Below are 110780 nucleotides of genomic sequence, written 5' to 3' on the forward strand. Positions count from 1 at the left end.
ACATGCGCGAGCGACAGCGGCTGTCCCAGCACCATCGGGTGCAGTTCGCCGATGGTCGGGAACAGGGCGCGCAGGCGCGCTTCGAAGCGCGGCAACTGCTCGATGCTGTTCTCGGCACCGTGGCAGGCCACGACGACTTCGATGGCCGTGTGGCGGCTCCAGAGATTGGGGCCGCGCAGGGCGCGGATGCGGGTGACTTCCATGGCGGTGAAACCTCTGCGGCCCTCACGGGGGCCGTTGAATCATCAGGCGAATTGGGGTTCGGGCGAAGGGACGCTTTGCGACAGCTGCAGCGACGCGAGGGCAGCCTGCAGGTCGGACTCGAAAGCCTCCGCGCCGGCGCCGATCAGATTGAGCGGAATGCCCAGCGCCCAGCCGGCGGCCACTGCGGCAAGCAGCACGTCGAGGCTCACGCCCACGTGCGTGGCGCGCCACACGGTGAGCCGGCCCAGGCCGGGCAGGAAGGATTCGCTGCTGCCGTTGGCCAGCACCACGCGGTCCTGGCGCACCAGCACGGCCTTGCCGCCGGCGGCCTGATGGGCCGTCAGCGCGGGCGCGGCGGCGTCCGATGCATAGAGGATGACGGCGCCATCGCACAACGGCGCGAGGCCGGCCACGCGCGGGTCGACGGCGTTCAGCACGGCCGTGCCTTCGGGCAGCACCACGTCGACCTGCGTGCGCAGCACCTTCACCATCTGGTCGCTCTCGGCGATGTCGAATTCGGCCAGCGATTCCGAACCATCGAGGTCGGTCACGATGCCGACCTGGCAGCGGTCGTAAGCCAGGCCGTCGCGCAGGATCGACGCGGCGCCGTTCTCGATGACCACCGCTTCCACCGCGCGGTTGACCAGCAGCCGGCGGCCGGCTTCCCAGGTGGCGCTGGGCCGTGCGTCGACGCGGCGGCGTTCGAGGAACAGGCCGTCACCGCAGGCCAGGCCGGTGTGGCGTCCGCCCAGGCCGGTCAGCCACGCGACCAGGCGCGCCAGCACAGCGGTGTCGCGCGAACCGGCGACGCCCACAACCGGGATGCGACCGGCCGCGTTGCCGTCGTCCACCACCGGGAACAGGTGGTCGCAGATTTCGCGGCCCACCGGGCGCGGCGAGCCCACGGCGGGCTTCAGGTGCATCAGCAGGCCGGGACCGGCGTTGACTTCGACGATGGCGCCGCGCTGCGCCGCCAGCGGCCGCGAGATGTCTTCGGCCACCAGGTCGATCCCGGCGATGTCGAGGCCGACGATGCGCGCAGCCAGCACGGCCGCGTGGGCCACTTCAGGGTGAACCTGGTCGGTGCAGTCCACGCTCAGGTTGCCGTTGCGCTGAATCGTCACGACCTGGCCCTTGGTCGGCACCGAACTGCCATCGAGGCCCTGGCGCTTCAGCTCGAGCTGCAGCTTGGCGTCGGTCGGCAGGTGGATCACGTCAAGCGGAAATTCCTCTTCGGCGCCGCGCCGCGGGTCGCTGTTGAGTTGGCTGTCGATCAGCGCCGCGACGGTGGCGCTGCCGTCGCCGGTCACGGTGATCACGTCGCCGCGCGCGGCCGCGACCACCTGGCCGCCGACCACCAGCAGGCGGTGCTCGTGGCCGCGCACGAAGCGCTCCACCATCACGTCGCTGCCTTCGGGCTCGGCCACCGCAAAGGCGGCCATCACCTCGTCACGCGTCGTCAGTTCGAGCGACACGCCGCGGCCGTGGTTGGCGTCCGACGGTTTCACCACCACCGGCAGGCCGATGTCTTCGGCGGCTTCCCAGGCTTCTTCGGCGCTCTCGACCACCTGGCCTTCGGGCACCGGCACGCCGCAGCTCTGCAGCAGCGACTTGGTGAGTTCCTTGTCGCTGGCGATCGATTCGCCGATGGCGCTGGTGTGGTCGGTCTCGGCGGTCCAGATGCGCTGCTGCGCGGCGCCGTAGCCCAGTTGCACCAGATTGCCGCTGTTGAGCCGCATGTGCGGAATGCCGCGGTCGGTGGCCGCGCCCACGATGCAGGCGGTGCTCGGGCCGAGGTAGCAGTCCTCGACCTTGCCCTTGACGGCATCGACGGCGCGCTGCGCGTCGGCAGCGTCGAAGGGCGTGTCGTTGATGGCGGCCATCAGCAGCCGGTGGCCTTCGGCCAGCGCGGCGCGGGCCACCTGCTCGTCGCGGGCGCGGAACACCATGCGGTAGACCGCGTGCTTCGAGGTGCTGCGCGTTTGCCCGAAGCCGGTGGGCATGCCGGCCAGGTTGAGCAGCTCGATGACGACGTGCTCCAGCACGTGGCCGGCCCATGTGCCTTCGTTCAGCCGCTGAATGAAGCCGCCGCGCTCGCCGACGCCGCAGTGGTGCTCGATGAGCGCCGGCAACAGCGCCGTCAGGCGGTCGGTGAAGCCGGGGATCAGGTTCGAAGGGAAGTCTTCGAGCTGACCAAGGTCGAGCCAGACCTCGAGCACCGGCCGGTAGGTCCAGAGGTTGGGGCCGCGCAGATAGCGGGTGCGCAGCAGGCGGATGTCGTCGAAACGGGTCATGGAAACGTTCGTGGTGCTGGGGCCGAGCACGCGGGTGCCTTCAAGCGCGCCCATGGCGATCGATCAGAATCGGCGCCCGGCGGGCACCTTCATGCAGCCTGCGGCGGGTCCGAGACACAGAAACACAATGCAACATCACGATCCAGTCGGTACCCCGGAGGGCGAAGCGGGAACGGCTCCAGACGCGCTGAAAAGCCGACTTACTGCCGCGGAAAACGTTCTGGCGAGCCTGACGGTTGACCTCGACACCGAACTTCGCTTTGCCGACGGACTGCTGGCACTGACCGACCGCCGCCTGCTCAGCCGCGACCCGAATGGCGAATGGCGTGAGTGGGCGCTCGCCCCGGAGCTGAAATTGCAGCTGGCCGACCACGCCGGCGTGGGAACGCTCGACCTGCTCGGCGCACCCGGCGCGCTGGCGCGTTGGCGTCACACCCTGGCGCAGCAACCCGCCGCGCTGCGCCTGCAGAAGCGCTTCGAACAGCAGGCGGTCGGCTTGGCCGACACCGGCGCTGCCAATGATCCCGACGACCTGGCGGCCGAGCCCGAACTGCAGCCGCCGCCCTCGACCTGGGTGCTGCTGCGACTCGGCCGTTTTGCCAAGCCCTATCGCAAGCAGCTGATCGCCGGCTTTCTGCTCACGCTGGCCTCGACCGCCGCGACGCTGGTGCCGCCATACCTGACGATCCCGCTGATGGACGACATCCTGATCCCGTTCCAGAACGGTCAGCAGATCCCGGTCGGCAAGGTCGTGATGTTCCTCGCCGCCTTGCTGGCGGCCGCGCTCACCGGCTGGGGCCTGGGCTGGGCGCGCACCTACCTGCTGGCGCTGGTGTCCGAGCGCATCGGCGCCGACCTGCGCACCACGACCTACGAGCACCTGCTGACACTGCCGCTCGACTACTTTGGCGGCAAGCGCACCGGCGACCTGATGTCGCGCATCGGCTCCGAGACCGACCGCATCAACGTCTTCCTGTCGCTGCATGCGCTCGACTTCCTGACCGACGTGCTGATGATCGTGATGACCGCCGTCATCCTGGTGTCGATCAACCCGCTGCTGGCGGTCGTCACGCTGGTGCCGCTGCCCTTCATCGGCTGGATGATCCACGTCGTTCGCGACCGGCTGCGCACCGGTTTCGAGAAAATCGACCGCGTGTGGAGCGAAGTGACCAATGTGCTGGCCGACACCATCCCCGGCATCCGTGTGGTCAAGGCCTTCGCGCAGGAGAAGCGCGAGGCCGACCGTTTCCACGCCGCCAACGCCTACAACCTGCAGGTCAACGACAAGCTCAACAAGACCTGGTCGCTGTTCACGCCCAGCGTGTCGCTGCTGACCGAGATCGGCCTCTTGGTGGTGTGGGGCTTCGGCATCTGGCAGGTGGCGCGCGGCAGCATCACGGTCGGTGTGCTTACCGCCTTCATCGCCTACATCGGCCGCTTCTACACGCGGCTCGATTCGATGAGCCGCATCGTGTCCGTCACGCAGAAGGCCGCCGCCGGCGCCAAGCGCATCTTCGACATCCTCGACCACGTGAGCAACGTGCCGGAGCCCGCGAACCCGGTGAAGCTCGCGCAAGTCACCGGCCGCATCGAGATGAAGGACGTGGGCTTTCGCTATGGCTCGCGTGCCGTCATTCGCGACCTCGACCTGGCCATCGAACCCGGCGAGATGATCGGCCTGGTCGGCCACAGCGGCTCGGGCAAGAGCACGCTGGTCAATTTGATCTGCCGCTTCTACGACGTGACCGACGGCGCGATTCTTGTCGACGGCACCGACATCCGCCGCTTCGCCGTGGCCGACTACCGGCGCCATGTCGGCCTCGTGCTGCAGGAACCCTTTCTCTTCTTCGGCACCATCGCGCAGAACATCGCCTACGGCAAGCCGGATGCGACGCGCAAAGAGATCGTCGCGGCCGCGCGCGCCGCGCATGCGCACGACTTCATCCTGCGCCTGCCGCACGGCTACGACTCGCTGGTCGGCGAGCGCGGCCAGGGCCTGTCGGGCGGCGAACGCCAGCGCATCAGCATCGCGCGGGCGCTGTTGATCGACCCGCGCATCCTGATCCTCGACGAGGCCACCTCGGCCGTCGACACCGAGACCGAGAAGGAGATCCAGAAGGCGCTCGACAACCTCGTGAAGGGCCGCACTACGATCGCCATCGCGCACCGGCTGTCGACGCTGCGCAAGGCCGATCGGCTGGTGGTGATGGACCGCGGCGAGGTGGTCGAGGTCGGCCCGCACGACGAGTTGATGGCGAAGGAGGGCGCGTATTGGCGGCTCTACCAGGCGCAATTGCGGCAGGCCGATGAAGAGGCGAGCGATGGCGCGGTGGCCGAGCGCACCGGTGTCGCGGTCGCCCTGAACAATCATGCGGCGCATCCCGCAGGAGACGCGTGATGCAGATTGACTTCCAACTCGAACGCGACGCCTTCGGCCGCCTGGTGCTGATCGATGCGCAAGGCCATCGCCACGAAGGCATCGTGCCGGTGCGTGCCTTTCCATTGAGCGCACCCGGCGAAGGGCTGTCGCTGGTCGGTGCCGATGGCCGCGAGTGCGTGTGGGTCGACCGCATCGAGGCGCTGCCCGCAGCGACCCGCGCGCTGCTCGACGCCGAACTTGACGCACGCGATTTCGCGCCGACGCTCTTGAAGCTGCACAAGGTGTCGAGCTTCGGCGTGCCCAGCACCTGGCAGGTGAGCACCGACCGCGGCGAGACGAGCTTCGTGCTCAAGGCCGAAGAGGACATCCGGCGGCTGGAAGGCGGCGCGCTGCTCATTGCGAGCGCGCACGGCGTGCAGTTCCGCATCCCCGACGCGAAGGCGCTCGACCGCCCATCGCGCAAGCTGCTGGAGCGTTTCCTGTAGCTGCGAAACTCGGGCGTCTGCTTCAAGGAAAACGCCCATGCACACCACCGCCCTCGTTCTCTTCTCCGGCGGGCAGGACTCGACCACCTGCCTGGCCGATGCGCTCGCCCGCTACGAGCGCGTCGAGACGCTGGGCTTCGAGTACGGCCAGCGCCATCGCATCGAGATGGACGTGCGGCAGACGGTGCGCGCGCAACTGCGCGAGCGCTTTCCCGAATGGGCGCCGCGGCTCGGCGACGACCACCTGCTGAACGTCGATTCGCTGTCGCAGATCGGCGGCTCGTCCCTCACCGACGAGGTTGCCTTCGCCATGCAGGTCGACGGCCTGCCCAACACCTTCGTGCCGGGGCGCAATCTGCTCTTCCTCACCCTGGCCGGCGCGCTGGCGTACCGGCGCGGGTTGCAGGTGATCGTCACCGGTGTCTGCGAAACCGACTACTCCGGCTACCCCGATTGCCGCGACGACACCATGAAGGCGATGCAGCTCGCGCTGTCGCTCGGCCTCGACCGCCGCCTCGTCATCGAGACGCCGCTGATGTGGATCGACAAGGCACAGACTTGGGCGATGGCGCACCGGCTCGGTGGCGATGCGCTGGTCGAGCTGATCGTCGAGGACACCCACACCTGCTACCAGGGCGACCGCACGCAGCGGCACGCCTGGGGTTACGGCTGCGGTGCGTGCCCGGCGTGCGAGCTGCGCGCCGCGGGGTGGACGCGCTACGTGGACGCGACCGTGTAGCGCGCCGCGGCGCCGTCGGTCGAGGGCACCAGGGTCCAGCGCTTGTCGTGGAAGGCACCGACCGAGGCGCGGTGCGCGATCGACACCATGGCGCCGCCCGCGGCCTTCACGTCGGCCGACAGCCGGCGGTACAACGTCTCCTCGGCGGCCGTGTCGAGCGCACTGGTCGCTTCGTCGGCGAACAGCCAACGCGGCTTGCGCAGCAGCACGCGCGCGATCGCCAGGCGCTGTTGCTCGCCGCCCGAGAGCTTCTGGCTCCAGGTGTCGGTGTCGTCGAGCCGGCCGGCCAGTGCCGGCAACAGCGCATCGTCGAGGGCGGCCCGCAGCTGCGCGTCGTCGTAGTCGGCAGCCGGTCGCGGGTACGCCAGCGCATCGCGCAGGCGGCCGTCCGGCACATAGGGACGCTGCGGAATGAACATCGCATCGTCGGGCAGTGAGACGCTTCCGCGCGCGAACGGCCAGATGCCGGCGAAGGTGCGGAACAGCGTCGACTTGCCGCTGCCCGACGGGCCCTGCAGCAGCACGGTGTCCCCGGGGGCGAGCGTGAGCGCGGTGTGCTGCATCAGCAGCGTGCCGTCGGGCAGGGCGACGTCGAGATCGGCCGCACGCAGGCCGTCGGTCGCACCGGTGTCGCGTGACAGCGCCGGCGACGCATCGGCGTGGGCACGCATCGCGGCATCGAAGGTGGTCAGCCGGTCGGCAGTGGCGCGCCAGACGGCCACGCGGTCGTAGTTGTCGACGAACCAGCTGAGCGAATCCTGCACGCGGCCGAAGGCCGAGTTCACCTGCATCAACTGGCCCAGCTGGATGGCCCCGCTGAAGAAGCGCGGCGCCTGCACGATGAAGGCGAAGATCACCGACGCCTGGCCGAACGAGGCGGTGAAAGCGACCAGGTTCTTCTGCGCCTTGATCAGCTGCAGGTAGTTCTTCAGCACCGCGCCGAAGCGCAGGTCGAGCTGCCCGTGCTCGACCTTCTCGCCGCGGTCCAGCGCGATCGCCTCGCTGTATTCGCGCACCCGCACCAGGTGATGCCGGAAGTCGGCCTCGTAGCGCTGCTGCCGGAAGTTCAGCCCGATCAGCGGCCGTCCGATCAGGTGCGTGATGGCGGTGCCGATGGCGCAGTAGATGAGGGCGATCCACACCATCGAGCCCGGCACGGTGAACGCATGGCCGCCGAGGGTGAAGCTGGCCGTCCCGCTTTGGGTCCAGAGGATGCCGATGAAGCTGACGAGCGTGACCACCGCGTTGAGCAGCCCCATCGACAGCGTCATCGTGTAGTCGGTGAACATCTGCATGTCTTCCTGGATGCGCTGGTCGGGGTTGTCAGGCGTCGGCGCATCACCGCCGGACGTCGCATAGCGGGCGAGTTCCAGCCGATAGAAGGTGTGATCGCCCATCCATCGGCCGAGGTAGTTGCGCGTCATCCACGCGCGCCAGCGCATCTGCAGCAGCTGCGTGAGATAGAACTTGAGGATCGCGATGACGATGAAGCCGACTGCGATCCAGCAGAACACGCCGATCTCGCGCCAGAAGACCGCCTGGTCCTTGTTCTGCAGCGCGTCGTAGAAGCGGCCGAACCACTGGTTGTTGAGCACCAGCATGTAGACCGCCAGGAGGTTCAGCACGACGATGGTTGCCAGCAGCCCCCGCGCCTTCCACTTCTCCTCGGAGCGGAAGTAGGGCGCGGCGAGCCTTCCGATGCGGCGCAGGGTGTCGAGGAACGGGGCGGAGCGCGCGGGGTCGGACATCGGTGTGCAGTCATCGTGTGCGCCTGGGGGCGCGATGGCACATCGTAGCTGCGGGCCCCGCGGCTTCGCTTAGGCGCGGCTTAAGCCGTCGCTCAGAGGTCGCCCAGTCCGAGTGCCGGATCGCTCACCGTGTGCTTGCCGGTCTCGACGCGGCCGGCGAAGCGGCGCTGGTAGCGCGCGTCGCTGTCACAGCTCACGACGAAGTCGTACCACTGACCACTGTCGGCGAGGTCCCAATGCTGGTCGATCGAGCCGCCCGCCGGCACCGTGACGGTCCACGGTCCGTCGTTGCGGTAGGCCTTGGCACGCACCGTGAAGCTGGCCGGCCTCTGGCCCGCATTCATCATCGTGAGGTAGACGTTGCCGTTGGCGATGTCGTAGCAGACGCGCACCTCGGGCGATGCCGCGCCAGCGGCACGCAGCGTGTTCAGGTCGCCCTTGAACGCTCGGTGGAAGCCGTTCGGGCCGAGCACCCACAGGTCGTAGCGGCCCGCGTCGTCGGCCATCGCGGCCCAGCTGTCGTCCAGCGTCTTGCCCGGTTCCACCATGAAGCGGCGCGGCAGGCGGTCGAGGTGCAGCTGGTCGTAGACATGGAACACGGCGGCGGCCTTGCCGGTGTTGGCGAACAGCAGGCGCATCGTGCCGGCCACGGTGTCGCTGCGCGCGCTCACGTGCAGTTCGTAGGGCAGGGCGCGCGACGGCCGCGTGCCGGTGGCCTGGCGTGGCAGCAGCTGCGTTGTCGGTGGCGTGACCTGCGGGAGCGCCTCCTGCTGCGTGCGCAGCGTGTCGGCCTCGGCCTTGCTCTTGCGGCCGGTCAGTACCGGCAGCTGTTCGCTGTTGGGCGTCGCGAAGTTGAAGGCGGTGGTGAGGTCACCGCAGACCGCTCGGCGGTAAGGGCTGATGTTCGGCTCCTGCACGCCGAAACGGGTCTCGAGGAAGCGCAGCACCGAGGTGTGGTCGAACACCTGAGAATTGACCCAGCCGCCGCGGCTCCAGGGCGAGATGACGAACATCGGCACGCGCGGGCCGGGGCCGTACACCCGGCCGTCGGGCACCGGCTGCTTGGTGGCGCTGCTGCCCAACGGCCGTTGATGGGTGAAGTACTCGACGCCCAGGTCGGCGGCGGGCATCGTGGTCCTGCCCGCATAACCGCCGTTACCGTCCGGCGACGGTGCCGACGGCGAGGGCACATGGTCGAAGTAGCCGTCGTTCTCGTCGAAGTTCACCAGCAGCACGGTCTTGCTCCACACCTCGGGCACGGCCGTCAGTGCGTTCAGCACCTCCTGGAGGAACCACGCGCCCTGCACCGGGCTCGATGGGCCAGGATGCTCGCAATAGATCGACGGCGCGTTCATCCACGACACCTGTGGCAGCTTGCCTTCGCGGATGTCGCGCTTGAAGGCGTCGAGGTACTGTTCGGGCTGCGTGCCGGGCAATGTGTTGGCCACGCCCTTGTACAGCGGGTTGTTCGCGTTGTCGGTGGCCGCGTCGTAGGCCTTGTAGGGAAGCGCTTGGCCGGTGCTCGCGTAGGCACTGTTGGGCTCGCCGCCGCTGGACACCGGAAAGCCCGAGGCGATGTTGGCTTGCCGAAACTTCCGGAATGCGCCCAACATGTTGTCGCCCCATTCATCGGGCATGTTCTGGTAGCTGATCCAGCTGACACCGGCTTCTTCGAGGCGCTCGGCGTAAGTCTTCCAGGTGTAGCCGGTGTTGACGGAGGCCGCCCGTCCGTCGATCCAGTCCCACTCGTTGTCGACGAAGGCCGTGCTCGTGGGTCCCGCCCCGTTGGTGCCGGTGATATGGAAGGACCGATTGGCGTCGGTGCCGGTGTGCATCGCGCAGTGGTAGGCGTCGCAGAGCGTGAAAGCATTCGCCAAAGCGAACTGGAACGGGATCTCGCCTTCCTCGAAGTAGCCCATGGAAATGGGGTTCTTGTAGCGCGGCCACTGGTACATGCGCCCTCCATCCCAGGCGTCCTGACTGTCGTTCCATTCGTGCGGTGTGCCGTTCGCACGTTGCGCATTGCCCTTCGTCCCATCGAGGTGGAAGGGGTAGATCGGCGTGCCGCTGGCATCGCTTTGCTGCCAGACGTTCATGCCCTTGGGCAGCGGGATCGTGAAGCGGTCGCCGAAACCACGCACACCACCCAGTGTGCCGAAATAGTGGTCAAAGGCGCGGTTCTCCTGCATCAGGATCACGACGTGTTCGACGTCGTTGATCGTGCCGGTCTTGTTGTTGGCGGGGATGGCGAGTGCGCGGCGAATGGCAGGCGGGAAGGCGGCGAGCGTGGCGGCGGCGATGCCGGCCGAAGCGGAGCCGCGCAGGAAGTTGCGTCGTGAGGTCATGGTCGTTCTGGGAGGCAGGGTCAGGGCGCGCAGCGCATCTCGGGCTTGACGGTGGTGTCGGGCGTCGCAGGTTGGGTCGGTGTGGCGGGCGAGCCCGGGCTGCTGTCGCCGCCACCGCAGGCAACAAGCGCGCAGGTCAGGAGTGCGAGCACGAGATGGCGCGCAGCGCGCGGAGAAAGACGGTCGGCGTGGGGCATGGCAGTGGACGTGGCGCTCGAATTCGCGCTTGTTGTGGTCGGAGTGCGGCACCGCCAAAGGGCGCGCGCATCGGACCGCCAAGGCTAGGGACCCGACATGACGCGGCCATGAAGTGCCGATGACGGCCACAAGGCGCGGCCGTGACGGCGCAGGCGCGGCGAGCGCACCGGCGGCGGCGCGTCAGGGGTTGCTGATGCCGCTCGACACGTGGCCCGAGGGCACGTGGCGCGCGGCGGCATCGACGTGGCCGGTCTGGTCGTCGAAGAAAAAGTCGGGTTCGAATTCGCGCAGGAACGGACCCTTTTCCAGCCCGCCCAGGAACATGGCCTCGTCGACCGCCAGGCCCCAGTTCATCAACGTATTGATGGCGCGTTCGTGGGCAGGCGCGCTCCGCGCAGTGACCAGTGCCGTTCGGATTCGCATGCCGGAGACGTCCGCCTGCTGCTGAAGCTGATGAAGCGCTACGAGGAGTGGCTTAAACGGCCCGCCGGACAGCGGGAGTGCTGCCTTTGTTAGCTCGTGCGTCTGAAAGGCCGCCAGTCCCTCGGCTTGATAGACGCGTTCTGCCTCATCGGAGAAAAGCACTGCATCGCCGTCGAAGGCGATGCGCAGTTCGTCGGGATAGTTGATGCCAGCGGCAACGGATTCGGTGAGCACGCGAGCCGCTGGGAAACCGAGCCGCAGAGCTTCGCTGACATCCTTCTCGTTCGCAGAAAGAAAGAGGTGCGCGCCAAGGGGACGCAGGTATCTGAACGGATCGCGGCCTTGCGTGAACACCCCGCGTTCGAGCTCGAGGCCGGCGTTGGTAGCCGAGTGGAAGATACGCAATGCGCTCACAGGGTCGTTGCGAGACAGCATGACGACTTCGACGCGCCGCGCGCTGCCTCGATTGAAGTGCAGCAGCTTCTGCACCAGCGAGAAAGCGACGCCTGGCTTGGCCGGGACCTTCAGCCGCTCCTGCTGCAGTTGCATGTAGGGCCGGGGATCCTTCAAATTGAAAATGCGATTCTCTTCTTCGAAGTCGAAGAGGGCGCGCGACGAGATCGCAATGACCAGCTTGTCTGCGAGCGTCGCCGCCATGGTTACTTCACGAACTGATTGAGCTGAATGATCGGCATCAGCACTGCCAGCACGATCAGCATCACCACGCCGCCCATGCCGACGATCAGCAAGGGTTCGAGGATGGTCGCCATGTGCATCGCGCGGCGCTGCACCTCGGCGCCGAGCTGGTTGGCGGCGCGCTGCAGCATCAGCGGCAGCGTGCCGGTCTGTTCGCCCAGGCGCGCGAACATCGAGACGATGCCGGGAAAGCGCTTCTTCTGCGCCAGCGCCGAGGCCAGCGGTGCGCCTTCGCGCACCAGCACCAGCGCATCGAGCGCATCGGCGCGCATGGCGCGGTTGCCCAGCGTTTCGGCGGCGGCCTGCAGCGCGCGCAGGATCGGCACGCCGGCAGTCGCCAGCATCGCGAGCGTGCTGGCGAAGCGCGCCGCGTTGTAGCCGCGCGCCAGCTTGCCGACCAGCGGCAGCTCGAGCCAGGCCGCATCGAACTTCTCGCGGAAGGCCGGTCGCGTGAGCGCGGTGCGCATCGCCACCACGCCGACCACGATGACGATCAGCATCGCCCATCCGTAGTTGCGCACGAAGTCGCTGATGGCCAGCATCGCGACGGTGAGGAAAGGCAGCGCGCGCTTGGTGCCGGCGAACACGTTGGCCACCTGCGGCACCACATAGCTCACCAGGAAGATCACGATGACGATCGCCACCAGCGTCACGATGGCTGGGTACAGCGCTGCACCGACGAGCTTTTGCTGCAGTGCCTGGCGCTGCTCCAGGTCGTCGGCCAGGCGCTCGAGCACCAGGCCCAGGTTGCCGCTGTGTTCGCCAGCGCCGATGACGGCGGTGTAGATGGGCGAGAACTCGCGCGGGTGCTGCGACAGCGCACGCGCGAAGGGCGAGCCCGCATTGACCTCCGCGCGCAGCGACGCCACCAGGTTGCGCTGCTGTTCGCGTTCGGCCTCGTCGGTCAGCGCGGTGAGTGCGCGTTCCAGCGGCAGTCCGGACGACACCAGGCCGGCGATCTGCCGCGTCCACACGGCCAGTTCGGTGGTGCTGAACGCACGCCCGCCGCCGATGAAACGGCGCCAGCCTCCGCTCTCCTTGCGCTGCGCGGCGGCGTTGCCGACGACGGTGACGGCCAGCGGGATGAGCTTCTGCGCACGCAGCATGCCGCGCGCATTGCGTGCGGTGTCGGCCTCGAGCACCCCCTTGCGCGGGTTGCCCTGGTTGTCGATGGCCTCGAAGGAATAGGCGGGCACGTCAGTCTCGGGTCACGCGCATCAACTCGGCACGCGAGGTGACGCCCGCCTGCACCAGGCGTTCGCCGTCTTCGCGCATCGAGCGCAGGCCGCCGCGTTCGGCGGCGACGAAGATCTGGCTCTCGGGTGCGCGGCTGTGGATCAGCGATTGCACCGCATCGTCGGCCACCAGCAGCTCGAAGATGCCGGTGCGGCCCTGGTACCCCGTCTGTCCGCAGGTGTCGCAACCCACCGGTGCGAATTCGCCGTTGTCGCCGCGGGCGGCGCACACCGGGCAGAGCTTGCGCACCAGCCGCTGTGCCAGCACGCCCAGCAGCGATGAGCTCAAGAGGAAGGGCTCGACGCCCATGTCGGTCAGCCGGGTGACGGCACTGACCGAGTCGTTGGTGTGCAAGGTGGCCAGCACCAGGTGGCCGGTGAGCGAGGCCTGGATGGCGATCTGCGCGGTCTCGAAGTCGCGGATTTCGCCGATCATGATGACGTCCGGGTCCTGCCGCAGGATGGCGCGCAGGGCCTTGGCGAAGGTGAGTTCGATCTTCGCGTTGACCTGGGTCTGGCCGACGCCCGCGAGTTCGTACTCGATCGGGTCCTCGACGGTCATGATGTTGCTGCGGCTGGCATCGAGTCGGGCCAGCGCCGAATACAGCGTGGTGGTCTTGCCCGAGCCGGTCGGGCCGGTCACCAGGATGATGCCGTGTGGCTGGGATATCAAGGTCTCGAAGCGCTCGAGCGTGTCGCCCAGCATGCCCACCGATTCGAGCGTGAGCTTGCTTTCATTCTTGTCCAGCAGGCGCAGCACCGCGCGTTCGCCGTGCGCGCTGGGCAGCGTCGACACGCGCACGTCGACCGCGCGGGTACCGATGCGCAGTGAAATGCGGCCGTCCTGCGGCAGGCGCTTCTCGGCGATGTCGAGGTCGGCCATGATCTTCAGCCGAGAGATCAGCGCGGCGTGTAGCGCGCGGTTGGGCTGCACCACCTCGCGCAGCGTGCCGTCGATGCGAAAGCGCACCGACGACGTGCGCTCGTAGGGTTCGATGTGGATGTCGCTGGCACCGTCGCGCGCGGCCTGGGTCAGCAACGCATTGAGCATGCGGATGATGGGCGCGTCGCCGGCCGATTCGAGCAAGTCTTCGACGGCCGGCAGCTCCTGCATCATGCGCGACAGGTCGGCCTCACCCTGCACCTCGCTCACCACCGTCGCAGCGTTCGATTCGCCCTTGGCATAGGCCGCGCTGATGCGCTGCGCCAGCTGGTCGGCCGGCAGCGGCTCGAAGGCCTTGATGGTGAAGCGCCGCGACACCTCGCTCAGGGCGCTGCGCGGCGGCGTCGGTGGCATGAACAGCGTGCTGCTGCCGTCGTCGGCCTCTTCCAGAAGCAGTTGTTGGGCACGCGCAAAGGCGTAGGGCAGGGGGTAGCGCATTGCGGCTCGTCGGCTCGGCGGCGTTCTCAGGGCAGTTCGCGTTTGCTGGTGGGGTCGGCCGTCGGCGGCATGGCGCCTTTGAGTGGGCTCGAACCGAGCTGCGAGCTGGCCGGTGCCAGTGGCGGAGGAATCAGGCGCGTGCCTTCGATGCGGCGATCGCCGTCGACCGACGCGGGCAATGGCGGCAGGACGGCCGACTCGGACACGCCGCGCAGGACGAAGCTGTTCTCGGGCTGCGTGGTCTGCTGCATCGTGCGGATCGCGTCGTAGCGGTCGGCTGCGAAGGCATTGGCGCTTTGGCCGTCGCGCATCACGACCGGCCGCAGGAAGATCATCAGGTTCGTCTTCGTGCGGCGTCGAATCTCGCTCTTGAACAGGTTGCCCAGGATCGGTACGTCGCCCAGCAGGGGCACCTTCTCGGTCCCGCCGGTGTAGTCGTCCTGCAGCAAACCGCCGAGCATCACGATGCTGCCGTCTTCCACCAGCACGTTCGATTCGATGCTGCGCTTGTTGGTGGTGGGGCCATTCACGTCGCTTCGCGAAGCAGGATCGACGTTCGAGACCTCCTGGAAGATCTGCAACTTGATCGTGCCGTTCTCGTTGATCTGCGGCTTCACGCGCAGCGTCAGGCCCACATCCTTGCGCTCGACCGTGGTGAATGGGTTGACGGTGGAGGTGTTGCCGTTGGTGCTGGCGTACTGGCCGGTGGGGAAGGGCACGTTCTGGCCGATCACGATCTTGGCTTCCTCGTTGTCCAGCGTGAGCAGGTTGGGCGTCGACAGCACGTTGCCTTCGCCATTGCTTTGCAGCGCCCGCGCCACCAGGCCCAGCACGTTGCCGCCGGCGATCGTGGTGCCCAGGCCGATGTTGAAGCCACTCGACGGCTGCTGCGCCACGCCGGTGCCCGAGGTGGCCGGACTCAGGTTGAAGATGTTGGCCCCCGCCAAGCTCGAGTTGCTGCCCACCGCACCGGTGGCGCCGATGGCGGTCTGCCACTGGACGCCGAACTCGGCCGCCTTGTTGGCATTGACCTCGATGATCAGGCTTTCGACCATCACCTGCGCGCGCCGGCCGTCGAGCCGGTCGATCACCGCGCGCAACTGGCGGTACTGCGGTTCCGACGCCGTGATGATCAGCGAGTTGGTCGTCGGATCGGCCTGGATCTGGCCGCCGGTGGACGGCTGGTTGTTGTTGTTCAGCGGTGCCGTGGCGGCGCTGCTGAGTCCGCCGCTCATGCCCTGCTGGTTCTGGTTCAGGTTGGTGGGTTGTTGCTGCTGCTGCTGCGTGCCGGCGCCGCCGAAGGCATTGGCGCCGCCGGTGTTCGTGCCCGAGCCGCCGCGCGCCTCGCTCGACATGGCCGCGCGCAGCGTCGTGGCGAGCTTCGCCGCATCGGCGTTCTTCAGGTAGACGACGTAGATGTTGCCGGCCTCGCCGTTGCCGCCCGCTTCGGGCGCCCGGTCCAGCTTGGCGACCAGCGTGCGCACCAGTTGCGCGCGGGCCGGGTTGGCGGCGCGCAGGATCAGCGAATTGCTGCGCGGGTCGGCCAGCAGGGTGGTGCGGAAGGTCGCATCGGCGGTGCCGGCTGCGGCGGCCGCCGGGCCGGTACCGCTGCCGCCTTCGATCAGCCGCGTCACCAGCGGCACCATGTCGGTGGCGATCGAATACTTGAGCGGGATGACCTCGATGTCCGAGGCGTTGGGCACGTCGAGCGCAGCGATGATGCGCGCCAGCCGCCGCATGTTCTCGGCGTAGTCGGTGATCACCAGCGAGTTGTTGCCGGGGTTCACGTTGATGGTGTTGTTCGGCGCGATCAGCGGACGCAGCACCGGCAGCAGGTTGTTGGCCGCCTCGTAGTTGAGCTTGAAGACCTGCGTGACGATCTGGTTGCCGCTCAGGTTGGCCGCGGCACCGATCGAGGTGGTGACGGCGCTGCTCTGCAGCTTGGCGTCGGCCTCGGGCACCACCTTGTAGAGGCCGTCGGCCTGAACGATCGCGAAGCCTTGCAGGCGCAGGGCGGCGGCGAATTGGTTGAAGGCGGCGGCCGGCGCGATGGCGCGGTCGGTCTGCAGGTTGATCGTGCCCTTGACGCGCGGGTCGACGACCACATCGCGGCCGGTGATCACGGCCATGGTGCGCGCCACCGATTCGATTTCGGCGTTGCTGAAGTTCAGCGTGATCGGTTCGCCGCGACGCGGTGCGCCGTCCTGGGCGAAAGCCGTGGTCGGGATGCCGGTGCTCAGCAGCAGCTGCGCCGCGAGTGCAACGAGGCCGAGGCGCGTGCCGAAGGAGGGGAATGGCTTCATGGTCAACCCAGTGTGATGAGCGAGCGCGCCCCCTGGCGCCGCCCGATGATGTTCAACAAGTTCGACAGTGCGTCCTCGCGGCCCGGTGCCGCGCTGGCTTCGCCGTCGAAGCGCATGGCGCGGCCGTTCCAGCGCCCGCTGCCGTTGAGCTGCAGGCTGCCTTCGCGGGTGGTGAGCAGAAGCGTCGGCGTCGGGCCGCCGTCGACGGTGATGCGATAGCTGCCCATCGGCCGCAGCGTGGAGAGACTGGAGGAGATGTCGGTGGCGTCGAGCGTGGCGTGGCCGGTGAGGCCGAGCTGCTCGCCGCGAAATTCCATGACCAGGCCTTGCGTGGCCAGGTCGAGCATGCCTTCGGGCTTGAGCGTGTTCCACGGCGCGCCGAAGCCGCTGAGCAGTGCCGCGGGCCAGCGCGAACGGCCGTCGCGCCAGTCGAGCTGCACGCCGTCGACATACGGGCGCGCGAACAGGCGCAGCGGTTGCGGTGCGCAGCATGGCAGCTGCAGGGTGGCGTCCAGCGCGCCCCAGCGCGGGCGCAGGGTCCAGCCGAGCGTGCCGGGCAGCGAGATCGCCTCGGCCCCGGTGGCGCCGCTGGAGAACACCACCCCGGCCGTGCCGTTCCAGACCGTGCCGCGGGCGTTGATCAGCTGCAGGCGGTCGCCCGTGGCGCTTGCCAGCAGGCCGGCCACCCAGCGCGCCGGCGCATAGACCGCCAGCGCAACGGCGGCGCCGACCACCAGGCCGAACAATGCCCATCGCCAACCGTGGGAGCCGGGAGATTGTGGAGCGGTGGCGGTGGCCATGGGTACTTCAGCGCGCCGGCAGGTTCATGACCAGCGTGCCGTCCCAGCGCGCGCGCGTGTCGGCGGCGGCCGCTGCGGCTGCATTGGCCACACCGGGCCCGCTCGGGAAGGCCGTGACCGGCGCGGCCGGTGCGCGCACCGTCCCCTGCGCGCCGCCTTGCGTGCGCGTCAGGTGCACTTCGCGCGGCACGGCGCGGGCATTGCCGCGTGCCTGCGCCAGCCATTGCGCGACGCTATCGGCCGGCGTCGACCGCAGCGTGACCAGTACACCTTCGCCAGCGCCGGCGCCCGCCACCTGGATCTGGGCGTTCGGGCCCAGGCCCTGGCGCACCGAGGTCTCGAGCGCGCGCAGCGAGTCTTCGCGGTTGGCCCGCGGCTGGGCCTGCAGGGCCTTGGCCTGGATCTGCAGCGCCGTCATCTGCTGCAGCTGCGCATCGAGTTCGGCATGGGCGGCCGGCGCACTGGCGAGCGTGCGCAGCGCCGGTGCCAGCGCCACCCACCAGAGCAACGCCAGCAGCACCAGGGCGCCGGCGACGATGACCATGCGCTGTTCGCGCGGGGCGAGTTCCGGCCACCAGGCCTCCCAGCGCGCTTGCAGGGCTTCGATCCAGGCGTTCATCGAGCGCCCTCGGCCTGCACCAGCAGGAGGTCGCCTTCGCTGCGCGCGTTGTAGCCGCGCGATGCGAGCGTGGTCGACAGCGTACTGGTATCGGCCATGCCGAGACCCAGGCCGCGCAGTCGCAGCTGGCCGGCGCTGTAGTCGATGGCGGTCGGCAGCTTGCCGGGCGGCAGACTGGCGGCCAGCGCAGCGAGCATCGGCTCCAGGTCGGCGGCCGAAACGCCGCCGGTGGCCTGCTGCAGCGCCGCGACTTCGCGCGTCATCTGCACCTGCGGCTCGTAGATCTGCACTGAAGGGAAGGTCTGCGCCAGGATGCTGCGGATGGTGCCGCGCTTGGCCTCGAGCGCATTGCGTTCCTTCCAGGCCCAGGCGTTGACCCCAATGAGCTGCGCCAGTACCAGCAGCAGGGCGCCCCAGCGCGCCGCCCGCCACTGCGGCGCGCGCCAGAGCGACTGCGCGATGGCACCGGCCCTCTTGCCGGCGCGCGCGCGACCGCTGGAGGCCAGATCGAACTGCGCCAGGTCCCAGCCGGTGCGCGTGGTTTCGAGCCAACGCACCGCCGGCTTCACGATCGGCACCGGCCGCCCGAGCAGGCTTTCGGCCAGCTCGGCCACGGCGGGTTCGGCCAGCGCGTTCGCGCCTTCGGGCAATGTGCCCAGCGCCGCGATCCCGGCGCTGTCGAGCGGCAGCGTGAGCACGCCCTGCGCGTCGCACACCGTCACGAAGGCTTCGTCAGCGTCGCCGGTGGCGAACACCATCGGCGGTGTGCCGGCCGTCTGCGGCGCGAATTCGGGAACGATGCGGTTGACGCGTCGACCGGCCGCCTCGAGGGTCTGCACCGCGCCGCGCACCCAGGCGCGGTTGCAGGCAACCACCCAGACCGGTTTGCCGACGGCGGCATCGGGCTCGAGCGCGAAATGCAGGTTGTCGGGCTCGTCGAGCAGCCGGTCTTCGAGCATGCCGTTGAGCACGGCGCGCAACCGCGTCGCGCCGTTCAGGCTGCCCTGCGGCAGGGTGACCTGGTGCCAGGACAGCGCGGCCGCCGGCAGCGCGAGGGTGACTTCATCGCTCGTGGGCAGCAGCGAGGCCAGGGCACTGCCGCGCGAGCGGTATTTGCGGCCATCGCTGGACCACATCACCCAGCCGAACTCGCCACCGGCCGGGGCCGGAGGGGGAGGGAGGGTGACGATGAGCAGCGGCATGAATGGGCAGGGTGAAGGGAGGGGTCGCTATTGTAGGAGTCGATCGGGCGGAAAATGCTATGGAGTTGATAGCAATCCAGGCAATCCAGGCGCAGCTTGCCACGGTTTTTTACCTGAAAACTGTGTCAGAACGTTCCAGCGCCGGCTTTGGCGGGCAAGACCGTGGTGCCGGCACCACGTTCGCGCCAGAGGATGGTGAGTTTGCCGCTGTTGCGCCAGACCAGCGAGTGTTCGTCCACCCAATGGTTCTCAAGGCGCAAGCGGCCGTGCACTTCGAAGTAGTTGGTTGCCACGCCCAGGTTGGTCGTCGTGAAGCTCGTGGAACCGATGGGTGGCAGGGCCGCGTCGGCCGACTTGAAGTAGCCGCTGGCGCGCTGCGTCACCAGGCGACGGGCGCCGGCTAGGTCGAGTTGTGGCACGGCGGCAAACAGCGCCTCGGCGCTGGCGGTGTTGATGTTGAGCGTGGTCCGGGCCGGTAGCACGGTCGCGTAAGACTCCAGCGCGACGGCCGTGCTGCGCGACACGCCGAGCCAGACAATTTGAGACAGTTGTTGCGGAATCAGCGGTGCCGTGCCGTTGTCGCTGGGGGCGGTGACGACGGCCGCGCCGCCGGGGGCCGCCGGGTCGGCCAGCGGCGGATTGGCCCGCACCAGCGCGGCCGTCATCACCGCCACTTCCTGCGTCGGCAGCCCGAGGTGGCCGAAGAGCCTGGTGAACGCCTCCACTGCGGCCGGCACCGCCTTGCCCCCGTGCACGAGGTTCATCACGTTGAGCTTGGATTGCGCGTCCACGATGCGGCCGGAGAGAAAGGCGTCCGGCAGGCCTTCCAGCGCGTCGCTCGAGACATTCTTCTCGGCCGCCAGGAAGCTCGACAGCCGGGCTTCCTCGAGTGGCACCGCCCACGGCTCCGTCAGATTGTCGGTCGCGTCGCCGCCGCGGCCGGGGCGGCCGTCTTCGAGCAGGATGAGGCGCGACCAGTCGAGCGCGCCGATCAGCACCCAGGCCGCCTGCACCCGCGCCCGCTCCGCCGACTCCACCTCGACCGCGCGCCATTGCTGCCAGAGCGCCGCCGCGGCGAAGGTGGCGACCAGCGTCACGGTGAGCATGGCGGCCAGCAGCGCGGCGCCGGCTTGGCGTGCGCCTGAGCGCACTAGCGCGTGGCGGCGGTGACGGCAGGGTTCGCTCATGACTTGGGCACCACGGCGGTCGGCCGCACCCAGTCGCGCGTCAGCACGCCGGCCAGACCGGGGCCGGGTGGCAGGCTCAGCACCAGGCGAATCCCGTCGGGAATCGGGTTCGCGGTGTTCTCGGCGCCCGCCGCGGTGGACCACGCGCCGTTGCGGAAGTAGGCCAGTTGCCAGCCCTCCAGCGGCATCAGCGTGAGCTCGGCGCCACCGGCGCTGGTTGCGCCGTCCTGCGCCCACGCCGCGGCGCGTTCCCAGGCCTGCTGCCATTCGGCGCGGGTCACGACCGGGGGCGATTGCCAGCGTCGCCATTGCGTGCCGGTCGCCGTGTCGGTGCGCAGCGCCCAGGCGACGACGTAGACGGCCGCCTGCTGGCTGTCGGTGCTGCGCCGGGTGAGGCGCAGCACGCGGCCGTTCCAGTCGATCGGCTGCAGCTGGGTGAGCGCCACCATCGCGTCGAGGTCGGTCGACCATTGCGACAGCGTGGTCTGCAGCGTGAGCACCGTGTCGCCGCGCGCCTGGGTGATGGCCTGCGAACGGGTCATGCCTTCGATGCCGCGCCAGCTCATGAGCGCCAGCAGCGCCATGGCCGCGATCGCGACCATGAGCTCGATGAGCGTGAATCCGAGGACATGGCGACGGCGCATGTCAGTTCTCGCCATGCCGTCGTGCCCCCCACGACACCTGAGACCCGCAGCCGATGAATCGGCGCCGCCAAATACCAGAGATACCGCGGAACCGGCTTCGCCGGGCCGCTGGTATCGCCCCCTCGAGGGGGCGGCGCCGCAGGCGCTTCGGGGGTGCTTCATTTCAGTACCGCCCGACCACGGTGGACACCTGGAGAATCGGTGCATCGGCGGCATCGCGCACCCGCACGTCCACGCGCCGGAAACTGGGGTTGAGTGTCTGCGTGGTCGACACCGTGACGGCGAAGGCCATGCCGGCCTGGGTGCAGACCAGCGTGCCATCACCGACCGCCGGCATCTGCGGCGCGAGCCGTGCCTTCACCAGCTCGTTCTCGGCACAGAGCTGCGCCAGCATGACGTCGGTCTGCCGCTGCGCATTGCGGGTCAGCGCGGAGGTGGCCTGCGTGCCGGCAGCCAGCGCGATGGCCACGATGGCCAGGGCCACCAGCACCTCGATCAGCGTGAAGCCACCGGCTCGGCCAGACGTCGGCCGTGCCGGCGCGGTGCGGCGCGCGACGGTGCTCATGGCGCCACCACGGTGAAAGGGCGCAGGCCGTCGGTGACGATGCGCAGCGTGCGTGCCGGCAGCGTGTCGCTGGTGAGCAGCACCTGCTGCGGCGCGATGATCGGTTCCGGCCCCAGTTGCAGGGCGGTGGCGGGCCGGCCGTCGTTCATCGCCGGCTGCGCGGTGGTGCCTTCCGACAGCCAGTCGTTGGGCAGCGCGCCCGGCGGCAGGCCGTCGAACACGAAGCCGCGCGGCCCCTGCGGCGTCGGTCGCCAGAACACCGCCGTGCCACTGGCCCGCGACTGGGCGCGCGCCGATTCGAGCAGCGCCGACAGGCGGTCGGCTTCACGTTCCAGCGTGGCCTGCCCCGAATCGCGCAGCGCCAGGCCGACACCGGCCGTGGCCATCGCGATGATGGCGATCACCACCAGCAGTTCAAGCAGCGTGAAGCCGCCGCAGATCGGGAGGCCGCCGCTTCGGCGACGTGCCGCGGCCCCGGCGCGGGGGGGCGAGGGCTGGCTACTGCCAGCTGCCGATGTCGGCATTGTTGCCTTCGCCGCCGGGCTGGCCGTCGGCACCGAGCGAGAGCACGTCGATCTCGCCCTTGATGCCCGGGTTCAGGTACTGATAGGGGCGACCCCAGGGATCGTTCGGGAGCTTCTCGACGTAGGGCTTCCAGTTGGGAGCCGCCGGGCCGGTGGTCGGCCGCGCGAGCAGGGCCTGCAGGCCTTGCTCGGCCGTCGGATAGCGCTGGTTGTCGAGCCGGTAGAGCTTCAGCGCCTGCATCAGGTTGTTGACGTCGGTCTTCGCGGCGGTGGCGCGCGCGTCGTCGGCGCGGCCGATCACGTTCGGCACGATCAGTGCGGCGAGCACGCCGATGATCACCAGCACGACCATCAATTCGATGAGCGTGAAGCCGCGGCGGGCGGCGCGTGCGAAAGAGCGGCGGGAGGAGTACATGGGCAAGCGGGGCGGTCGTTTCTGAGGTGGAAGAGGCGCCTCAGGCGGCGCAGGCTGCATGATAATCCGGCCTCATGACGCTTCCCTACGCATCTCCCCGCTGGCCCGTCGCCACCACCACGCTGCTGCTCTGGGCGTTGGCGGCCGCGAGCGTGGTGTTCTGGGGGCTGCGGCTGGCCGCGCCATCGGATGCGCAGGCGCCGCCGCCGGTGGTGCGGGCACCGGTGGCGGCGATCGACCCGACGGCCGTGGCCCGCATGTTCGGTGCCGTCCCCGCCAAGACCGAGGTCGCCGCCGCCCCCGAGGCCGCCAGCCGGTTCGCCTTGCTGGGCGTGGTGGCCGACAGTGCGCAGCAAGGCGCCGCGCTGATCGCGGTGGACGGCAAGCCGGCGCGCCCGTTCCGGGTCGGCAGCCAGCTGGTGGATGGCTACGTGCTGCAATCCGTCGGCACCCGTAGCGCGGCCCTGGGAGCCAGCGTCGATGCTCCCGTTGCGCTCACGCTGCAACTGCCGGTGCGGCCGATGGCCATTCCGGCGCCGCCCACGCCGGTCACCGCGGGCAGTTGAGCGCTTGCCGGCTCAGGCCTGCAGGAACAGCCGGTAGACCGGATTGCCGGTTTCTTCGACGTACGGATAGCCCAGCGTCTTCAGGAATTCTTCGAACGCGCCGTGCTCGCCTGCGGGTACCTGCAAGCCGACCAGGATCCGGCCGTAGTCCGCGCCCTGGTTGCGGTAGTGGAACAGGCTGATGTTCCAGTTCGGCCGCATCAGGCTCAGGAACTTCAGCAACGCGCCCGGCCGCTCCGGGAAGACGAAGCGCAGCAGGCGCTCGTCGTGCGCCAGGCCGGTCCGGCCGCCGACCATGTGGCGAATGTGTTCCTTGGCCAGTTCGTCGTGCGTCAGGTCGATGGCGCCGAAGCCCTGCGCCACGAAGGTCTGCGCGATGGTGGTCGACTCACCGCGCACCGTCGTCGTGAGGCCGACGAAGACATGCGCTTCCTTCGCATCGCTGATGCGGTAGTTGAACTCCGTGACGCTGCGCGACGCGCCGGGCAGCTGTCCTACCACTTCGCAGAAGCGCCGGAAGCTGCCGCGTGCCTCGGGAATGGTGACGGCGAACAGCGCCTCGCGCTCCTCGCCCACCTCGGCGCGTTCGGCCACGAAGCGCAGCCGGTCGAAGTTCATGTTGGCGCCGCACAGGATGGCCGCATAGGTCTCGCCGCGGGTGCCGTGCGTCTCGACGTACTGCTTGATCGCCGCCACGGCCAGGGCGCCGGCGGGCTCGACGATGCCGCGCGTGTCGATGAAGACGTCCTTGATGCCGGCGCAGACCGCGTCGGTGTCGACGGTGATGAATTCGTCCACCAGCTCGCGGGCGATGCGGAAGGTTTCCGCGCCAACGAGCTTCACCGCGGTGCCGTCGGAAAACAGCCCGACGTCCGGCAGCATGACGCGTTCGCGCGCCGCCACCGACTGCATCATCGCGTCGGAGTCGTTCATCTGCACGCCGATCACCTTGATCTCGGGGCGCACCGCCTTGATGTAGTTGGCCACGCCGGAGATCAGGCCGCCGCCGCCGATCGCCACGAACACCGCGTCGAGCCGCCCCTGATGTTGGCGCAGGATTTCCATCGCGATGGTGCCTTGGCCGGCGATCACATCCGGATCGTCGAACGGATGCACGAAGGTCAGCCCTTGGGCGGTCTGCAGTTCGAGGGCGTGGGCGTGGGCGTCGGAATAGCTGTCGCCGAACAACGCGACCTCGCCACCGAGCGCGCGCACCGCGTCGACCTTCAGCTGCGGGGTGGTCACCGGCATCACGACCACGGCGCGGGTACCGAGCGTTCGCGCGCTGAGGGCCACGCCCTGGGCGTGATTGCCCGCCGACGCGCAGATGACGCCCTGCGCCAACTGTGCCGGCGTGAGCTGCGCCATTTTGTTGTAGGCGCCGCGCAGCTTGAAGCTGAAGACCGGTTGCTGGTCTTCCCGCTTAAGAAGGACCGTATTGCCCAGCCGGGCGCTCAGCGCGCGCGCCGGTTCCAGGGCCGACTCGACGGCCACGTCGTAGACGCGGGCGTTGAGGATCCGCTTGAGGTAGTCGGCGGGGGAGAGTGGTTCGGGTGGCTTGGGCATGGGCTGCCGATGATAGGCGGCCCGGCAGCCAAGAAAAAAGCCCCGAGTCTTGCGACTCGGGGCTAAATCCACCAATTGAGAGGGTGGAGGAGACAACCAGTGCGCACTCGTTGGAGTGCGCGATGAAATAAAGTATATCGGCTGTTTGCTGCAATGCAACAAGCAGTGATGCTTTTCCCACACAGCGCGCAGCGGCATTGGCAACGGGCCGGTGGTGTGCGTGCCAAATTTTCTTCTTCGGAGTTTGCAAGATGGAATGCACAGTCAGCTGGACCGGCAACGCGGGAACGCATTCGGCCATGGGCTTCGTGGCCGAAACCGGCAGCGGCCATATCCTGTCGATGGACGGGGCCCCCGACGCCGCCAAGCCGCAGAACGGCGGCCGTAACCTGGCGCCGCGCCCGATGGAAACCGTGCTGGCCGGCACGGGCGGCTGTACCGCCTACGACGTGGTGCTCATCCTCAAGCGCGGCCGGCACCAAGTCGAGCGCTGCAGCGTCAAGTTGACGAGCGAGCGAGCCGAGACCGATCCGAAGGTGTTCACCAAGATCCACATGCATTTCACCGTGGCTGGCAAGGGCATCCCGCCGGCGGCGGTCGAGCGCGCCATCGCGCTGAGCCACGAAACCTACTGCTCGGCCAGCATCATGCTGGCCAAGACAGCGGAGATCACGACCAGCTTCGATCTCGTCGAAGCCTGAGCATGCTCAGAGGCGGTGCGCGACGGTCGTCATGACCCGTGCCGCCATGCGCATCAAGGCCTTGGCGGGCGCAGGCAAGTCGTGCCCGCCGGCTTCCAGGGCCTGTGCGGCATGACGGGCTTCGTCCAGCTTCATCTGCGCCACCACGGCGCGTGAGGAGCTGTCCCCGGCGGGCAGCCGGCTCAGGTGGCTGTCGAGATGCGCCTCCACCTGGCGTTCGGTCTCTGCCACGAAACCCAGGCTGAGGGCATCGCCGAGCCGCCCGGCCACCAGGCCGAGGCCGAAGGCGCCCGCATACCAGAGCGGGTTCAGGCGGGAGGGATGGGCGTCGAGCTCGTCCAATCGTTGGCGCGTCCACGCCAGGTGGTCGGTTTCTTCGTCGGCCGCCTCCATGAAGTGCGCTCGCAGGGCGGGGTCCCGCGTCACGGCCGCCTGCGCCGTGTAAAGCGCTTGGGCACAGACCTCTCCGACATGGTTCACCCGCATCAGGGCGCCGGCCTCCCGCTTTTCGGCAGGGCTCAAGTCGGCAGACGGTGTGCTCGCGGTCGGCATCGGCCGGTTGGCGTGCGGTTTGGAGAACAGGGTGCGCAAGGCCGCATCGGCGGCGACCAGCACGGAATCGGTCGGAAAGGGCATGCCGCCATTCTGATGGTCGAGCGAGCCGTCCGGCATGCGTGGCTTTTTGGCCGGTGGTCTGGGTGCCGGCCTGGGGGGCTTGTTGCGGGTCTGCAACGAAACGGTCGGCCGGTGCGACATTTCAAGTGAATTCTTTTGCTCTGCTGCGACCGCTCTGGTGCAATAGCAACAACTTCCCAAAAGGAGGTTGGCCCGGGGTCCGGTGGGAGCACAAAGTGTCCAGCACAGTGCGCCCTCTGCACCGGAGCCCTATGTTTAACCTTGGAGAAACTTGCAATGAAAAAATCCCTAGTTGCTCTGGCTGTCCTGGCTGCTGCCGGTGCCGCCTCGGCTCAGTCGTCGGTGACCCTGTTCGGTATCGTTGACGCTGGCATCGCTTACAGCGACGCGAAGACGGACCTGGTTGGTGGCGGTACCGCCAAGAGCAAGCAATACGGCATGATGAACGGTGGCTACAACTCGAGCCGTCTCGGCTTCCGTGGCACCGAAGACCTCGGTGGCGGTCTGGCTGCTGGTTTCTGGCTCGAAGCTCCGCTGGGCAACGATTCGGGCACCATCTCGAACGCCAACTTCTTCAACCGCCGTTCGACGGTGAGCTTGTCGGGTGGTTTCGGTGAAGTCCGCCTGGGTCGTGACTTCACGCCTACCTTCTGGAACGACACCACGTTCGATCCGTTCGGCACCAACGGCGTTGGCACCAACATCATCAATGTGGCGCACAACACCCCTGGCACCCTGGACCCGAACTACACCCGTTCGAGCAACAGCGTTGGCTACTTCCTGCCGCCGAACCTGGGCGGTTTCTACGGCCAAGTGATGTACGGTTTCGACGAAAACGTCAGCAGCAGCACCGGCTTCCAATCGCAGCAAGGTCGTTACGCTGGCGGTCGCTTCGGCTACGCCAACGGCCCGCTGGACATCGCTGTCGCTTACGGTCAAAACAAGGCTGTCGACTCCATCACCACTGAAACCAAGGTCAAGACCGCCAACCTGGGTGCTTCCTACGACCTCGGCGTCGTGAAGCTCTTCGGTGAACTGTCGCAAGTTCGCGCTGAAACCGAGACCTTCGCTGGCACGACCAAGCCGAAGATCAACGGTTGGCTGTTTGGTGCTACCGCACCGGTCGGCCCTGGCCTGATCCGCGCTAGCGTCGGTCAAGCTCGTTACAGCTTCGACGGTCCTGGTGATGACCCGCGCGCCACCAAGTTCGCTCTGGGCTACGTGCACAACCTGTCGAAGCGCACCGCGCTGTACGCCACGGTTGCCCACACGTCCAACAAGGATGGCTCGGCTCTGGTCACGGCTCCGAGCAACGGCCTGAACGGCGTTGGTTTTGCTACCGGCACGGCTGCCACCCTCGGCAACGAAGCCAAGGGCTCCAACGGTTACGAATTCGGTATCCGTCACTCGTTCTAATCCCTTGCTGGCCTCGGCCAGCATTGGTTGACGAACCCAAGGTCGCCCGGCGCAAGCCGGGCGACTTTTTTCGTTTTGGGGTGCCGCTTCTGCGTGCTGCCCACAATGGTGCGCGTGCACCGCAACGGCGGTCGCTTGTCAACCGCGCTTGACCCGGGGGCGGGCATGGCGCTTGCTCGTTAGCATCCTTCCTTCTCTTCCGCTGGACTGCCTTTCCTGAATGCTTGCCTTTGTTCTGCGTCGCCTGTTTCAGGCTGCGATCGTGATGGTCGTGGTGGCGTTCATTTCCTTCCTGTTGTTCCAGTACGTCGGCGACCCGGTCGTGTTCCTTCTGGGGCAGGATGCGCGGCCCGAACAGATCAACCAGTTGCGTGCCGACCTGGGGCTCGACAAGCCCTTCTTCGTGCAGTTCTGGCACTTTCTGTCCAACGCTGTCCAAGGCGAGTTCGGCTTGAGCCTGCGCCAAGGTGCCAAGGTGTCGCGGCTCATCGGCGAACGCTTTCCGGCCACGCTCGAACTGGCGCTGGTGGCGGCGGTGCTGGCCCTCGCCATCGGCATTCCGATGGGCGTCTACACGGCGCTGCGCCGCGGCACCTTCATGAGCCAGTTCTTCATGACGCTGTCGCTGCTGGGTGTGTCGCTGCCGACCTTTCTGATCGGCATCCTGCTGATCCTGGTCTTCGCGGTGCACCTGGGCTGGTTCCCAAGCTTCGGTCGCGGTGAGACGGTGCAGCTTGGCTGGTGGAGCAGCGGCCTCTTCAAGCTCGACGGCTGGCACCACCTGGTGCTGCCGGCGGTCACGCTGGCCATCTTCCAGCTCACGCTGATCATGCGGCTGGTGCGGGCCGAGATGCTCGAGGTGCTGCGCACCGACTACATCAAATTTGCGCGGGCCCGCGGCCTGAGCAACCGGGCCATCCATTTCGGTCATGCACTGAAGAACACGCTGGTGCCGGTCATGACCATCACCGGCCTGCAACTCGGCGGCCTGATCGCCTTCGCGATCATCACCGAGAGCGTCTTCCAGTGGCCCGGCATGGGCCTGCTGTTCATCCAGGCGGTCACCTTCGCCGACATCCCGGTGATGTCGGCCTACCTCTGCCTCATCGCACTGATCTTCGTCGTGATCAACCTGGTGGTGGACCTGCTGTACTTCGCGGTCGATCCGCGGCTGCGCGTCGGCAAGGCGGGAGGCCACTGATGCAGGCCGCACGCATCAAGCCGACTGGCCGCGCGTTCGCCCACATCGCCGAGTTCCATTCGGAACTCACGGCGTTGCGGCGCGAGCTTCATGCCCATCCCGAACTCGGCTTCGAAGAGGTCTACACCGCCGCCCGCGTGAAAGAGGCCTTGCGCGCCTGCGGCGTCGACGAGATCCACGAAGGCATCGGCAAGACCGGCTTCGTCGCGGTGATCCGCGGCCAGCGCGACACCCGCGGCGCCATGATCGGCCTGCGCGCCGACATGGACGCACTGCCGATGACGGAGCACAACGACTTCACCTGGAAGTCGTCGAAGCACGGCCTGATGCACGGCTGCGGGCACGACGGCCACACGACCATGCTGGTGGGGGCGGCCCGCTATCTGGCCAAGACCCGCCATTTCGACGGCACCGCCGTGCTGATCTTCCAGCCGGGCGAAGAAGGTTTTGCCGGCGCGCGTGTGATGATCGAAGACGGCCTGTTCGACCGTTTCCCGGTGCAATCGGTCTACGGCATGCACAACTGGCCTTCGATGAGGCCCGGCACGGTCGGCCTCAACATGGGCGCGATGATGGCGGCCGCCGACCGCGTCACCATCGACGTCACGGGCCGCGGCGGCCATGGCGCGCATGCGTACCAGACGGTCGACCCGGTCCTGGTGTCGGCGCACATCATCACCGCCGCGCAGAGCCTGGTGTCGCGCAACGTGCGGCCGATCGACAGCGCCGTTGTGAGCCTGGTGGCAATGCAGGCGGGCGACCTTGGCGCCTTCAGCGTGATCCCGGGTAAGGCGACCCTCGTGGGCACCGTGCGCACCTTCAACCCCGACGTGCAGGACCTGGTCGAGCGCCGGTTGAGCGAACTGTGCAGTGGCGTGGCGCTGGGCTTCGGCGCCAGCGCCAGCGTGCACTACGAGCGCATCTACCCGGCCACGATCAACACGCCGCGCGAAGCCGCCTTTGCTGCCGACGTGGCCGAGCGCCTGCTCGGGGCCGAACACGTCGACCGCGACATGGAGCCGAGCATGGGCGCGGAAGACTTCTCGTTCATGCTCCAGGTCAAGCCGGGTGCCTACCTGCGCATCGGGCAGGGCGGTGCGGGCGGGGTCGGCAGCACTTCGCTGCACAACAGCCGATACGATTTCAACGACGAGATCCTGCCGCTCGGTGCGGCACTGCACGCCGGCCTGGCGGAGCAGGGGATGCCGCTCGACGCGGCCTGAGCACTCTTTTTTCAACGCAGTCAGGAGTCTTTCCATGAAGTTCAAATCCACCGTGTTCGCCACCGCTGTCCTGTCTGCGCTGTGCGCGATCGGCATGACGGCCAATGCGCAGACGATCCGCGTTGCCAACCAGGGCGACGCCCTGTCGCTCGACCCGCATTCGCTCAACGAATCGCTGCAGCTCAGCACCACCGCCAACGTGTACGAAACGCTGGTGGGCCGCAACAAGGACCTGAGCGTGGCGCCCCTGTTGGCGACCAGCTGGAAGCAGACCTCGCCCACCGTGTGGCGTTTCGAACTGCGCAAGAACGTGCAGTTCCATGACGGCACGCCGTTCACCGCCGACGACGTGGTCTTCAGCTTTGCCCGTGCCGCCGGCGAAGGCTCCGACCTGAAGTCCAACACGACCGACATCAAGGAGGTCCGCAAGGCCGGCGACTTCGCCGTGGAGATCGAGACCAAGGGCCCATTCCCGATCCTGCCGGACGTCATCACGCAGCTCATGATCATGAGCAAGAAGTGGTGCGAGGAGAACAAGGCAACGACGCCCGTGGACCGCCGCAAGGGCATCGAGAACACGGCCTCCTTCAAGGCCAACGGCACCGGCCCGTACCGTGTGCGCGAACGCCAGCCCAACGTGCGCACCGTGTTCGTTCGCAACGGCACCTACTGGGGCAAGATCGAAGGCAACGCCCAGGAAATCATCTTCACGCCGATCGCCAATCCGGCCACGCGTGTCGCGGCCCTCGTCTCCGGCGAGATCGACGTGATGGAGCCGGTGCCGGTGCAGGACGTGGCGCGCATCAATTCGAGCCCCAACGCACGCGTGATCGCCGGCCCGGAACTGCGCACCATCTTCCTGGGCATGGACCAAAAGCGCGATGAACTGCTCTATTCCAGCGTGAAGGGCAAGAACCCGTTCAAGGACAAGCGGGTTCGCCAGGCCTTCTACCAGGCCATCGACATCAACGGCATCCAGCGCACCGTGATGCGTGGCGCCTCGCGCCCCACCGCGCTGATGGTCGGCCCCGGCATCAACGGCTGGAACGAAGCGCAGGACAAGCGCCTGCCGTACGACGTGGAAGCGGCCAAGAAGCTGCTGGCCGACGCCGGCTACGCGAGCGGCTTCGAAGTCACGATGAACTGCCCGAACGACCGCTATGTCAACGACGGCCAGATCTGCCAGGCCGTCGCCGCCAATCTGGCCCGCATCGGCGTGAAGATCAACCTCGCGGCCGAGACGAAGGGCACCTACTTCCCGAAGATCCTGCGCCGCGACACCAGCTTCTACCTGTTGGGCTGGACCCCGACGACCTACGACTCGCACAACGCGCTGACCGCGCTGATGGCATGCCCGGACGACAAAACCGGCAGCGGCCAGTTCAACCTGGGCGCCTACTGCAATCCGAAGGTCGACGAGCTGACCAAGAAGATCCAGTCGGAAACCGACAAGCCCAAGCGCGACGCGATGATCAAGGAAGCCTTCGACCTGCACACCGCCGACATCGGCCACCTGCCGTTGCATCAACAGGCGTTGGCCTGGGGCGTGAGCAAGAAGGTGTCGCTCACGCAGATGGCCGACAACTACATGCCCTTCAAGTGGATGAGCATCAAGTAACCACCCTCGGCTCCGGCGCACTGCGTGTCGCCGGACTCCCCCTGTAGGGGGGCAACGCCAGCGGCCCGGCAGAGCCGGTTCCGCGGCGTTTCACGAACGGGCTTCGCTTCGCTTGCCACGCAGGGGCGGGCGAAGCGGCCCACTTAGCACTCACGATGATCAAAACACTCGCGCGCTGGGCCGACAGCGACGTCGGTTACAGCTTCCGGACTTCTCCCGTCGCCATTGTGGCGGCGGTGATCGCGTTCGTCTGCATCTTCTGCGCGGCCTTCGCCGGATGGGTGTCGCCGCACAACCCCTTCGACCTGGCCAAGCTCGAGCTCATGGACGCGCGCCTGCCGCCCGCCTGGTACCCCGAAGGCACGCGCAAGTACCTGCTCGGCACCGACGACCAGGGTCGCGACATTCTCTCGGCCGTCATCTACGGCGCGCGCATCTCGCTGATCGTCGGCGTGGTGTCGGTGTTTCTGTCGGTCGCGGTCGGTACGCTGCTCGGGCTCATTGCCGGCTTCCGCGGCGGCTGGGTCGACTCGGCGCTGATGCGCCTGTGCGACGTGATGCTGTCCTTCCCGCCGATTCTGGTCGCGCTGCTGATCTCGGGCGTCGGCCGGGCGCTGTTTCCGAACGCCGACACCACCGTCGCCTTCGGCGTGCTGATCTTCTCCATCTCGCTGACCAAGTGGGTCGACTACGCCCGCACGGTGCGCGGCTCGACCATGGTCGAGCGCAACAAGGAATACGTGCAGGCCGCACGCGTCACCGGTGTGGCGCCGATGCGCATCATGCTGCGCCACGTGCTGCCCAACGTGACCGGCCCGGTGATGGTGCTCGCCACCATCCAGGTCGCGACGGCGATCATCACCGAGGCGACGCTGTCCTTCCTGGGCGTGGGGGTGCCGCCCACGTCGCCGTCGCTGGGCTCGCTGATCAGCATCGGCAACCAGTACCTCTTCTCCGGCGAATGGTGGATGACGGTGTTCCCCGGCCTGATGCTGGTGCTCATCGCGCTCAGCGTGAACCTGCTGGGCGACTGGCTGCGCGACGCGCTCAACCCGAGGCTCCGCTGATGACCAACAATCCCTTGCTCCAAGTCCAGAACCTGGTCGTCGAATTTCCCGGCCGCCGCGGCACGCTGCGTGCGCTCGACGACATCTCCTTCGACATCGCACCGGGGGAAATCCTCGGCGTGGTGGGCGAGTCCGGTGCCGGCAAGTCGCTCACCGGCGCCGCCATCATCGGCCTGCTCGAGCCACCGGGCCGCGTCGCGGGCGGCGAGATCCGCCTCGAGGGCGAGCGCATCGACCAGCTCTCGCATGACAAGATGCGCCACATCCGCGGCCGCAAGATCGGCGCGATCTTCCAGGACCCATTGACCTCGCTGAACCCGCTCTACACCGTGGGCCGACAGCTGGTGGAAACCATCCAGGCGCACCTGCCGGTGAACGGCGCCGAGGCGCGACGCCGCGCCATCAGCTTGCTGCAGGACACCGGCATTCCGGCCGCCGAGCAGCGCATCGACCACTACCCGCACCAGTTCTCCGGCGGCATGCGGCAGCGCGTGGTCATCGCGCTGGCGCTGGCGGCCGAGCCCAAGCTGATCGTGGCCGACGAGCCGACCACCGCGCTCGATGTGTCGATCCAGGCGCAGATCATTCAACTGCTCAAGCGCATCTGCAAGGAGCGCGGCGCGGCGGTGATGCTCATCACGCACGACATGGGCGTGATCGCCGAAACCTGCGACCGCGTGGCCGTGCTGTATGCCGGCCGCATCGCCGAGATCGGCCCGGTGCAGGAGGTGATTCATCAACCGGCGCATCCGTACACGATGGGCCTGATGGCTTCGATTCCCGACATCGAGGTCGACCGCGAGCGCCTCAACCAGATCGACGGTGCCATGCCCCGCCTGAATGCCATTCCGCGCGGCTGCGCCTACAACCCGCGCTGCCCGCGCGTCTTCGAGCGCTGCACGCAGGAGCGGCCCGACCTGCTCAACGCCGGCGCCACGCGCGCGGCCTGCTGGCTGCACGACGCGCACGACGCGCACACGGCGCTGCGTCGCGCGGGAGCCCCTGCATGAGCACGACCGCCACCATGAACGCATCGCAGGCCGGCGTGCCGCTGGTCGAGGTGCGCGACCTGGCCAAGACCTTCGACGTCTCGCCGCCCTGGCTCAACCGGGTGCTCGAGCGCAAGCCGAAGCAGTTGTTGAATGCGGTCGACGGCGTCAGCTTCGAGATCGAACGCGGCAAGACGCTGGCACTGGTCGGCGAATCGGGCTGCGGCAAGAGCACGGTCGCGCGTCTCATGGTCGGCCTGTACGGCCCGACGCGCGGCGGCATGCAGTTCGACAACCAGGACGCCCACGCCGCCTTCAAGAGGCCCGAGGGCCGCACGCTGCGTCGCCGCATCCAGATGATCTTCCAGGACCCGTACGCGAGCCTGAATCCGCGCTGGATCGTGGAGGACATCATCGGCGAGCCGCTGCGCGAGCACGGCATCCTGCAGAAAGGCCCGGCGCTCAAGCAGCGCGTGGGCGAGCTGCTGCAGTCGGTCGGTCTGAGCCCGCTCGACATGTCGAAGTACCCGCACCAGTTCTCGGGCGGCCAGCGCCAGCGCATCTCGATCGCGCGGGCGCTCGCCACGCAGCCGGAGTTCCTGGTGTGCGACGAGCCGACCTCGGCACTCGATGTGAGCGTGCAGGCGCAGGTGCTCAACATCATGAAGGACCTGCAGCGCGAGCAGGGCCTGACGTACCTCTTCATCTCGCACAACCTCGCGGTGGTGCGACACGTGGCCGACCAGGTCGGCGTGATGTACCTGGGCCGGCTGGTCGAGGTGGCCGACAAGCACAAGCTCTTCGGGTCGCCGCAGCATCCCTACACGCGCATGCTGCTCGACGCCATTCCGCAGATGAAGCACACCGGCCGCTCGCGCACGCCGGTGCAGGGCGAGGTGCCCAACCCGCTCAACCCGCCGACCGGCTGCACCTTCCACCCACGCTGCCCGCATGCCAACGCACGCTGCAAGGCCGAGCGGCCACCGCTGCAGATGCTGCGCGGCGTGAAGGTGGCCTGCCACGCGGTGGAAGAAGGCCGGATCTAGCGCCGGCCAATCAGGGCCTGCGGGCTACTGTTCTTCGCTCCACGAGAAGCCGTCGCGCGCGATCATCGCGCTCGACGCGCTCGGCCCCCAGGTGCCAGCCGCGTAGGGGCGCGGCGCGCCGTCGGACGACCAGCTGTCGATCAGCGGCTCGACCCAGCGCCAGGCCTCCTCCTGCTCGTCGCTGCGCACGAAGAGGTTGAGCCGCCCATCGATCACGTCCAGCAACAGGCGTTCGTAGGCGCCCACGCGTTCGCTGCCGAAGCGCTTGTCGAAATCGAGGTCGAGCTGCACCGGTGCCAGGGGTTGGGTCGTGTCGCCGTTGCTGCGCTTGCGGTTGTTCTGCGCCTGCGACAGCAGGTGCAGTTCGAGCCCGTCCTTGGGCTGCAGGTTGATCACCAGCCGGTTCGCGGCGCCGGCCGGCGCGCGGAAGATGGCATGCGGCGTGGGGCGGAAGTTCACCTCGATGCGCGCGTCGCGCGACGCCAGCCGCTTGCCGGTGCGAATGTAGAAGGGCACGCCGGCCCAGCGCCAGTTGGCGATCTCGGCGCGCAGTGCGACGAAGGTTTCGGTGCGGCTCTGCGGGTCGATGCCGGACTCCGACAGGTAGCCCGGCACCCGTTCGCCGTAGGCCGTGCCCGCCGTGTATTGGCCGCGGATGGCGTGCAGCCCCAGCGTCTCGGGCGTCCAGGGCTTGAGCGAGCGCAGCACCTTCAGCTTCTCGTCGCGCAGCGCGTCGGCATGCGCGTTGATGGGCGGCTCCATGGCGATGGCGCAGACCAGTTGCAGCGCGTGGTTCTGCACCATGTCGCGCAGCGCGCCGGTCTGGTCGTAGAAGGCGCCGCGCTTCTCGACGCCCAGATCCTCGGCGATCGTGATCTGGATGTTGGCGATGTGCTCGCGCCGCCAGATCGGCTCGAACAGCGCGTTGCCGAAGCGCAGCGCGAAGAGGTTCTGGACCGACGGCTTGCCCAGGTAGTGGTCGATGCGGAAGACCTGCTTCTCGCTCAACACCTTGCGCACCGCCTCGTTGATGGCGCGGTTCGACGCCAGGTCGTGGCCCAGCGGCTTCTCGAGCACGACGCGGGTGCGTGGCGTGTTGAGGTTGGCCGCCGCGATCTGCTCGACCACCTGCGTGAAGAGCGCCGGTGCGGTGGCGACGTACATCACCACCGTGTCGGCGTTGCGCCGCTTGAGCATGTCGGCCAGCTGAGCATAGTGACCGGGCTTCGACAGGTCCATGCGCAGGAAGTACAGCATGGAGGCGAACTTCTTGAACTCCTCCGGGCTGGGGCGCTTGGCCCCTTCGACAGCGGCGAAGCGCGATTCGATCAGCTCGCGGTACTGGTCGTCCGACAGGTCGTCGCGCGCCACGCCGATGATGCGCCCGCCCTCGGGCAGGCTGCCATGGCGGAAGGCCTGGAACAGGGCCGGCATCAGCTTGCGCCAGGCCAGGTCGCCAGTGCCGCCGAACAGAACGAGGTCGAAGCTCATGGAAAAGGAATCCGTGGAATTGGAGGAGGGCCGTGCACGAAGCTGGCCATGCGAATGGTACTGTCCGGCGCCACCGCCGGTGCGCATGCGTCACGCAGGGGCCGTGGAACAATGGCGCCCATGAACGTCGTTTTCGATCTCGGTGCCGTGTTGGTGGCGTGGGAGCCGGCCCGGCTCCTGCAGGCGCATTTCCCGGAGCGCGCGCCGACCGCCGAGGCGGCCCAGGGCCTGGCGAAGGCCTTCTTTCACCACGAGGACTGGCTGGCCTTCGACTGCGGCGTGCGCAGCGTCGAGGAGGTTGTCGCGCGCAGCGCAGCCCGCCTGGGCCTGCCGTTGGCGCAGGTGCACGACATGATCGCGCCGCTGGGCGAGCGGCTGGACCCGATTCCCGAAACGGTCGAGCTGCTCGATGACTTGCGGGCGCGCCGCGAGGGTGGCGAGGACGTGCGGCTGTTCTACCTGTCGAACATGCCCTTGCCTTATGCCCGCGCGTTGGAGCGGCGGCTGCCCTTCTTCGCTTGGTTCGACGGCGGCGTTTTTTCAAGCGACGTGAAGCTCATCAAGCCGAACAACGAGATCTACGAGCTGCTGGCCTGGCGCCACGCCTTCGACCCGGCGCAGACGCTCTTCATCGACGACACCGCGGCGAACGTCGAGGCGGCACGCGCGCTGGGCTGGCGCACCATCCACTGCACGGCACCCAAGGCGTTGGCGGCACAGGTGGCGCGCCATCTTGCGCCACTGGCCCGGCCTTCGGCGTGACTCAGCGGGCGTCGCTGGTGCGAATCACCTTGTCGACATCGAAGCCCAGGCTTCGCGCGTATTCGAGGTAGCTGTCGAGCGTGGCCGCATCGAGCACCGGGTCGCGCGACAGCACCCACAGGTAGTCGCGGTCGGGCGTGCCCACCAGCGACACCTCGTAGTCGCGGTCGAGCTTGAGGATCCAGTAGTCGCCCCAGACCATCGGCAGCCAGCTCAGCCACGAAGGTGCAAAGCGCACCTCGAGCCGACCGGCACCGTCCTGGCCGGCCATCGGCACGATGCGGGCGCTGCCGACGGCCTCCTCGAAATTGCCATCGCGGAGCACGCAGCGGTTGCGCACCTGCACCGTACCGTCGGGCAGCGGCGTGTACTCGGCGGTCACCGGCCCGGTGCACTGCTTCTGGAAGCGGTTGGGCAGGCGCGCCTGCTCGTGCCACATCCCGGCGTAGCGCTTGAAATCGACCGGCGCGACCGCCTGCAGCGGCGACCGCATCAGCGGCGCGCCATCGGGCGGGCCGGCGAGCGTCTGGGCGCGGGCACTGCGTGCCACGCCGAAGGCGGCCAGCGCCAGCGCGCCGCCGACGCAGAAGGCCGTGGCCAGCGTGCCGATCGAGGCGCTGACGCGGCGGTCATCGAACGGGGCGGGTGCAGTGGGTGGCGTGCGGTGGCGGATCGGCATGGCGTTCTCCAGAAAGGGCAAGCGGCCGAGCGTAGGCGTTCGACCATGACGGATCCGTCAGCCATGGACCACACGGCCTGTAGTTTCCGGACGGGATAATGGTCGTCATGAACCAACTCGACGCCCTCCGCCAGTGGACCACCGTGGTTGCCGATACCGGCGACTTTCGCCAGCTCGCCCAGTTCAAACCGCAGGACGCGACGACCAATCCGTCGCTCATCCTGAAGGCGGTGCAGAAGCCGGACTACCGGCCGCTGCTCGACAAGGCCGTGAAGGCGCACCGCGGCTTGTCGGTGGACGAGGTCATCGACAGGCTGCTGGTGCGCTTCGGCGCCGAGATCCTGTCGCTCATCCCGGGCCGCGTGTCGACCGAGGTCGATGCCCGCCTGAGCTTCGACACCGCCGCCACCGTGGCGCGGGCCGACCGCATCGTGGCGCTGTATCGGGCGGAAGGCATCGACCCCGAGCAACGTCTGCTGATCAAGATCGCCGCCACCTGGGAAGGCATTGAGGCCGCGCGCATCCTGGAGCAGAAGGGCATCCACACCAACCTCACGCTGCTGTTCGCCTTCGCGCAGGCCGTGGCTTGCGGCGCGGCGGGGGTGAAGCTCATCTCGCCCTTCGTCGGGCGCATCTACGACTGGCACAAGAAGTCGGCTGGCAGCACCTGGGACGAGGCCGCGCGCAGCGGCGCCAACGACCCGGGCGTGCAGTCGGTGCGGCAGATCTTCGACTACTACAAGCGCCACGGCATCGCCACCGAAGTGATGGGCGCGAGCTTCCGCAACACGGGGCAGATCGCTGCGCTGGCCGGCTGCGACCTGCTCACCATCAGCCCCGACCTGCTGGCCGAACTGGCGGCCAGCGAAGCGCCGTTGGCGCATGCGCTCGACGCCGAAGCGGCCCGGTCGCGCGACATCCCGCAGCTCGCGCTCGACGAAGCGGCCTTCCGCTTCGCACTGAACGAAGACGCGATGGCCACCGAGAAGCTGGCCGAGGGCATCCGTGCCTTCGCGGCCGATGCGGTCAAGCTCGAGAAGCTGATGCAGGAGGTGCAATGAGCGCCGTCACCGGCGTCCGATGCGACCGCACCGCGGCCTGGAAGCAATTGCAGGCGCACTACGACGGGGTCGGCCGGCGCTTCGATTTGCGCACGGCCTTCGAGGCCGACGGTGACGCGCGCTTTACTGCCTTCAACCAAACCGCGCCGCATGTATTCGCCGACCTGTCGAAGAACCTGATCGACGCGCGCACCGAAGAACTGCTGCTGGCGCTGGCCCGCGAGTCGGGCCTGGAGGCACACCGCGATGCGATGTTCGCTGGCGAGCCGATCAACGGCACCGAAGACCGCGCGGTGATGCACTTCCTGCTGCGCGCGCCGGCCGACGCCGCCGTGGCCGCGCAGAACAAGGCCGCGCTGGCCGATGTCCACGCCACGCTCGACGCCATGCTCGACTACGCGGAAGCGGTCCGCGCCGACCACACCATCACCGACGTGGTGAACATCGGCATCGGCGGCTCCGACCTCGGGCCACAGATGGCGGTGCTGGCGCTGGACGAATTCGTCGCGCCGGGCAAGCGCTTCCACTTCGTCTCGAACGTCGACGGCCACGAGCTGGCCGGCGTGCTCAAGGGCCTGGCGCCGGAGCACACGCTGTTCATCGTCGCGTCGAAGACCTTCACCACGGCCGAGACCATGGCCAACGCGCAATCGGCCAAGCGCTGGTTCTCGCAGTCGGGCGGGCTCGACGTGGCGCGCCACTTCGCCGCGCTCACGACCAACGTCGAGGCCGCGCGTGCCTTCGGCATCGAGAAGACCTTCGGCTTCTGGGACTGGGTGGGCGGGCGCTATTCGCTGTGGTCGGCCATCGGGCTGCCGATCGCGCTGGCCATCGGGCCCGAGGGATTCCGGGCACTGCTCGCGGGCGCGCATGCGATGGACGAGCACTTCCGCACCGCGCCGCTGGCGCAGAACCTGCCGGTGCGGCTGGGCCTGCTCGACGTCTGGTACCGCAACTTCCACGGCTTCACCAGCCGCAGCATCGCGCCGTACCACAGCGCGCTCAAGCGCGTGCCGGCCTATCTGCAGCAGCTGGAGATGGAAAGCAACGGCAAGCAGGTCGACGCCAGCGGTGAAGCGCTGTCCTTCGGCACCTCACCCGTGCTGTGGGGCGAGCCGGGCACCAACGGCCAGCACGCCTACTTCCAGATGCTGCACCAGGGCACCGACGTCATTCCGCTCGAATTCGTGGCGGTGCGCGATGCGGCGCATGCGCTCGAAGGCCATCATTCCAAGCTGCTGGCCAATGCGCTGGCGCAGGCCCAGGCGCTGATGGTCGGCAAGGCCGACGCGGGCGGCCACAAGAATTTTCCCGGCAACCGCCCCAGCACCTTCTTCGTGCTGGAGAAGCTCACGCCCGAATCGCTCGGTGCCTTCCTCGCGATGTACGAGCACCGGGTGTTCACCAGCGGTGCACTGTGGGGCATCAACAGCTTCGACCAGTGGGGCGTGGAGCTCGGCAAGGTGCTGGCGAAAGACATCGAGCCGCGCCTGGCCTCGGGCGATACGCAGGGCCTGGACGCCTCGACCGCCGGCCTGCTCGCGCGCCTGCGCTGAGCGCGGCACTCCTCGGCCGCCTGTCATCGGCGGCCCGATCCCGGCCGATATGATGGCCCGGGGTCTTCCCGTGGGAACTAAAAAGAGGAGTTGTCATGAATTTTCAACAGGCCGTTGCGACCTGCTTTGCCAAGTACGTGGACTTTTCGGGCCGCGCCTCGCGCTCCGAGTACTGGTGGTTCTTCCTTGCCTATCTCGTGCTTGCCATCGTGGCCGGCTTCATTCACGAGTACGTCTACTTGATCGTCGTGCTCGCCTTCATCCTGCCGATGCTGGCAGCCGGCGCACGGCGCCTGCACGACATTGGCAAGAGCGGCTGGTGGCTGCTGATCGGCATCGTCCCGCTGGTGGGGCTGGTGCTGCTGTATTTCGCGGTGCAGCCGAGCGCGCCGGAATCGAATGAATACGGCCCGCCGCCGGTGGCCTGAGCCCCGAACATTGCATCCGACAAGGCCGCCCAAGCGGCCTTTTTTGTGCCCGCCGCCGAGAAAGAGCGCTTCTGCCATTCGGGTTCGGCCATGAAAAAAGCCCTGCAGCGCGAGCTGCAAGGCTTTCGTTCCTCAGGAAGCAAGGCTCGCCCGGAGGCGAACCAGGGGCAATTACATGCCCATGCCGCCCATGCCGCCCATGCCACCCATGTCGGGCATGCCGCCGCCAGCGCCGGCTTCGTCCTTCGGTGCCTCGGCGACCATGGCTTCGGTCGTCAGCAGCAGCGAAGAAACCGATGCTGCGTTCTGCAGCGCGGTGCGGGTCACCTTGGTCGGATCCAGAATGCCCAGTTCGAGCATGTCGCCGTAGGTGTCATTCTGGGCATTGAAGCCGTAGTTGCCCTTGCCGGCCAACACAGCGTTCACCACCACCGAGGCTTCGCCGCCGGCGTTGTTGACGATTTCGCGCAGGGGCGCTTCGACCGCCTTCAGTACCAGCTTGATGCCGGCGTCCTGGTCGGCGTTGTCGCCCTTGACCGAGTCGCCCACAGCTTGCTTGGCACGCAGCAGCGCGACGCCACCGCCAGCCACAACGCCTTCTTCCACTGCAGCGCGGGTGGCGTGCAGGGCGTCTTCGACGCGGGCCTTCTTCTCCTTCATTTCGACTTCGGTGGCAGCGCCGACCTTGATCACGGCAACGCCGCCGGCCAGCTTGGCCACGCGCTCTTGCAGCTTTTCACGGTCGTAGTCGCTCGAAGCTTCTTCGATCTGAACGCGCACTTGCTTGACACGCGCTTCGATGTCGCCGGCAGCACCAGCACCGTCGATGATGATGGTGTTTTCCTTGCCGACTTCGATGCGGGCCGCCGAGCCGAGGTCGGCCAGGGTCACCTTTTCGAGCGTCAGGCCGACTTCTTCGGCGATGACCTTGCCGCCCGTCAGGATGGCGATGTCTTCCAGCATGGCCTTGCGGCGGTCGCCGAAGCCTGGTGCCTTGACAGCCACGACCTTCAGGATGCCGCGGATCGTGTTCACGACCAAAGTTGCGAGGGCTTCGCCTTCGACTTCTTCGGCAATGATCAACAGCGGACGGCCCGACTTCGCGACTTGTTCCAGTGCGGGGAGCAGGTCACGGATGTTGCTGATCTTCTTGTCGTAGAGCAGAACGAAGGGGTTGTCCAGAATCGCGGATTGCTTTTCGGGGTTGTTGATGAAGTAGGGCGACAGGTAGCCGCGGTCGAACTGCATGCCTTCGACGACGTCGAGTTCGCTGTCCAGGCTCTTGCCGTCTTCAACGGTGATCACGCCTTCCTTGCCGACCTTGTCCATCGCGTCAGCGATGAGCTTGCCGATGGTTTCGTCGCTGTTGGCCGAGATCGAGCCGACTTGAGCGATTTCCTTCGACGTGGTGGTGGGCTTCGAAGCCTTCTTCAGCTCGGCGACCAGGGCCGTGACGGCCTTGTCGATGCCGCGCTTCAGGTCCATCGGGTTCATGCCGGCCGCGACCAGCTTGAAACCTTCGCGAACGATGGCTTGTGCCAGCACGGTCGCGGTGGTGGTGCCGTCACCGGCGTTGTCCGAAGTCTTGGAGGCCACTTCCTTCACGAGCTGGGCGCCCATGTTCTGGAGCTTGTCCTTGAGTTCGATTTCCTTGGCGACGGACACGCCGTCCTTGGTCACCGTCGGGGCGCCGAACGAACGCTCGAGCACCACGTTGCGGCCCTTGGGGCCCAGGGTCACCTTGACTGCGTTGGCCAGGATGTTGACACCCTCGACCATGCGTGCGCGGGCTTCACCGCCGAAGACTACGTCTTTTGCTGCCATGTTGAATTACTCCGAAAGATTGATGGAATGAGCGGAAGGACGGAGAAGATTTACTTCTCGACGACTGCGAACAGGTCGTCTTCCTTCATGACCAGCAACTCGTCGCCGTCGACCTTGACGGTCTGGCCCGAGTACTTGCCGAACAGGACGCGGTCGCCGACCTTGACGGTCAGTGCGGTCAGTTCGCCCTTGTCGGTGCGCTTGCCCGGGCCGACGGCCAGGATTTCGCCCTGATCGGGCTTTTCGGCGGCTGCGTCGGGGATGACGATGCCGGAGGCGGTCTTGGTTTCGCTGTCAACACGCTTGACGATCACGCGATCGGCCAAAGGACGAAGTTTCATTGCATCTCCTGGATATAGAAACGGGGTTGGGGTCGGGCGCCAGCGCGGGCCGGCTGCCCATCGTCTGGAAACCGCGCTGTTAGCACTCGGGTTCGACGAGTGCTAATGATACGGGCATTTGTCTCCGTTTCAAGAGGTCGTCGTCCGCTGATGCCGAACGACTTCGCCCGCCCGTTTCGAACTCAATGGATCGCACGCCAGTAGAACCCCGCCTGAATTCCACCGCCGTTTCGCACTTTCGTCCCGCATGCTTCGCGCGAACCTCGTCATTCCCCCAGCCCGTAGGAAGGACGGAAGTTTCGAACTCTATTAGCTCGAACCAGCGGGAGCAGTTGCCGGCTCTGCAACCCTTCCCGATGGGGACGAGGTCGTTGCCGATGAACGATTCTTCGTCATCGCTGTGACGGACCAGACAGTCCATCGGGACGGCTGTCTAATTCCTGCGGCTAACCAGATTGAGCCCTGTAATGAACGCGTTAAGGCGAGCCGCCATGAACCCTGAGCGGCCCGTCTCCTCGTCACCGATCTCAAGGGCCCAGCCGCGACTTCGGTTGTCCCGCTCCCAAGTGGGTAAGCCGGCAGGCGTTCCGGCGCTTGCGAATGCCGCCCACCGATCGCCTATGCGGCGTGCCACATCCCGGTCCAGTTGTGTGACAGGCCCGCCGAGGCACTGACACCGCTCGACCGTGCCATGGACGAAAGGCACCTCTGCGCCATGGCCGGCCCCGTTCGGCGACGAACCTGCCCGACTGAAGTAATAGCGCCATGTGGGTGCCGTCGCGCTGTGCAGGTAGGCGATACGGCGCGCGAACGCCGTGAAGACAACATCGCGCGCGACCTCCCGACCGAGCTGGCGGTCGTCGGCGACATCCGGGTAGTACGAGCGAACCAGGATGCGGGCCCGCCCCATCTTCTGCACGAGCTGCGCGGGTTCGATGCCGAAAGCGACGGCCACGCTGGCGTCGTCGCTGTTGCTGCCAATGATGAGCGGCACGCCGGCCTGCCGGCCCTTCTGGAAGGCCTCCAGCAGCGGCATCGGCACCGCTCGGTCGCCGACAACGAAGCCGGGCGCCAGCGACAGGCCCTTGCCTTCGAGTGCTGCCAGGCGCTCGGCAGGAATGCCGCGCATCGCCGCCATGCTCGCGCCGGCCCCGGGCAGGCCCACCTTGGTTGCGATTGCGGTGCCGGAAGCGCTTGCCGCCGCCCGGGTGTGGCTGGGCACTCCGTAGGGACTCTCGGCGATGGCACCGCGAAACAGCCCGGTGGCCAGCGGCGAGGCCATCAGCGCCAGAACGCTCTGCGCTCCCGCCGACTGTCCAAAGACTGTGACCCGGGCCGGGTCGCCGCCGAACGACTCGATGTTCTTCTGCACCCATTGCAGGGCGGCGATCTGATCGAGCAGGCCGAAATTGGTTGGCCCGCCGGGGCGCTCCTTGTCGAGCGCGGGATGGGCGAAAAAGCCCAGGGGGCCGAGCCGGTAGTTGATCGTGACCACGACTACTCCGCGTTTGGCCAGCGCGCTGCCGTCGTAGATCTCGAGTCCGCCGCTGCCGAAGACGAGTGCGCCGCCGTGGATCCACACCATCACGGGCTGCCTCGCGCCGGCGTCGGCGACTGGCGTAAAGACGTTCAGATAGAGGCAGTCTTCGTCGATTTCGCCCGGGTCGCCCCCGCCTTCCAGCGAGAGGCCGCGCTTTTGCGGGCACGACGGCGCGTTGCTGGCGGTCTGGCGCATGGCCGACCACGGCGCGACCGGTTGCGGTTCGCGCCAGCGCAGATCGCCGACGGGCGGGGCGGCGAAGGGAATGCCGCGAAAGATGGCGACGTCTTCGACGAGCCGGCCCTGCACGGGCCCGGACGGCGTCGCTGCCGTTGGCGCCTGCGCCCAGCAGGCCGCCTGCAGGGCGACGAGCAGCCAGAGCGCGTGCCCGGCGGTCCGCCACAGCGATCGAATCATGGAGATTTCCGAAGGTCGGGCATGGTGCAAGCGATTTTGCCCTCACGGCACGCGGGAGGACGAGACAGGTCGGCAGTGCGCTGCCTTGTCATCCGTGCAGCGCACTGCCACTGCGCCATCGGCCGAGCGCGGCCAAGGCTTCGAGAAACTCCTCGTAGGCACATTCGTTGAGTGCCGCTGCGTGACTGCATCGCCGCATCGTTGCGGAGGCGATGGCACGCGGCGGAGCTGGAAGGCGGGGGTGGGCGTCGATGCGGGCCCGACCGTGTCGGTGGTCATCCACAGGCCCTCGGGCGTTTCGATCCGGGCTCGCACGACCGGGCGGCTGATCGAATCGACCAGGCGCTCGTCGTAGTCCAGCCGCCAGCGATAGGGAGGTCCGCCGGCCAGCCGCATTTGAGCAGTGCAAAGTTAGGTGGAACAGACACCCTCGAATTTAGAGTTAAGAGAATCTGCAGTTTCAAAGCGCGTGAGACGACCCGACGCAAGTCGTTGATTCACAATGATCTGGGTTTACCGCTGGGTGGGAATCGACAACTGCTGCAACACCACGCCCCCCCTTCATGCGAACTGCGTCTACGCTCCGCGGATTGTCCGGCTTGCAGCCCTGCGTGACCAAGCTGCGGGATCGGTAAGGCTCGAGTCCATTGAGGCAACGATCAGGGAGAGAGTGGAACGGAACTTCAAGCCATTTTCTCTGCGTCGATGGCGCTCACCCCTGGCTGCGAGGCAAGGGCCGCCTCGAGCAGTGCCTGGGCAATGTTGGACGCGGGGTTCAGCCGCCAGCGTCGAGGCAGCACCGGTCCCGCAACACTCAACGCGCCGACGATGAGGCGCTCTCCCAGGCGGAACTCGTCGCGAGGGCCTCCGATCACGCCAGGGCGTACCAGCGTCAGCGAACTGATGCCGACCTGACGCAGCTCATTCTCCAGCTCACCCTTGACCCGGTTGTAGAAAAAAAACGAAGCGGCATCCGCGCCGATCGCCGAGTTCAGGACATAGGTCGGAGTGCCATGTGCGTGGGCCAATCGCGCCACAGCCAGTGGGTAGTCGTGGTCAACCCGACGGAACGCTGCCTGAGACCCTGCCGTCCGGAGGGTGGTGCCCAGAGTGCAGATGACGGCGTCGGCGCGCCACCAACTGGCATCTTCATCAAGCCGCTCGTAGTCCACCGACGGAGACGACAACTTGGCATGCGTCGGTAGCGCACGCCGGGTCGGCGCGACGATGGCATCAACCCGTGGGTCGGCCAGCGCTCGTTGCAACACATGGCGCCCCACCAAACCGGTGGCACCGATCAAGAGCAGTTTTTTTCTCGCCTGGGTCATGCGCGCGCGAACCGTTGAATGGACCCGCCCACCGGCGTGTCGCCCTGGGTCAACTTGATCATCATGCGGGGCTGGGCGCTGCCCAGGTGAAGGGTCAAGGCGCCACGTGGGTGTGGAAGATCTTGCTGACCACCGTCCATTGGCCATCGACTTTCAGAAGGTGAAAGAAGTCAGTGAAGCAAAAGCCCGAGACGTCGTTGGTGTCGATGCGCGCGCTGGCGGCGGTGCCCACGATGTCGACTCTAACGATGGCACCTTGGGCTTCGGGCGACGGGCGAAATCCGCTGTCGATGCCGTCGAACAAGGCCTGGATCGCGCCGCCGGTCAGCTTGCCGTCGCCATCGACGCTGAACATCGTCGCCTTGTCACTGAATGCCGGCTTCATGATGCTGCTCTTGGCCTGCTTGCAGCCTTCGTTGTACTTGTTCAGTACTTCGACAATGGCTTGGTATTCCGGCACGTAGGTGGGTTTGCTCATGGTGTCACTCCTGGTTGATGAAAAGAGTCGTTGGAATAAACCGGCCGCTTCTGGCCGGCATAGGCATCAAACCGTGCAGCTGTCCGCAACGGTTTCTTCCGTTGAAACCCAGGGTCCCAACTGGCGAAGCTTGTTTTCGCGGTGATCCAGCCACCAACCGGCCTGGACATTCCAATCGGCGTGCGCTGCGTCCGGGCGAGCCGCCCCGAGCGCCTGCTGCGCATGCAACGGAAAGTGCGGATCGCGCAGTGCTGCATGGCCGAGCGCGACCAGGTCGGCTTGCCCGGAGGCGATGACCTCTTCGGCGTGGCGCGGGTCGGTGATCATTCCCACGGCCATGGTGCCGATGCGAGCTTCGCGACGGATCTGCGCAGCGAACGGCACCTGGAACCCGTATCCGCTGGGGTACTCGAAAACACCGAAGCCGCCGGACGAGCAATCGACGACATCGACGCCGACCTCCTTCAAAGCCGTGGCGAACGCCACACTGTCGTCGATCGTCCAGCCGCTGCGGCTCCCATCGACAGCCGACACGCGAACAAGCAGTGGCTTGTCCTGCGGCCAGACCTCGCGCACCTCGCGCGCAATCTCCAACGGCAGGCGGATGCGGTTCTCAAAGCTGCCACCGTAGTGGTCGCTGCGGTCGTTGGTCAGCGGCGACAAGAATGCGTTGAGCAGAAAACCATGCGCACAGTGCAGCTCCAGCACGTCGAACCCTGCCCGCAAGGCGCGGCGCGCTGCAGCGACGAAATCTGCACGCACCTTCTCGATGCCCTCTGCGTCCAAGGCCTCGGGCACCAGCCAACCCTTGGCCGCTGGCTGCGCGCTCGGTGACACCACCGGCCAAGGGTGCTCCCCGCGCGCGGCATCACGCTCGTCGAGTGGACCATTGCCTTCGAAGGCTCGCTGGATGCTGGCCTTGGGACCGGCATGCGCAAGTTGGATGCCGGGTGTTGCACCGTACGCCTTGGCGAAGGCAGCGATGCGTGACAGGCCTTCGATGTGGGCGTCATCCCACAGGCCAAGGTCGCCGTGTGTGATCCGCCCATCGGGCGAGACCGCCGTCGCCTCCACCATCAGCAGCCCGAAGCCGCCGAGGGCAAAACGGCCGTAGTGGGTGGTGTGGTAGTCGTTGACATGGCCGTCTGTCGCCGTGTACTGGCACATCGGACTGAGGGCGAAGCGGTTGCGCAGGGTCACGCCGCGCAAGGTCAAGGGTTCAAACAGTTTGCTCATGGTTCCGTTGTTGAAGGATGGATTGCCTGGCGTGGTGCGGCCCGTATGCCTAGCTAAAGGTTGTTTAGTGATGACTACAAAACAGGTATTGTATAGTAGCTGCTACAGATGCTGTCAATGTGATCAGAACTTCCGAGGTAAGAACAACCATGTCGAATGCCGGATCGCCCATACAGCCCCCTCAGAACAAGGGGGGGCGTCCTCGCGGCTTTGACCGTGATCAGGCGCTGACGCGCGCACTGGATGTGTTCTGGCGGAGTGGCTACGAATTGGCATCGGTGGCCGAGTTGTGTTCGGCGATGGCGATCAATCCACCCAGCCTTTATGCTGCCTTCGGGAACAAGTCCAAGCTGTTTCTGGAAGCCGTGGACTTCTATGAGCATCGCTACTGGGATGCGACCTGGGAAGCTCTGGAAGCCGAGCCCGACATTCATCAGGCCGTTGCAGATTTCTTCGATGCCTCCGCCCGTATTCTGTTGTCGCCGCAGGCGCCTTGTGGTTGCCTGGTGGCGCTGGCAGCAGTCAGCGTGTCCGATGCGTCGGTTGAAGTCAGGGAGGCGATTGACGCGTTGCGCCGCGAGGGCAAGGCGTTGTTCGTCAAGCGCCTCAAGCGCGCCGTCAAGGACGGTCAACTTCCCGCGCGGACAGAGCTCAAGTCGTTGGCGGGAGCGCTCAACACCATGCTTGAAGGGATGTCGATTCAAGCGCGTGACGGACTGAGCACTTCGGAAATGAGGCGCCTCGCGGCGCACGCGGTGCGCTTGCTGCCGGCCCATCCGTCCGGCAACGCGTGATGTGGCGTTGATCGTGCTGTCGCCGATGATGGCGGTTCGAACTGCTTTCGCAGCCAGGCTGCTGCGCATGCCCGGGCTTGTTGCCCCGGATCGACATGAGGAGCACAAACCTTGATCGCAGAGCTCAAGACTTTCATTGCCGTCTGCAAGCACGGCACCTTCGCCGCGGCCGCCGACCGAATCGGCCTGACCCAATCTGCGGTCAGCAGCCAGATCAAGCGGCTTGAACAGTCGCTGGGGTTCGAACTTTTTGACCGCACCGGCCGCTCTGCCACGCTGAATGCATCGGGACAAACAATGCTTTCGCGCGCCGAGGCAATTTGCGCGCTCTACGCGAAGCTTGGTGATGTGCCGGACGACAGTTCGACGCAAGGTCTCTTGCGAATCGGCGCCATCGCTTCGACGCAGTCGACACTGCTCGCCCGTGCTCTTGGACGCCTGCGCGCGTCTTACCCCATGGTGCGCGTGCACGTGTCGCCGGGCGTTTCCATGCGATTGATGGACGATTTGGATGCCGGCAAGATCGATGCCGCGGTCATCATCAGGCCACCCTTCGGCTTGCTTCCTGAGTTGACCTGGACCGCACTGGTGCATGAGCCCTTTGTCCTTGTCGTGCCGGACTCGATCAAGGGAAGGAACTGGCGCGAATTGGTTCAGGCGCAACCCTTCTTGCGATACGACCGCGCCTCGTTCGGTGGACGGATGGTCGAAGGATTTCTTCGGCGTGAGGGGCTCGTCGTCAACGAAGCCATCGAGGCGGACGAGATATCCGGACTTGTCCATTTGGCCTCGAAGGGCTTGGGCGTATCGCTCATTCCGATGGTCGAGGCCCACCTTCCGTTGCCGCCGAACCTGCGCGTGATCTCGCTGGGTGAGGCGACTTTCTACCGAGAGATTGGCCTGCTGCAGCGCAAGCCGCGAGCTACGCCTCCCATCGTCGCGCAGTTCGCGCAGTGCCTTCGGGAGTCCAGTGAGGAGCAAGGGCTGACGGCAACATCGTTGAGCGGCATCGGATTGAAAGCACCGCGGAAAGTGCGGGTGGCTGGGCAACGTTGAGGTCATCAGGAGCGCTGGCCCATGGCCGTGCCAAGTGAGTTCAGCCGCCCACGCCAATTTCCGCTTCGTCATCGAGACGATGCATGCCGTTCGCGACGGGGTATTTGGCGCAATGCCGCTCACTACCGCACCTCGTATTCTTCCATCGGCTTGTCGGTTGGATTCGCCCAGGCTGCTTTGGTCATTTCCGTCGCAGGCAATCCGACGATCGCGTTTTGGGGCGGGATCGGCTTCATGAACCACTTGTCGTAAATGCGTGCGACCTCGCCGCTTTTGGCCATCGCCACGATGCTTTGATCGACGGCCGTCTTGAAAGCCGTATCGCCCTTGGGCAACATGATCGCAATGGGCTCGGTGCTCAGGACCTGGTCGAGCAGTTTGTAATGAGCGGGTTCTCTGCTCTTGGAGATCAGTGTGGCGAGGATCTGCCCATCCGCGACAAACGCGTCGGCGCGGCCGGTCTCCAGCAACAGAAATCCCTCGCTGTTGTCCTTGGCCATCAACTCAGTCGCGTCGCTCTTGAGCTTTCGCAGCAACTGGACGGATGTGCTTCCGGTCGTGGCGGCGACTGTCTTTCCCGCAAGCTGAGCTGTTGACTTGATGGGCGAATTGGCCTTGACCGCAATGCGAACCCCCTCAACATAGAGCGCAGGCGCAAAGGCAACCTCTTTTTGCCGCGCGGCGTTGTTGGTCGTCGTGCCGCATTCGATGTCGACCGTTCCGTTCTGGACAAGCGGTATGCGGTTCTGCGGCGTCACCAGCTGGTATCGCACTTCCAACTTGTCGAGCTGCGCCGACTTCTTGATGTCGGCAATGACGCGTTCGCAGATTTCGACATGGAAACCGGTGTATTTGCCGGGGCCCGTGGTGAACGACATCGCGCCGGAACCATCGCGCACACCCATCGTGATCACGCCTGTGTCCCTGATTTTTTTCAGGGTGTCCGTCTGGGCGGCAGCAGAGCCTCCGAACATGACCAGAGCGCTGGCTACAGCCGCGCTGAGCAGAGTCTGAGTTTTCATGGTGGTTCTCATTTCGCGAAGAGCGAGTTCAGATCCGCGAAAGACTTCATCTCGATGGCATTGCCCGAGGGGTCCAGGAAAAACATCGTTGCCTGTTCACCCGGCTCGCCTTTGAACCGGATGTAGGGCTCGATCACGAACTCGGTCTTCTGCGCGACCAGCTTGTCAGCCATGGTCTGCCATCTGTCCATCGGCACGATCGCGCCGAAATGGCGAACCGGTACCTGATGGCCGTCGACGGCACTGCTTGTCTTGTGCCCGCATTCATCGGGTGCCAGATGCGCGACGATTTGGTGACCGTAGAAGTCGAAATCGACCCATTCGGGGGCGCTGCGGCCTTCAGGGCAGCCCAGCAGGTCGCCGTAGAAGGCTCGAGCTTCGGCGATGTCCCGCACCGGGAAAGCAAGATGGAATGGAATGCGTTGAACTGCGTCGGTCATGGCGTGGTCTTTGAAGTTGGAGTTCGAATGAACGCAACTTTAAAAACGAAGACGCATAACCGAAAGCGCTATATTTCTTTGCTGAGCACCACTTTTGTTAATGTGTCGACATGCAACAAGAGCGCTCGAACACGCCACGCTGGACTGGCCTTGCTGCGACAGATGTCCCAAAGGGGCCGCGGTGAAGAAACCAAGTGCGATCGGCCCGGATCCGTCTGCGGAGCGACTCAATATCAACAGATCGCTATGTCAATAGCGAGTGCACGACCCTCCGCAGCAGGTCATCCACGTCAGTGGCAGCGACTGCACCGGGAAGTGCAATGTCCCCGTAGAGCACAAAAACCGGCTTGCCCCATTTCAGGCCCATCGCGATTTCGGACAGCGTGCCCATGTTGCCGCCGATGGCCACCAGACAGACGCCGCTGCGCGCGACGATCCCGTTGCGCAGTTCACCCATTCCGGTCGGCACCGCCACGCTGAGCCACTCGTTGGCGTTGCGGTCGTCCTCCTCGGGCAGGATGCCGATCACGATGCCGCCGGCATCCGTCGCACCGCGCGAGGCTGCGGCCATCACGCCGCCCCGTCCTCCGCACACGATCGCCATGCCGGCGCCAGCGAGATGACGCGCGACGGTGCGTGCCGCATCGCACTCACGCGCCCCGCCGTCGCCCGGCCCGATGATCGCGACCGGTTGCCGATGCCGATCGGCACCCTTCTGGCGCTGCGCCAGGCGCGCGAGCGCCTCAATGACCGGCGCCGACGGCACCGCGTTCACGCCTTCTGGTAACGACATCACCCACTCCCATCACGATCACACACACCACCATGAGCACCAGCGACAGCGCCGATGCCACCGGAAAATCCGAGCCCCCATCGCTGACCTGCGCGAGCAGCATGAGCGGCAGGATGTTCAACTGTGTCCCGACCAGCGCCAGCGCCGTGCCGTAGGTGCCCATGGCGAGCGCGGCCACGACGCAGCCGCTCGCCAGCACGGAAGGCGCGACCTCGGGCACCACGGTGTCCCAGAACGCACGCGCACGCGAGGCGCCCAGCGTGCGTGCCGCCAGCGCCGGACGCCGATCCAGGTTGGCGAACACCGGGTACAGCGACAGCGCCACGCGCGGGATCAGGTAGTAGGCATAGGCAAAGCCCAGACCCGTCACGCTGTAGATCCAACTGCCGACCACGGCCGGGTCGGCGCCCAGCCCGGCGAGCAACTGGGTCACGAAGCCGGCACGCCCGAAGGCCAGGATGAAGCCGTAGGCGATCACCAGGCCGGAGAAGGCCAGCGGCAGGCCCAGCAGCGTCATCATCCACTGGCGCCGGTGCGCCGGCTGCCGTGCAAGTTCGATCGCGATGCAGGTGCCGACGACGGCCGACACGGTGCCCGCTGCCAGCCCCAGCAGCAGCGTGTTGCGCAGCGCGCCGAGGAACAGCGGCTGGCCGAACAGTCGCCCGAACGCGCTGCCGCCGTCCGAGAAAGCTTCCGGCAGCAAGGCCGCCAGTGGCGCCGCGAAGAACAGCGCCATGAAGACCCAGGCGGGCCAGGCACCGAAACGCCGCATGGCCTACTTGCCCACCGTGGCCTGCGCCCAGAGCTGGTCGAGTTCGGCCTTGCGCTCGGACGCCTTCACCACGTCGAGCGGCCGGACCTGCGGTGCCGGCGGCATCTTGGCGGCCACATCGGCCGACAGCGCGATGCCGGGCACGGCCGGGCGCACGAAGCCCTGCGCGAACAGCGACTGACCGGCCTCGCTCATGATGAAGTTGAGCCACAGCTTGCCGGCGTTCGGGTTCGGGCCGTTCTTCACCAGGCTGATGGCGTAAGGCGCCGCGACGCTCGCTTCCTTGGGGATCACCACCTCGACTGCGTCGCCCATGCCGTCGACGTGCTTGGCCTTGAGGCCGTCGTTCTCGTAGCTGATCCATACCGGGATCTCGCCCTTGAGGAACTTGGCGTACGGCGTGGTGCCTTCCACGCGCAGGACGTTGCCGGCCGCATGCAGCTTGCCCAGGTAGTCGGTGCCGGGCTTGACGTGGTCGATATCGCCGCCGTTGGCGTAGGCCGCAGCGAAGGTCAGCACCTGGCCGATGCCGGTGGAGCGCGGGTCGAGGTAGACGACCGAACTCTTGAACTCGGGCTTGAGCAGGTCGGCCCAGCCGGTCGGCGTGTTCTTCACCAGTTTCTTGTTGACCAGGAAGGCGATGTTGAGCGTGTGGATGGTGAACCAGCGGCCTTCGGCCTCGCGGAACACGGGCGGAAGCTTGTCGAAGTTGACCGGCTTGAAGGGCGCGACCACATCCTTCTTCACCGCATCGACCGCGGATGCCGCGAAGTAATAGGCCGTGTCGGCCTGCGGGCGGCGGCGCGTCTTGTCCAGCGCCACCACGGTGGCGGCCGAGCCGATGTCGTTGTAGGTGAGTTCGATCTCCGGGTAGCGCTTCTTGAAGTCGCGGAACAGCGACTTCCAATTGGCCCATTCGGGGCCGGTGTCGAAGGAGACGCACAGGCCCTCCTTCTGCGCTTCGGCATAGAGCGCCTTCTCGCCCGCATAGAGCTCGGGGCCGTCGAAGGCGAAGGCGGTGCGTGCCACGAGCGTGGCGAGCGACAGTGCGGGCAAGGCGCCGGCGGCCTGGATCAGATGTCTGCGTTGCACGGAAAAGCTCCTTGGGTGCGATGAGTGGAAAGGATCGATGCGAAGGAAGCGGATCAGTCGTCGAGCAGCCGCACGTGCGCGGGCGCGACGCCGATCGCTTCGCGCGCCGGCCAGGCGGATTCGGCGAGGAAGGGCACGCTGGCGCCGGCGACCTCGAAGTCGTAGCGGGTCAACGCGCCGAGGTAACGCTGCGCACCGGCGCGACCCGCGAGGCGGTTGATGCTGCCCGGCAGCGGATCCGCCTCAATGTGCTCGGGGCGGATCAGCACATGCACGGCGGTGCCCAGCGTGCGTGCGCCGGTCGGCGCGGCCAGTTCTGCGAAGCCGACGTTCACACGGTCGCTGGCGGACACGGTGCCCGGCAGCAAGGTCGACAGGCCGACGAACTGGGCCACGGCCCGGCTGGCCGGATGCTCGTAGAGATCGCGCGGGGCGGCGATCTGCAGCAGCCGCCCGTCCTGCATCACGGCCACGCGGTCGGCCATGGTGAGGGCTTCTTCCTGGTCGTGCGTGACCAGCAGCGTGGTGGCATTGAAGCGCTGCTGGATCGCGCGGATCTGGTCGCGCAGATGGCCGCGCACGCTGGCATCGAGCGCGGACAGCGGCTCGTCGAGCAGCAGCGCGCGCGGGTCGATGGCCAGCGCGCGGGCCAGGGCGACACGCTGCTGCTGGCCGCCCGAGAGCTGGGCGACGGCGCGTCGCGCGTAGTCGCCGAGGCCCACCACGTCGAGCAGTTCCTGGGCGCGCCGATGGCGCTCGCCCGTCGGCACCTTGCGCAGCTTGAGGCCGTAGGCCACGTTGTCCAGCACGTTCAGGTGCGGGAAGAGCGCATAGCTCTGGAACACCATGCCGATGTGGCGCTGGTGCACCGGCTTGCGTGACAGGTCTTCGCCGTCGAGCGCGATGCGCCCGCTGTGGCCGGTCTCCAGGCCGGAGACGAGCTTGAGCAGGGTCGACTTGCCCGAACCGCTCGGCCCGATCACGGCGACCAATTCGCCGGTGCGCACATCCAGCGAGATGTCGTGCAGGCCCTGCGTGGTGCCGGGGTAGCTGTAGCTGACGTGATCCAGGGCGAGACTCATGAACGAGGTCTGACGAGAGAAGAAGACAGGAAGGCCGATGCACCGGCGAGCAGCAGCAGGATCACGGTGGCCGCGCAGGCGAAGCCCGTCGCGCCGTAGAAGGCCTGCAACAGCACCACGGGATAGGTTCGGTTCTGGAAGCTGGTCAGCAGGTTCGACAGGCCGAACTCGCCCACCGAAAGCGCTGCGACCATCACCAGCCCGCTGATCAGGCTCTGGCGCAGGCTGGGCAGCACGATGCCGGTGAACTGCTGCCAGTTCGACGCACCCAGCGTTGCGGCGGCCTGCTCCAAGCGTTCGAGACCGAGATGGCGCAGGTCGGTCAGCAGCGTGTTCGTGAGGTAGGGCAGCGTGTAGATGGCATGCGCGGCGATCAGCAGCGGCATCGAGCCGAGCCAGGGCAGCCAGTCGCTGTTGAAGACGATGATGTAGCCGAAGCCCAGGGTGATGGTCGGCACCGCGATCGGCATGGCGCTCACGATGCGCGCGGTCAGGCTGCCGCCGCGGCGCGCGCCGTGGTACAGCGCATAGGCCAGCGGCATGGCCAGCAGGGTGTTGATCGCGCAGGCCGCCAGCGCCACCACGAGGCTGTTGACGAAGGCCTTGCGGAACGACGGGTCCTGCCACAGCTCGACGTACCAGCGGTCGGTGAGCCCGGTCGGCAACAGGGTGTTGGTCCAACTGTCGCCGGCGCTGCCCACCATCAGCAGGGCGATCGGCAGCAACAGGTAGAGCCCGTAAAACAAGGCGACGCCGCGAATCAAGTGAAAGTCTCCGTCTGACATGGAAGGCCGGCATACTTTCCGGCTGCGCCAGTGTTTGCCGTGTCGGCAGCACCGACCCCGCAAATTCTAGGAAGAGAGGCGCCAGAGATGGGTGAATATTGGATGACGTCTGTTGAGCGATTGGAAAGTGTTTGTCATCGCGCTTTCATGTGGACCTGCGGGGGCACGGCGTGAAGCGCGACTGTCCGACCATCCAGGAATTGCTGGCCTTCGACGCCGTCGCGCGGCACGAAAGCATCACGCTGGCGGCCGGCGCGCTGTGCATCACGGTGAGCGCCGTCAGCAAGCAGATCGCAGGGCTGGAAGCCTTTCTTGGTGGGCGCGCGCTGGTGCAGCGCAACGGCCGCGGCGTGCAGCTCACGCCGCAAGGCCGCGTGTACTGGCAGAAGATCGCCGGCGGCCTGCGTGCCATCGAGACCGCCACCTTCGAGGCCCGTTCGGGCAATGCCGGTGCCGGGCTGCTGACGCTGGCGAGCGTGCCGACCTTTCTCACCAAATGGCTGATCCCGCGGCTGCCGGCCTTCAGCCAGAAAAGCCGGCAGGTCACCCTGAGTTTCAGCCGACACCTGGAACCCACGGACGGCATTCCCCCCGGCGTGGACGCAGCCATCCGGTACGGGATCGACGGCTGGCCTGGTGTGGTGTCCGAGTACATCGCCGGTCGTGAGTTCGTGCTGGTCGCCGCACGTGCGCTGGTGGAAGACGTTCACCGCATTGCACAACCGGCCGACTTGCGCGGGCATACCTTGCTGCACCACGAAGGCGCGCCGACCGCCTGGCGCCAATGGGCATCGCAGCACGACGTGGCGGAGAACGCCACCCTTTCCGGACCGCGCTTCGCACAGTACGCCTCACTGATTCAGGCGGCCGTCAACGGCTTGGGCATCGGACTGGTGCCACGCATCCTGGTGCAGGCCGAATTGGCGGAGGGCACGCTCGTCATACCCTGCGGATTGCCGGTCATGGTCGATCAGGGCCACTATCTGTGCTATCGGCCCGATCGGCTGACGATGCCGGGGTTCGAAGCCTTTCGCGCCTGGATCCTCGAGCAGGGTTCGGAATCGCGCGGCGCTGAATCACTGGAATTTCCGTAGACGCATCGGGGGGGCGATTGCAAGCGGTTGCGGTCATTCACTGGTCACACTGCAGGGTGAGAGTGCACGAGTCGCCCAGGAGACGAGCAATGCGGTTGGCCAGTTACAACGTCGAAAACCTGTTCAATCGTGCCAAGGCGATGAGCCTGAGTACCTGGGCGGAGGGCAAGCCGGTGCTGGACCGATTCGCCAAGTTGAACGCGCTGTTGGGTGAGCATCAGTACAGCACAGTCGCCAGGCGGCGCATGGTCGACTTGATGATCGAACTGGGCCTCGAAAAGGCCGATACGGCGCGCTTCGTCATGTTGCGGCAAAACAGGGGCGATCTGGTCAAGCGGCCCAAAACAGGCGGACTGGAAATCGTCGCTGCGGGGCGGGCCGACTGGGTGGGCTCGCTGGATCTGATTCCTGCGCCGGTCGATGAAGACGGCATGCGCAACACCGCGCGCGTGATCATCGAACTCGGCGCAGACGTGCTGGCCGTCGTGGAGGCAGAAAGCCGACCCGCCCTTGCCGCCTTCAACTCGGACATCGTGGGCAGCTTGGGCGGCACGCCTTATCCCCACGTCATGCTCATCGATGGCAATGACGCAAGAGGCATTGACGTCGGTCTGCTCACCAGCGCCGACGTTGCGATCGGCAACATGCGCAGCCATGTCGACGACCGGTCCGACGATGGCCAAGTCGTGTTCTCGCGGGACTGTCCCGAGTTCGAGCTCTCGCTTCCCTCCGGTGAGCGGCTCCTGGTCCTGATCAATCACCTGAAGAGCAAGGGTTACGGCAGCCAGGCCGCCTCCAACGACCGGCGACATCTTCAAGCCTTGCGCGTCAAGTCGATCTATGAAGCAGCCATCGCCCGCGGTGAGCGGTACGTGGCCGTCGTCGGGGACTTCAACGACACGCCAGCCAGTGCAGCGCTGGCACCCTTGCTCCAGCATACGGACTTGAAAGACGCGTTTGAACATCCGACGTTCGACGATGGCGGATTCCCAGGGACGTACGGCTCGTGTACTGCAGGCAACAAGATCGACTATCTGTTGCTGTCGCCGGAACTCTTCGCCAAGGTCATAGGGGGAGGGGTACTGCGCAAAGGCATGTGGCCCGGTGTTCGACCCAAGCGATGGGAGACCTACGACGAACTGAACAGGCCTCAGAACGCGGGTTCGGATCACGCCGCGGTGTGGGTTGACATCGACCTGTAGCGCGCGCCAAGCCAGGCCAGGTCCGGACTCGACTTTCACGGATCTCGCTGGCCCACCCTTGGCGCACCATGCGCATTTACATCCGGCGCGGCAGCTGCAGAAACCAGTGTCACATACGCAGAGCACACTGCCGAGCTATGGCACGCCGACTCCTCTCTCTCGCCGTCACTGTTGATCAGCTCGACAGCGGCGACTACGCTTGGCGCATCCTCGACTCTCCCGATCACTTTGCGGAGTTCGAGCCGTTGGTCGAGGGCTCTTTGATTTATGTGACCTACATCGACGCCTTGAGAGCAGGCTGTGACGCGCTCGTCGCTCTCTGCGATGACCCCCTGATCGGACCGGTCGAGGAGCTCGACGACGCCAGTTCGGACGAAGAGTTTTGACGTGCGGACGGCTTTTTCAGGCTGGCGTGCGCTAGCCACGCACTGAGAAACCACGAGGCTCTTGCTTGGCTGCGTGCTTGGCATGCGCAGCCTCGCTGGCGATGTCCTCTGCATCTTGGGACGCGCTCGGCGCCACCCGAACGGCGCCGATGGACAGAGACGTGAGAGGCGTGAAACGCCGCACGCCGTATCGGTCCTCTGCCTGCACCCCGCCGGCTCGTTGCGCCGCATCGTCGTAGAGCGATCGTGCCGCGAGGTTGAACGCCTCGATCAGATTCGTACAGCGCTGTTGCCAGTCCGAGCTTTGAAAAAGAATCAGGAAATCGTCGCCCCCGATATGGCCGACGAAATCCATATAAGGGTCGGCATGGGAGACGGCCAGTTGCGCGAGAAGGCGGATCATCTCGTCGCCCCGCGAGTACCCGAACTGGTCGTTGAAAACCTTGAAGTTGTTCAGGTCTGCGTAGCAGGCCACAAAGCCTGCACGCCCATCGAGCAATCGCTGAATGTGCAAACTGGTCGGTATGTTCCCAGGTAGAAAGGTCAGGGGGTTTGCATGTCGCGCGGCTTCTACCCGTGCCTCCGTGACGGAGCGAACCAGTTGGTCGCCTGTGCCGAGTCCAACATAACGAGAGTTCTCGGTGACGACGAACCCTTCCCGAAGATAGGCCTGATCTTCCGAGGTGAGGATGCCCAGCAAGCGTTCGACGCTGTCGCCGAGTTCCACGATGCGCGGGGCTTGGTTGCCGTAGCTCAGACAGGGCCGGCGCCCATGAACTTCGCGGAAGTACAGCCGCGCATAGTCGTTCATGAACGACTGCCGGTTGATCAGCGCGACGGGGCGGCCTCCATCGACAACGGGCAGTGCGTGTAGCTCGGCGTGCACCTGAAAGATCCGCGCGACCTCGTCGAGGGCTGTCGAGGGGTGGAGAGCGGGCGCGTCGATGACCGCGAGGCCGCGCAAGGCGGCAGGTTGCCCTTGATGCGTCGGGTGCGGTACGACCGGAACTCGCCGGTCGTCGATGGCCTTGCTGACGAGGTACGGCACTTCCGTCTGCAGGACGCGCTGCGGACGGCCGAACCAGTATCCCTGCCCCAGGTCCACGCCGAGCTCGCGCAGGACGCCCATGTCGTGTGGACCTTCCACCCCTTCGGCCACCAGGACGGTTCCGAAGGCCTGCGCAAGGCCAACGGCCATGCGAACCAGCTCTGCCCGTTGTGGTTGAACGGCGATCCCTTGAACGAAGGATTTGTCGATCTTCACAAAATCGGGCTGCAGGTCTGTCCATCTGCGGAGGTTGGAATGGCCCTCGCCGAAGTCGTCCAGGGCGAGCCGTGCGCCGGTCGTTCTTAGTCTTTGCACTGCCTGGCCCAATGCTTCGGCGGGTCCGCGTCCCGCGCTCTCGGTCAGCTCGACGATGATCGCCCCCGCGACCGTGTTGTGGAGCGCCATCTGTGCTTCGAACCAGGTCGGGCTGTCCTCCTCCTTCGTCATGGCCTCGACGAGCGCATCGGCGCTCAGGTTGATGAACAACTGACCCGGCGCAGGCGTGAGGCGCCATTGCGCCAGGATGGTCTGGACGCATCGCAGTTCGAAGCTTGTGAGACAGGCGTGCGCGTCAGCCCACGCCAGAAGCGCCAAGGGTCCATGGAGAGGAGTGCCTTCGGGGCCGCGTATCAAGGCTTCGTAGCCGACGATCTCTCCTGCGCGGAGGTCGACGATCGGCTGGAACACGGGATGCAGTTCGGGGAGGGCAAGGGCGCCTGCGTCGCCCGTCGGCTGTTCGTTCATTGAGGTGGCTATCGGTGTGCCGATAGCTTCGCCCACACGCGTGACAAAGTACTACTTGCGCGCCAGCCGCATAGTGCCGAGTACAAATTTCCCCTGTGCTTGTGACATTCTCGCCACCAGACCGGCGGATCCTTGAGGCCCGCCCCTTCCGCGCCGCCCGCGCTGCACGCTCGCGATCCGGAAGCTCAATGCGAGCGGATCGCCACCGCGTCGACAGGCTCGGCCTGCCAGCCGCCGCCCAGCGCCTTGAACGCGCTGACCGCCGCGCGCGCCGATTCCGTCTGCGCCTGCGCTCTCGCATCGGCCACGCGCAGCAGGCTTTCGTCCGCTTGCAGCACTTCGATCAGGCTGACGACGCCCTTCTGGTACGCCGCGAACGCAGCGCCCCTCGCGCGGCCGAGCGATGCTTCGCCCTGCGCCAGCAGAGCGGTCTGCGCTTCACGTTTGACCAGTGCGGAGAAGGCGTTCTCGACGTCTTCGGTCGCACGCAGCGCGGTGAGCCGGTAGGCCGCGAGCAGCTCCGCGTCCTGCCCCTTGGCGAGTTCGATCTGCGCATCGATGCGCCCGAAGTCGAACAGGCGCCAACGCAGGCCGAGCATCCCCGCGCCCTGGCTCGCGCCGCTGCTGAAGAGGTTGCCGCCGGACACCGAGGTGGCGCTGCCGATCATTCCGCTCAGGGAGAACTTCGGGTAGTACTCGGCCACGGCCACGCCGATGCGGGCGTTCGAGGCGGCCAGGCGCCGTTCCGCCGCGATCAGGTCGGGTCGGCGGCGCAGCAGGTCGCCAGGCGACCCGGCACCATCGATGCGAGGCGCGACGGGGATGGCGCCGGCCTGTTCCAGTTCCGCGCGATGCGCGCCGGGCGCTGTGCCCAGCATCACGTCCAGGGCATTCATCGCGGCGTCCAGGCCGGCTTCGAGCACCGGCACGGACGCGCGGACCTGCGCGAGCGCGCCTTCGGCCTGCCGCAATTGAAGTTCGGCGGCCAGCCCCTTGCCATAGAGCAGGTCGACCTTGGACACCAGATCCTGCTGCGTGCTCACTTGCCGGCGCGCCACGTCCAGGCGGGCTTGCAGGCCGCGCAGGGTGATGTAGATGTCGGCAGTCTGCGCCGCGACCGTCAGGCGGGTGGCGGCCGCGCCCGCTTCGGATGCCTGGTAGTCGGCCCGCGCGGCTTCTCGCCCGCGACGCAGCCCGCCGAAGAGGTCGAGCTCCCAGTTCGCGCCGAGGTTCGCTTCATAGGCGTTGCCGTAGCGGTCGAAGTTGGGCTGCGAGTTCAGCACTTGGCCCAGCGGCGTTTCCACCGACTGGTAGGCCCGCGCCGCCTGTGCGCTGACGTTGCCCGAAGGTAGCAGCGCCGCGTTCGCCGCACCGAGACCGGCCCGGGCCTGGGCGACGCGGGCGGACGCCTGCGCAAGATCGAGGTTCTGCGTCAACGCGAGTTCGACGTAGCGTGCCAACTGGGCGTCGCCGAACCCCTTCCACCACGCAGCCAGGTCGGCGTCGGCGGTGGTCGCCCGCTCGCCGACAGCGCGCTGGCCGAGAAACTTGTCCGGCAGCGAGGTTTCGGGGCGAACATAGTCGGGGCCCACGGCGCAGCCGGCGAGAAGGCAGGCTGCGGCGACCAGCGTGAGTGAAGTGCGTGTGAGCATGGGGTTCTTCCTGGGCGGACTTCGCATTGACGGATTGTGACTAGTATACGATATGGTCACTTATTGTTCAAACATGCAAGTGACGCTAAGCTCTGCCCATGAGTACAGCCATCACCTCCCCGGTCTCGCCACGCGGCCCGGCCGACCATGACGTGAGAGATCAGATCGTGGTCGCCGCGACCGAGCATTTCAGTCAATACGGCTATGAAAAGACGACCGTTTCGGATTTGGCCAAGACCATTGGTTTCTCCAAGGCCTACATCTACAAGTTCTTCGAATCCAAGCAGGCCATCGGCGAAATGATCTGCAGCAACTGCCTGCGAGAGATCGAGGCCGAGGTGGTGGCCGCAGTGAGCGCGGTCGATCGTCCGCCGGAAAAGCTGCGCCGCATGTTCAAGGCGATCGTCGAGGCGAGCCTTCGCTTGTTCTTCCAGGATCGCAAGCTCTACGAGATCGCGATATCGGCCGCTACCGAGCGCTGGCGGTCCGCCATCGCGCACGAGGAATTCGTCCGGCAACTGATTCTGGAGGTGCTGCAGCAAGGGCGGGATTCGGGGGAGTTCGAGCGCAAGACACCGATCGACGAGACCGCGGCGGCCATCTACCTGGTCATGCACCCTTACATCAACCCTCTGTTGCTGCGCCACAGCTTCGATCACACCGACGAGGCGCCGGCACTCCTGTCCGGACTGGTGCTGCGCAGCCTGTCGCCCTGAGATCGACAGATTTATGTGACCATTGACTTATATGGTCACTAGTCGCAGAATTTGCGTCCTGATCGATTCGTCAATGGGACTCTCATGCTGCCGCGCCGCTTTGTTACTTCCGCAGTCCTCTGTGCCCTGCCGTTTGCGTTGGCCGCCTGCGGCGAGAAGACGCCACCCGATGCACGCACCCTCACGCCGCTGGTGCGAGCCGCCACGGTCCAGCCGGCCGGGTCGACATCGCGGTCGTTCAGCGGCACCGTCGCCGCGCGCGTCCAGAGCGATCTGGGTTTTCGCGTCACCGGCAAGGTGCTGGAGCGTCTTGTGGACGCCGGCCAGACCGTCAAGCGCGGGCAGTTGCTCCTGCGCATCGACCCGGTCGATCTGAAGCTGGCGTCGCGTGCGCAGCAGGAGGCCGTGGCCGCCGCCCGCGCGCGCGCCAAGCAGGCGAGCGACGAGGAACTCCGCTACCGCGACCTGCGCGGAACGGGCGCCATTTCGGCCTCGGCCTACGACCAGATCAAGGCGGCGGCCGATGCGGCCCAGGCCCAGTTGAGCGCGACCGAGGCGCAGTCCGAGGTCGCTCGCAACGCCAACCGGTATTCGGACCTGGTTGCCGATGTCGACGGCACGGTCCTCGAAACGCTGGTCGAACCGGGCCAGGTTGTGAATGCCGGCCAGGTGGTGGTGCGCGTGGCGCAGTCCGGGCGCCGGGAGGCGGTGGTGCAGCTGCCCGAAACGCTGCGCCCGGCCATCGGCTCGGTGGGCCAGGCCACGCTGTTCGGCAAGGAAGGCGCCGCGGTCCCCGTCAAGCTCCGGCAGCTTTCGGATACGGCCGACCGCCTGACCCGTACCTTCGAGGCGCGCTACGTGCTCGAAGGCGAGCTGGCCAATGCGCCGCTGGGCGCCACGGTGACGGTCCACGTCGGGGACGGCAAGGTCGTCGCGAAGAACGGTGTGCAGGTGCCCATCGGCGCCCTGTTCGACGCCGGCAAGGCGCCGGGGGTCTGGGTCATCACCGGCGAGCCGGCGAAGGTGCACTGGCAGCCGGTGACGGTGGAGTCGCTGGAAGACGACCGCGCGCAGGTCACGGGCCAACTCAAGCAGGGCGACCGCGTGGTCGCCCTCGGCGCGCACCTGCTGCGCGAGGGTGAAGAGGTGCGCATTGCCGATGCGGCCCGCGCGGCTGCGGCGCCTGCGGGCGGCGGAGCCCGTCCATGAGCGAAGGCCGTTTGAATCTGTCGGCGCTCGCCGTCCGCGAGCGCGCCATCACCCTGTTCCTGATCCTGCTGATCTCGCTGGCCGGCCTGGTCGCTTTCTTCAAGCTGGGGCGCGCGGAAGACCCGGCTTTCACGATCAAGGTGATGACCGTCATCACCGCATGGCCCGGTGCGACGGCGCAGGAAATGCAGGACCAGGTCGCCGAGAAGCTCGAGAAGCGCCTGCAGGAACTGCGCTACTACGACCGCGCCGAAACCTACACCCGGCCCGGCCTCGCGTTCACCACCCTGACCTTGCAGGACAGCACGCCACCGGCAAAGGTGCAGGACGAGTTCTACCAGGCACGCAAGAAGATCGGCGACGAAGCGGGCAATCTGCCGGCGGGCGTGATCGGCCCGATGGTCAACGACGAGTACGCCGACGTCACCTTCGCCCTGTTCGCGCTCAAGGCCAAGGGCGAGCCGCAGCGCGTGCTGGTGCGCGATGCGGAAACGCTGCGCCAGCGGCTGCTGCACGTGCCGGGCGTGAAGAAGGTGAACATCGCCGGCGAGCAGCCCGAACGCATCTACGTCGAGTTCGCGCACGACCGCCTGGCCACGCTGGGCATCGGCCCGCAGGAGGTGTTCGCCGCGCTCAATGCCCAGAATGCGCTGAGCCCGGCCGGCTCGGTGGAGACCAAGGGCCCGCAGGTCTTCATTCGCCTGGACGGCGCCTTCGACACCCTGCAGAAGATCCGCGACACGCCGGTGGTCGCGCAAGGCCGCACCCTCAAGCTGTCGGACGTCGCCACGGTCAAGCGCGGCTATGAAGATCCGAGCACTTTCATGATCCGCAACGGCGGCGAACCGGCCCTGCTGATCGGCGTGGTGATGAAAGAGGGCTGGAACGGGCTCGACCTGGGCAAGTCGCTGGACGCGGAAGCCCGCGCCGTCAATGCCGAACTCCCGCTGGGCCTGAGCCTGACCAAGGTCACCGACCAGTCCGTGAACATCGCCGCGTCGGTCGACGAATTCATGATGAAGTTCTTCGCGGCCTTGCTGGTCGTGATGCTGGTGAGCTTCCTGAGCATGGGCTGGCGCGCGGGGTTGGTGGTCGCCGCGGCCGTGCCGCTCACGCTGGCCGTGGTCTTCGTGGTGATGGCCGCCACCGGAAAGAACTTCGACCGCATCACGCTCGGCTCGCTGATCCTGGCGCTGGGCCTGCTGGTGGACGACGCCATCATCGCCATCGAGATGATGGTGGTGAAGATCGAAGAAGGCTACAGCCACATCGCCGCGTCTGCGTACGCGTGGAGCCACACGGCAGCGCCGATGCTCTCGGGCACGCTGGTGACCGCCGTCGGCTTCATGCCCAACGGCTTCGCGCCATCGACCGCGGGCGAGTACACGAGCAACATGTTCTGGATCGTCGGCATCGCGCTGATCGCCTCCTGGGTCGTCGCAGTCGTGTTCACGCCGTACCTGGGCGTGAAGCTGCTGCCGAACTTCAAGAAGATCGAAGGCGGCCACGCCGCGATCTACGACACGCCGCGCTACAACCGACTGCGTCGCGTGCTCGAGCGCGTGATCGCCGGCAAGTGGTTGGTCGCGGGCGCCGTCATCGCGCTGTTCGTGCTGTCCATCCTCGGCATGGGTGTCGTGAAGAAGCAGTTCTTCCCGATCTCCGACCGCCCCGAAGTGCTGGTCGAAGTGCAGATGCCTTATGGCACGGCCATCACGCAGACCAGCGACGCGGCAGCGAAGGTCGAGGCCTGGCTGTCCAAGCAAGCCGAGGCGCAGATCGTCACGTCCTACATCGGCCAGGGCGCGCCGCGCTTCTTCTTCGCCATGGGCCCGGAACTGCCGGACCCGTCTTTCGCCAAGATCGTCATCCGCACCGCCAGCCAGGAAGAGCGCGACGCCCTGAAGCTGCGGCTGCGCGAGGCCATTGCGCAGGGCCTGGCGCCCGAGGCGCGGGTTCGGGTGACCCAACTGGTGTTCGGCCCGTACTCGCCGTTCCCGGTGGCCTACCGCGTCACGGGGCCGGATGCGAACGAACTGCGGAAGATCGCGGCCGACGTGCGCCAGGTTATGGATGCAAGCCCGATGATGCGCACCGTCAGCACCGACTGGGGCACGCGCACGCCCACGCTGCACTTCACCTTGGATCAGGACCGTTTGCAGGCCGTGGGCCTGAGCTCGAGCGCCGTGGCGCAACAACTGCAGTTCCTGCTGAGCGGTGCGCCCGTGACCACCGTGCGCGAAGACATCCGCACCGTGCAGGTCGTCGCCCGTTCGGCGGGCGACACGCGCCTGGACCCGGCCCGCATCGCGGACTTCACGCTCGCCGGCGCCGGTGGCCAACGCATTCCCCTGTCGCAGGTTGGTGAGGTCGAGGTGCGCATGGAAGAGCCGGTCATGCGGCGGCGCGACCGCGTGCCCACCATCACCGTGCAGGGCGACATCGCCGACGGAACGCAGCCGCCGGACGTGTCGAACGCGATCACGAAGCAGCTTCAGCCGATCATCGACAAGCTGCCTGCGGGCTACCGCATCGTCCAGGCCGGCTCCATCGAGGAATCGGAGAAGGCGACCAAGGCGATGCTGCCGCTGTTCCCGATCATGCTGGCGGCCACGCTGCTCATCATCATCCTCCAGGTGCGCTCGATGTCGGCGATGGTCATGGTGTTCCTCACGAGCCCGCTGGGGTTGATCGGCGTGGTGCCAACCCTGCTCATCTTCCAACAGGCCTTCGGCATCAACGCACTGGTCGGCCTCATCGCGCTGTCGGGCATCTTGATGCGCAACACGCTGATCCTGCTCGGGCAGATCCACCACAACGAGCAAGAAGGGCTGGACCCTTTCCATGCGGTCGTCGAGGCCACCGTGCAGCGGGCCCGGCCGGTGATCCTGACGGCGCTCGCGGCGATCCTCGCCTTCATTCCCCTGACCCACTCGGTGTTCTGGGGCGCATTGGCCTACACGCTGATCGGCGGCACGTTCGCGGGGACGGTGCTGACCCTGGTGTTCCTGCCAGCCATGTATTCCATCTGGTTCAGGATCCGGCCCGCCAACGGCCCCGTGCCTGCGCACTGATGGCGCTTGCGCACCATGGATTCATCTTGAAGGAAAACACCATGTCAAGTTCATTGGTTGTCGTCGTGACCGGCGCGTCCTCCGGCATCGGCCGCGTCACCGCGGAGATGTTCGTCGCACGAGGCTGCCGCGTGTTCGGTACCGTGCGCGACCTGCACAAGGCGCCCGCGCTGCCCGGTGTCGAGCTCGTCCAGATGGACGTCCGCGACGAAGGCTCGGTTCAGGCGGCCGTCGAATCCGTCATCGAAAAGGTCATGCGCATCGACGTGCTGGTCAACAACGCGGGAATGATGATGATCGGCGCGGTCGAAGAAACCGCAACGGCCGAGGCCGAGACCTTGTTCGACACCAACGTCTTCGGCATCCTGCGCACGACGCGTGCCGTGCTCCCGTACATGCGTGCGCAGCGTCGCGGGCGGATCGTCAATGTCAGCTCGGTGCTCGGTGTGCTGCCGGCACCGTACATGGGAATCTATGCAGCCACCAAGCATGCGGTGGAAGGGCTGTCCGAATCGCTGGACCACGAGGTGCGCCAGTTCGGCATTCGCGCGACGCTGGTGCAGCCGGCTTTCACCCGGACCCGGCTCGACGCCAACGCGCCCCGTGCCAAAGCGCGGATCGCGGGGTACGACCATGAGCGTGGCGTGGTGGCGCTCTCCGTCGCCGACAGCGTGCGCAATGCGCCCGAGCCGCGCGGTGTGGCCAGCACCATCGTCGAAGCGGCGCTCGGCGAATGGCGCATGCGTCGCACGCCGCCCGGGCAGGCCTCCCTCCTGACGAAGCTGCGCCGCTTTATGCCTGCGGGCCCGGTGGACGCGAGCCTCCGAAAGAAACTCGGGCTCGCCTGAGCGCCGGCCTTTCGGTGGTGCTGCGGAGCATTCGCGCTGCGGTACAAAGAAGGAGAACATCGTGGACAGCCTGGAACTCCTGCGTGCCTTCAGCGAAGTTGCTTCTTCAGGGAGCTTCTCCCGCACCGCCAAGCATCTTTCGCTGTCGAGGGGCACCGTCAGCAAGTACATCGCGACCCTCGAAAGCCGGTTCGGCGTCCGGTTGCTGAACCGGAACAGCCGCGCCGTCAGCCTGACGGACGCCGGCCTCCTGCTGCTCGAAAGAAGCAAGCCGATCCTGGAACTGGCCGAGGTCACGCACGCCGAACTCCAGGACCGCGCGCGGGTCCCGAGCGGGCGTCTGCGCATCTCGGCACCGCACGGCATGGATCTGACGGAGCTGCCGGCGCTGATCGACGCCTTCCTCGGCCACTATCCGGAGGTCAGCATCAGTCTGATCCTCACGAACCGCATGGTCGATCTTGTGGAGGATGGGGTCGATATCGCGCTGCGCTTCGGCGCCTCGGCCAACGAGAACCTGATCGTCCGACAACTGGTACCGATGGCGCTCAGCGTTTGCGCCGCGCCCATGTACTGGCGCAAGCACGGCGTGCCTGCGCATCCCGGCGAGCTTGCGAATCACGTCGCGCTGATCAGCGGTCATCTGAATCCGCTGCCGAAGTGGCGCTTCGAAGCCGATGGTCGGCCAGTCGATGTCGCGGTTCGTGGAAGGCTGGATGCAACGGAAGCCGGCCCGCTGATCCAGGCTGCATTGTTGGGGGCCGGCGTCGTCTATCTGCCATCGGTCATGCTGGAACCCTACGTCGAGAGCGGGCGGCTGGTGCCCGTCCTGTCGGACTTCGTTCGCAGCGACATGTGGCTGTCGGCCGTTTACCTGCAGCGCCGACACAGCACGGCGGTGCACCGTGCGTTCCTCGATTTTCTTGCGAACCGATTGAAGCCCGCGGGTTCGCGGATGAGGATGGGGATCAACGCGCAGTGACAGCGACTTGAAGAGCGCGCAAGAGCGGTGTGGCTGACTTGGGTGCGACGATGCCCAGGCCAGTGGCCGGACAGCTGCATCAGATGGAACGTTGGTTGACCCGCTTGGAGAGTTGCTCGGCACTTTCCCTGCGCTCGCTGTAGCGGTCCACCAGGTAGGCGGCCGCGTCGCGGGTAAGCAGGGTGAACTTCACCAGCTCTTCCATCACGTCGACCACACGCTCGTAGTACGACGACGGCTTCATGCGGCCGGCGTCGTCGAACTCCAGGAAGGCCTTGGCGACCGAGGACTGGTTGGGGATGGTGATCATGCGCATCCAGCGCCCCAGCACCCGCAACTGGTTGACGGCATTGAAGGACTGCGAGCCGCCCGACACCTCCATCACCGCCAGCGTCTTGCCCTGCGTGGGCCGCACCGCACCGATCGCCAGCGGGATCCAGTCGATCTGCGCCTTCATGATGCCGGTCATGGCCCCATGGCGCTCGGGCGAGGTCCAGACCATGCCCTCGGACCACTGCGCCAGATCGCGCAGCGCCTGCACCTTCGGGTGATCCTCAGGCGCTTCGTCCGGCATCGGCAGGCCGCGCGGGTCGAAGATGCGCGGCTCCGCGCCCAGGGCCTGCAGCAGCCGTGCCGCTTCCTCGGTCAGCAGCCGGCTGTACGAGCGCTCGCGCAGCGAACCGTAGAGCAGCAGGATGCGCGGCGGGTGCGTGGCGCGTGCGGCAGGATGCAGCCGCGCCGGATCCGGCTGATGAAAGAGCCCGGCGTCGACGTTGGGAAGCTCAGGACTTGGCGACACGCTGCCCCTTCGCATCGACCACCGCCTCGCCGTCTTCCTTGGCGAATGCGCCCTGCTGCGGCTGCGGCAGGAGGTCGAGCACCACCTCCGAGGGCCGGCATAGCCGGGTGCCGAGCGGCGTCACGACGATGGGGCGGTTGATGAGGATCGGGTGCTGCAGCATGAAGTCGATGAGCTGCGCGTCGGTCCAGGTCGAGTCGCCCAGCCCCAGCTCGTCGTACGGCGTTCCCTTCTGCCGCAGCACGTCGCGCACGGGCACGCCCATGGCTGCGATCAGTCCTTCGAGCGTCGCCCGGTCGGGCGGGTTCTTCAGGTACTCGATCACCGCCGGCGCCTCGCCGGAATTGCGAATCAGCGCGAGCACGTTGCGGGAGGTGCCGCAGGCGGGGTTGTGATAGATCGTGATGTGGGTCATGGGATCAGAAGTGAAAGTGGAGTGGCTTCAACCGAGGCGCAGCGCCAGCGCAGCCAGGGTGACGAACAGCACCGGAACCGTCAGCACGATACCGACCTTGAAGTAGTAGCCCCAAGCGATGGTCGTGCCCTTCTTGGCCAGCACGTGCAGCCAGAGCAGCGTGGCCAGGCTGCCGATGGGTGTGATCTTCGGGCCGAGGTCGCAGCCGATCACGTTGGCATAGATCATCGCTTCCTTCACCACGCCGGAGGCGCTCGAGGCATCGATGGACAGCGCGCCGATCAACACCGTCGGCATGTTGTTCATCACCGATGAGAGCAGGGCGGTGAGGAAGCCGGTGCCCATGGCGGCACCCCAGACGCCGCTCTGCGCGAAGACATCGAGGAGGCCGGCGATCCGGTCGGTGAGGCCGGCATTGCGCAGGCCGTAGACCACCAGGTACATGCCGAGCGAGAAGACCACGATCTGCCAGGGCGCGCCATGCAGCACCTTGCGCGTGCTGATAACGTGACCGCGCGCCGCCACGGCCAGCAACAGGGCGGCGCCGACGGCGGCGACCGCGCTCACCGGCACGCCCAGCGGCTCCAGGCCGAAGAAGCCGACCAGCAGCAGGACGAGCACCACCCAGCCCGCACGGAAGGTCGCGAGATCCTTGATCGCGGCCGGCGGTGCCTTCAGCTGCGCCACGTCATAGGTGGCGGGGATGCTGCACCGGAAGTACAGCATCAGCACGACCAGGCTGGCCAGCACCGACGCGGCGTTCACCGGGACCATGACGGCCGCGTAATCGTCGAAGCCGATCTTGAAGAAGTCCGCCGAGACGATGTTCACCAGGTTCGAGACGATCAGCGGCAGGCTGGCGGTATCGGCGATGAAGCCGGCCGCCATCACGAAGGCCAGCGTCGCCGCTGGCGTGAAGCCCAGGGCAATGAGCATCGCCATGACGATCGGCGTCAGGATCAGTGCGGCGCCGTCGTTGGCGAACAGCGCTGACACCGCGGCGCCGAGCAACACGATGAAGGCGAACAACAGCCGCCCGCGGCCGCCGCCCCAGCGCGCGACGTGCAGGGCCGCCCATTCGAAGAAGCCGGCTTCGTCCAGCAGCAGGCTGATGATGATCACCGCCACGAAGGTCGCGGTGGCGTTCCAGACGATGCCCCACACGACGGCGATGTCGCTGAGTTGAACAACACCCAGGACCAGGGCGATGACGGCTCCGAGCGATGCGCTCCAGCCGATGCCCAGACCTCGCGGCTGCCAGATGACCAGGACGAGCGTGACGATGAAAATGAGAATGGCCGTCAGCATGGGAGCTTCTTGTTGGTGTCGGGGAAAAAGGCCGCGCTGCCCGGCAAGTAGGGGCAGGCCTCCTGCGCGGCGCTATGCGCCCGGACGTCCACCCCGAGCTGCTTCGCCCAGTGGTTCAGCATGCCCTCGAGAGCACCCTGCGTGCCGAGTTGTGGGTGCAGAGGATCAGGATGTTCGCCGTCACTGGCGGGCCCCGATCTCGCGCACTTCATGCTGAATGGCCATGCGCTCCAGCTTGTCCATCGGCAGCGACAGCATGAACTCGATGCGGCGCTTGAGCGTCACCGCCGCGTCCATGAAGGCGCGCTTCTTCTCTTCCTCGGTGCCTTCCACTGCGGCGGGGTCCGGCAGGCCCCAGTGCGCGGTGATCGGCTGGCCCGGCCACACCGGGCAGGCCTCGCCCGCGGCCTGGTCGCAGACGGTGATCACGAAATCCATCGGCGCGGCACCGTCCTTCGCGAAGTCGCCCCAGCTCTTGCTGCTGTAGCCGCGATCTTCGATGTGGAGCGTGCGCAGCGTTTCCAGCGCCAGTGGATTCACTGCGCCCTTGGGATGGCTGCCCGCAGAAAACGCCTTGAACCGGCTGCTGCCCAGTTCGTTGAGCAGGCCTTCGGCAAGGATTGAGCGCGCGGAATTGCCGGTGCAGATGAACAGCACGTGGTGGAGGGTGTTAGTCATGATGCTCGGTGGGTTGGAGAATTTCTTGCCCTGGAGATCGAACGACGACCCGCTCAGGGCGAACAAGCCAGCGAGCCGTCCGAGGCAACGCAAGCCTCGCCCTGGCAGCAGTTTTCTGAGAGGTAGCCGAGCAGCGCATTCATCCGGTCGAAGGCGGCGCGGTAGATGAGGTTGCGGCCCTGGCGCTCCTGGGACACGAGGCCGGCGTGTGTCAGTTCCTTGAGGTGGAACGACAGGCTCGTGGCAGGAACGCCGATGGCTTCGACCAGGGCGCCAGGCGTCAGCCCCTCCGGGCCGGCGACCACCAGGCAGCGAAAGACCTGCAGACGCACGGGCTGGGCCAGAGCTGCAAGAGAGCGGACGGCTTCATTTGATTCCATGATTGAATCATAGTTGAATTATCGCAGCTTCCTGTGAGGCCTTCGCGGGCTCGAATTGGATCTGTAGGCGATGCCTGCGTGGTTTCGGTCTGCCGCGGCCTACATGGCGAAGAAGCACGCCCTCGCATGCTGAACGCATGAGCCGGCGCAATGACCTCCGAGATCGCATCCAAGCGTTGTCGCGCGAAGAAGGGCAGCGGCAACCGACTGCGGCCGCCTGGCTCAAGTCGCAGGACGAGAAGGCCCGGCACCGTCGTGATCAGGGCCAGACCGAGGGGACCGAATACAAGCAGTCGGATGAATCCGACGACCTGAAAGGCTAGTCTGAAGGGGGGCGCCTGGGCAGCAGGAGCGAGAAGACGGTGCGGCTTGGCGAACTGGTGCAGTGGGCGTCCCCGCCGTGGGCGCGTGCGATCTGATCAACGATGAACAGGCCCAGCCCCAGGTTGGTCCGGGAGCTCCTTGCGTCGGGCGCTCCGCGCTTGAGCGGCTGAAAAATCTGTGCGATCTGTTCTTCCGGAATCTGTGTGCCTTCGTTGCTCACGCGCAGACAGATCGTTGTCTCCAGCCCTTCGAGCTCGATCCCGATCGGGGCACTGTCGCCATAGGCCGCCGCGTTGTAGACCAGGTTGCCCATCGCCTCTCGAACGGCGGACGCATCGAATTCGCCGTTGAGGTCGCCCTGGCACCTGAACATCAGCTTTGCCCGTGGCAAAGCCGCCGTGAGAATTTCAAGCTCTTCAGCACATTCGGCCGCCAGGTCGACGGGGCTGCGTTGAACGCGCATGCCGATGCCCAGCGCGGATTTGTTGTACTCCAGCAGGGTGTCGAGCAGCTTCGCCATCCGCCGCCCGCTTCGCATCAGGACGTCCACCGATTGGCCGACTTCCGGGAGTCCTGCCGTGCGGCGAGAAATCAGTTCAGAGGTGAGCAGGATGGCATTCAAGGGCCCTCGAAGATCGTGGGCCACCACGCCGAGGAACAGGTTCCTGAGTTGGTCCATCTCGTCGGCGAAGAAGTCCACCGACTCGGCAATGGCCTGATCGATCGCTTCGTTGAAGCGAGCCACTTCCTTCACCGAGGCGTTGTCGGGTTGGGTGTCCGCCCAGAGTCGAAGAACGCTCGCACGCAGGGCGCGGTACTCCGCCACCAGTTGCGAGGTGTGCAGGCCACTTTTGGCTCGCAGCCGCCCGTGTGTTTGCGCTGCCGTCTCCAGCGCATCATCCGGCACCGGCGCGTTGCCGAGCGCCTTGGCACGCGAGCTTTCCCTGGATTGGGCCTGCTTCAGATCACTGACGATGGCCTCCAGGATCTTGGGGACGTGGTCACGCAGGGCCGCCTCCGGTTCATTCGCCAGAGGAGGCAGCGTCCGGGCATAGACGACCGCCTCGGCAACGATGGCCGCGCTACTCGTCTCGATGAAATCAACCAGCCGCATGGGCACTTTCGTAGGGTGTTGAGCATCATCTTATAGGCTGCCCGTATCTGCGTAGATGCGCGAAACGCAACGGTCGCCGGCCGCCCAATTGGCGACAATGGGCCCGGCGCACGCGTCCCCTCTCCACCGCCCGTTCACATCAACGCCCCCCGACGATGCCCGACACCCACAAAGTCTCCCAAGCACCGACCGGTCCGCTGAATGCGCAGAATCTGCAGGACCTGGATTTCAGGCTCATGATCGCGGCGGTCAAGGACTACGCCATCTTCTTCCTCGATCCGGATGGCTTCATCATCAGCTGGAACGATGGCGCCTTCGAAATCAAGCAGTACAGCGCGTCCGAAGTCATCGGCCGCCACTTCTCCATCTTCTATCCGCCGGAGCTCCTGGATGAGCAGTTGCCGGCCCACGAGCTCCGTGTGGCCCGCGACCAAGGGCGCTGGGAGGGCGAGGGCTGGCGCTTGCGCAAGGACGGCACCCGCTTCTGGGCCAGCGTCGTCATCACCTGCCTGAAAGACGCGGAAGGCGCCGTTCGCGGATTCTCGGAGATCACGCGCGACCTCACCGAGCGGCGCCGGCAGGAAGACCATCTGCGCGTGAGCGAGGAACGCTTCCGCTTGCTGGTCGAAGGGGTCAAGGACTACGCGATCTTCATGCTCGACGTCGGCGGGCACATCGTGAGCTGGAACACCGGCGCTCAACAGACCAAGGGCTACGAAGCCAGCGAAGCGCTCGGGCGCCACTTCTCGATCTTCTATCCCCCGGATGCCGTGGCACGCGGCTGGCCGGCGGAAGAGCTGCGGCTCGCCATCCGGGACGGCCGACTCGAAGACGAAGGCTGGCGCATCCGCAAGGACGGCAGCCGCTTCTGGGCCAGCGTCGTGATCACGGCGCTCTACGACGAGACGGGCCGCCACCGCGGTTTTGCCAAGGTGACGCGCGACATGACCGACCGGCGGCGGATCACGGCGCTGGAGGACGAAGGCCGCCGGGTGACCACCTTCCTGGCCATGCTGGGACACGAGTTGCGCAATCCATTGGCGCCGATCGCCAACGCGATGGCCGTCCTGGCGCGCCACGAGATCGACTCCGACGTGGTGATCCGGACGCGGCAGATCGTCGACCGGCAGCTCAAGCAACTCACACGGCTGGTCGACGACCTGCTGGACGTGGGCCGGATCACCAGCGGCAAGGTTCATCTGGAGTCCAAGCCGGTGCGGCTCCAGGACGCCCTCCAGGAGGCCTTCGAAACGACCGCACCCCTGGTCGCCAGGAAGTCGCAGACGCTCACCCTCGACACATCGGGGGGCGACCCCTGGATCGTCGGAGACCGCGCCCGCATCGTTCAGATGTTCTGCAATGTCCTGCACAACGCCGCCAAGTTCACGCCGGAGCAGGGGAGCCTCCACGCGCGCCTCTCGCTGGCCGGTGGCCATGCAGAACTCAGCGTGCGGGACAACGGCCCGGGCATCCCCAAGGAGGAGCTGTCGCGCGTGTTCAACCTCTTCGAGCAGGGCGGGCAGGACATCGCCCGTTCCAAGGGCGGTCTTGGTCTGGGCCTGAGCCTGGTTCAGCAGCTCACTGCCTTGCATGGCGGGAGCGTGAGCGCCTTCAGCACCGGCGTGGCCGGCGAGGGCACCGAGATCGTCATTAGGCTCCCCTCGACCGCGCCGCCCCGGCTGCCTTCGGACGCGGATCGAAACAGGCGCGTCCTGGTGGTCGACGACAACCACGACGCGGCCGAGACACTGGCGATGCTGATCGAGGCGCTGGGGTACTCGGTGGCGATCGTTCATGACGGGCTCGACGCCTTGCGGTCCATTCAGGCCGACCCGCCGGCTGTGGTGCTGCTCGACATCGGCCTGCCCGGGCTGAGCGGCCTGGAAGTCGCGCAGCGTGTGCGCGTCGAGATGCTGCAGCCGCCGCTGCTGATCGCAGTGACCGGCTATGGGCAGGAGAACGACCGCCAGACCAGCTTCGATGCCGGCTTCTACGCGCACCTGACCAAGCCGATCGATATCGAGAAGCTCGAGCGCCTCCTGCGCAAGGTGCTCTGAGCGTCAGCCGCGGCGTGCGGCCTCGATCGCAGCGATGTCGATCTTCCGCATGTCCATCATCGCCTCGAACGCGCGCTTGGCAGCCGCGCGGTCCGGATCGGTGATCGCGGCGATCAAGGCGCGCGGCGTGATCTGCCAGGACAAGCCCCAGCGGTCCTTGCACCAGCCACAAGCGCTTTCCTGGCCGCCGTGGCCGACGATCGCATCCCACAAGCGGTCGGTTTCGGCCTGGTCGTCGGTCGCGACCTGGAACGAGAAAGCCTCGTTGTGTTTGAAGGCGGGGCCGCCGTTCAGGCCCAGGCAAGGGATGCCCATGACGGTGAACTCGACCGTCAGCACATCGTCTTGCTTGCCCGAGGGATAGTCGCCCGGGGCGAGATGGACGGCGCCGACCGCACTGTCCGGGAAGGTCTTCGCGTAGAAGCTCGCCGCGTCGAGCGCGGTGCCGTCGTACCAGAGGCAGATCGTGTTCTTGCTCATCATGCTGTTCTCCTGGGGGCGTGATTGATCCGGGGGCGTCAGGTCGGGCGCGACGGTGGCGCCACCGTCGCGCCCTCGATGCGGTGTCGCGCGAGGGCCGCGGCGACGAAGCCGGTGGCCTTCGCATGCTCCACGAACGCCGCCAGCGTTCGCGCGGCGTCGTCGCCCCGGCTCTTCGGCGTGCCCATGGCCTGGCGGATCACCATGAAGTGGCCGGGCAGGAGGCGCAGGCCCGGATGCTGCCGGCTGTCGGCCTCCAACTGCTGCCGCACGCCGGCCGCCACATCCAGCGCCTGGTCCAGGAAGGTCTTCACGACCGCCGGCGAGGTCGGCGCCCGCACGATGTGCGCATGCTTCAGTTCGCGCGTCAGGTACAGGTCGTAGGCACTTCCCTGGCCGACCGTCACCCGGTGCCCGGCCACGTCGACTTCCTCGTTGCGCTGCAGCGGAGAGTCGTCGCGCACCAGGTAGCTGCCTTCGATGTGAACATAGCCATCGGTGAACGCGATCTGGGCGCCGCGGACCGGATCGATGGCGAAGAAGCCGATGTCGGCCTGTTCGTCGGCCACCGCCTGCACCGACTTGCCCGCCGCATCGAAGACCACCAGCGCCAGCTCGACGCCGAGATGGGTTGCGAAGGCGCGTGCCAGGTCCACCGAGACACCCGCCGGCGCCCCGGTCGCGGCGTCGGTGCCGGCCAGGATGGGATTGCCCAGGTTGATCGACGCACGCAGCGTGCCGGTCGGCGCGAGCGCGCGGCGGATGTCGGGGCTGGCGGCGGGGAGGGCGCTGAGGGTCATGGCGGGACGCATGATGGCTGATTCTGGACCCCCTGCCCAGAGCAGATCGACCCGGCATGCACAATCTCCGGCATGTCCCCCCGCACTTCGTCCGCTCCAGTTCGCCCTGCCGGCCGCCTGCTGCCACCGACCGTCCATTTGCCCACGGGCAGCGCATGCGCATCGAACAACTGAGGCAGCGGCTGCAGGAAGCGGGCGCAGGCCCGAGCCACGCGCAGCGCATCCTGCGCCTGTGGACCCACGCGCTGGACCGCGACAGCGGCAAGCGCAAACCCGACACCTTCTTCCCCGCCGCGCTGTGGGCCGCGCTGCCGGCCATCGAGGCCGAGCTGGCCGGCCTGGCGCGGGTCCATGCGGTGCACCCGGGCGCCGACGGTTCCGAGCGGCTGCTGGTGGCGCTGGCCGACGGCCAGATGGTGGAAAGCGTGCTGCTGCCCCGGGGCGGCCTGTGCGTTTCGTCGCAGGTCGGTTGCGCCGTCGGCTGTCGGTTCTGCATGACCGGGCGCGACGGCTTGCTCCGTCAAGTCGGCAGCGCCGAAATCGTGGCCCAGGTCGCACTGGCGCGCCGGCGCCGGCCAGTGCGGCGCGTGGTGTTCATGGGTATGGGCGAGCCGGCCCACAACCTGGACAACGTGATCGAGGCGATCGAGCTGCTCGGCACGGTCGGCAACGTCGGCCACAAGAACCTGGTGTTCTCCACCGTCGGCGATCCGCGCGCGTTCGAACGATTGCAGTCGGCACGCGTGCGGCCGGCGCTGGCGCTTTCGCTCCACACCACCAAGCCCGAGCTGCGCCGCATGCTCCTTCCCCGCGCGCCGGCCATGACGCCCGAGGAACTGGTCGCCGCCGGGGAACACTACGCACGGACGACCGGCCACCCGATCCAGTACCAGTGGACCCTCCTGGAAGGCGTCAACGATGGCGACGAGGAGGTCGAAGGCATCGTGCGGCTGCTCGCCGGCAAGTACGGTGTGCTCAACCTGATCCCCTTCAACGCGGTCGACGGCGTGGCGTTCGGTCGTCCGTCCCGGGCGCGCTGCGAAGCGCTGGTGCGCACGCTGCACCAGCGCGGCATCCTGACGAAGCTGCGCGATTCGGCCGGGCAGGACGTCGACGGCGGTTGCGGCCAACTGCGGGCGCGCGCTGTCGGTGTGCAGGTGCTGCGGCGCGCCGAGCGGCCGACCGGGCTGCAAGCCGCGCCTTCATGTGCAGAGGCCCATCCCGCACATCCCGCGGCCGATGCGATCGGCTGACTTCCCGGCACGCATGTTGCCGGCACCCATGCCCCACGCGGTCTCCCTTCTGCGCGCCGCTCGGCTGGCGCGCAGCGCCAAGCCCTTTCTCGCCCGCGGCGGCTTCAAGCGCGAGCGTTGCGCCGGCTGCCGGCTCGCATCCAGCCACTGCATGTGTGCCCTGCGGCCATCGGTGCGCACCCAGGCGGGCGTGTGCCTGCTCATGGCCGACATCGAGCCACTCAAGCCCAGCAACACCGGCTGGTTGATCGCCGACGTGGTGGCCGACACCTTCGCATTCGGCTGGGCGCGCACCGAGACCGACCCCGCGCTGCTGGCCCTGCTGGGCGACCCGCAGTGGCAACCGTATCTCGTGTTTCCAGGGCAGTACGCAGCGCCCGAGCGGGTGGTGCAAACCGTCGCGCCGACCACGCAAGCGCAAGGCCAGGCCGGAAAGCGGCCGTTGTTCATCCTGCTCGATGCGACCTGGGGCGAGGCGCGCAAGATGTTCCGCAGGAGCCCGTACCTCGATCGCTTCCCGGTGCTGAGCGTGCAACCGGCGCAGGCCACGCAGTACACGCTGCGCCACTCGGGCCGCGACGACCACTGCTGCACCAGCGAGGTGGCCGCGCTGTGCATGAGCCTGGCGGGCGAGCACGCCGCCGAAGCTGCGCTCGACGCCTATCTGGCGGTGTTCACCCACCATTACCTGCGTGCGAAACAGCAACTGCCCATCGCGTGGGACAGCCCGGCGCATCGGCGCTTGCAGGCACTGTCGGCGTCGCTGGAGCCGCTGGAGTCCTCGCGCGCAGGGTGATCTGTTCGGGTCTTCCGCAAGTCGGAACCGGTGCCGATCAGACCATGATCCGGCCAGCACCACCCCTCTCAGGAGACCTGCATGCACCGTCGAACCTTCATCGGGGGCCTCGTTGCCCTGGCCGCTTCCGCCGCGCTGCCGATCGCGGCGCAGGAGCGATGGCCGACCAAGCCGATCACCTATGTCGTTCCCTTCGGCGCCGGCGGGACGACCGACATCCTGGCGCGGCTCCTCACCAGCAAGGCCGGGGCGGGGCTGGGCACCAGCTTCGTCATCGAGAACCGGGCGGGCGCCGGCGGCAGCCTGGGCACCGAGTACACCGCACGCGCGGCGCCCGACGGCTACACCATCCAGGGCGGCACGGTGAGCTCGCATGCCATCAACGCGAGCCTCTATGCCAAGCTGGCCTACGATCCGATCAAGAACTTCCAGCCGATCACGATGATCGGGTCGATGCCCAACGTGCTGGTCGTGCGCGCCGACAGCCCGTTCAAGACCTTGCAGGACGTGATCGGGGCCACGCAGGGCAAGCCGGGCACGATCAGCTATGCGTCGTCGGGCAACGGCACCTCGCAACATCTTTCGGGCGTGTTCTTCGAGCAGACCACCGGCGGAAAGATGGTGCATGTGCCCTACAAGAGCAGCGCCGAATCGCTCAACGGCCTGCTGTCCGGCCAGGGGCCGGACCTGATCTTCGAGAACCTGGCACCGGCGCTGCCGCAGATCCGGGCCGGCAAGCTGCGGGCGTTGGCGGTCACCTCCGAGCAGCGTGCGGCGCAGCTGCCCGAGGTGCCGGCCGTGGCCGAATCCCTGGCGGGCTTCAGCGTGGTGTCGTGGCAGGCGGTGTTCGCGCCTGCAGGCGTGCCCAAGCCGGTGGTGGACCGGCTGTCGGCCGAATTCATCCGCGTCATCAGCGACCCGGAGGTGAAGGCCGAACTTCTCAAGCAGGGCGTGGCGCCCGGCGGCATGAGCCCCGCCGAACTCGCGACGTTCCAGAAAAGCGAGGTCGACAAGTGGGCGCGGGTGGTGAAGGCGGCGAACCTCCGGCTCGACTGAGGGCCGACGTCAGACGGCGATGGGTTCCTGCTGCTGCACGACCCGGTTCCTGCCCTCCCGCTTGGCCTGGTACAGCGCCCTGTCGGCGGTCTCGAGCAACGCATGGGACGTACCGTCGGCCTGCGGCTGCGCAGCGGCCACGCCCAGGCTGACCGACACGTGGCCCGAGGCCGAGGCCGCGTGCGGAATCCGGAGCCGGGCGACCGCCGCCCGCGCGGCCTCGGCGACCGACGCGGCCGTCGCCGCATCGGTCCGCGGCATCAGCAGCACCATCTCCTCGCCGCCGTAGCGGGCGACGAAATCCTCCGGCCGGTTCGCGGCCGAGCGCAGGGCGTCGGCCACGCGGCGGAGGCACTGGTCGCCTTCCAGATGCCCGTAGAGGTCGTTGTACTGCTTGAACTCGTCGACATCGACCATCGCGATGGCGATCGGCTGCGACGCTTCCACCGCCTGACGGAAAGCCCTCGCCAGGCGCGCATCGAAGTACCGCCGGTTGGGCAGCCCGGTCAAGCCGTCGTACTGCGCCAGATGCGTCAAGCGCTCGTTCGCGACGGTGAGCGCATCGCGCGCTTCGCGCAGCCCGGCCTCGACGCTCACGCGCAGGCGCATCAGGCGGATCACGTAGCGGCCGGTGGTGCCGACGACCAGGCACAGAAAGGCGACCCATCCGGTCTGGAACAGCGAGGCCACGAACCAGTCGTCCAGCGCCTCGGCCCGGCTGGCGCCCACCGTCACGAGGATCGGGTAGTTGGTGAGGTGGTCGAAGCTGATGATCCGCGCCACGCCGTCCAGCGTCGACCGGGCATCGACGGTGCCCGCGCGACGGCTGGCGAACAGGGTCTTCAACGGCGAGGCGGGCGTGCGGGCGCCCAGGTCGCTCTCCCGGAACGGGCGCCGCACCAGGATGCGGTCGGCCATGACCAGAAGCACGGCGCCGTCCTTGCCGATGTCGAAGTGGTTCAGCAGTCCGTGCAGGTGCTTGATGCTCAGGGCCGCCACCACGACGCCGGCAAAGTTCCCGAAGGCGTCGGTGGTCCGGCGAGAGACCGGGATCACCCATTCGCCGGAAGTCCGGCTCACGATCGGCAGGCCGATGTACGCCCGGGTGCCCTGGCTCTCCCGGTGCCTGTTGAAGTAGTCGCGGTCGGCGCTGCTGTGCCATCGGTCCCACAACGGATCGGACGCGAGGATCCGGCGTCCATGCGCGTCGTAGACGGACAGGCCGTGGAGCTGCTCGACCGACGCCACATGGTTGACCAGCACCGGTTGCAGGCGTTCGAGCACCGCTGGCGCCAGATCCGATCGCTCCAGCTCGAAGACGATGCCCGCGAGGATGTGATCGACCTCCGAGATCACGCCTTCCATCTGCTGGGTGACGGCGCGTGCCAGATTGCTCGTGGACTGCGACACCTCGACGATCTGGTGCACACGATTGCGGTAGATCAGCCAGCCGTTGGTGGCGAGCATCGCCAGGCAGATGAAGACGAACAGCAGCCGAGCGGTCAGGATCATGTCGCCCTGGGGCAGCATGTCCAGGCGCAGCCACTCGCGCGCTGCGGCGGTTTGCGGCATGCCGTCTTCCGAAGGGTGGTGGGGCTTCATCGTGTGCGTCTCGGTCGCGGTTCCCGCGGGGCCACCCCGCCGGCTCGCCGCTCGCCCGCTCGAGGCGGCGGGGTCTTGATTGTTCGCCAGCCGGGTACAGCCCCATCGGCCGAAGAGGCATGAAAAGACGGAGGTGTTCGCCGAGGTCGTCGGCGCGCTTCTAGCCGTTCTGCCGCGCGTGGGCGAGGAAGAAGCGCAGCATCTCGGCGCTCGCATCGACGCCGGGGCCGTCGGTGTAGGAGCCCAGGCTGCTGCCGCCCGACCATGCATGGCCCGTGCCGTGGAGCTGCCAGTGCTCGACCGTGCCGCCGTGCGTGCCGGCATAGCGGGTCCGCGTGAAACGCCGCCCCTGTGGCGAGCGGCCTTCGGTGCGCTCCGGCGCCGGGGCGGCGCCATCGCGCGCGGCGAGTGCGGCGTCGACGACCGCCTGGCCGTTGCGCGGATGCACGGTGGCATCGGCATCGCCATGGAAGACGATGGTGGGCACCGCCGATGGCGCAGCGCGTGGGGGCGTCGGGCTGCCCTGGCGCATCGCGGCCAGGGCGCTGCCGATGTCGCTGGCGGCACCGGCGGGCAGGCCGGAATGCACGCCGACCGCGGCGAACACATCCGGATAGGTGCGGCCCAGGATGTCCGCCATCGCGCCGCCGGCGGACAGGCCGGCCGCGTACACCCGGCACGGGTCGGCGCCCTGCGTCGAGACGATGTGCTGCGTCAAGGCGGCCAGCAAGGCCGGCTCGCCGCGGCCCCGCTGCTGGTGCGGGGTCTTGAACCAGTTCCAGCAGCGTTGCGCATTCGCCCGTTGCGTCTGCTCCGGGTAGAGCACCATGACGCCGGCCTCGGCGGCCCGCGCATTCATCTGCGTGCCGCGCGCGAAGTCCTCCGCGTCCTGCGTGCAGCCATGGAGCATCACCACCAGGGCGGGCCGCTGGGCCGGCGCCACCGTTGCCGGAACGAAGAGCCGGTACTGGATCGAGCGCCCCTGGTGCGAGAACTGGCCGCGGGTCCAGGTCTCGGGCCTGGTGGCGCTGTCGGGGCGCGGCGGCGCGGTGGTGGCGGTGTCGTGCGCCGGCGCGACGACGCGCGCCACCACGTCGATCACCGCATCGGCGGCGCGGTGGGCGTCCGTGCCGCGAGCCACCGGGGCTTCCGAAGGGGGCGAGGCGTCGGCGCCGCCGGCCAGGGCGCGCTGGATGGCGTTCATCGCGCCACCGAGATCGCCGCTGCGGGTCAGGCGGGCGGCTTCGGTCATCAGATCGTTCATGGGCGTGTTCAAAGCGTCTCTCCGGCAGGGGGCAGTGGTCAATGGATCCGGTCGGCCAGGGCGGCGCGAACGGCAGGGGAGGCATGCAGGGCACCGAGCACGCTGATCGAGCGGATCGTGGCCCGGGCGAGTTCGGGCGTCACGTCGGACGCGATCGTCGCGAGCCCGAGGACGCGCACATCGAGTTGTTCGCCGGCCTCGCGGACGGCCTCCAGGTCGGCGGCAGTGAACTGCTGCAGCCCCAGCACCAGCGTCTTGCGCGCGATGACCTGGCGCAGCACGTCGCCGTGCTGCGCCAGCTGGTTGCGGATGGCGGTGCGGATGAAGTCCGTCCGGTTCGAATAGAAGCCCTCGGACACCAACAGGTCGACATGGCCGAGGTCGACGAAGCCGAGGTTGATCGTGATCTTCTCGGAGTCGACGAGCTTGGGGGCGTGAGCGGGGCGGGTGGGTGGCGATGGCATATTTCCATCTTAGCACCATCCAAGTGGATGTTATTAACTTTCTTTCGGCAGGCGGGCGCAGCACCGGCGCTGCATGCCAGGCGGATGAGGCCGCTCTCCTACGCACCGCGCGGCGCGCATGCGCCTAAATTCGCCCGTCGACCGATTGCAGAGAGAGATGCCATGACCCCCCTTCCGAGACCGTCGCAGCGCGCGGCGGCGCCCGCTTCGGCCGCCGGCTCCTGCGAAGGCATGCGCGCTTGAACGCGCGCGACACCCCCGGCAGGGGCGACGGACGCGACGGCCGCGATGGCTTCGTGCGCGTGCGCGGGGCCCGCGAGCACAACCTGAAGGACGTCGACGTCGACATTCCGCGCGATGCGCTGGTGGTGTTCACCGGCGTCTCCGGCTCCGGGAAGTCCTCGCTGGCCTTCGGCACGCTGTACGCCGAGGCGCAACGCCGCTACTTCGAATCGGTCGCGCCCTATGCGCGGCGCCTGATCGACCAGATCGGCGTGCCGGCCGTCGACGCCATCGACGGCCTGCCGCCCGCGGTGGCGCTGCAGCAGCAGCGCGGCACGCCGGGCACGCGCTCGTCGGTGGGCAGCGTGACCACGCTGTCGACCCTGCTGCGCATGCTGTATTCGCGCGCCGGCCACTACCCGCCGAGGCAGCCGATGCTCTATGCGGAAGACTTCTCGCCCAACACTGCGCAGGGCGCTTGCCCACGCTGCCACGGGCTCGGCCATGTCTATGAGGTCACCGAACCATCGATGGTGCCCGACGACACGCTCAGCATCCGCGAGCGCGCCATTGCGGCCTGGCCGCCCGCCTGGCAGGGCCAGAACCTGCGCGACATCCTGGTCACGCTGGGCTTCGATGTCGACAAGCCCTGGCGCGAACTCTCGCGCAAGGACCGCGACTGGATCCTCTTCACCGAGGAGCAGCCGACGGTGCCGGTGTACGCCGGCTTCACGCCGGCGCAGACGCGCGCCGCGCTGCGCCGCAAGGCGGAGCCGAGCTACCAGGGCACCTTCATGGGTGCGCGGAAATATGTGCTGCACACCTTCGCCACCACGCAAAGCGCGTTGATGAAGAAGCGGGTGGCGCGCTTCATGATCGGCAGCGTCTGCCCGGCCTGCGAGGGCAAGCGGCTCAAGCGCGAAGCGCTCGGCGTGACTTTCGCCGGCCACGACATCGGCGCGCTGTCGCAATTGCCGCTCGACCGGCTGGCCGAGGTGCTCGCACCGGCCGCCGCCGGGACGCCGCAAGCCGGCCCCGCATCGGCGGTGCTCAGCCGTGCCGCGGCGCACCGCGACACCGCACGCCGGGTGGCGGCCGGCGGCTCCGCGCACGCAGCCTCGCCCGACGTGCGGCGCACGCCGGAACTGTCGGAAGAGAAGCGCATCGCGGCGCAGCGCATCGCCCGGGAGGTGCTCGCGCGCGTCGACACGCTGCGCGGCCTGGGGCTGGGCTACCTGTCGCTCGACCGGTCCGCGCCGACGCTGTCGCCGGGCGAACTGCAGCGGCTGCGGCTGGCCACGCAGATCCGCTCGAACCTCTTCGGCGTCGTCTATGTGCTGGACGAGCCCTCGGCCGGCCTGCATCCGGCCGACGCGCAAGCGCTGCTGTCCGCACTGCAGGCGCTGCGGCGTGCGGGCAATTCGCTCTTCGTGGTGGAGCACGACCTGGCCCTGATGCGCCAGGCCGACTGGCTGGTCGACGTCGGGCCCGACGCCGGCGAGCAGGGCGGCCGCGTGCTCTACAGCGGGCCGCCCGAAGGCCTGCGCGCCGTCGCCGCATCGCACACCGCGCGCTACCTCTTCGCCGGGCCGTCCACGCCGGCGGCCGCGACCCCGCGTACGCCGAGCGGCTGGCTGCGGCTCGAAGGCATCACGCGCAACAACCTGGCCGGTGTGGATGCTGCCTTTCCGCTCGGCCTGCTGACCGCGGTGACCGGCGTGTCCGGCTCGGGCAAGTCGAGCCTGGTGAGCCAGGCGCTGGTCGAGCTGGTCTCGGCGCAGCTGGGCCACGAAGCGCCGGCGGCTGAGGAGGAAGGCGCCGAAGACGCATCACCGGGTGCGCCGCCGGGGGTGTTCGGCGGTCGGCTCGGCGGGGACACGGCCGGCGTGCGTCGGCTGGTGCGCGTCGACCAGAAACCCATCGGCCGCACGCCGCGCTCGAACCTCGCCACCTACACCGGGCTGTTCGATCCGGTGCGCAAGCTGTTCGCCGCCACGCCGGCCGCACGATCCCGGCGCTACGACGCCGGTCGTTTTTCCTTCAACGTGGCGAAGGGCCGCTGCGCCACCTGCGAAGGCGAGGGCTTCGTCAGCGTGGAACTGCTCTTCATGCCCAGCGTGTACGCGCCGTGCCCGACCTGCCAGGGCGCGCGCTACAACGAACAGACGCTGCAGGTCGCCTGGCAGGGCCGCAGCATCGCCGACGTGCTGCGCATGACGGTCGACGAGGCGCACGATTTCTTCGCCAGCGAGCCGGTGGTGCAGCGACCGCTGGCGCTGCTGCGGCTCATTGGCCTGGGCTACCTGCGGCTGGGGCAACCGGCCACCGAGCTGTCCGGCGGCGAGGCGCAGCGCATCAAGCTCGCCACCGAACTGCAGCGCGCGCAGCGCGGCGACACCCTCTATGTGCTGGACGAGCCGACCACCGGCCTGCATCCGGCCGATGTCGACCGCCTGATGGTGCAGCTGCACGCCCTGGTCGACGCCGGCAACACGGTGGTGGTGGTCGAGCACGAGATGCGCGTGGTCGCCGGCAGCGACTGGGTGATCGATCTCGGCCCCGGTGCCGGCCACGAGGGCGGGCACGTGCTCGCCTCGGGGCCGCCGCGCGAGGTCGCGCAGGCGGCGGGGAGCAAGACCGCGCCGTTCCTGCGCGCGGCGCTGGGCAAGCAGCGCCGCTGAGGGCGCGGTCGCGCGCCTCAGTGCACCACTGCGGCACCGCCGGCCGCGTGTGCCGCGCTCGCGCGTACCGGCGCGTTCGCCGGCTCGGCATCGAGCGCGGCGTCGACCACGCTGCGCGTCAACGTCGGCGCGAAGGCTTCGATGAAGGCATAGACATAGCCGCGCAGGTAGTTGCCGCGGCGCACCGCCAGCTTGGTCGTGTTGATGCCGAACAGCGGGCCGGCGTCGACCGCGCGCAGCTGCGTGTCGCGCTCGGCTTCGTAGGCCACGCCCGCGACGATGCCCACGCCCATGCCCAGTTGCACATAGGTCTTGATGACGTCGGCGTCCATCGCCGTCAGCACGATCTGCGGCGCGATGGCGGCCTCGTCGAAGGCGGCGTCGATGCGCGTGCGGCCGGTGAAGCCGGTGTCGTAGGTGATGAGCGGGTAGCGCGCCAATGTCTCGAGCGTCAGCGGCGTGTCGAGCAGTGCATGGCCTGGCGGCACGATCACCGAATGGGTCCAGCGGTAGCAGGGCAGGGCGACGAGCTGCGGGTAGTCGCCCAGTGCCTCGGTGGCGATGCCGACTTCGGCCTCGCCGTCGAGCAGCATCTGCGCAATCTGCTTGGGCGAGCCCTGGTGCAGGTGAAGCTTGACGCCCGGGAACAGCGCGCGGAATTCCTGCACCGCCAGCGGCATGGCGTAGCGCGCCTGCGAATGCGTCGCCGCCACCGACAGCTGCCCTTCCTGCTGGCCCGCGAACTCCTGGCCGGCCTGGCGCAGGTTGCTGCTTTCGAGCAGCACGCGTTCGATGATCGGCAGCAGATGGCGCCCCGGCGAGGTGAGGCCGGTCAGCCGCTTGCCGGCGCGCGCGAACAGCGAAACGCCGAGTTCTTCTTCCAGCTCGCGGATCTGCCGACTCACGCCCGGCTGCGAGGTGTGCAGCGCATGCGCAGCCTCGGTGAGGTTGAAGCCGCAGCGCACTGCCTCGCGCACCGAGCGCAGCTGTTGGAAGTTCATGTTGTTGTTCTGGGCGTGTTCAAGGCCGGCCATTCTCTGGCGCAGCCGGTGTTGCACGAACAACCGTTTCGTTCCTTCCAAATGAAGCAAACGTCTAAGACGTGCTTTGCCGAACCTATGCCGCGGTGGGCGGACTGGCGTTGGCCGCCTCAGGCCGCGATGAAGCTCATCCGGGCTTCGTAGGCCACGCTGTCGAGCACGATGTCGCGGGCCTCGTCGTCCGCGAAGTCCAGCAGGGCGGTCGGGATCTCGTCCTCGTCGAGCGCGAACAGCAGTTCGATCGCCTCCTGCTGCGCTTCCGAGAACGTGCCCGCCTGGTTCAGGCGGTTGAAGTTCGCGGCCGTCTCCTGGGGCGCCACCAGGTGCGTGTCGAGCAGCTCGAGGACGTGGCGAATCTGCGAGGGGGTCAGGGGCGAAGGGGTGGCGAGGGGCTTCATGGCGATGATCTTTCAGTGGGTTGGAGGACCGTTCCTTTGTGGCGAATCGTGTCTTGGCATCGAGACCCGAGCGTCGCCGATCGGGCCGGGCCCGCGTGAAATCGCTGAAGCAAAGCCCGTGGGCATGTGCGGAAAGTCTCGAACGCCCGCATTGCGTTGTCGCTAAATCGACACGAGGCCCGCGGAAGGGCCGGGTGGCGGCGAGCCAACCCTCGGAAAAAATGGAAGAGCGCCCTTAACTTTCGGCCCGAAGCGCCGATGAAGTCAGTGGTTTCTCCATGGATCCCTCACCAAGATCCTTCGGCCCGCTTCATGCGGGCCGTTTTTTGAGCGCGTCCGCCGCGCGATCGAACTCAGTCGGCGTCGGGCCCGGTCCGGATCGTGGTGTGGTCGCGGCGATCGCTCAGCTTGCCGATCGCGCTGTCGAGCGCGCGCCGCGCCTTGGCCTCGGCACCGCGGAAGGCCTCGTCCATGCTGGAGGCCTGGTGCGTCACCGCCACCGCAGGGCGGCCGGTGACATGCGCCTCGATCATGCAGCGCTTGTCGCCAGCGCCGCCCTTGGCGCTGTTGTCGTCCGACAGATGAACCTCGATGCGCCGCACGTCGTTCGAGAAGCGGCCGAGCGTGCTGCGGATTTCACCGTCGGCCCAGGCTTCGAGCGCTGCCTTGTTTTCCATGCCATTGCCGGTGTTGATGTGAATTTCCATGCGAACAAGTCTCCAGTGAGGCACTGCCCGAAGGCAGCGGGCCACGCGCGCGCGAGGCTGCGGTGGATCGATGCCCACAGCATGCCAGCCTGCTCGCCCGCGGGCGTAGGCCAAGGGAGGCTTTTCGCACTGTGCGGCTTCCGGCGCGGCGCGGTGGCCGGCCTCAGAAAGCCGGTACCAGAGCGCCCTTGAAGGTGGTTTCGATGAACTGCTTGACCTCGGCCGACTGGTAGGCCGCCACCAGCTTCCTGGCCCACGGCTTGTCCTTGTCGGCGCGGCGCACCGCGATCAGGTTGGCGTACGGGCCCTTGGGCGATTCCTTGAGGATCGCGTCCTTGTGGAAGGACAGGCCGGACTTCTCGGCATAGTCGTTGTTGATGGAGGCGATGGTCAGGTCATCGAGCGAGCGCGGCAGCTGCGCGGCATCAAGCGCCACCAGCTTGATCTTCTTCGGGTTGGTCACCACGTCGAGCGGCGTGGCCGTGTTGCTCTTGACGGCCTCCGGCTTGAGCGTGATGAGGCCGGCCGATTGCAGCAGCAGCAGCGAGCGGTTGCCGTTCGACGGGTCGTTCTGGATGCCGACGGCGGCGCCTTCGGGCAGAGCGTCGATGCTTTTGAGCTTGCGCGAATAGAAGCCCAGCGGCGCGGTGATGGTCAGGCCCACCGGCACCAGGTCGAAGCCGCGCGACTTGGTCTGGTTGTCGAGGAAGGGCTGGTGCTGGAAGGCATTGGCATCCAGGTCACCGGCCGCCAGCGCGGCGTTGGGCAGCTGGTAGTCGTTGAAGACCACCACGTCGACGGTCAGGCCGTCGCGCGCCGCCACCTTCTTCACCACCTCGAAGATCTGTTCGGCGTTGCCCACCGAGATGCCGACCTTGATGCGCGTCTTGTCCTGCGCATGCGCCGGGATGGTGAAAGCGAACGCCGTGGCGAAGAGGGCGGACAGGGCGACGAGGGCGCCGCGGCGCGGGAAAGAAGCGAGGGACATGGAGGACCTGGAAAGCAAAAAGGAGCGCGACTGTGCCAGCGCCGTCGTGCCTCGCCAACGAAGCAATCGTCATGTCGATATTCGGCACTTCATCGGCCATCCTTATGCGCGTGGTGAATAAGCAGATGGCGATTCGGTCGTTCGTTTGGCTGCCGGCTGCGGGCATACTCGCGTCCCTTTCTCCTGCCCGAGGGCCGTCCAGGCCCCGGCGATTTGCGTCGTGACCACCTCTTCACCAACCGATGCGGCCCCCCGGCCGCCGGTGATCCGCCTCGAAGCGGTTCAGAAATCATTTGCCTTGCCCAGCGGCGAAGTCTTCGACGCCGTACGCGCGCTGTCGCTCGACATTCCCGAGGGCGAGATTTTCGGCCTGATCGGCAAGAGCGGTGCGGGCAAGTCCACGCTGCTTCGGCTCATCAACCTGCTCGAGCGGCCCGACGCCGGCCGCGTCATCGTGGGCGGCCGCGACCTGACCACGCTCACCCGCCGCGAACTGCGCGACACGCGTCAGAACATCGGCATGATCTTTCAGCAGTTCAACCTGCTGCAGAACGCCACCGTCTTCGACAACGTCGCCTTCCCGCTGAAGATCCACGGCCGCCATTCGCGCGCCGAGATCGATGCGCGGGTGCGCGAATGCCTGGCGCTGGTCGGCCTCTCTGAAAAAATCGACACCTACCCGGCGCAGCTGTCCGGCGGCCAGAAGCAGCGCGTGGCCATCGCCCGTGCGCTGGCGCCACGACCGCAGGTGCTGCTGTGCGACGAGCCCACCTCGGCGCTCGACAGCGAGACCACGCGCGCGCTGCTCGAGACGCTGCGCGACATCAACGCCAAGATCGGCGTGACCATTGTGATCGTCACGCACGAGCTGTCGGTGGTCGAGGTGCTGTGCCGCCGCGTCGCCATCCTCGAGCAGGGCCAGCTGGTCGAACAGTTCGCCGTCGACGAGGCGCCCGATGCGGAGCGCCTCACGGCGCTGGGGCGCGAGATCGACGCGCTGGTGCGCCGCCGCGAGCGCGACGCCCGTGAAGCCGCCAACGCGGCCCTTTCCACCGCCGCCGCACCCCGAGGAATCGCCCATGCCTGAGAACATCGCCGCCATCCTGCCCGAGCTGTGGCTTGCCGCCGGCCAGACCTTCCTGATGCTGGGCATCGGCCTGTCGGCCGCGGTGCTCATCGGCGGCCCGCTGGGCGTGCTGCTGTTCCTGCTCGGCCCCGGCCAGTCGCTCGACAACAAGCCGGCTTTCCTGGTGCTGAACTGGATCGTCAACACGGTGCGGTCCTTCCCCTTCATCATCTTGCTGGTGGCGCTGGTGCCGGTCACGCGCGTCATCGCCGGCACGTCGATCGGCCCGCTGGCGGCGGCCGTGCCGCTGTCGGTCGCGGCCATCCCGTACTTTGCACGGCTGGTCGACCAGTGCCTGCGCGAAGTGCCGCGCGGGGTCATCGAGGCGGCCCATGCCATGGGCGCGTCGGAACTGCAGATCGTCTGGCGCGTGCTCATCGTCGAAGCCCGCTCGGGCCTGGTGCTGGCGCTCACCGTGCTGTCGGTCAGCTTCCTGTCGTACTCGGCCATCGCCGGTGTGGTGGGCGGCGGCGGCATCGGCGACCTGGCCATCCGCTACGGCTACTACCGCTTCCAGACCGACGTGATGGTCTTCACCGTCGTGCTGCTGGTGGTGCTGGTGCAGATCCTTCAGTTCGTCGGCAACACCGCTGCGCGCCGTCTGGATAAACGTTGATTCCTTTGTTGTTCCCTGATCCTTCCGTCATGAAAACCTCTGCTCTCCGCCGTTCCCTCCTCGCCCTCTCGATCGCAGCGCTCTCGCTGGGCGGCCTCTCGCTCGACGCCCAGGCGCAAGCCGACAAGAAGAACCTCGTCATCGGCGGCACCGCCGGCTCCAACATCGACCAGCTGAAGGCGGGCATCGTGCCGATCCTGCAGAAGAAGGGCTACACCGTGAAGCTGGTGGAGTTCAACGACTACGTGCAGCCGAACCTGGCGCTGGCGCAAGGCGCGCTCGACGCCAACTTCTTCCAGCATCTGGTGTACCTGAAGAAGTTCGCCGCCGACCAGAAGCTCGACATCGTCGAACTGGTGCAGGGCCCGATCGCGCCGCTGGGCGTGTATTCGAACAAGCGCAAGACGCTGACCGAAGCCAAGGACGGCGACCGCGTGACGCTGCCGAACGACCCGAGCAACCTGGCCCGTGCGCTGGTGCTGCTGGAACAGAACAAGCTCATCACGCTCAAGACCGGCATCGACCCGATCCGTGCGTCGGAGAAGGACGTCGACCAGAATCCGCGCAAGCTGAAGTTCATCCCGCTCGAAGCCGCGCAACTGCCGCGTTCGATCGGCGATACCGAGTACGCGATCATCAACGGCAACTTCGCGATCTCGTCGGGCCTGAAGCTGACCGAAGCCGTGGCGCTCGAGAAGACGCCCGACCACTACCTGAACGTGGTCGCCGTCAAGAGCGCGGACAAGAACACGCAGTGGGCCAAGGACATCACCGAGGCCTACCGTTCCAAGGAATACAAGGCGGTGGTCGACAGCAAGTTCCAGGGCTACGCCAAGCCCAGCTTCCTGCAGTAAGACGGCCACGACATGGGCGTGCTGGCGTATTTCGATGCCGCCGCCGCTCGCACGGAAGCGAGGATTCAAACTCGCTTTCGGTCTTTGCCTCCTGAAGCCCTGCGCCGCAGAATTCCTTCGAACTGACGAAGGAAAGCAATGACATCCCATCCACAGGGCTCCCCGGCCGAACGGGCACGGCAGGTGATCGGGCTGACGTCGAACGCCTGGCAGGTGTCGCCGTACAACCCGCATGCGCAGGCACGCCGCGCGCCCTATGGCTACGTGCCGCTGCGCACGCAGCGCCGCTTGCAGTCGGCTGCCGCGCGCAGTGCGCCAGGGCCGCACGCGCTGGCGCATTCCTGGTAGCGCGGCATTCGCTGCGCGCCTAGGCCGTCTGCGTCAGGCGCTGCCGCGCGAAGGCGCCGAGGTCGTGGCGCGTGCCGCGGCTCAGCACGCGCTCTGCGATGGCCTCGCCCAGGCCGGCCGAGTGCTTGAAGCCGTGGCCCGAACAGGCCGAGGCGATCAGCACGTTAGGTGCGCCGTCGAGCGCATCGACGACGAAGTTGCGATCGGGCGTCACGGTGTACATGCAGGCGCGCGCCTTCACCGCGCGGCCACCGATCTGCGGAAAGCGGCCTTCGACGCGGCTGCGGTACATCGCCTCGATCTCCGCCGCGCTCACCTCGCGATCCAGGGTGTCGGGCGTGGTCGTCTGCGCGTACTGCTCGGTCGCGACCTTGAGCACGGGCCGTGCGGTGTCCGCACCCGGAAAGCCGTACATGTAGTCTTCCTGCGCGTCGCCGAACATCCAGATGAAGATGGGAAAGCGCCCCGGCGCGAAGTCGGCCGCGGCGGCGCCGGTGTCGAACCAGTACATCACTTGTCGGTACACGCCGAAGTCGGCCTGCCAGTCGGCCCGTGCCTGCCGTCCCAGGAATGCGGGCAGCCAGGGCCCTGCGGCCACCACCACCTGGCCGGCGGTGAAGCGGCCGGCCTCGGTCTGCACCGCCACCGTGTCGCCATTGCCCAGGGGCTCCACCGCCAGCACGCGTTCGCCGTTGCGCACCGCGGCACCGGACGCCACCGCGGCCTCGAGCTGCGCGGCGATCGCTTCTTCGGGCCGCACGAAGCCGGCCTCGGGTTCGAAGTAGCCGAGCTCGTCGCCCTGCAGCGCGAACTGCGGGAAGCGCGCACGGATGGCTGCGGCGTCGAGCAGCTCGTGCGCGATGCCGAAGCGCTCGGCGCATGCGATGGTGCGGCGCAGGAAGTCGGGCTGGCCGTGGTGCGCGGCGACGCGGTCGCGCGGCGCGAGGATCAGTCCGCCGGTCTGGCTGAAGAGCTGGCGACCGGTGCGTGCTTCCAGCGCGCGCCAGATGAGGTGAGAGCGCTGCACCAGCGGCACGAAGGTGTCGCCTTCGCCCACCGCCAGCCGCGTGATGCGCGACTCGCCGTGCGACGAACCCAGGTCGTGCGGCGGCGTGTGCTGGTCGATGCCGAGCACCCGCGCACCGCGCTGCGCCAGTTGGTAGAGCGTCGCCGCGCCGAGTGCGCCGAGGCCGACGACGATCGCGTCGTAGTGAGAGTTGGTGTGGGTTACAGGAAATAGTGTGCGCGATCAGAGGATCGGCAGTTCGAGGAACGCGTCCTTCACCTCGATCGGCTTCGGGATCAGCTTGAGCTCGCGAAGACATCGGCCAGGCCCTGCTGTTCCTTCGCGATCTCCGGCGTCAGCGCCACCACGCCGTACTGGCGGCGCTCGGTGGCCAGCGCCAGCACCTTCGGGTCGACCTTGAGCTGCGGCGCGAGCGTCTCCACGACCTCCTTCGGATGGCCCTGTGCCCATTGGTTGACCTTGCGCAGTTCGGCGAAGACGGTGCGCAGCGTCTGCTGGTTGGCCCTGGCGTAGCCCGGCTGCGCGAAGTGGTAGGTGCGGTTGCCGCTCAAGCCGCTGCCGTCGAACAGCAGGCGTGAATCGGTCGCGATCTGCGCGCCGGCGAGGAAGGGGTCCCACAGGCCGATGGCGGCCACGCTGCCCGACTGGTAGGCGGCCACGGTGTCGGACGCCGTCACGATGTAGACCGGTTCGATGTCTTCGTAGCGCAGGCCGGCCGCCTGCAGCGCCTTGATGAGCACGTACTGCGTGTTGTAGCCGCGGCCGGTCACGACCTTCTTGCCCTGCAGGTCGCGCACCGTGCGGATGGGCGAATCCTTCGGCACCAGGAAGCCGACGCCAGCCGGGTAGGGACTTTCTGCCGCCAGGTACACCAGTCCCTTGCCGCTGGCCTGCTGGAAGATGCCGATGCCGTCCGACGCATGGCCGAAGTCGATGGCGTTGGCCGCCAGGGCTTCGGACAGCTGGCTGCCGCCGAGGAACTCCTTCCACTCGACCGTCACGCCCGCCGGCGCCAGTGCCTTCTCGAGCTGACCCGTGCCCTTGAGGATGTTGAGCGTGTTGAACTTCTGGTAGCCGATGCGGATGACCCGGGGTGCGGCCTGCGCCAGCAGCGGGCCGACGACGAACGCGGCGGTGGCGGCAGCGCCGACGTGGAGCAGGGCGCGGCGGCGCGGCGATGGAATCGAATGCATGAAAGAGCGTCCTCGTGAATGAAAGGCGCTGCGAGGCTAGGGTGCGGGGCGCGCCGGCACCACGATGCCTTTCGCATGAGCTCATGCGCAAACAAGAGAGGGCCGTGGGCACGCATCCACAGACGTTTCTTGCATAAGCAAGCAACGAATGCGTCGTTCCTTGTTGGATGCGTCTTCCCTAGAGTCGCCCTTCTGCCAGGCCGTGGGCCGTGGCGACTCCTTCCCATTCCATGACCGAAGCCACCCTTTCCCGCAGCGCCTTGCCCACCGCATGGCGCGACGCGCCGAGCCAGAACTTCGAGGTCCGCCCCTTCGACGCCCCCGTGGGTGCCGAAGTCGTCGGCCTCGACATCGCCAAGCCCATCAACGACGCCGACTTCGCGCGGCTGCACCGTGCGCACCTCGACCACCACGTGGTGGTGTTCCGCGACCAGCGCGTGTCGCCTGACGACCATGTGGCCTTCAGCCGCCGCTTCGGCCCGCTGCAGATCCACGTGTTGCACCAGTTCCAGCTCGAGGGCCACCCCGAGGTACTGATCGTCTCCAACATCAAGGAAAACGGCGAGCCGATCGGCCTGGGCGATGCGGGCGTGTACTGGCACTCGGACCTGTCGTACAAGGAAATCCCCAGCCTCGGCTCGCTGCTGCATGCGCAGGAGCTGCCGAGCGAAGGCGGCGACACGCTGTTCGCCGACCAGCACCTGGCTTTCGAGACGCTGCCCGAGGCGCTCAAGCAGCGCATCCTGCCGCTGAAGGCCGAGCACAGCTACCTCGCGAAATACGAGGAGCTGCGCGCCAAGAACCCGTGGCGGCCCCAGCTGTCGCAAGCGCAGATCGACCAGGTCGCGCCGGCGGTGCAGCCGGTGGTGCGCACCCATCCGGAGACCGATCGCAAGGCGCTGTTCGTCAGCGAGCATTTCACGACCCGCATCGTCGGCCTGCCGCAGGCCGAGGGCGACGCGCTGCTGGCCGAACTCTTCGCGCACAGCGTCAAACCCGAGTTCGTGTATCGCCACCGATGGAAGCCGCACGACCTGGTGTTCTGGGACAACCGCTCGCTCATGCACCTGGCTGCCGGCACGCCCGACCACCTCCGTAGAAAACTGTTCCGAACCACCATCGAAGGCGATCTCCCTTTTTGACATGAACAAGCTTTATCGCAAGACCGCCGCGACCCTCGCCGGCCTGGGCCTCGCCCTCTCCAGCCTCGCGGCGCATGCCGAAGGGCAGATCCGCATCGCCGAGCAATTCGGCATCGTCTACCTGCTGCTCAACGTCGCGCAGGACCAGAAGCTGATCGAGAAGCACGCCAAGGCGGCGGGCGTCGACGCCAAGGTCGAATGGGTCAAGCTCTCGGGCGGCTCGGCCGTCAACGACGCGCTGCTCTCGGGCAACATCGAGATCGCCGGTGCCGGCGTCGGCCCGTTGCTCACGCTGTGGGACCGCACCAAGGGCCGCCAGAACGTGAAGGGCGTGGCCTCGCTCGGCAACTTCCCGTACTACCTCATCAGCAACAACCCGGCCGTGAAGACGATCGCCGACTTCACCGAGAAGGACCGCATCGCCGTGCCGGCCGTCGGCGTGTCGGTGCAGTCGCGCGTGCTGCAGCTGGCGTCGGCCAAGCTGTGGGGCGACAAGGAATTCGCCAGGCTCGACAAGATCAGCGTGGCGGTGCCGCACCCCGATGCGGCTGCGGCCATCATCAAGGGCGGCACCGAGATCACCGGCCACTTCGGCAACCCGCCGTTCCAGGAGCAGGAGCTCGCCGGCAACCCGCAGGCGCGCATCGTGCTGAACTCCTACCAGGTGCTGGGCGGCCCGGCCTCGGCCACGGTGCTCTACGCGACGGAGAAATTTCGCGCCGAGAACCCGAAGACCTACCAGGCCTTCGTCGAGGCGCTGAACGAAGCGGCGCAGTTCGTCACCGCCAACCCCGAGAAGGCCGCCGATATCTACATCAAGGTGAGCAACGCGAAGATCGACCGCGAGCTGCTGCTGAAGATCATCAAGAACGCCGAAGTGCAGTTCAAGACCACGCCGCAGAACACCTACCAGCTGGCCGAGTTCATGCACCGCGTGGGCGCCATCAAGAACAAGGCTGGCTCGGTGAAGGACTACTTCTTCGACGATGCGCAGAACGCGCTGGGGAACTGACATGGCGGTCCGTTTTCTGAAGGGCGCCGTGGCCGCCCTCGTCGCCGCCGTGGCGCTGCAAGGCATGGCGCATGCCGAAGGCAAGATCAGCATTGCGCAGCAGTTCGGCATCGGCTACCTGCTGCTCGACGTGGTGCGCGACCAGCAGCTCATCGAGAAGTACGGCAAGCAGCAGGGCGTGAACGTGCAGGTCGAATGGGCGAGCATCTCCGGCGCGACCGCGATGAACGAGGCGCTGCTGGCCGGTGCGCTCGATGTGGTGTCGGCCGGCGTGCCGCCGATGCTCACGATGTGGGACCGCACCAAGGGCAAGCAGAACGTGAAGGCGGTGGCCGCACTCGGCTCGCTGCCCAACTACCTCCTGAGCAACAGCCCGCGCGTGAAGACGCTCAAGGACCTGGGCGAGAAGGACCGCATCGCGGTGCCGGCCGCGGGCGTCGGCTTCCAGTCGCGCACGCTGCAGATCGAGACCGCCAAGCAGTTCGGCAAGGACGACTTCAAGCGCTTCGACACCATCTCGGTCAGCCTGCCGCATCCGGAAGCGACCGCCGCGCTGATCGCGGGTGGCTCCGAGATCAACACGCACTTCTCGAGCGCGCCCTTCTATTACCAGGCGCTGGATGCGAACAAGGCGATCCACAAGGTCATCAGCAGCTACGACATCCTCGGCGGGCCGGCGACCTTCAACGTGCTCTACACGACGCAGAAGTTCCACGACGAGAACCCGAAGACCTACAAGGCTTTCTATGCGGCGCTGGTCGAGGCGGCGCAGATCGTGAAGGCCGACAAGGCCAAGGCGGCCGACATCTTCATCCGCGTGCAGAAGTCGAAGCTCTCGCCCGAACTGGTGCGGCGCATCATCGAAGACCCGGAGAACGACTTCACCGTGTCGCCGCATCGCAGCTACGTGTATGCCGACGAGTTGCACAAACTCGGCGTGCTGAAGAACAAGGCGGTGTCGTGGAAGGACTACTTCTTCGACGAGGCCTACGCGCAGCCGGGGTCATGATGTCCTCCCCCAGTCTTCGCGCACTGCGTGTCGCTCCGCCGACCCCCTCGCCGGGCGCAATACCGGCGGTCCGGCAAAGCCGGTCCCGCGCTGTTCCTGGCCCGAATGCTCCCGCTGCAGAGGTCGACGCGGGTGCGGGTGCGCTGCTCCAGGTCGATGGTGTGAGCCTCGAGTACCGCACGCCCGAGCGCGTGGTGCGCGCCACGCACCGTGTGAGCTTCGACGTGCACGCGGCCGACCGCTTCGTGCTGCTGGGGCCGTCCGGCTGCGGCAAGTCGACGCTGCTGAAGGCGGTGGGCGGCTTCATCGCGCCGGTGGAAGGCGAGATCCGGCTCGACGGGCACCGCGTGCGCGGGCCGGGGCCGGACCGCATCGTCGTGTTCCAGGAATTCGACCAGCTGCCGCCGTGGAAGACGGTCAAGCAGAACGTGATGTTCCCGCTGCTCGCCTCGAAGACGCTGGGCCGCAAGGAGGCGGAGGAGCGCGCGCTGCACTACCTGGCCAAGGTCGGCCTCGACAAGTTCGCCGATGTGCATCCGCATCAGCTGTCGGGCGGCATGAAGCAGCGTGTGGCCATCGCCCGTGCGCTGGCGATGCAGCCGCGCGTGCTGTTGATGGACGAGCCCTTCGCCGCGCTCGACGCGCTCACGCGCCGCAAGATGCAGGAAGAGCTGCTCGAACTGTGGGACGAGGTGCGCTTCACGCTGCTCTTCGTCACGCACTCGATCGAAGAAGCACTGGTGGTGGGCAACCGCATCGCGCTGCTGTCGCCGCATCCGGGCCGCATGCGCGCCGAGATCAACAGCCACGACTTCGGGCTCGCCAGCCTCGGCGGCGCCGAGTTCCAGGCCACGGCCACGCGCATCCACGACATGCTGTTCGAGGAAGAAGTCGAAGGAGTCACGGCACCATGAGCGATGCATTGACGCCGCCGGTCCGGCCCGAGTACGAACGCCGGCTCGAGCCCTTCACCGAGTTGCCGGTCGAGCGTGCGCTGCCCTTCGCGACGCGCCTGTGGTCGCAGGGCTGGTTGCGCAAGGGCGTGATCCTCGTGGTGCTGGCCGTGCTGTGGGAACTGGCCGCGCGCTGGCAGGACAACGATCTGCTGCTGCCCACTTTCACCGCCACTGCGAAGGCGCTGGTCGAGGGGCTGGCCAGCGGCGAGCTGGTCGAGAAGGTGCGCATCTCGCTGGCGGTGCTGCTGCAGGGCTACTTTGCCGGCGTGCTGCTGGCGTTCGGCCTCACGACGCTGGCGGTGTCGACCCAGATCGGGCGTGACCTGCTGGACACGCTCACCTCGATGTTCAACCCGCTGCCGGCCATCGCGCTGTTGCCGCTGGCCTTGCTGTGGTTCGGCCTCGGGCGCGGCAGCCTGGTCTTCGTGCTGATCCATTCGGTGCTGTGGCCGCTGGCGCTCAACACCTACGCCGGCTTCCAGGGTGTGCCCGAAACGCTGCGCATGGCAGGCCGGAACTACGGCCTGCGCGGCTTGCGTTACGTGCTGCAGATCCTCGTGCCCGCGGCGTTGCCGGCCATCCTCTCCGGGCTGAAGATCGGCTGGGCCTTCGCCTGGCGCACGCTGATCGCCGCCGAACTGGTGTTCGGCGCTTCGTCCGGCAAGGGTGGCCTGGGCTGGTACATCTTCCAGAACCGAAACGAGCTCTATACCGACCGCGTTTTCGCCGGCCTGGCGATGGTTGTGCTGATCGGCCTGGCGGTCGAAAGCTTCGGCTTCGCCACGCTCGAACGGCTGACGGTGCGGCGCTGGGGCCAGCAGCGCGTCTAGCCTTCGGTCAGCGTCGCGCGCCGGTGCCGGTGAACGCGCGCACCAGGCGCTGAAGTCCGCCGCGGCCGCTGGCGGCGCGGCCCAGCAGTGCCGTGCCCACCGCCCCGGCCACCGTGCGGCCCAGGAAGGAACGGCCGCGACCAGCCACCAGCAGCAACAGCAGGCCGGCGCCCATCACCGCCCAGTGCTCGCCCGGAAGGTCGGGGCGCTGGTCGTCGGCTTGGCGGGCTTTGTGAAGCCAGGATTTCGCGTCGTTGTTGTCCATGGTCGATTCCTTTTCGATGCATTGTTGGCAGGCTTCCATGGATACCTGTGCGCAAGGCGCGGTGCGTGTAGTCCAGGCCCTGCGTTGCGCGAGGCGACGCACCGCAGGGCACGCAGGCGATGCCCTACACGCAGCGTCTGGCCGGGCTGACCCGCGAGCCGATGCCGCGGCCCACCATGGACTCGTCACTTCAGCGCACCGGGCCGCGAACGCTCCCGTTCGATCCGGTGATCTCCAACTCTCTGATGCAAGGAGCCACACCATGGCCAAGGAAAAAGACTTCACGACAAACGACGCGAACCGCGACCCGATCACCGGCACGCCGGGGGCGCACCCGGTCGGGACCGGTGTGGGCGCCGCAGGCGGCGCCGTGGCAGGCGCTGTTGCAGGCTCGGTGGCCGGCCCGGTGGGCACGGTGGTGGGCCTGGTGGCCGGTGGTCTGGCGGGCGGCCTGGGCGGCAAGGCGGTCGCCGAAAGCGTGAACCCCACGGCAGAGGACGCCCACTGGCGTTCGAGCTACGACCGCGAGAGCTACTACGAGCCGGGCCGAAGCTACGACGACTACGCGCCGGCCTACGAGTTGGGCTGGTCGAGCCGCGCCGCGCGCAACGACAGCTTCGACACGCTCGAGCCCACGCTGGCCGACGAGTGGGCCACGCGCCGAGGCAACTCGACGCTCGACTGGCCGCAAGCCCGGCAGGCATCGCGCGCGGCCTGGGACCGTGCCGACCGGACGTATTTCGGCGAGGCTGCCGTGATGGCGCCGCGCACCCCCGCGTACGGCGCCGATGAAACGACGGGCGACCCGCTGTCGCATGACGATGTGGTGGATGTGCTCAACGACCTGATCGAGAACTCGCACGACGGCGAGTACGGCTTCCGCACCTGCGCGGAAGAGGTCGAAAGCGCCAACCTGAAGCAGGTGTTCTCGGAGCGTGCGGCGGATTGCCGCGTCGCGGCGGACGAACTCGCGCAACTCGTCACGCAGTACGGCGGCACGCCGGCCGACGGCGGAACGGCGGGCGGGGCCATGCATCGCGGCTGGGTGCATGTGAAGGGCACGGTGGGCGCGAACAGCGAGGTGTCGATCCTCAACGAGTGCGAGCGTGGGGAAGATGCCGCGCTGGCGCGCTATCGCAAGGCGCTCAAGCAGGCGCTGCCTGGCGACGTTCGGGCCGTGGTCGAGCGCCAGGCGCAGGGCGCGCAGCGCAACCACGACCAGATCAAGATGCTGCGCGACCAGGCCCGCGCCCGCAGCTGAAGCCGCTCCCGCCAAAAGAAAAGCCGCCCACGGGCGGCTTTTCTTTTGGCGGGAGCGCTTTCTAGAAGTCGATCTGGGCCGACAGCATCAGTGTGCGCGGGGCGCCGACGGTGACGTAGGTGCTGGTCACCCAGTAGGCCTTGTCGGCGACGTTTTCCAGGTTGGCGCGGAAGACCACGGCCTTCCCGGCCACGGTCGTTGCATAGCGTGCGCCCAGGTCCACGCGCGTCCAGCTCGGCATGCGCAGGAGGTTGGCGGCGTCGTAGTACGTCGACGACGTGTTGATCACACGGCCGTTCAGGCTCAGCCCCGGCACCCACGGCATGTCCCAATCCAGTCCCACGTTGAAAGTGCGGTCCGGCACGCCGTTGGCGTCGTTGCCCTGGTTCACCCCCCCCTGGGTTCTGGTGAGCTTGGCGTCGTTGAACGATGCGCTCGCCATGGCACGCAGGCCGCGCTGGATCTCGCCGTACAGGGTCAGCTCCAGACCGCGGTTGCGCTGCTCGCCGCCGAAGCTGTAGATCTGCGTGACCGGATCGGTCGTGGCGTTGGGCCGGGTGATCTGGTAGAGGGCGGCCTGGGTGGTCAGCGTGCCCCAGTCTGCCTTGACGCCGACCTCGTACTGCTTGGACTTCTGCGGCGCGAAGACTTCGCCGCGATTGGCCGCCGTCGGGCCGGCAGTGCCGCCGACCGTCAGGCCGGCGGTGTAGTTGCCGTACACCGAGATGTTCTGCTGGGGCTTGAACACCAGGCCGACCAGCGGCGTGACGGCGCTGGCGTCATACGCGGTGGAGCCGTTCACGCTCTTCTGGTTGATGGTCTGGTCGCGCAGGCCCAGCGTCACCAGGAAGCGATCGCTGAAGAAGGACATCGTGTCCGCGACTGCAATGCTGGAGTGCACCAGTTCGGCCGTCTTGCTCGGCTCGCCGCGTGCAAAGTTGATTGCCGGCAGGGGCGACGGGTTGTAGAGGTTCGACGCGGCGCGTGCGGTGGTCAACTGGTAGAAATAGCCGGTCTCCCGATCCATGCGGTTCGCGGCCAGCACCACCGTGTGGCCGATGCTGCCCGTCTTGAAGCGCGTGCGCAGGCCGACCTCGGCGGACGTCGTCTTGTTGTATTCGTCGTAGTAGCCGTTGTTGACCGAGAAGTTGCCCTGCGTGTTGGGGCGCAGGTCGACGGGGCGCGTGACGGCGGTGGGGAAGTTCTGATCGGTCGACACGTCGCTGTAGCCCACGCCGCCATAGACCGTGGTGTTGTCGCTGATGTCGTATTCGAGGCGCGACATCACGGTCTTGGCCTTGTCCGTCATGTCCGCACCGGGATAGAAGCTCGACCGGTTGTCCGGCACTTCCGGAACCTGTGTGATGCCGCCGCGGAAAGCGATCTGCGGACGGAACTCGGTCGTCTTGCCGCTGGTGGTGAGCGCATCCAGCGACCAGCGCAGGCGGCTGCCCGCGTAGTCGACACCCAGCGACCCCAGGCCGAGGCGCTGGCGGCCGCCGTCGACATTGCCTTCGCCGTTGCGCCACACGCCGTTGGCGCGCACCCCCCACTGGTTGTCCTCGCCGAAGCGGCGGCCCACGTCCAGGTGCGTGCCGAACTGGGCATCGCTCATGTAGGTGGTGGTCAGGCGCGTGAGTGGCTTGTCGTCGGCACGCTTGGTCACCACGTTGATGCTGCCGCCGATGCTGCCCGAAGGGCCCACGCCGTTGGTGAACGAGCCCGGGCCCTTGAGCACTTCGACGCGCTCGATCATCTCCAGCGGCACGCGGGTGGCCGGGGACAGGCCGACCAAGCCGTTCATGCTGACGTCCCGGGAGTTGATGGAAAAACCGCGGACCTGGAAGTCGTCGCCGTAGCCGCCGCGGGCCGCCAGGGTGCGGACGGAGGCATCGTTCATGACCACGTCTGCGATCGTGAGCGCCTGCTGGTTGTCGATCAGCTCCGACGTGTAGTTGGTGGTGCTGAACGGCACGTTCATCAGATCGGTGATGCCCAGGATGCCGAGGCTGCCGCCCCGCGCGAACTGGCCGCCCGAATAGGTCTTTTGCAAGCCGCCGATGGCTTCGGTCTGGTCGGAGACAACGACTTCCTGCAGGGTGGTGCCGGTGGTCGTCTGCGCGCTCACGCCCGCGGCGAGCAGGGCGAGCGATGCGCCCAGGCATTGGCGCATTCGGTGTGCGAGCGGCTTGGCAGCGAAGCGGGTGGCTGCGGGGGTCGAAGGATGCATGGGTGGGGACGAAAGAAAAAGACGAAGAAAAAAACCGGCAATGCCGGGAGGGTGCGGAGAACTCATCGCCGGGCGGGCCGGCGGGATCGCGTCCGCTCGATGGCGACCAGCGCCCCGAAGACGAGGCCGGCGCCCAGGCTGGTGTGGCCGCTGAAACTCACCAGGCCCACGGCCCAGCCCTGCGCCTTCACGCTGGCCACGAGTGCCACCAGCAGCGCGGCCCAGCCGGCTACGCGCACTGCGCGGGTCGTCGTGGATGGCAGTGCGTGACCGAACAGGTCTTCCTGATGGCGTTCCATGGCGAGCGCGAGCGCCGCGAAGCCCAGGGTGCTGAAGAGGAAGACGGTCAGATGCGTCATGCGCGCTCTCCGGCCGACGACGGCGTGGTGCGAAGTGGGGCGGCCCGGCGCGCGGCCCGCACCTTGGGGCTGTGCCGCGCCGTACGGACCGCCAGCATCGCGTGCAGCGCGGCCAGGGCCCACAGCATCAGGTCGACACCTGCGAAGACCCAGTCGCCTTCGGCCAGGCTGCGCCACAGGGGGCGATGGGTTGTGAACACGTTGAGCAGCGGCAGCAGCGCGAGCGCCGCGGTGGCCAGCCAGAGCTGTTCCAGCCACGCCTGCTTTGCCGGGCGCAGCACCGCGTGGATGCACATCAGGCCCCAGACGATGAAGAAGGTGTGGATCTCCCAGGCGCTGCGTTCGGGCAGGTCGCTCGGCAGCAGGCGGTTGGCCCACAGCATGCCGGCCATCGCGATGGAGAGGCCGGCGATGGCGGCGATGTTCAGCCGCTCGACGATGCGGAAGCCAAGGTAGGGCTTCTCGGGGTTTGGCAATTTCTGTCGGCGCTTGACGGTCCACAGGACGAGCCCGGTGCCCACCATGGCCGTGCCTGCGAGGCTGACGAGGAAGTAGAGCCAGCGCGTCACGCCGTCGCCGAAGCGGCCCAGGTGCAGCGCGTACATCACACCGCGCGTTTCGGCCGCGGGGCCGACGCGGTCCTTGGTCTCCAGCAGCTTGCCGGTGCTGCCCTCGAAGAGCATGTACTGCGGACTCACCGACGCGCGGCCGGCGTCGCCGCGCGACACGCTCACGCGGGCCGCGGCATCGCCGCCGTTCGTGACCGTCACGCGGTTGATGTTGTCGTGACCCCAGCGTGCCTGCGCCTGCCGCACCATGTCTTCCACCGGGGCCAGCGCGGCCTTCCGCCCGCTCGGCTTGCCCGGCTGGATGAAGGCGCTGAGCTCGGCCGTGAGCTGCTGCCGCTCGGCCGGCGTCTTGAAGGCCGTCTGGCCGCCCCAGGGCATGTACAGGGCCATGAGCGTCACCAGGCCGGTGTACGTGATCATGGCGTGGAAGGGCAGGCCGAACACCGACAGTGCGTTGTGCGCGTCGAGCCACGAGCGCTGGCCCTTGCCCCATCGGAAGGTGAAGAAGTCGACGAAGATCTTCTTGTGCGTGATCACGCCGCTGACGATGGCCACCAGCATGAACATCGCGCAGAAGCCGGCCAGCCAGCGGCCCCACAGCACCGGCATGTAGTGGAACTGGAAGTGGAAGCGGTAGAAGAACTCGCCGCCCGAGGTTTCGCGCGAGGCCACTTTGTGGCCGGTGGCGGGGTCGAAGGTCGCGCTCTGGAAGGCACGCCGGCCCTCAGCGCCGGGCGCGCGCCAGAAGGCGCTCGCGACGTTGTTGCGTGCGTCGGGCACGCCGACGCTCCACTGCGTGCTGCCGGGCGCGGTCGCCTGGAGTTCGTCGACGATGCGCCGGGCCACCCCGGCGGGGTCGGGCACCTCGGCCTGGTGCTGCAGCTCGGGCCGCATCCACTGCGAGAGTTCGTCCTTGAAGTAGCTCACCGTGCCGGTGAGGAACATGGCGTAGAGGAACCAGCCCGTCAGCAGGCCCGCCCAGATGTGCAGGTCCGACATGGTCTGGCGGATGCCCCGCGCCTTGGGTTCGGTCTTGGCCTCGCGCGCCGTCGAAGGCAGGTCGTCGTCGGTGCTCACGCGGCGGCGCCTCCGGCCCACACGGACCAGGCCGCGAGCAGCAATGGCACGGCCGCAATCAGCAGCCCGGCCCAGGCGCGCCGCGCGCTGCGCACCGCAAACACCCAGACCACCGCGCTGGCATAGATCGCGAAGCTCGCGAGCGCGCCGGTGATGACCGCCTGGGTCTTGTCCATCGGCAGCGCAAGCGCGGCGACGCTGCCCAGCGCGGCCAGCCCATAGCCGCCAAACACGGCGGCGACGATGCGCGAGAGGAGCGGGCCCACGCGGCGGGCCCGGTCGAGAACGGCGATCACTTGTTGGGCGGGGCGGCCGGTCCTGCGGGGATCGGGGCGACGCCGTCGGCCTTGACGTAGGTGAGGGTGGTGACGTAGCTCACGCCGTCGTACTTGTCGGCGCCGCGTTCGCCGGGGGTGCGGTCGGTGTGGCTCGCTTCGGCCACGTAGATGCCTTGCCAAGGCATGTCGAACTTCACGACGCCTTGCGCGTCGGTGCGGCCTTCCTTGGCCCAGCCCGATTGCGTGACCAGCGAGACCTTGGTCTTGGGCAGAGGCTGGCCCTTGAGGAAGAGCTTGAATTCGCCCGGCGTGCCGGTGGGCACGATGTCGAAGGCCAGCTTCGGCGCCTGCGCCGCGAAGCCGGTGATCAGCCGCGCGCCCGGGCGGTACCAGTTCTTCACTTCCTTCTCGCCCTGCTTCATGGAAAACAGCGGATAGCTGGCGTCTTCGGCCACGATGGTCTCGCCCTGGCCGGCCTGGAAGGGCAGCGTGAAGCCGTCGCCGGTCTTGGTCGCGTCGCCGACCTTCTCGCTCTGGGCCGACATCAGTGTGCCGGTCGGCTTGACGAACTTGTCCAGCAGGCCGGGCGATGCCTCGCGCAGGTTGTCGCCGAATTCGCCGAAGCGGATCACGGCGCTCTGGCCAGCGGGTTGTTCGAGCCAGATCTGGTGGGCTTGCGCGGCGGTGGCGAAGCCCAGCAGGGCGAAGACGGCGGTGAGTGTGTGCTTCATGAAAGTGTGTTGTCAGAGGTCGGTCGACGCCGACAGCGCCTGCGTGCGCCATGCGCCGGTGAGGCGTTCAGCGCTCCGGCCACAGAAAAGAATGCGAACCGTTCGCATTCTAATTCCACAAAAAGTCACAGTTCGACAATGTCCGGCGGGCCGAGCCGGTCATTGCGCGGGCGCCTCGGTCAAGCCGAGGGTGGGTTCAGGCAGCGATGCCGACGCCCAGCAATCCGTCGAGCAGTGCCGCGTCGGCGGCCAGCGCGGCACTGGTGCTGGCGTGCACGACGGTGCCGCGTTCGAGCACGATGGCCTGGTGCGTCATCTCGAGCGCCAGCACCGGGTGCTGTTCGACCACGATCGACGCCAGGCCCTCGCCCTCGCACAGGCGGCGAATCGATGCGGCGAGCTCTTCCACGATGATCGGCGCGAGGCCTTCCATCGGTTCGTCGAGCAGCAGCAGCCGCGGGTTGGTCATGAGCGCGCGGCCGATGGCTAGCATCTGCTGCTCGCCGCCCGACAGCTGGTTGCCGTAGTTGCCGCGTCGTTCGCGCAGCCGCGGGAAGAAACCGTAGACGCGCTGCAGGTCCCACGGGCCGGGGCGGGCGACCACGCCGAGGTTCTCTTCGACCGTGAGCGAGGGGAACACCTCGCGCTCCTGCGGCACCCAGCCCAGGCCGGAGCGCACGCGGCGGTGCGCCGGCCAGCGCGTGATGTCATCGCCGCGCCAGCGGATGGCACCCTGCGTCACGCGGGTGTTGCCCATCAGCGTTTCGAGCAGCGTGGTCTTGCCGACGCCGTTGCGCCCGAGCACGGCGAGGCTCTGTCCCTCGGCCAGCGTGAAGCCCAGGCGATGCAGCACGACGGCGTTGCCGTAGCCGGCGACGACGTTGTCGAAAGCGAGCAGCTCAGCCATGGGCGACCCCTGCATGGGCGTGGCCCAGGTACACCTCGCGCACGCGCGGGTCGACGCCGATCTCGGCGGGCGTGCCCTCGGTCAGGATCTGGCCGGCCACCAGCACCGAGATGCGGCGCGAGAAACGGAAGACGAGTTTCATGTCGTGTTCGATGAACAGCACGCTGATGTCCTGCGGCAGTTCGGCGATGGCTTCGAAGAGTTCGCCGCTCTCGTCCTCGGGCACGCCGGCCGCGGGTTCGTCGAGCAGCAGGATGCGCGGCCGCGCCGCCATGGCGAGGGCGATCTCCAGCAGCCGCTGCTTGCCGTAGGCCAGCTCGGCCACCGGCACGTCGGCCAGCGCGTCGAGCTTCAGCCGGCCGAGCAGCGCATGCGCTTCGTCGAACAGCGCCGTGTGCCGCACGAGCGGCCGCCACCACACCGCGCCCAGGCCTTCGCGCTCGCTGATGGCGAGCACCACCGACAGCAGCGGCGTGAGGCTGGGGAACAGCGTGTTGATCTGGAAGGTGCGCGCCAGGCCCATGCGGGCGCGGCGGTCGGCGGCGAAGGCGGTGATGTCCTGGTCGTCCATCTCGATGCGCCCGGCGGTCGGCTTGATCACGCCGGTCAGCAGGTTGATGAGCGTGGTCTTGCCGGCACCGTTGGGCCCGATCAGCGCCTGGCGTGCGCCGGGCTCGAGCGACAAGTGCACGTCGTTCACCGCCTGGAAGGCGCCGAAGCGCACGCCCAGGCCGTGGGTCTGCAGGGCCGCCTTCATGGCGCACTCCGCTTCGCAAGGCGCGACAGCGCACCCATGATGCCGCCGCGCCCGACCATGACGGCCGCGATCAGGAAGATGCCGAGCCAGAACATCCAGTACTCCGGGTTGAGGTCGGCGAAGGCGTCGTGCACGAGCATGTAGACCAGTGCGCCGATCATCCCGCCGTAGAGCCGGCCGGTGCCACCCAGCACCAGGATGATCAGCACCTCGGCCGAGCGGTTGAAGCCGATCGACTCGATGCCGACGAACTGCGTGGTCTGCGCCAGCAGCGCACCGGCCACGCCGGCCACCGCGGCCGATAGCGCATAGGCCATGCGCAGGCGCGATTCCACCGGCGAGCCGATCGCCAGCATGCGCTTGCGGCTGTCGTGGATGCCACGCAGCGCCAGGCCGAAAGGCGAACGCAGGATCAGCCGCACGCCCAGGAACATCACCAGCACCACGCCGAAGGCGTAGAGAAAGGCGGTCTTGCCGTAGAGGTCGAAGTCGAACAACCCGAGCACCGGCCACATCGCCATGCCCTGCAGGCCATCGGTGCCGCCGGTGATGCCCGACAGGCGGTTGGCGAGTTCGGCCAGCAGCACGCACACGCCGATGGTGATCATCAGCCGCGTGAGGTCGGCGCCGCGCACCACCAGGTAGCTCAGCAGGTAGCCCAGCGCCGCGCAGACGACCAGCGCCAGCAGCAGCCCGGTGAAGGGTTCGCCCCAGCCGTGCTTGGCGAGCAGGCCCGCCGCGTACGCACCGGCGCCGAAGAAGGCGGCGTGGCCGACGGTGAGGATGCCGGCATAGCCGAGCGCCATGTCGAGCGACACCGCGAACAGGCCGAAGATGAGTATCTGGCTCATCAGCGTGAGCTTGTCCGGCAGCAGGAAGAAGCAGGACGCGAGCGCGAGCCAGAAGGCGACCTCGACCCAGCGCAGCCGCTGCGGAGAAAGGGTGATGCGCGTCATGCGATGCCTTTGCGCGGAATGATGCCGTTGGGCCGCAGCAGCAGCATGACGATCATCACGACATAGATGAGGAAGGCGCCGGCTTCGGGCCAGTAGTACTTGCCGGCCATGTCGACGATGCCGACCAGCAGCGCCGCGACGAAGGGGCCGGTGATGGTGCCGGCACCGCCGACGCACACCACGATCAGGAAGTACACCAGGTACTTGAGCGGGAACGACGGCTCCAGCCCGAGCATGCCCAGGCTGAGCGCGCCGCCCAGGCCCGCCAGGCCGCAGCCCAGCGAGAAGGTCAGGAAGAACAGCCGCTGCACGTGGATGCCGGTGCCGGCGGCCACGCGCTGGTTGTCGACCGCGGCGCGCACCATGGCGCCGTAGCGCGTCTTGCCGATGCCCAGCAGCAGCACGGCCAGCACGAGCACGCCGCAGACGATGAGGAAGAGCCGGTAGCGGCCGACCTCGAGCCCGCCGAGCGACACACGTCCGTCGAGCAGCGGCGGCAGCTGGAAGGGCTGCATCGTCGGACCGAAGAAGTAGGTGAAGACGGCGATCGAGACGAACACGATGCCGATCGACAACAGCACCTGGTCGAGCGGGTGCGCCTTGTAGAGCCGCCGGTAGAACACGAGCTCCAGCACCGCGCCGATCAGCGCCGCGGCGACGAAGGCCGCGGCCAGCGCCGGGAAGAAGCCCACGCCGTAGCGGCTCATCAGCACGCTCGCGGCATAGCCGCCGACCATCGCGAATGTGCCATGGGCGAGGTTGACGAAGTTCATCAGGCCCATCGTGATGGACAGGCCCACCGCGATGAGGAAGAGGAGCATGCCGTAGGCCACGCCGTCGAAAATCACAATGCCCATGGGTGTCCCGTTGTCGGCTGCGCGCCGCGATGCTTACTTCGCGGCTTCCTTGGCCGGGTCCTTCACCTTGTCGAACTTGTCGAACTCGACGTTCACCAGCTTGCCGTCGACCTTCTCGGTCTTGCGGATGTAGACGGTCTGCACGATGTCGCGCGTGACCGGGTCGATCTCGATCGGGCCGCGCGGGCTCTCGAAGCGGAGGCCCTTGAGTGCCTCCATCACCTTGTCGCCCGACACGTCGCCCTGGGTCTTGGCGAGCGCCAAGTCGATGGCGGCCATGGCGTCGTACGCGGTCACGGCGAAGTAGCTCGGCCGCAGCGAGGTGCCGAACTGCGCGACGAAGTCCTTCACGAACTTCTGGTTCTTCGGCGAGGGATGCGCGTACGAGTAGTGGTGGCTCGTCACCAGGCCCAGGGCCACGTCGCCGGTCGCGTCGAGGTAGCTGTCGTCGGTGGCTTCGCCGGTGGCGAAGAGCTTGATGCCGGCTTCGTCCATGCCACGTTCCTTCCACACCTTGAGGAAGGCCGGCGGCATCACGCCCGAGGGGAAGAAGAAGAACACCGCCTGCGGCTTCGCGTCCTTGATGCGCTGCACGTAGGCCGAGAAGTCGGGGTTGTTCATGGGCGTGCGGACCTCGCCCACCACCTTGCCGCCCTCGGCAGTGAAGGCCTTCTTGAAGGCCGTCTCGGCGTCGACGCCGGAGGCGTAGTCGGCCACCACGGTGTAGGCCTCTTTCACGCCCTGCTTGGCCATCCAGCGGGCCATCGGGTCGGTCACCTGCTGCACGGTGAACGACAGCCGCGCGACATAGGGTGAGCTGGTGGTGATGGCGGAAGACGCCGCGTTCATCACCAGCGTCGGGATCTTCGCCTGCGTGGCGATGGCGCCCACCGCATAGGCGTTGGGGCTGAAGTCGAGGCCGGTGAGGATGCTCACCTTGTCGCGCACGACCAGCTCCTGGGCGATGCGCTTGGCCGCGTCGGGCGCCGGGCCGGCCGTGTCCTTCTTGATGATCTCGACCGTGCGGCCGGCGATCTTGCCGCCGTGTTCCTTCAGGTACAGCGCGACGCCCGAATCGAACTGGCGGCCGTAGTCGGCATAGGGGCCGGAGTAGGTCGCGATCAGGCCGATGCGCAGCGGCTCGTCGGCGGCGTGCGCGCTGCCGAACGCGCCCAGTGCGGTCAGCGCGAGAGTGGCGAGGGCGGTTCTCTTGGTCAACTTCATCATGGGAACTCCGAGGGTGGAA

The 110780-nt window shown here is 67.3% G+C and carries 105 protein-coding genes and 2 pseudogenes (1 of these 107 only partly in view); 42 read left to right on the forward strand and 65 right to left on the reverse strand.

Going from position 1 to position 110780, the window contains the following annotated elements; genetic code table 11:
- Both cphA and ACSFBE_RS01510 read right to left on the reverse strand, forming a co-directional pair.
- Positions 1–203, reverse strand: partial view of a cyanophycin synthetase gene (cphA, locus tag ACSFBE_RS01505; protein WP_435488596.1) — the 5' end (the start) only. The gene continues 2365 nt to the left of window position 1, outside the view; only the first 203 of its 2568 coding nucleotides appear in the window; it begins with the start codon at positions 201–203; the stop codon falls past the left edge of the window.
- Positions 204–245: 42 nt separating this feature from the next.
- Positions 246–2498 (reverse strand): cyanophycin synthetase, encoded by a 2253-nt coding sequence (locus ACSFBE_RS01510; protein WP_435488597.1) that lies wholly within the window; start codon positions 2496–2498, stop codon positions 246–248.
- Between the two features lie 127 nt (positions 2499–2625).
- Here ACSFBE_RS01510 and ACSFBE_RS01515 point away from each other — a divergent pair, with 127 nt between their 5' ends.
- From ACSFBE_RS01515 to queC, 3 genes are read left to right on the forward strand one after another with little or no spacing between them, the layout of a single operon-like run.
- The gene (locus ACSFBE_RS01515; protein WP_435488598.1) at positions 2626–4896 is read left to right on the forward strand and encodes a cyanophycin metabolism-associated ABC transporter; all 2271 of its coding nucleotides are present in this window, start codon (positions 2626–2628) and stop codon (positions 4894–4896) included.
- On the forward strand, positions 4896–5363 hold the full coding sequence (locus ACSFBE_RS01520) for a cyanophycin metabolism-associated DUF1854 family protein (protein ID WP_435488599.1): 468 nt from the start codon (positions 4896–4898) through the stop codon (positions 5361–5363). Before ACSFBE_RS01515 ends, ACSFBE_RS01520 begins: the two co-directional genes overlap by 1 nt.
- A 37-nt stretch (positions 5364–5400) precedes the next feature.
- Positions 5401–6102, forward strand: a complete 702-nt coding sequence (gene queC, locus ACSFBE_RS01525; protein ID WP_435488600.1) for a 7-cyano-7-deazaguanine synthase QueC — start codon at positions 5401–5403, stop codon at positions 6100–6102.
- Here the strand turns inward: queC and ACSFBE_RS01530 are convergent.
- The 15 genes from ACSFBE_RS01530 to gspG form a co-directional block, all read right to left on the reverse strand.
- Positions 6081–7850: an ABC transporter ATP-binding protein/permease gene (locus ACSFBE_RS01530; protein WP_435488601.1), complete on the reverse strand. Its 1770-nt coding sequence runs from the start codon at positions 7848–7850 to the stop codon at positions 6081–6083. The genes queC and ACSFBE_RS01530 overlap by 22 nt on opposite strands.
- Before the next feature lie 92 nt (positions 7851–7942).
- Positions 7943–10195 carry a phosphocholine-specific phospholipase C gene (locus tag ACSFBE_RS01535; RefSeq protein ID WP_435488602.1) on the reverse strand — a complete coding sequence of 751 codons (2253 nt, stop codon included), beginning with the start codon at positions 10193–10195 and terminating at the stop codon, positions 7943–7945.
- A gap of 20 nt (positions 10196–10215) precedes the next feature.
- Entirely contained in the window at positions 10216–10392 is a 177-nt protein-coding gene (locus ACSFBE_RS01540) for a hypothetical protein (RefSeq protein WP_435488603.1), read from the reverse strand.
- 181 nt (positions 10393–10573) lie between these two features.
- A complete protein-coding gene (locus ACSFBE_RS01545; protein ID WP_435488604.1) occupies positions 10574–11473 on the reverse strand; it encodes a 5'-nucleotidase in 900 nt (299 codons plus the stop codon).
- Between the two features lie 2 nt (positions 11474–11475).
- Entirely contained in the window at positions 11476–12708 is a 1233-nt protein-coding gene (gene gspF, locus ACSFBE_RS01550) for a type II secretion system inner membrane protein GspF (protein WP_435488605.1), read from the reverse strand.
- Between the two features lies 1 nt (position 12709).
- Positions 12710–14128, reverse strand: coding sequence for a type II secretion system ATPase GspE (gene gspE, locus ACSFBE_RS01555; RefSeq protein WP_435488606.1), 1419 nt, complete (start codon positions 14126–14128; stop codon positions 12710–12712).
- Positions 14129–14154: 26 nt separating this feature from the next.
- Entirely contained in the window at positions 14155–16431 is a 2277-nt protein-coding gene (gene gspD, locus ACSFBE_RS01560; protein ID WP_435488607.1) for a type II secretion system secretin GspD, read from the reverse strand.
- 2 nt (positions 16432–16433) lie between these two features.
- Positions 16434–17231 (reverse strand): type II secretion system protein N, encoded by a 798-nt coding sequence (gspN, locus tag ACSFBE_RS01565; protein WP_435488608.1) that lies wholly within the window; start codon positions 17229–17231, stop codon positions 16434–16436.
- Positions 17232–17238: 7 nt separating this feature from the next.
- Positions 17239–17850, reverse strand: a complete 612-nt coding sequence (gspM, locus tag ACSFBE_RS01570) for a type II secretion system protein GspM (RefSeq protein WP_435488609.1) — start codon at positions 17848–17850, stop codon at positions 17239–17241.
- Positions 17847–19052: a type II secretion system protein GspL gene (gene gspL / locus ACSFBE_RS01575; protein WP_435488610.1), complete on the reverse strand. Its 1206-nt coding sequence runs from the start codon at positions 19050–19052 to the stop codon at positions 17847–17849. The genes gspM and gspL overlap by 4 nt, the downstream gene beginning before the upstream one ends.
- A 125-nt stretch (positions 19053–19177) precedes the next feature.
- Entirely contained in the window at positions 19178–20239 is a 1062-nt protein-coding gene (gspK, locus tag ACSFBE_RS01580; protein WP_435488611.1) for a type II secretion system minor pseudopilin GspK, read from the reverse strand.
- Positions 20236–20883 (reverse strand): PulJ/GspJ family protein, encoded by a 648-nt coding sequence (locus ACSFBE_RS01585; RefSeq protein WP_435488612.1) that lies wholly within the window; start codon positions 20881–20883, stop codon positions 20236–20238. Before ACSFBE_RS01585 ends, gspK begins: the two co-directional genes overlap by 4 nt.
- A gap of 163 nt (positions 20884–21046) precedes the next feature.
- Positions 21047–21448: a type II secretion system minor pseudopilin GspI gene (gene gspI / locus ACSFBE_RS01590; RefSeq protein WP_435488613.1), complete on the reverse strand. Its 402-nt coding sequence runs from the start codon at positions 21446–21448 to the stop codon at positions 21047–21049.
- Positions 21445–21972: a prepilin-type N-terminal cleavage/methylation domain-containing protein gene (locus ACSFBE_RS01595; RefSeq protein ID WP_435488614.1), complete on the reverse strand. Its 528-nt coding sequence runs from the start codon at positions 21970–21972 to the stop codon at positions 21445–21447. Before ACSFBE_RS01595 ends, gspI begins: the two co-directional genes overlap by 4 nt.
- Positions 21947–22387 (reverse strand): type II secretion system major pseudopilin GspG, encoded by a 441-nt coding sequence (gene gspG, locus ACSFBE_RS01600; RefSeq protein WP_435488615.1) that lies wholly within the window; start codon positions 22385–22387, stop codon positions 21947–21949. Before gspG ends, ACSFBE_RS01595 begins: the two co-directional genes overlap by 26 nt.
- A 74-nt stretch (positions 22388–22461) precedes the next feature.
- Here gspG and ACSFBE_RS01605 point away from each other — a divergent pair, with 74 nt between their 5' ends.
- Positions 22462–22953 carry a type II secretion system protein N gene (locus ACSFBE_RS01605; RefSeq protein WP_435488616.1) on the forward strand — a complete coding sequence of 164 codons (492 nt, stop codon included), beginning with the start codon at positions 22462–22464 and terminating at the stop codon, positions 22951–22953.
- 12 nt (positions 22954–22965) lie between these two features.
- Here ACSFBE_RS01605 and ilvA read toward each other — a convergent pair whose 3' ends face one another.
- Positions 22966–24519, reverse strand: a complete 1554-nt coding sequence (gene ilvA / locus ACSFBE_RS01610) for a threonine ammonia-lyase, biosynthetic (RefSeq protein ID WP_435488617.1) — start codon at positions 24517–24519, stop codon at positions 22966–22968.
- A 251-nt stretch (positions 24520–24770) separates the two neighbouring features.
- Here ilvA and ACSFBE_RS01615 point away from each other — a divergent pair, with 251 nt between their 5' ends.
- A complete protein-coding gene (locus ACSFBE_RS01615; protein ID WP_435488618.1) occupies positions 24771–25220 on the forward strand; it encodes an OsmC family protein in 450 nt (149 codons plus the stop codon).
- A 6-nt stretch (positions 25221–25226) separates the two neighbouring features.
- Here the strand turns inward: ACSFBE_RS01615 and coq7 are convergent, their stop codons facing one another.
- Positions 25227–25892 carry a 2-polyprenyl-3-methyl-6-methoxy-1,4-benzoquinone monooxygenase gene (gene coq7 / locus ACSFBE_RS01620; protein WP_435488619.1) on the reverse strand — a complete coding sequence of 222 codons (666 nt, stop codon included), beginning with the start codon at positions 25890–25892 and terminating at the stop codon, positions 25227–25229.
- Positions 25893–26132: 240 nt separating this feature from the next.
- Here coq7 and ACSFBE_RS01625 point away from each other — a divergent pair, with 240 nt between their 5' ends.
- The 7 genes from ACSFBE_RS01625 to ACSFBE_RS01655 all read left to right on the forward strand — a co-directional run bounded on the left by ACSFBE_RS01625 (position 26133) and on the right by ACSFBE_RS01655 (position 34416).
- Entirely contained in the window at positions 26133–27272 is a 1140-nt protein-coding gene (locus ACSFBE_RS01625; protein ID WP_435488620.1) for a porin, read from the forward strand.
- A gap of 220 nt (positions 27273–27492) precedes the next feature.
- Positions 27493–28473, forward strand: coding sequence for an ABC transporter permease (locus ACSFBE_RS01630; protein ID WP_435488621.1), 981 nt, complete (start codon positions 27493–27495; stop codon positions 28471–28473).
- Positions 28473–29696 carry a M20 aminoacylase family protein gene (locus tag ACSFBE_RS01635; RefSeq protein ID WP_435488622.1) on the forward strand — a complete coding sequence of 408 codons (1224 nt, stop codon included), beginning with the start codon at positions 28473–28475 and terminating at the stop codon, positions 29694–29696. The genes ACSFBE_RS01630 and ACSFBE_RS01635 overlap by 1 nt, the downstream gene beginning before the upstream one ends.
- Positions 29697–29730: 34 nt before the next feature.
- Complete coding sequence (locus ACSFBE_RS01640) at positions 29731–31314, forward strand: ABC transporter substrate-binding protein (protein ID WP_435488623.1); 1584 nt, start codon at positions 29731–29733, stop codon at positions 31312–31314.
- Between the two features lie 155 nt (positions 31315–31469).
- A complete protein-coding gene (locus ACSFBE_RS01645; protein WP_435488624.1) occupies positions 31470–32381 on the forward strand; it encodes an ABC transporter permease in 912 nt (303 codons plus the stop codon).
- Positions 32381–33391: an ABC transporter ATP-binding protein gene (locus ACSFBE_RS01650; RefSeq protein WP_435488625.1), complete on the forward strand. Its 1011-nt coding sequence runs from the start codon at positions 32381–32383 to the stop codon at positions 33389–33391. The genes ACSFBE_RS01645 and ACSFBE_RS01650 overlap by 1 nt, the downstream gene beginning before the upstream one ends.
- Entirely contained in the window at positions 33388–34416 is a 1029-nt protein-coding gene (locus ACSFBE_RS01655) for an ABC transporter ATP-binding protein (RefSeq protein WP_435488626.1), read from the forward strand. Before ACSFBE_RS01650 ends, ACSFBE_RS01655 begins: the two co-directional genes overlap by 4 nt.
- 24 nt (positions 34417–34440) lie before the next feature.
- Here ACSFBE_RS01655 and zwf read toward each other — a convergent pair whose 3' ends face one another.
- Positions 34441–35907, reverse strand: a complete 1467-nt coding sequence (zwf, locus tag ACSFBE_RS01660; RefSeq protein ID WP_435488627.1) for a glucose-6-phosphate dehydrogenase — start codon at positions 35905–35907, stop codon at positions 34441–34443.
- A 120-nt stretch (positions 35908–36027) separates the two neighbouring features.
- Here zwf and ACSFBE_RS01665 point away from each other — a divergent pair, with 120 nt between their 5' ends.
- A complete protein-coding gene (locus ACSFBE_RS01665; RefSeq protein WP_435488628.1) occupies positions 36028–36669 on the forward strand; it encodes an HAD family hydrolase in 642 nt (213 codons plus the stop codon).
- Position 36670: 1 nt separating this feature from the next.
- Here the strand turns inward: ACSFBE_RS01665 and ACSFBE_RS01670 are convergent, their stop codons facing one another.
- Complete coding sequence (locus ACSFBE_RS01670) at positions 36671–37348, reverse strand: lipocalin family protein (protein WP_435488629.1); 678 nt, start codon at positions 37346–37348, stop codon at positions 36671–36673.
- 107 nt (positions 37349–37455) lie between these two features.
- Between ACSFBE_RS01670 and tal the strand changes: the two genes are divergently transcribed.
- The 3 genes from tal (at position 37456) to ACSFBE_RS01685 (ending at position 40393) form a co-directional block, all read left to right on the forward strand.
- Positions 37456–38409 (forward strand): transaldolase, encoded by a 954-nt coding sequence (gene tal, locus ACSFBE_RS01675; RefSeq protein WP_435488630.1) that lies wholly within the window; start codon positions 37456–37458, stop codon positions 38407–38409.
- Complete coding sequence (gene pgi, locus ACSFBE_RS01680; RefSeq protein ID WP_435488631.1) at positions 38406–39965, forward strand: glucose-6-phosphate isomerase; 1560 nt, start codon at positions 38406–38408, stop codon at positions 39963–39965. The genes tal and pgi overlap by 4 nt, the downstream gene beginning before the upstream one ends.
- A gap of 95 nt (positions 39966–40060) precedes the next feature.
- Positions 40061–40393, forward strand: a complete 333-nt coding sequence (locus ACSFBE_RS01685) for a DUF805 domain-containing protein (RefSeq protein ID WP_435488632.1) — start codon at positions 40061–40063, stop codon at positions 40391–40393.
- 171 nt (positions 40394–40564) lie between these two features.
- On the opposite strand, the gene groL is transcribed toward ACSFBE_RS01685, so the two are convergent.
- The 6 genes from groL to ACSFBE_RS01715 all read right to left on the reverse strand — a co-directional run bounded on the left by groL (position 40565) and on the right by ACSFBE_RS01715 (position 47557).
- Positions 40565–42217, reverse strand: a complete 1653-nt coding sequence (gene groL / locus ACSFBE_RS01690) for a chaperonin GroEL (protein WP_435488633.1) — start codon at positions 42215–42217, stop codon at positions 40565–40567.
- A gap of 50 nt (positions 42218–42267) precedes the next feature.
- On the reverse strand, positions 42268–42558 hold the full coding sequence (locus tag ACSFBE_RS01695; protein ID WP_435488634.1) for a co-chaperone GroES: 291 nt from the start codon (positions 42556–42558) through the stop codon (positions 42268–42270).
- A gap of 433 nt (positions 42559–42991) precedes the next feature.
- Positions 42992–44515 (reverse strand): carboxylesterase/lipase family protein, encoded by a 1524-nt coding sequence (locus ACSFBE_RS01700; RefSeq protein WP_435488635.1) that lies wholly within the window; start codon positions 44513–44515, stop codon positions 42992–42994.
- A gap of 683 nt (positions 44516–45198) precedes the next feature.
- Positions 45199–45843, reverse strand: a complete 645-nt coding sequence (locus ACSFBE_RS01705) for an NAD(P)H-binding protein (RefSeq protein WP_435488636.1) — start codon at positions 45841–45843, stop codon at positions 45199–45201.
- A 94-nt stretch (positions 45844–45937) separates the two neighbouring features.
- Entirely contained in the window at positions 45938–46321 is a 384-nt protein-coding gene (locus ACSFBE_RS01710; RefSeq protein ID WP_435488637.1) for a nuclear transport factor 2 family protein, read from the reverse strand.
- Between the two features lie 66 nt (positions 46322–46387).
- Complete coding sequence (locus tag ACSFBE_RS01715; protein ID WP_435488638.1) at positions 46388–47557, reverse strand: NADH:flavin oxidoreductase/NADH oxidase; 1170 nt, start codon at positions 47555–47557, stop codon at positions 46388–46390.
- A gap of 149 nt (positions 47558–47706) precedes the next feature.
- Between ACSFBE_RS01715 and ACSFBE_RS01720 the strand changes: the two genes are divergently transcribed.
- Together ACSFBE_RS01720 and ACSFBE_RS01725 are read left to right on the forward strand one after the other, a co-directional pair.
- Positions 47707–48351: a TetR/AcrR family transcriptional regulator gene (locus tag ACSFBE_RS01720; protein ID WP_435488639.1), complete on the forward strand. Its 645-nt coding sequence runs from the start codon at positions 47707–47709 to the stop codon at positions 48349–48351.
- 111 nt (positions 48352–48462) lie between these two features.
- The gene (locus ACSFBE_RS01725) at positions 48463–49407 is read left to right on the forward strand and encodes a LysR family transcriptional regulator (protein WP_435488640.1); all 945 of its coding nucleotides are present in this window, start codon (positions 48463–48465) and stop codon (positions 49405–49407) included.
- Positions 49408–49529: 122 nt separating this feature from the next.
- Here the strand turns inward: ACSFBE_RS01725 and ACSFBE_RS01730 are convergent, their stop codons facing one another.
- The 7 genes from ACSFBE_RS01730 to ACSFBE_RS01760 form a co-directional block, all read right to left on the reverse strand.
- Complete coding sequence (locus ACSFBE_RS01730) at positions 49530–50429, reverse strand: amino acid ABC transporter substrate-binding protein (RefSeq protein ID WP_435488641.1); 900 nt, start codon at positions 50427–50429, stop codon at positions 49530–49532.
- An 8-nt stretch (positions 50430–50437) separates the two neighbouring features.
- Positions 50438–50869, reverse strand: coding sequence for a VOC family protein (locus ACSFBE_RS01735; protein ID WP_435488642.1), 432 nt, complete (start codon positions 50867–50869; stop codon positions 50438–50440).
- Between the two features lie 244 nt (positions 50870–51113).
- Positions 51114–51662, reverse strand: a complete 549-nt coding sequence (locus ACSFBE_RS01740) for a TIGR00725 family protein (RefSeq protein WP_435488643.1) — start codon at positions 51660–51662, stop codon at positions 51114–51116.
- Positions 51613–52434 (reverse strand): ABC transporter permease, encoded by an 822-nt coding sequence (locus ACSFBE_RS01745; protein ID WP_435488644.1) that lies wholly within the window; start codon positions 52432–52434, stop codon positions 51613–51615. Before ACSFBE_RS01745 ends, ACSFBE_RS01740 begins: the two co-directional genes overlap by 50 nt.
- Positions 52435–52437: 3 nt before the next feature.
- Positions 52438–53526 carry an extracellular solute-binding protein gene (locus ACSFBE_RS01750; RefSeq protein ID WP_435488645.1) on the reverse strand — a complete coding sequence of 363 codons (1089 nt, stop codon included), beginning with the start codon at positions 53524–53526 and terminating at the stop codon, positions 52438–52440.
- Between the two features lie 53 nt (positions 53527–53579).
- Positions 53580–54608: an ABC transporter ATP-binding protein gene (locus tag ACSFBE_RS01755; protein ID WP_435488646.1), complete on the reverse strand. Its 1029-nt coding sequence runs from the start codon at positions 54606–54608 to the stop codon at positions 53580–53582.
- Positions 54605–55393 carry an ABC transporter permease gene (locus ACSFBE_RS01760; RefSeq protein WP_435488647.1) on the reverse strand — a complete coding sequence of 263 codons (789 nt, stop codon included), beginning with the start codon at positions 55391–55393 and terminating at the stop codon, positions 54605–54607. Before ACSFBE_RS01760 ends, ACSFBE_RS01755 begins: the two co-directional genes overlap by 4 nt.
- A gap of 170 nt (positions 55394–55563) precedes the next feature.
- Between ACSFBE_RS01760 and ACSFBE_RS01765 the strand changes: the two genes are divergently transcribed.
- The 3 genes from ACSFBE_RS01765 (at position 55564) to ACSFBE_RS01775 (ending at position 58075) form a co-directional block, all read left to right on the forward strand.
- On the forward strand, positions 55564–56487 hold the full coding sequence (locus ACSFBE_RS01765) for a LysR substrate-binding domain-containing protein (protein WP_435488890.1): 924 nt from the start codon (positions 55564–55566) through the stop codon (positions 56485–56487).
- An 89-nt stretch (positions 56488–56576) separates the two neighbouring features.
- A complete protein-coding gene (locus ACSFBE_RS01770) occupies positions 56577–57689 on the forward strand; it encodes an endonuclease/exonuclease/phosphatase family protein (protein ID WP_435488648.1) in 1113 nt (370 codons plus the stop codon).
- A gap of 137 nt (positions 57690–57826) precedes the next feature.
- Positions 57827–58075, forward strand: coding sequence for a hypothetical protein (locus ACSFBE_RS01775; protein ID WP_435488649.1), 249 nt, complete (start codon positions 57827–57829; stop codon positions 58073–58075).
- Positions 58076–58106: 31 nt separating this feature from the next.
- Here the strand turns inward: ACSFBE_RS01775 and ACSFBE_RS01780 are convergent, their stop codons facing one another.
- The gene (locus ACSFBE_RS01780) at positions 58107–59867 is read right to left on the reverse strand and encodes an EAL domain-containing protein (RefSeq protein WP_435488650.1); all 1761 of its coding nucleotides are present in this window, start codon (positions 59865–59867) and stop codon (positions 58107–58109) included.
- A gap of 185 nt (positions 59868–60052) precedes the next feature.
- Positions 60053–61519 carry an efflux transporter outer membrane subunit gene (locus ACSFBE_RS01785; RefSeq protein ID WP_435488651.1) on the reverse strand — a complete coding sequence of 489 codons (1467 nt, stop codon included), beginning with the start codon at positions 61517–61519 and terminating at the stop codon, positions 60053–60055.
- Between the two features lie 98 nt (positions 61520–61617).
- Between ACSFBE_RS01785 and ACSFBE_RS01790 the strand changes: the two genes are divergently transcribed.
- The 5 genes from ACSFBE_RS01790 to ACSFBE_RS01810 all read left to right on the forward strand — a co-directional run bounded on the left by ACSFBE_RS01790 (position 61618) and on the right by ACSFBE_RS01810 (position 68348).
- Complete coding sequence (locus ACSFBE_RS01790) at positions 61618–62235, forward strand: TetR/AcrR family transcriptional regulator (protein ID WP_435488652.1); 618 nt, start codon at positions 61618–61620, stop codon at positions 62233–62235.
- 84 nt (positions 62236–62319) lie between these two features.
- Positions 62320–63444 carry an efflux RND transporter periplasmic adaptor subunit gene (locus ACSFBE_RS01795; protein ID WP_435488653.1) on the forward strand — a complete coding sequence of 375 codons (1125 nt, stop codon included), beginning with the start codon at positions 62320–62322 and terminating at the stop codon, positions 63442–63444.
- Positions 63441–66518, forward strand: coding sequence for an efflux RND transporter permease subunit (locus ACSFBE_RS01800; RefSeq protein WP_435488654.1), 3078 nt, complete (start codon positions 63441–63443; stop codon positions 66516–66518). Before ACSFBE_RS01795 ends, ACSFBE_RS01800 begins: the two co-directional genes overlap by 4 nt.
- 41 nt (positions 66519–66559) lie before the next feature.
- Positions 66560–67366, forward strand: a complete 807-nt coding sequence (locus ACSFBE_RS01805; protein WP_435488891.1) for an oxidoreductase — start codon at positions 66560–66562, stop codon at positions 67364–67366.
- A gap of 61 nt (positions 67367–67427) precedes the next feature.
- Positions 67428–68348, forward strand: coding sequence for a LysR family transcriptional regulator (locus tag ACSFBE_RS01810; protein ID WP_435488655.1), 921 nt, complete (start codon positions 67428–67430; stop codon positions 68346–68348).
- Between the two features lie 79 nt (positions 68349–68427).
- On the opposite strand, the gene arsH is transcribed toward ACSFBE_RS01810, so the two are convergent.
- The 6 genes and pseudogenes from arsH to ACSFBE_RS01840 all read right to left on the reverse strand — a co-directional run bounded on the left by arsH (position 68428) and on the right by ACSFBE_RS01840 (position 71928).
- Positions 68428–69162 carry an arsenical resistance protein ArsH gene (arsH, locus tag ACSFBE_RS01815; RefSeq protein WP_435488656.1) on the reverse strand — a complete coding sequence of 245 codons (735 nt, stop codon included), beginning with the start codon at positions 69160–69162 and terminating at the stop codon, positions 68428–68430.
- Positions 69131–69562, reverse strand: coding sequence for an arsenate reductase (glutaredoxin) (gene arsC, locus ACSFBE_RS01820; protein ID WP_435488657.1), 432 nt, complete (start codon positions 69560–69562; stop codon positions 69131–69133). Before arsC ends, arsH begins: the two co-directional genes overlap by 32 nt.
- Before the next feature lie 27 nt (positions 69563–69589).
- Complete coding sequence (locus ACSFBE_RS01825; RefSeq protein WP_435488658.1) at positions 69590–70870, reverse strand: arsenic transporter; 1281 nt, start codon at positions 70868–70870, stop codon at positions 69590–69592.
- A 68-nt stretch (positions 70871–70938) separates the two neighbouring features.
- Positions 70939–71054, reverse strand: a pseudogene (locus tag ACSFBE_RS01830) (arsenate reductase ArsC); the annotation flags it as partial.
- Positions 71051–71551 (reverse strand): arsenate reductase ArsC, encoded by a 501-nt coding sequence (locus tag ACSFBE_RS01835; protein ID WP_435488892.1) that lies wholly within the window; start codon positions 71549–71551, stop codon positions 71051–71053. The pseudogene ACSFBE_RS01830 and the gene ACSFBE_RS01835, both read right to left, overlap by 4 nt.
- A gap of 50 nt (positions 71552–71601) precedes the next feature.
- Positions 71602–71928 (reverse strand): ArsR/SmtB family transcription factor, encoded by a 327-nt coding sequence (locus tag ACSFBE_RS01840; protein ID WP_435488659.1) that lies wholly within the window; start codon positions 71926–71928, stop codon positions 71602–71604.
- Between the two features lie 137 nt (positions 71929–72065).
- Here ACSFBE_RS01840 and ACSFBE_RS01845 point away from each other — a divergent pair, with 137 nt between their 5' ends.
- The gene (locus tag ACSFBE_RS01845) at positions 72066–72251 is read left to right on the forward strand and encodes a hypothetical protein (RefSeq protein ID WP_435488660.1); all 186 of its coding nucleotides are present in this window, start codon (positions 72066–72068) and stop codon (positions 72249–72251) included.
- On the opposite strand, the gene ACSFBE_RS01850 is transcribed toward ACSFBE_RS01845, so the two are convergent.
- On the reverse strand, positions 72248–73366 hold the full coding sequence (locus ACSFBE_RS01850) for an ATP-binding protein (protein ID WP_435488661.1): 1119 nt from the start codon (positions 73364–73366) through the stop codon (positions 72248–72250). The genes ACSFBE_RS01845 and ACSFBE_RS01850 overlap by 4 nt on opposite strands.
- Positions 73367–73521: 155 nt before the next feature.
- Between ACSFBE_RS01850 and ACSFBE_RS01855 the strand changes: the two genes are divergently transcribed.
- Positions 73522–75423, forward strand: coding sequence for a hybrid sensor histidine kinase/response regulator (locus ACSFBE_RS01855; RefSeq protein ID WP_435488662.1), 1902 nt, complete (start codon positions 73522–73524; stop codon positions 75421–75423).
- A gap of 3 nt (positions 75424–75426) precedes the next feature.
- Here ACSFBE_RS01855 and ACSFBE_RS01860 read toward each other — a convergent pair whose 3' ends face one another.
- Both ACSFBE_RS01860 and ACSFBE_RS01865 read right to left on the reverse strand, forming a co-directional pair.
- Positions 75427–75906: a VOC family protein gene (locus ACSFBE_RS01860; RefSeq protein ID WP_435488663.1), complete on the reverse strand. Its 480-nt coding sequence runs from the start codon at positions 75904–75906 to the stop codon at positions 75427–75429.
- Positions 75907–75941: 35 nt separating this feature from the next.
- Positions 75942–76703: an ABC transporter substrate-binding protein gene (locus tag ACSFBE_RS01865; RefSeq protein WP_435488664.1), complete on the reverse strand. Its 762-nt coding sequence runs from the start codon at positions 76701–76703 to the stop codon at positions 75942–75944.
- A 155-nt stretch (positions 76704–76858) separates the two neighbouring features.
- On the opposite strand from ACSFBE_RS01865, the gene ACSFBE_RS01870 reads away from it, so the two are divergent.
- The 3 genes from ACSFBE_RS01870 to ACSFBE_RS01880 all read left to right on the forward strand — a co-directional run bounded on the left by ACSFBE_RS01870 (position 76859) and on the right by ACSFBE_RS01880 (position 79808).
- Positions 76859–77956: an RNA methyltransferase gene (locus ACSFBE_RS01870; protein ID WP_435488665.1), complete on the forward strand. Its 1098-nt coding sequence runs from the start codon at positions 76859–76861 to the stop codon at positions 77954–77956.
- Positions 77957–77984: 28 nt separating this feature from the next.
- Positions 77985–78752 (forward strand): tRNA-uridine aminocarboxypropyltransferase, encoded by a 768-nt coding sequence (locus ACSFBE_RS01875; RefSeq protein WP_435488666.1) that lies wholly within the window; start codon positions 77985–77987, stop codon positions 78750–78752.
- Positions 78753–78833: 81 nt separating this feature from the next.
- Entirely contained in the window at positions 78834–79808 is a 975-nt protein-coding gene (locus ACSFBE_RS01880) for a Bug family tripartite tricarboxylate transporter substrate binding protein (RefSeq protein ID WP_435488667.1), read from the forward strand.
- Positions 79809–79817: 9 nt separating this feature from the next.
- Here ACSFBE_RS01880 and ACSFBE_RS01885 read toward each other — a convergent pair whose 3' ends face one another.
- The 3 genes from ACSFBE_RS01885 to ACSFBE_RS01895 form a co-directional block, all read right to left on the reverse strand.
- A complete protein-coding gene (locus ACSFBE_RS01885; RefSeq protein WP_435488668.1) occupies positions 79818–81410 on the reverse strand; it encodes a GGDEF domain-containing protein in 1593 nt (530 codons plus the stop codon).
- Positions 81411–81570: 160 nt separating this feature from the next.
- Positions 81571–82686 (reverse strand): extracellular catalytic domain type 1 short-chain-length polyhydroxyalkanoate depolymerase, encoded by a 1116-nt coding sequence (locus ACSFBE_RS01890; RefSeq protein WP_435488669.1) that lies wholly within the window; start codon positions 82684–82686, stop codon positions 81571–81573.
- Between the two features lie 26 nt (positions 82687–82712).
- Positions 82713–83138: a CopG family transcriptional regulator gene (locus ACSFBE_RS01895; RefSeq protein WP_435488670.1), complete on the reverse strand. Its 426-nt coding sequence runs from the start codon at positions 83136–83138 to the stop codon at positions 82713–82715.
- Positions 83139–83377: 239 nt separating this feature from the next.
- On the opposite strand from ACSFBE_RS01895, the gene ACSFBE_RS01900 reads away from it, so the two are divergent.
- Positions 83378–86041, forward strand: coding sequence for an excinuclease ABC subunit UvrA (locus ACSFBE_RS01900; RefSeq protein ID WP_435488671.1), 2664 nt, complete (start codon positions 83378–83380; stop codon positions 86039–86041).
- Positions 86042–86058: 17 nt separating this feature from the next.
- Here ACSFBE_RS01900 and ACSFBE_RS01905 read toward each other — a convergent pair whose 3' ends face one another.
- The 4 genes from ACSFBE_RS01905 to ACSFBE_RS01920 form a co-directional block, all read right to left on the reverse strand.
- Positions 86059–87042, reverse strand: a complete 984-nt coding sequence (locus tag ACSFBE_RS01905) for a CysB family HTH-type transcriptional regulator (protein WP_435488672.1) — start codon at positions 87040–87042, stop codon at positions 86059–86061.
- A 149-nt stretch (positions 87043–87191) separates the two neighbouring features.
- Positions 87192–87479, reverse strand: coding sequence for a hypothetical protein (locus tag ACSFBE_RS01910; protein WP_435488673.1), 288 nt, complete (start codon positions 87477–87479; stop codon positions 87192–87194).
- A 353-nt stretch (positions 87480–87832) separates the two neighbouring features.
- Positions 87833–88186 (reverse strand): HPF/RaiA family ribosome-associated protein, encoded by a 354-nt coding sequence (locus ACSFBE_RS01915; protein WP_435488674.1) that lies wholly within the window; start codon positions 88184–88186, stop codon positions 87833–87835.
- 163 nt (positions 88187–88349) lie between these two features.
- Positions 88350–89174: a MetQ/NlpA family ABC transporter substrate-binding protein gene (locus ACSFBE_RS01920; protein WP_435488675.1), complete on the reverse strand. Its 825-nt coding sequence runs from the start codon at positions 89172–89174 to the stop codon at positions 88350–88352.
- 220 nt (positions 89175–89394) lie between these two features.
- Here ACSFBE_RS01920 and ACSFBE_RS01925 point away from each other — a divergent pair, with 220 nt between their 5' ends.
- The 4 genes from ACSFBE_RS01925 (at position 89395) to ACSFBE_RS01940 (ending at position 92118) form a co-directional block, all read left to right on the forward strand.
- Complete coding sequence (locus tag ACSFBE_RS01925; protein ID WP_435488676.1) at positions 89395–90261, forward strand: methionine ABC transporter ATP-binding protein; 867 nt, start codon at positions 89395–89397, stop codon at positions 90259–90261.
- The gene (locus ACSFBE_RS01930; RefSeq protein ID WP_435488677.1) at positions 90254–90916 is read left to right on the forward strand and encodes a methionine ABC transporter permease; all 663 of its coding nucleotides are present in this window, start codon (positions 90254–90256) and stop codon (positions 90914–90916) included. The genes ACSFBE_RS01925 and ACSFBE_RS01930 overlap by 8 nt, the downstream gene beginning before the upstream one ends.
- Positions 90917–90945: 29 nt before the next feature.
- A complete protein-coding gene (locus tag ACSFBE_RS01935; RefSeq protein ID WP_435488678.1) occupies positions 90946–91770 on the forward strand; it encodes a MetQ/NlpA family ABC transporter substrate-binding protein in 825 nt (274 codons plus the stop codon).
- Positions 91771–91908: 138 nt separating this feature from the next.
- Positions 91909–92118 (forward strand): hypothetical protein, encoded by a 210-nt coding sequence (locus tag ACSFBE_RS01940; protein WP_435488679.1) that lies wholly within the window; start codon positions 91909–91911, stop codon positions 92116–92118.
- A gap of 19 nt (positions 92119–92137) precedes the next feature.
- On the opposite strand, the pseudogene solA reads toward ACSFBE_RS01940, so the two are convergent.
- Both solA and ACSFBE_RS01950 read right to left on the reverse strand, forming a co-directional pair.
- A pseudogene (solA, locus tag ACSFBE_RS01945) lies at positions 92138–93322 on the reverse strand (N-methyl-L-tryptophan oxidase); the annotation flags it as partial.
- A gap of 98 nt (positions 93323–93420) precedes the next feature.
- Positions 93421–94338 carry an aliphatic sulfonate ABC transporter substrate-binding protein gene (locus tag ACSFBE_RS01950; RefSeq protein ID WP_435488680.1) on the reverse strand — a complete coding sequence of 306 codons (918 nt, stop codon included), beginning with the start codon at positions 94336–94338 and terminating at the stop codon, positions 93421–93423.
- 230 nt (positions 94339–94568) lie between these two features.
- Between ACSFBE_RS01950 and ACSFBE_RS01955 the strand changes: the two genes are divergently transcribed.
- From ACSFBE_RS01955 to ACSFBE_RS01975, 5 genes are all read left to right on the forward strand, one after another.
- A complete protein-coding gene (locus ACSFBE_RS01955) occupies positions 94569–95480 on the forward strand; it encodes a TauD/TfdA dioxygenase family protein (protein ID WP_435488681.1) in 912 nt (303 codons plus the stop codon).
- Position 95481: 1 nt separating this feature from the next.
- Positions 95482–96492 (forward strand): ABC transporter substrate-binding protein, encoded by a 1011-nt coding sequence (locus ACSFBE_RS01960; protein WP_435488682.1) that lies wholly within the window; start codon positions 95482–95484, stop codon positions 96490–96492.
- A gap of 64 nt (positions 96493–96556) precedes the next feature.
- Positions 96557–97501, forward strand: coding sequence for an ABC transporter substrate-binding protein (locus ACSFBE_RS01965; RefSeq protein WP_435488893.1), 945 nt, complete (start codon positions 96557–96559; stop codon positions 97499–97501).
- Positions 97498–98415, forward strand: a complete 918-nt coding sequence (locus tag ACSFBE_RS01970; protein WP_435488683.1) for an ABC transporter ATP-binding protein — start codon at positions 97498–97500, stop codon at positions 98413–98415. The genes ACSFBE_RS01965 and ACSFBE_RS01970 overlap by 4 nt, the downstream gene beginning before the upstream one ends.
- A complete protein-coding gene (locus ACSFBE_RS01975; RefSeq protein WP_435488684.1) occupies positions 98412–99287 on the forward strand; it encodes an ABC transporter permease in 876 nt (291 codons plus the stop codon). The genes ACSFBE_RS01970 and ACSFBE_RS01975 overlap by 4 nt, the downstream gene beginning before the upstream one ends.
- A gap of 7 nt (positions 99288–99294) precedes the next feature.
- Here the strand turns inward: ACSFBE_RS01975 and ACSFBE_RS01980 are convergent, their stop codons facing one another.
- Positions 99295–99552, reverse strand: a complete 258-nt coding sequence (locus ACSFBE_RS01980; protein WP_435488685.1) for a hypothetical protein — start codon at positions 99550–99552, stop codon at positions 99295–99297.
- Positions 99553–99814: 262 nt separating this feature from the next.
- Between ACSFBE_RS01980 and ACSFBE_RS01985 the strand changes: the two genes are divergently transcribed.
- The gene (locus tag ACSFBE_RS01985) at positions 99815–100813 is read left to right on the forward strand and encodes a ferritin-like domain-containing protein (RefSeq protein WP_435488686.1); all 999 of its coding nucleotides are present in this window, start codon (positions 99815–99817) and stop codon (positions 100811–100813) included.
- Between the two features lie 61 nt (positions 100814–100874).
- Here the strand turns inward: ACSFBE_RS01985 and ACSFBE_RS01990 are convergent, their stop codons facing one another.
- The 10 genes from ACSFBE_RS01990 to ACSFBE_RS02035 all read right to left on the reverse strand — a co-directional run bounded on the left by ACSFBE_RS01990 (position 100875) and on the right by ACSFBE_RS02035 (position 110758).
- On the reverse strand, positions 100875–103043 hold the full coding sequence (locus tag ACSFBE_RS01990; RefSeq protein ID WP_435488687.1) for a TonB-dependent receptor: 2169 nt from the start codon (positions 103041–103043) through the stop codon (positions 100875–100877).
- A 62-nt stretch (positions 103044–103105) separates the two neighbouring features.
- On the reverse strand, positions 103106–103402 hold the full coding sequence (locus tag ACSFBE_RS01995) for a DUF3325 domain-containing protein (RefSeq protein WP_435488688.1): 297 nt from the start codon (positions 103400–103402) through the stop codon (positions 103106–103108).
- Positions 103399–105048, reverse strand: coding sequence for a PepSY-associated TM helix domain-containing protein (locus tag ACSFBE_RS02000; RefSeq protein ID WP_435488689.1), 1650 nt, complete (start codon positions 105046–105048; stop codon positions 103399–103401). Before ACSFBE_RS02000 ends, ACSFBE_RS01995 begins: the two co-directional genes overlap by 4 nt.
- Positions 105045–105344, reverse strand: a complete 300-nt coding sequence (locus tag ACSFBE_RS02005; RefSeq protein WP_435488690.1) for a DUF3649 domain-containing protein — start codon at positions 105342–105344, stop codon at positions 105045–105047. The genes ACSFBE_RS02000 and ACSFBE_RS02005 overlap by 4 nt, the downstream gene beginning before the upstream one ends.
- Positions 105341–106057, reverse strand: coding sequence for a DUF4198 domain-containing protein (locus ACSFBE_RS02010; RefSeq protein ID WP_435488691.1), 717 nt, complete (start codon positions 106055–106057; stop codon positions 105341–105343). Before ACSFBE_RS02010 ends, ACSFBE_RS02005 begins: the two co-directional genes overlap by 4 nt.
- Before the next feature lie 196 nt (positions 106058–106253).
- Positions 106254–106964: an ABC transporter ATP-binding protein gene (locus ACSFBE_RS02015; RefSeq protein WP_435488692.1), complete on the reverse strand. Its 711-nt coding sequence runs from the start codon at positions 106962–106964 to the stop codon at positions 106254–106256.
- On the reverse strand, positions 106957–107721 hold the full coding sequence (locus ACSFBE_RS02020) for an ABC transporter ATP-binding protein (protein ID WP_435488693.1): 765 nt from the start codon (positions 107719–107721) through the stop codon (positions 106957–106959). The genes ACSFBE_RS02015 and ACSFBE_RS02020 overlap by 8 nt, the downstream gene beginning before the upstream one ends.
- A complete protein-coding gene (locus ACSFBE_RS02025) occupies positions 107718–108677 on the reverse strand; it encodes a branched-chain amino acid ABC transporter permease (RefSeq protein ID WP_435488694.1) in 960 nt (319 codons plus the stop codon). Before ACSFBE_RS02025 ends, ACSFBE_RS02020 begins: the two co-directional genes overlap by 4 nt.
- Complete coding sequence (locus tag ACSFBE_RS02030; protein ID WP_435488695.1) at positions 108674–109534, reverse strand: branched-chain amino acid ABC transporter permease; 861 nt, start codon at positions 109532–109534, stop codon at positions 108674–108676. Before ACSFBE_RS02030 ends, ACSFBE_RS02025 begins: the two co-directional genes overlap by 4 nt.
- Positions 109535–109567: 33 nt before the next feature.
- Positions 109568–110758 (reverse strand): ABC transporter substrate-binding protein, encoded by a 1191-nt coding sequence (locus ACSFBE_RS02035; protein WP_435488696.1) that lies wholly within the window; start codon positions 110756–110758, stop codon positions 109568–109570.
- Between the last annotated feature and the right edge of the window lie 22 nt (positions 110759–110780).

Source organism: Variovorax sucrosi (assembly GCF_051216635.1).
Classification (GTDB): Bacteria; Pseudomonadota; Gammaproteobacteria; order Burkholderiales; family Burkholderiaceae_C; genus Variovorax.

What these genes read in the sequence shown, in the direction of transcription:
- ACSFBE_RS01735 (WP_435488642.1), bottom strand. Translation starts at nt 50,869, where the DNA reads ATGACCGACGCAGTTCAACGCATTCCATTCCATCTTGCTTTCCCGGTG.
- ACSFBE_RS01970 (WP_435488683.1), top strand. Translation starts at nt 97,498, where the DNA reads ATGATGTCCTCCCCCAGTCTTCGCGCACTGCGTGTCGCTCCGCCGACC.
- ACSFBE_RS01715 (WP_435488638.1), bottom strand. Translation starts at nt 47,557, where the DNA reads ATGAGCAAACTGTTTGAACCCTTGACCTTGCGCGGCGTGACCCTGCGC.
- gspM (WP_435488609.1), bottom strand. Translation starts at nt 17,850, where the DNA reads ATGAACGCCTGGATCGAAGCCCTGCAAGCGCGCTGGGAGGCCTGGTGG.
- ACSFBE_RS01635 (WP_435488622.1), top strand. Translation starts at nt 28,473, where the DNA reads ATGCAGGCCGCACGCATCAAGCCGACTGGCCGCGCGTTCGCCCACATC.
- ACSFBE_RS01730 (WP_435488641.1), bottom strand. Translation starts at nt 50,429, where the DNA reads ATGAAAACTCAGACTCTGCTCAGCGCGGCTGTAGCCAGCGCTCTGGTC.
- pgi (WP_435488631.1), top strand. Translation starts at nt 38,406, where the DNA reads ATGAGCGCCGTCACCGGCGTCCGATGCGACCGCACCGCGGCCTGGAAG.
- ACSFBE_RS01865 (WP_435488664.1), bottom strand. Translation starts at nt 76,703, where the DNA reads ATGACCCTCAGCGCCCTCCCCGCCGCCAGCCCCGACATCCGCCGCGCG.
- ACSFBE_RS01625 (WP_435488620.1), top strand. Translation starts at nt 26,133, where the DNA reads ATGAAAAAATCCCTAGTTGCTCTGGCTGTCCTGGCTGCTGCCGGTGCC.
- ACSFBE_RS01875 (WP_435488666.1), top strand. Translation starts at nt 77,985, where the DNA reads ATGCCCCACGCGGTCTCCCTTCTGCGCGCCGCTCGGCTGGCGCGCAGC.
- ACSFBE_RS01905 (WP_435488672.1), bottom strand. Translation starts at nt 87,042, where the DNA reads ATGAACTTCCAACAGCTGCGCTCGGTGCGCGAGGCAGTGCGCTGCGGC.
- ACSFBE_RS02015 (WP_435488692.1), bottom strand. Translation starts at nt 106,964, where the DNA reads ATGGCTGAGCTGCTCGCTTTCGACAACGTCGTCGCCGGCTACGGCAAC.
- groL (WP_435488633.1), bottom strand. Translation starts at nt 42,217, where the DNA reads ATGGCAGCAAAAGACGTAGTCTTCGGCGGTGAAGCCCGCGCACGCATG.
- ACSFBE_RS01965 (WP_435488893.1), top strand. Translation starts at nt 96,557, where the DNA reads ATGGCGCATGCCGAAGGCAAGATCAGCATTGCGCAGCAGTTCGGCATC.
- ACSFBE_RS01710 (WP_435488637.1), bottom strand. Translation starts at nt 46,321, where the DNA reads ATGAGCAAACCCACCTACGTGCCGGAATACCAAGCCATTGTCGAAGTA.
- ACSFBE_RS01760 (WP_435488647.1), bottom strand. Translation starts at nt 55,393, where the DNA reads ATGTCAGACGGAGACTTTCACTTGATTCGCGGCGTCGCCTTGTTTTAC.
- ACSFBE_RS01800 (WP_435488654.1), top strand. Translation starts at nt 63,441, where the DNA reads ATGAGCGAAGGCCGTTTGAATCTGTCGGCGCTCGCCGTCCGCGAGCGC.
- ACSFBE_RS01745 (WP_435488644.1), bottom strand. Translation starts at nt 52,434, where the DNA reads ATGCGGCGTTTCGGTGCCTGGCCCGCCTGGGTCTTCATGGCGCTGTTC.
- ACSFBE_RS01520 (WP_435488599.1), top strand. Translation starts at nt 4,896, where the DNA reads ATGCAGATTGACTTCCAACTCGAACGCGACGCCTTCGGCCGCCTGGTG.
- coq7 (WP_435488619.1), bottom strand. Translation starts at nt 25,892, where the DNA reads ATGCCGGACGGCTCGCTCGACCATCAGAATGGCGGCATGCCCTTTCCG.
- ilvA (WP_435488617.1), bottom strand. Translation starts at nt 24,519, where the DNA reads ATGCCCAAGCCACCCGAACCACTCTCCCCCGCCGACTACCTCAAGCGG.
- ACSFBE_RS02030 (WP_435488695.1), bottom strand. Translation starts at nt 109,534, where the DNA reads ATGGGCATTGTGATTTTCGACGGCGTGGCCTACGGCATGCTCCTCTTC.
- ACSFBE_RS01605 (WP_435488616.1), top strand. Translation starts at nt 22,462, where the DNA reads ATGACGCTTCCCTACGCATCTCCCCGCTGGCCCGTCGCCACCACCACG.
- ACSFBE_RS01665 (WP_435488628.1), top strand. Translation starts at nt 36,028, where the DNA reads ATGAACGTCGTTTTCGATCTCGGTGCCGTGTTGGTGGCGTGGGAGCCG.
- ACSFBE_RS01795 (WP_435488653.1), top strand. Translation starts at nt 62,320, where the DNA reads ATGCTGCCGCGCCGCTTTGTTACTTCCGCAGTCCTCTGTGCCCTGCCG.
- ACSFBE_RS01850 (WP_435488661.1), bottom strand. Translation starts at nt 73,366, where the DNA reads ATGCGGCTGGTTGATTTCATCGAGACGAGTAGCGCGGCCATCGTTGCC.
- ACSFBE_RS01700 (WP_435488635.1), bottom strand. Translation starts at nt 44,515, where the DNA reads ATGATTCGATCGCTGTGGCGGACCGCCGGGCACGCGCTCTGGCTGCTC.
- ACSFBE_RS01885 (WP_435488668.1), bottom strand. Translation starts at nt 81,410, where the DNA reads ATGAAGCCCCACCACCCTTCGGAAGACGGCATGCCGCAAACCGCCGCA.
- ACSFBE_RS01755 (WP_435488646.1), bottom strand. Translation starts at nt 54,608, where the DNA reads ATGAGTCTCGCCCTGGATCACGTCAGCTACAGCTACCCCGGCACCACG.
- ACSFBE_RS01775 (WP_435488649.1), top strand. Translation starts at nt 57,827, where the DNA reads ATGGCACGCCGACTCCTCTCTCTCGCCGTCACTGTTGATCAGCTCGAC.
- ACSFBE_RS01510 (WP_435488597.1), bottom strand. Translation starts at nt 2,498, where the DNA reads ATGACCCGTTTCGACGACATCCGCCTGCTGCGCACCCGCTATCTGCGC.
- gspN (WP_435488608.1), bottom strand. Translation starts at nt 17,231, where the DNA reads ATGGCCACCGCCACCGCTCCACAATCTCCCGGCTCCCACGGTTGGCGA.
- ACSFBE_RS01855 (WP_435488662.1), top strand. Translation starts at nt 73,522, where the DNA reads ATGCCCGACACCCACAAAGTCTCCCAAGCACCGACCGGTCCGCTGAAT.
- ACSFBE_RS01515 (WP_435488598.1), top strand. Translation starts at nt 2,626, where the DNA reads ATGCAACATCACGATCCAGTCGGTACCCCGGAGGGCGAAGCGGGAACG.
- gspK (WP_435488611.1), bottom strand. Translation starts at nt 20,239, where the DNA reads ATGAGCGAACCCTGCCGTCACCGCCGCCACGCGCTAGTGCGCTCAGGC.
- ACSFBE_RS01845 (WP_435488660.1), top strand. Translation starts at nt 72,066, where the DNA reads ATGAGCCGGCGCAATGACCTCCGAGATCGCATCCAAGCGTTGTCGCGC.
- ACSFBE_RS01545 (WP_435488604.1), bottom strand. Translation starts at nt 11,473, where the DNA reads ATGGCGGCGACGCTCGCAGACAAGCTGGTCATTGCGATCTCGTCGCGC.
- ACSFBE_RS01785 (WP_435488651.1), bottom strand. Translation starts at nt 61,519, where the DNA reads ATGCTCACACGCACTTCACTCACGCTGGTCGCCGCAGCCTGCCTTCTC.
- ACSFBE_RS01825 (WP_435488658.1), bottom strand. Translation starts at nt 70,870, where the DNA reads ATGCTGACGGCCATTCTCATTTTCATCGTCACGCTCGTCCTGGTCATC.
- ACSFBE_RS01985 (WP_435488686.1), top strand. Translation starts at nt 99,815, where the DNA reads ATGGCCAAGGAAAAAGACTTCACGACAAACGACGCGAACCGCGACCCG.
- arsH (WP_435488656.1), bottom strand. Translation starts at nt 69,162, where the DNA reads ATGCGAAGGGGCAGCGTGTCGCCAAGTCCTGAGCTTCCCAACGTCGAC.
- ACSFBE_RS01920 (WP_435488675.1), bottom strand. Translation starts at nt 89,174, where the DNA reads ATGTCCCTCGCTTCTTTCCCGCGCCGCGGCGCCCTCGTCGCCCTGTCC.
- ACSFBE_RS01740 (WP_435488643.1), bottom strand. Translation starts at nt 51,662, where the DNA reads ATGTCGTTACCAGAAGGCGTGAACGCGGTGCCGTCGGCGCCGGTCATT.
- ACSFBE_RS01955 (WP_435488681.1), top strand. Translation starts at nt 94,569, where the DNA reads ATGACCGAAGCCACCCTTTCCCGCAGCGCCTTGCCCACCGCATGGCGC.
- ACSFBE_RS01630 (WP_435488621.1), top strand. Translation starts at nt 27,493, where the DNA reads ATGCTTGCCTTTGTTCTGCGTCGCCTGTTTCAGGCTGCGATCGTGATG.
- ACSFBE_RS01915 (WP_435488674.1), bottom strand. Translation starts at nt 88,186, where the DNA reads ATGGAAATTCACATCAACACCGGCAATGGCATGGAAAACAAGGCAGCG.
- ACSFBE_RS01975 (WP_435488684.1), top strand. Translation starts at nt 98,412, where the DNA reads ATGAGCGATGCATTGACGCCGCCGGTCCGGCCCGAGTACGAACGCCGG.
- ACSFBE_RS01910 (WP_435488673.1), bottom strand. Translation starts at nt 87,479, where the DNA reads ATGAAGCCCCTCGCCACCCCTTCGCCCCTGACCCCCTCGCAGATTCGC.
- ACSFBE_RS01950 (WP_435488680.1), bottom strand. Translation starts at nt 94,338, where the DNA reads ATGCATTCGATTCCATCGCCGCGCCGCCGCGCCCTGCTCCACGTCGGC.
- gspL (WP_435488610.1), bottom strand. Translation starts at nt 19,052, where the DNA reads ATGCCGCTGCTCATCGTCACCCTCCCTCCCCCTCCGGCCCCGGCCGGT.
- ACSFBE_RS01960 (WP_435488682.1), top strand. Translation starts at nt 95,482, where the DNA reads ATGAACAAGCTTTATCGCAAGACCGCCGCGACCCTCGCCGGCCTGGGC.
- ACSFBE_RS01535 (WP_435488602.1), bottom strand. Translation starts at nt 10,195, where the DNA reads ATGACCTCACGACGCAACTTCCTGCGCGGCTCCGCTTCGGCCGGCATC.
- ACSFBE_RS01940 (WP_435488679.1), top strand. Translation starts at nt 91,909, where the DNA reads ATGACATCCCATCCACAGGGCTCCCCGGCCGAACGGGCACGGCAGGTG.
- ACSFBE_RS01670 (WP_435488629.1), bottom strand. Translation starts at nt 37,348, where the DNA reads ATGCCGATCCGCCACCGCACGCCACCCACTGCACCCGCCCCGTTCGAT.
- ACSFBE_RS02035 (WP_435488696.1), bottom strand. Translation starts at nt 110,758, where the DNA reads ATGAAGTTGACCAAGAGAACCGCCCTCGCCACTCTCGCGCTGACCGCA.
- ACSFBE_RS01685 (WP_435488632.1), top strand. Translation starts at nt 40,061, where the DNA reads ATGAATTTTCAACAGGCCGTTGCGACCTGCTTTGCCAAGTACGTGGAC.
- ACSFBE_RS01860 (WP_435488663.1), bottom strand. Translation starts at nt 75,906, where the DNA reads ATGATGAGCAAGAACACGATCTGCCTCTGGTACGACGGCACCGCGCTC.
- ACSFBE_RS01770 (WP_435488648.1), top strand. Translation starts at nt 56,577, where the DNA reads ATGCGGTTGGCCAGTTACAACGTCGAAAACCTGTTCAATCGTGCCAAG.
- gspE (WP_435488606.1), bottom strand. Translation starts at nt 14,128, where the DNA reads ATGCGCTACCCCCTGCCCTACGCCTTTGCGCGTGCCCAACAACTGCTT.
- ACSFBE_RS01655 (WP_435488626.1), top strand. Translation starts at nt 33,388, where the DNA reads ATGAGCACGACCGCCACCATGAACGCATCGCAGGCCGGCGTGCCGCTG.
- ACSFBE_RS01980 (WP_435488685.1), bottom strand. Translation starts at nt 99,552, where the DNA reads ATGGACAACAACGACGCGAAATCCTGGCTTCACAAAGCCCGCCAAGCC.
- ACSFBE_RS01615 (WP_435488618.1), top strand. Translation starts at nt 24,771, where the DNA reads ATGGAATGCACAGTCAGCTGGACCGGCAACGCGGGAACGCATTCGGCC.
- ACSFBE_RS01720 (WP_435488639.1), top strand. Translation starts at nt 47,707, where the DNA reads ATGTCGAATGCCGGATCGCCCATACAGCCCCCTCAGAACAAGGGGGGG.
- ACSFBE_RS02025 (WP_435488694.1), bottom strand. Translation starts at nt 108,677, where the DNA reads ATGACGCGCATCACCCTTTCTCCGCAGCGGCTGCGCTGGGTCGAGGTC.
- ACSFBE_RS01705 (WP_435488636.1), bottom strand. Translation starts at nt 45,843, where the DNA reads ATGACCCAGGCGAGAAAAAAACTGCTCTTGATCGGTGCCACCGGTTTG.
- ACSFBE_RS02010 (WP_435488691.1), bottom strand. Translation starts at nt 106,057, where the DNA reads ATGAAGCACACACTCACCGCCGTCTTCGCCCTGCTGGGCTTCGCCACC.
- ACSFBE_RS01790 (WP_435488652.1), top strand. Translation starts at nt 61,618, where the DNA reads ATGAGTACAGCCATCACCTCCCCGGTCTCGCCACGCGGCCCGGCCGAC.
- zwf (WP_435488627.1), bottom strand. Translation starts at nt 35,907, where the DNA reads ATGAGCTTCGACCTCGTTCTGTTCGGCGGCACTGGCGACCTGGCCTGG.
- ACSFBE_RS01840 (WP_435488659.1), bottom strand. Translation starts at nt 71,928, where the DNA reads ATGGAATCAAATGAAGCCGTCCGCTCTCTTGCAGCTCTGGCCCAGCCC.
- ACSFBE_RS01540 (WP_435488603.1), bottom strand. Translation starts at nt 10,392, where the DNA reads ATGCCCCACGCCGACCGTCTTTCTCCGCGCGCTGCGCGCCATCTCGTG.
- ACSFBE_RS01595 (WP_435488614.1), bottom strand. Translation starts at nt 21,972, where the DNA reads ATGCCGACATCGGCAGCTGGCAGTAGCCAGCCCTCGCCCCCCCGCGCC.
- ACSFBE_RS01895 (WP_435488670.1), bottom strand. Translation starts at nt 83,138, where the DNA reads ATGCCATCGCCACCCACCCGCCCCGCTCACGCCCCCAAGCTCGTCGAC.
- ACSFBE_RS01585 (WP_435488612.1), bottom strand. Translation starts at nt 20,883, where the DNA reads ATGCGCCGTCGCCATGTCCTCGGATTCACGCTCATCGAGCTCATGGTC.
- gspG (WP_435488615.1), bottom strand. Translation starts at nt 22,387, where the DNA reads ATGTACTCCTCCCGCCGCTCTTTCGCACGCGCCGCCCGCCGCGGCTTC.
- gspI (WP_435488613.1), bottom strand. Translation starts at nt 21,448, where the DNA reads ATGAGCACCGTCGCGCGCCGCACCGCGCCGGCACGGCCGACGTCTGGC.
- ACSFBE_RS01640 (WP_435488623.1), top strand. Translation starts at nt 29,731, where the DNA reads ATGAAGTTCAAATCCACCGTGTTCGCCACCGCTGTCCTGTCTGCGCTG.
- ACSFBE_RS01695 (WP_435488634.1), bottom strand. Translation starts at nt 42,558, where the DNA reads ATGAAACTTCGTCCTTTGGCCGATCGCGTGATCGTCAAGCGTGTTGAC.
- ACSFBE_RS01645 (WP_435488624.1), top strand. Translation starts at nt 31,470, where the DNA reads ATGATCAAAACACTCGCGCGCTGGGCCGACAGCGACGTCGGTTACAGC.
- tal (WP_435488630.1), top strand. Translation starts at nt 37,456, where the DNA reads ATGAACCAACTCGACGCCCTCCGCCAGTGGACCACCGTGGTTGCCGAT.
- ACSFBE_RS01530 (WP_435488601.1), bottom strand. Translation starts at nt 7,850, where the DNA reads ATGTCCGACCCCGCGCGCTCCGCCCCGTTCCTCGACACCCTGCGCCGC.
- ACSFBE_RS01930 (WP_435488677.1), top strand. Translation starts at nt 90,254, where the DNA reads ATGCCTGAGAACATCGCCGCCATCCTGCCCGAGCTGTGGCTTGCCGCC.
- ACSFBE_RS01935 (WP_435488678.1), top strand. Translation starts at nt 90,946, where the DNA reads ATGAAAACCTCTGCTCTCCGCCGTTCCCTCCTCGCCCTCTCGATCGCA.
- ACSFBE_RS01870 (WP_435488665.1), top strand. Translation starts at nt 76,859, where the DNA reads ATGCGCATCGAACAACTGAGGCAGCGGCTGCAGGAAGCGGGCGCAGGC.
- ACSFBE_RS01780 (WP_435488650.1), bottom strand. Translation starts at nt 59,867, where the DNA reads ATGAACGAACAGCCGACGGGCGACGCAGGCGCCCTTGCCCTCCCCGAA.
- queC (WP_435488600.1), top strand. Translation starts at nt 5,401, where the DNA reads ATGCACACCACCGCCCTCGTTCTCTTCTCCGGCGGGCAGGACTCGACC.
- ACSFBE_RS01880 (WP_435488667.1), top strand. Translation starts at nt 78,834, where the DNA reads ATGCACCGTCGAACCTTCATCGGGGGCCTCGTTGCCCTGGCCGCTTCC.
- gspD (WP_435488607.1), bottom strand. Translation starts at nt 16,431, where the DNA reads ATGAAGCCATTCCCCTCCTTCGGCACGCGCCTCGGCCTCGTTGCACTC.
- ACSFBE_RS01995 (WP_435488688.1), bottom strand. Translation starts at nt 103,402, where the DNA reads ATGACGCATCTGACCGTCTTCCTCTTCAGCACCCTGGGCTTCGCGGCG.
- ACSFBE_RS01650 (WP_435488625.1), top strand. Translation starts at nt 32,381, where the DNA reads ATGACCAACAATCCCTTGCTCCAAGTCCAGAACCTGGTCGTCGAATTT.
- ACSFBE_RS02020 (WP_435488693.1), bottom strand. Translation starts at nt 107,721, where the DNA reads ATGAAGGCGGCCCTGCAGACCCACGGCCTGGGCGTGCGCTTCGGCGCC.
- arsC (WP_435488657.1), bottom strand. Translation starts at nt 69,562, where the DNA reads ATGACCCACATCACGATCTATCACAACCCCGCCTGCGGCACCTCCCGC.
- ACSFBE_RS01805 (WP_435488891.1), top strand. Translation starts at nt 66,560, where the DNA reads ATGTCAAGTTCATTGGTTGTCGTCGTGACCGGCGCGTCCTCCGGCATC.
- ACSFBE_RS01990 (WP_435488687.1), bottom strand. Translation starts at nt 103,043, where the DNA reads ATGCATCCTTCGACCCCCGCAGCCACCCGCTTCGCTGCCAAGCCGCTC.